At 71.4% G+C, this 113,689-nt stretch carries 102 protein-coding genes, 1 tRNA gene, 1 pseudogene and 1 riboswitch (2 of these 105 only partly in view); of the genes and pseudogenes, 60 read left to right on the top strand and 44 right to left on the bottom strand.

Features of this window, described 5'->3' with window-relative positions; genetic code table 11:
- The 3 genes from ACFYXC_RS03250 to ACFYXC_RS03240 all read left to right on the top strand — a co-directional run.
- A protein-coding gene (locus ACFYXC_RS03250; protein ID WP_389546262.1) for an N-acetylmuramoyl-L-alanine amidase crosses the window boundary here: on the top strand, positions 1-294 show its 3' end. 699 nt of this gene lie to the left of the window's left edge; the window shows 294 of its 993 coding nt (coding positions 700-993); its start codon lies beyond the left edge, outside the window; the stop codon is at positions 292-294.
- Between the two features lie 158 nt (positions 295-452).
- Positions 453-1,286 (top strand): hypothetical protein, encoded by an 834-nt coding sequence (locus ACFYXC_RS03245; protein ID WP_388908420.1) that lies wholly within the window; start codon positions 453-455, stop codon positions 1,284-1,286.
- A gap of 127 nt (positions 1,287-1,413) precedes the next feature.
- The gene (locus tag ACFYXC_RS03240) at positions 1,414-2,421 is read left to right on the top strand and encodes an LLM class F420-dependent oxidoreductase (protein ID WP_389546259.1); all 1,008 of its coding nucleotides are present in this window, start codon (positions 1,414-1,416) and stop codon (positions 2,419-2,421) included.
- Positions 2,422-2,859: 438 nt separating this feature from the next.
- On the opposite strand, the gene ACFYXC_RS03235 is transcribed toward ACFYXC_RS03240, so the two are convergent.
- From ACFYXC_RS03235 to ACFYXC_RS03225, 3 genes are read right to left on the bottom strand one after another with little or no spacing between them, the layout of a single operon-like run.
- Positions 2,860-3,618 (bottom strand): hypothetical protein, encoded by a 759-nt coding sequence (locus ACFYXC_RS03235; RefSeq protein WP_388908424.1) that lies wholly within the window; start codon positions 3,616-3,618, stop codon positions 2,860-2,862.
- A complete protein-coding gene (locus ACFYXC_RS03230; RefSeq protein WP_389546256.1) occupies positions 3,605-5,230 on the bottom strand; it encodes a substrate-binding domain-containing protein in 1,626 nt (541 codons plus the stop codon). Before ACFYXC_RS03230 ends, ACFYXC_RS03235 begins: the two co-directional genes overlap by 14 nt.
- Positions 5,227-6,561: a hypothetical protein gene (locus ACFYXC_RS03225; RefSeq protein ID WP_388908428.1), complete on the bottom strand. Its 1,335-nt coding sequence runs from the start codon at positions 6,559-6,561 to the stop codon at positions 5,227-5,229. Before ACFYXC_RS03225 ends, ACFYXC_RS03230 begins: the two co-directional genes overlap by 4 nt.
- A 149-nt stretch (positions 6,562-6,710) precedes the next feature.
- Here ACFYXC_RS03225 and ACFYXC_RS03220 point away from each other — a divergent pair, with 149 nt between their 5' ends.
- A complete protein-coding gene (locus tag ACFYXC_RS03220; RefSeq protein WP_388908430.1) occupies positions 6,711-7,004 on the top strand; it encodes a hypothetical protein in 294 nt (97 codons plus the stop codon).
- A gap of 55 nt (positions 7,005-7,059) precedes the next feature.
- On the opposite strand, the gene ACFYXC_RS03215 is transcribed toward ACFYXC_RS03220, so the two are convergent.
- Genes ACFYXC_RS03215 through ACFYXC_RS03205 form a run of 3 tightly spaced genes read right to left on the bottom strand, consistent with a single transcriptional unit; the run spans position 7,060 to position 10,387 of the window.
- Positions 7,060-8,130 (bottom strand): prenyltransferase, encoded by a 1,071-nt coding sequence (locus ACFYXC_RS03215; protein ID WP_388908432.1) that lies wholly within the window; start codon positions 8,128-8,130, stop codon positions 7,060-7,062.
- A complete protein-coding gene (locus tag ACFYXC_RS03210; protein ID WP_389546252.1) occupies positions 8,127-8,891 on the bottom strand; it encodes a class I SAM-dependent methyltransferase in 765 nt (254 codons plus the stop codon). Before ACFYXC_RS03210 ends, ACFYXC_RS03215 begins: the two co-directional genes overlap by 4 nt.
- Positions 8,885-10,387, bottom strand: a complete 1,503-nt coding sequence (locus ACFYXC_RS03205) for a glycosyltransferase family 4 protein (protein ID WP_389546250.1) — start codon at positions 10,385-10,387, stop codon at positions 8,885-8,887. The genes ACFYXC_RS03210 and ACFYXC_RS03205 overlap by 7 nt, the downstream gene beginning before the upstream one ends.
- A gap of 258 nt (positions 10,388-10,645) precedes the next feature.
- On the opposite strand from ACFYXC_RS03205, the gene ACFYXC_RS03200 reads away from it, so the two are divergent.
- Positions 10,646-11,293, top strand: a complete 648-nt coding sequence (locus ACFYXC_RS03200; RefSeq protein ID WP_388908438.1) for a TetR family transcriptional regulator — start codon at positions 10,646-10,648, stop codon at positions 11,291-11,293.
- Between the two features lie 79 nt (positions 11,294-11,372).
- Here the strand turns inward: ACFYXC_RS03200 and ACFYXC_RS03195 are convergent, their stop codons facing one another.
- Positions 11,373-11,606, bottom strand: coding sequence for a ferredoxin (locus ACFYXC_RS03195; protein WP_388908440.1), 234 nt, complete (start codon positions 11,604-11,606; stop codon positions 11,373-11,375).
- 2 nt (positions 11,607-11,608) lie between these two features.
- Positions 11,609-13,066 (bottom strand): aldehyde dehydrogenase, encoded by a 1,458-nt coding sequence (locus ACFYXC_RS03190; RefSeq protein ID WP_389546247.1) that lies wholly within the window; start codon positions 13,064-13,066, stop codon positions 11,609-11,611.
- Between the two features lie 172 nt (positions 13,067-13,238).
- On the opposite strand from ACFYXC_RS03190, the gene ACFYXC_RS03185 reads away from it, so the two are divergent.
- Positions 13,239-14,264, top strand: a complete 1,026-nt coding sequence (locus ACFYXC_RS03185; RefSeq protein WP_389546244.1) for an MBL fold metallo-hydrolase — start codon at positions 13,239-13,241, stop codon at positions 14,262-14,264.
- A 27-nt stretch (positions 14,265-14,291) separates the two neighbouring features.
- On the opposite strand, the gene ACFYXC_RS03180 is transcribed toward ACFYXC_RS03185, so the two are convergent.
- Positions 14,292-16,442, bottom strand: coding sequence for an ATP-binding protein (locus ACFYXC_RS03180; RefSeq protein WP_389546241.1), 2,151 nt, complete (start codon positions 16,440-16,442; stop codon positions 14,292-14,294).
- A 313-nt stretch (positions 16,443-16,755) separates the two neighbouring features.
- Here ACFYXC_RS03180 and ACFYXC_RS03175 point away from each other — a divergent pair, with 313 nt between their 5' ends.
- The 8 genes from ACFYXC_RS03175 (at position 16,756) to ACFYXC_RS03140 (ending at position 25,268) form a co-directional block, all read left to right on the top strand.
- On the top strand, positions 16,756-17,730 hold the full coding sequence (locus tag ACFYXC_RS03175; protein WP_388908448.1) for a PP2C family protein-serine/threonine phosphatase: 975 nt from the start codon (positions 16,756-16,758) through the stop codon (positions 17,728-17,730).
- A 90-nt stretch (positions 17,731-17,820) separates the two neighbouring features.
- A riboswitch (cobalamin riboswitch) is annotated at positions 17,821-17,899 on the top strand.
- Positions 17,900-18,072: 173 nt separating this feature from the next.
- Positions 18,073-19,335, top strand: a complete 1,263-nt coding sequence (locus tag ACFYXC_RS03170; protein WP_389546237.1) for a prenyltransferase/squalene oxidase repeat-containing protein — start codon at positions 18,073-18,075, stop codon at positions 19,333-19,335.
- On the top strand, positions 19,332-19,997 hold the full coding sequence (locus tag ACFYXC_RS03165) for an SCO2322 family protein (RefSeq protein ID WP_388908453.1): 666 nt from the start codon (positions 19,332-19,334) through the stop codon (positions 19,995-19,997). Before ACFYXC_RS03170 ends, ACFYXC_RS03165 begins: the two co-directional genes overlap by 4 nt.
- A gap of 13 nt (positions 19,998-20,010) precedes the next feature.
- Complete coding sequence (locus tag ACFYXC_RS03160) at positions 20,011-21,237, top strand: energy-coupling factor transporter transmembrane component T (protein WP_389546234.1); 1,227 nt, start codon at positions 20,011-20,013, stop codon at positions 21,235-21,237.
- Entirely contained in the window at positions 21,234-23,051 is a 1,818-nt protein-coding gene (locus ACFYXC_RS03155; protein WP_389546231.1) for an ABC transporter ATP-binding protein, read from the top strand. The genes ACFYXC_RS03160 and ACFYXC_RS03155 overlap by 4 nt, the downstream gene beginning before the upstream one ends.
- Positions 23,048-23,923 carry an ECF transporter S component gene (locus ACFYXC_RS03150; RefSeq protein ID WP_389546228.1) on the top strand — a complete coding sequence of 292 codons (876 nt, stop codon included), beginning with the start codon at positions 23,048-23,050 and terminating at the stop codon, positions 23,921-23,923. The genes ACFYXC_RS03155 and ACFYXC_RS03150 overlap by 4 nt, the downstream gene beginning before the upstream one ends.
- A 341-nt stretch (positions 23,924-24,264) precedes the next feature.
- The gene (locus ACFYXC_RS03145; protein ID WP_388908461.1) at positions 24,265-24,690 is read left to right on the top strand and encodes a transglycosylase SLT domain-containing protein; all 426 of its coding nucleotides are present in this window, start codon (positions 24,265-24,267) and stop codon (positions 24,688-24,690) included.
- Positions 24,691-24,797: 107 nt separating this feature from the next.
- Positions 24,798-25,268 (top strand): hypothetical protein, encoded by a 471-nt coding sequence (locus ACFYXC_RS03140; protein ID WP_388908463.1) that lies wholly within the window; start codon positions 24,798-24,800, stop codon positions 25,266-25,268.
- A 2-nt stretch (positions 25,269-25,270) separates the two neighbouring features.
- Here ACFYXC_RS03140 and ACFYXC_RS03135 read toward each other — a convergent pair whose 3' ends face one another.
- Positions 25,271-25,696 carry an ATP-binding protein gene (locus tag ACFYXC_RS03135; protein ID WP_389546224.1) on the bottom strand — a complete coding sequence of 142 codons (426 nt, stop codon included), beginning with the start codon at positions 25,694-25,696 and terminating at the stop codon, positions 25,271-25,273.
- A gap of 101 nt (positions 25,697-25,797) precedes the next feature.
- Here ACFYXC_RS03135 and ACFYXC_RS03130 point away from each other — a divergent pair, with 101 nt between their 5' ends.
- Together ACFYXC_RS03130 and ACFYXC_RS03125 are read left to right on the top strand one after the other, a co-directional pair.
- Positions 25,798-26,646, top strand: a complete 849-nt coding sequence (locus tag ACFYXC_RS03130) for a helix-turn-helix domain-containing protein (protein WP_389546221.1) — start codon at positions 25,798-25,800, stop codon at positions 26,644-26,646.
- Entirely contained in the window at positions 26,621-26,881 is a 261-nt protein-coding gene (locus ACFYXC_RS03125; RefSeq protein WP_389546218.1) for a DUF397 domain-containing protein, read from the top strand. Before ACFYXC_RS03130 ends, ACFYXC_RS03125 begins: the two co-directional genes overlap by 26 nt.
- 15 nt (positions 26,882-26,896) lie before the next feature.
- Here the strand turns inward: ACFYXC_RS03125 and ACFYXC_RS03120 are convergent, their stop codons facing one another.
- Complete coding sequence (locus ACFYXC_RS03120) at positions 26,897-27,244, bottom strand: MerR family DNA-binding transcriptional regulator (RefSeq protein WP_388908471.1); 348 nt, start codon at positions 27,242-27,244, stop codon at positions 26,897-26,899.
- 100 nt (positions 27,245-27,344) lie between these two features.
- Here ACFYXC_RS03120 and ACFYXC_RS03115 point away from each other — a divergent pair, with 100 nt between their 5' ends.
- On the top strand, positions 27,345-28,085 hold the full coding sequence (locus tag ACFYXC_RS03115; protein ID WP_389546215.1) for an SDR family oxidoreductase: 741 nt from the start codon (positions 27,345-27,347) through the stop codon (positions 28,083-28,085).
- 267 nt (positions 28,086-28,352) lie between these two features.
- Positions 28,353-29,168: an acyl carrier protein gene (locus ACFYXC_RS03110; RefSeq protein WP_388908475.1), complete on the top strand. Its 816-nt coding sequence runs from the start codon at positions 28,353-28,355 to the stop codon at positions 29,166-29,168.
- Here the strand turns inward: ACFYXC_RS03110 and ACFYXC_RS03105 are convergent.
- Positions 29,156-30,325, bottom strand: a complete 1,170-nt coding sequence (locus ACFYXC_RS03105; protein WP_389546211.1) for a steroid 3-ketoacyl-CoA thiolase — start codon at positions 30,323-30,325, stop codon at positions 29,156-29,158. The genes ACFYXC_RS03110 and ACFYXC_RS03105 overlap by 13 nt on opposite strands.
- A 293-nt stretch (positions 30,326-30,618) precedes the next feature.
- On the opposite strand from ACFYXC_RS03105, the gene ACFYXC_RS03100 reads away from it, so the two are divergent.
- Together ACFYXC_RS03100 and ACFYXC_RS03095 are read left to right on the top strand one after the other, a co-directional pair.
- Positions 30,619-31,863, top strand: coding sequence for a cytochrome P450 (locus tag ACFYXC_RS03100; protein WP_389546208.1), 1,245 nt, complete (start codon positions 30,619-30,621; stop codon positions 31,861-31,863).
- Positions 31,864-31,967: 104 nt separating this feature from the next.
- Positions 31,968-33,635: a hypothetical protein gene (locus ACFYXC_RS03095; RefSeq protein ID WP_388909116.1), complete on the top strand. Its 1,668-nt coding sequence runs from the start codon at positions 31,968-31,970 to the stop codon at positions 33,633-33,635.
- Here ACFYXC_RS03095 and ACFYXC_RS03090 read toward each other — a convergent pair.
- On the bottom strand, positions 33,589-35,802 hold the full coding sequence (locus tag ACFYXC_RS03090; protein ID WP_389546205.1) for a bifunctional glycosyltransferase 87/phosphatase PAP2 family protein: 2,214 nt from the start codon (positions 35,800-35,802) through the stop codon (positions 33,589-33,591). The two genes, ACFYXC_RS03095 and ACFYXC_RS03090, sit on opposite strands and share 47 nt — an antisense overlap.
- Before the next feature lie 319 nt (positions 35,803-36,121).
- On the opposite strand from ACFYXC_RS03090, the gene ACFYXC_RS03085 reads away from it, so the two are divergent.
- A complete protein-coding gene (locus ACFYXC_RS03085; protein WP_389546202.1) occupies positions 36,122-36,793 on the top strand; it encodes an O-methyltransferase in 672 nt (223 codons plus the stop codon).
- A 16-nt stretch (positions 36,794-36,809) separates the two neighbouring features.
- Here ACFYXC_RS03085 and ACFYXC_RS03080 read toward each other — a convergent pair whose 3' ends face one another.
- Entirely contained in the window at positions 36,810-37,205 is a 396-nt protein-coding gene (locus ACFYXC_RS03080; protein WP_389546199.1) for a hypothetical protein, read from the bottom strand.
- 128 nt (positions 37,206-37,333) lie between these two features.
- On the opposite strand from ACFYXC_RS03080, the gene ACFYXC_RS03075 reads away from it, so the two are divergent.
- A complete protein-coding gene (locus ACFYXC_RS03075) occupies positions 37,334-37,738 on the top strand; it encodes a DUF1992 domain-containing protein (protein WP_389546196.1) in 405 nt (134 codons plus the stop codon).
- A gap of 139 nt (positions 37,739-37,877) precedes the next feature.
- On the opposite strand, the gene ACFYXC_RS03070 is transcribed toward ACFYXC_RS03075, so the two are convergent.
- From ACFYXC_RS03070 to ACFYXC_RS03060, 3 genes are all read right to left on the bottom strand, one after another.
- Positions 37,878-38,576: a hypothetical protein gene (locus ACFYXC_RS03070; RefSeq protein ID WP_389546194.1), complete on the bottom strand. Its 699-nt coding sequence runs from the start codon at positions 38,574-38,576 to the stop codon at positions 37,878-37,880.
- A 5-nt stretch (positions 38,577-38,581) separates the two neighbouring features.
- The gene (locus ACFYXC_RS03065; protein WP_389546191.1) at positions 38,582-39,259 is read right to left on the bottom strand and encodes a hypothetical protein; all 678 of its coding nucleotides are present in this window, start codon (positions 39,257-39,259) and stop codon (positions 38,582-38,584) included.
- Between the two features lie 121 nt (positions 39,260-39,380).
- Complete coding sequence (locus ACFYXC_RS03060; RefSeq protein ID WP_389546189.1) at positions 39,381-41,522, bottom strand: DHA2 family efflux MFS transporter permease subunit; 2,142 nt, start codon at positions 41,520-41,522, stop codon at positions 39,381-39,383.
- A 166-nt stretch (positions 41,523-41,688) separates the two neighbouring features.
- Between ACFYXC_RS03060 and ACFYXC_RS03055 the strand changes: the two genes are divergently transcribed.
- On the top strand, positions 41,689-42,816 hold the full coding sequence (locus ACFYXC_RS03055) for a peptidoglycan-binding protein (protein WP_389546186.1): 1,128 nt from the start codon (positions 41,689-41,691) through the stop codon (positions 42,814-42,816).
- Positions 42,817-43,273: 457 nt separating this feature from the next.
- Here the strand turns inward: ACFYXC_RS03055 and ACFYXC_RS03050 are convergent, their stop codons facing one another.
- Positions 43,274-43,942, bottom strand: coding sequence for an HAD family hydrolase (locus ACFYXC_RS03050; protein ID WP_389546183.1), 669 nt, complete (start codon positions 43,940-43,942; stop codon positions 43,274-43,276).
- 440 nt (positions 43,943-44,382) lie between these two features.
- Here ACFYXC_RS03050 and ACFYXC_RS03045 point away from each other — a divergent pair, with 440 nt between their 5' ends.
- The 5 genes from ACFYXC_RS03045 to ACFYXC_RS03025 all read left to right on the top strand — a co-directional run bounded on the left by ACFYXC_RS03045 (position 44,383) and on the right by ACFYXC_RS03025 (position 50,680).
- The gene (locus tag ACFYXC_RS03045; RefSeq protein WP_389546180.1) at positions 44,383-45,027 is read left to right on the top strand and encodes an HNH endonuclease family protein; all 645 of its coding nucleotides are present in this window, start codon (positions 44,383-44,385) and stop codon (positions 45,025-45,027) included.
- A 90-nt stretch (positions 45,028-45,117) separates the two neighbouring features.
- Positions 45,118-46,836 carry an alkaline phosphatase D family protein gene (locus ACFYXC_RS03040; RefSeq protein WP_389546177.1) on the top strand — a complete coding sequence of 573 codons (1,719 nt, stop codon included), beginning with the start codon at positions 45,118-45,120 and terminating at the stop codon, positions 46,834-46,836.
- Between the two features lie 405 nt (positions 46,837-47,241).
- Positions 47,242-49,206 (top strand): FAD/NAD(P)-binding protein, encoded by a 1,965-nt coding sequence (locus tag ACFYXC_RS03035; protein WP_389546174.1) that lies wholly within the window; start codon positions 47,242-47,244, stop codon positions 49,204-49,206.
- 69 nt (positions 49,207-49,275) lie between these two features.
- Positions 49,276-49,728, top strand: a complete 453-nt coding sequence (locus ACFYXC_RS03030) for a DoxX family protein (RefSeq protein WP_388908506.1) — start codon at positions 49,276-49,278, stop codon at positions 49,726-49,728.
- 214 nt (positions 49,729-49,942) lie between these two features.
- On the top strand, positions 49,943-50,680 hold the full coding sequence (locus tag ACFYXC_RS03025) for a VTT domain-containing protein (RefSeq protein ID WP_389546171.1): 738 nt from the start codon (positions 49,943-49,945) through the stop codon (positions 50,678-50,680).
- A 102-nt stretch (positions 50,681-50,782) separates the two neighbouring features.
- Here the strand turns inward: ACFYXC_RS03025 and ACFYXC_RS03020 are convergent.
- A pseudogene (locus ACFYXC_RS03020) lies at positions 50,783-51,018 on the bottom strand (DUF2277 domain-containing protein).
- 134 nt (positions 51,019-51,152) lie between these two features.
- Between ACFYXC_RS03020 and ACFYXC_RS03015 the strand changes: the two are divergent.
- Positions 51,153-51,515 (top strand): hypothetical protein, encoded by a 363-nt coding sequence (locus tag ACFYXC_RS03015; protein WP_389546168.1) that lies wholly within the window; start codon positions 51,153-51,155, stop codon positions 51,513-51,515.
- 91 nt (positions 51,516-51,606) lie between these two features.
- On the opposite strand, the gene ACFYXC_RS03010 is transcribed toward ACFYXC_RS03015, so the two are convergent.
- Positions 51,607-53,061, bottom strand: coding sequence for a hypothetical protein (locus ACFYXC_RS03010; protein WP_389546165.1), 1,455 nt, complete (start codon positions 53,059-53,061; stop codon positions 51,607-51,609).
- A gap of 83 nt (positions 53,062-53,144) precedes the next feature.
- On the bottom strand, positions 53,145-53,963 hold the full coding sequence (locus ACFYXC_RS03005; RefSeq protein WP_389546163.1) for a DUF4097 family beta strand repeat-containing protein: 819 nt from the start codon (positions 53,961-53,963) through the stop codon (positions 53,145-53,147).
- A 206-nt stretch (positions 53,964-54,169) separates the two neighbouring features.
- Here ACFYXC_RS03005 and ACFYXC_RS03000 point away from each other — a divergent pair.
- Both ACFYXC_RS03000 and ACFYXC_RS02995 read left to right on the top strand, forming a co-directional pair.
- Positions 54,170-54,244 (top strand) — tRNA-Val (locus ACFYXC_RS03000).
- A gap of 158 nt (positions 54,245-54,402) precedes the next feature.
- Positions 54,403-54,822, top strand: coding sequence for a VOC family protein (locus ACFYXC_RS02995; RefSeq protein ID WP_389546160.1), 420 nt, complete (start codon positions 54,403-54,405; stop codon positions 54,820-54,822).
- 207 nt (positions 54,823-55,029) lie between these two features.
- Here the strand turns inward: ACFYXC_RS02995 and ACFYXC_RS02990 are convergent, their stop codons facing one another.
- Positions 55,030-55,659, bottom strand: a complete 630-nt coding sequence (locus tag ACFYXC_RS02990) for a DUF4352 domain-containing protein (RefSeq protein ID WP_389546157.1) — start codon at positions 55,657-55,659, stop codon at positions 55,030-55,032.
- Between the two features lie 193 nt (positions 55,660-55,852).
- Here ACFYXC_RS02990 and ACFYXC_RS02985 point away from each other — a divergent pair, with 193 nt between their 5' ends.
- The 3 genes from ACFYXC_RS02985 (at position 55,853) to ACFYXC_RS02975 (ending at position 57,629) form a co-directional block, all read left to right on the top strand.
- Positions 55,853-56,464, top strand: a complete 612-nt coding sequence (locus ACFYXC_RS02985) for a DUF4383 domain-containing protein (protein ID WP_389546155.1) — start codon at positions 55,853-55,855, stop codon at positions 56,462-56,464.
- A gap of 9 nt (positions 56,465-56,473) precedes the next feature.
- On the top strand, positions 56,474-56,701 hold the full coding sequence (locus ACFYXC_RS02980; protein ID WP_388908524.1) for a zinc ribbon domain-containing protein: 228 nt from the start codon (positions 56,474-56,476) through the stop codon (positions 56,699-56,701).
- 199 nt (positions 56,702-56,900) lie between these two features.
- The gene (locus ACFYXC_RS02975; protein ID WP_389546152.1) at positions 56,901-57,629 is read left to right on the top strand and encodes a DedA family protein; all 729 of its coding nucleotides are present in this window, start codon (positions 56,901-56,903) and stop codon (positions 57,627-57,629) included.
- A gap of 111 nt (positions 57,630-57,740) precedes the next feature.
- Here ACFYXC_RS02975 and ACFYXC_RS02970 read toward each other — a convergent pair whose 3' ends face one another.
- Genes ACFYXC_RS02970 through ACFYXC_RS02960 form a run of 3 tightly spaced genes read right to left on the bottom strand, consistent with a single transcriptional unit; the run spans position 57,741 to position 62,464 of the window.
- A complete protein-coding gene (locus ACFYXC_RS02970; protein WP_388908526.1) occupies positions 57,741-58,580 on the bottom strand; it encodes an HAD family hydrolase in 840 nt (279 codons plus the stop codon).
- Entirely contained in the window at positions 58,580-61,240 is a 2,661-nt protein-coding gene (locus ACFYXC_RS02965; protein ID WP_389546149.1) for a phosphoribosyltransferase, read from the bottom strand. Before ACFYXC_RS02965 ends, ACFYXC_RS02970 begins: the two co-directional genes overlap by 1 nt.
- Before the next feature lie 57 nt (positions 61,241-61,297).
- Positions 61,298-62,464: an HpcH/HpaI aldolase/citrate lyase family protein gene (locus tag ACFYXC_RS02960; RefSeq protein ID WP_388908530.1), complete on the bottom strand. Its 1,167-nt coding sequence runs from the start codon at positions 62,462-62,464 to the stop codon at positions 61,298-61,300.
- Between the two features lie 201 nt (positions 62,465-62,665).
- Here ACFYXC_RS02960 and ACFYXC_RS02955 point away from each other — a divergent pair, with 201 nt between their 5' ends.
- Positions 62,666-63,553, top strand: coding sequence for a TerD family protein (locus ACFYXC_RS02955; protein WP_389546145.1), 888 nt, complete (start codon positions 62,666-62,668; stop codon positions 63,551-63,553).
- A gap of 151 nt (positions 63,554-63,704) precedes the next feature.
- Here ACFYXC_RS02955 and ACFYXC_RS02950 read toward each other — a convergent pair whose 3' ends face one another.
- From ACFYXC_RS02950 to ACFYXC_RS02925, 6 genes are all read right to left on the bottom strand, one after another.
- Positions 63,705-64,445 (bottom strand): Tellurium resistance, encoded by a 741-nt coding sequence (locus ACFYXC_RS02950; RefSeq protein ID WP_389546142.1) that lies wholly within the window; start codon positions 64,443-64,445, stop codon positions 63,705-63,707.
- 122 nt (positions 64,446-64,567) lie between these two features.
- Positions 64,568-65,713 carry a DUF475 domain-containing protein gene (locus ACFYXC_RS02945; protein WP_389546139.1) on the bottom strand — a complete coding sequence of 382 codons (1,146 nt, stop codon included), beginning with the start codon at positions 65,711-65,713 and terminating at the stop codon, positions 64,568-64,570.
- Between the two features lie 265 nt (positions 65,714-65,978).
- Entirely contained in the window at positions 65,979-66,554 is a 576-nt protein-coding gene (locus ACFYXC_RS02940) for a TerD family protein (protein WP_221357651.1), read from the bottom strand.
- 133 nt (positions 66,555-66,687) lie between these two features.
- The gene (locus tag ACFYXC_RS02935) at positions 66,688-67,263 is read right to left on the bottom strand and encodes a TerD family protein (protein WP_055617911.1); all 576 of its coding nucleotides are present in this window, start codon (positions 67,261-67,263) and stop codon (positions 66,688-66,690) included.
- A 160-nt stretch (positions 67,264-67,423) separates the two neighbouring features.
- Positions 67,424-67,882 carry a peroxiredoxin gene (locus ACFYXC_RS02930; RefSeq protein ID WP_389546135.1) on the bottom strand — a complete coding sequence of 153 codons (459 nt, stop codon included), beginning with the start codon at positions 67,880-67,882 and terminating at the stop codon, positions 67,424-67,426.
- Between the two features lie 443 nt (positions 67,883-68,325).
- A complete protein-coding gene (locus tag ACFYXC_RS02925; RefSeq protein WP_055519877.1) occupies positions 68,326-68,763 on the bottom strand; it encodes a DUF3052 domain-containing protein in 438 nt (145 codons plus the stop codon).
- 506 nt (positions 68,764-69,269) lie between these two features.
- Between ACFYXC_RS02925 and aceE the strand changes: the two genes are divergently transcribed.
- Positions 69,270-72,017, top strand: a complete 2,748-nt coding sequence (aceE, locus tag ACFYXC_RS02920) for a pyruvate dehydrogenase (acetyl-transferring), homodimeric type (protein ID WP_389546132.1) — start codon at positions 69,270-69,272, stop codon at positions 72,015-72,017.
- A gap of 435 nt (positions 72,018-72,452) precedes the next feature.
- Here the strand turns inward: aceE and ACFYXC_RS02915 are convergent, their stop codons facing one another.
- Together ACFYXC_RS02915 and ACFYXC_RS02910 are read right to left on the bottom strand one after the other, a co-directional pair.
- Positions 72,453-72,761 carry a small hydrophobic protein gene (locus ACFYXC_RS02915; protein WP_388909120.1) on the bottom strand — a complete coding sequence of 103 codons (309 nt, stop codon included), beginning with the start codon at positions 72,759-72,761 and terminating at the stop codon, positions 72,453-72,455.
- Positions 72,762-73,056: 295 nt separating this feature from the next.
- Positions 73,057-74,676, bottom strand: a complete 1,620-nt coding sequence (locus ACFYXC_RS02910; RefSeq protein ID WP_388908544.1) for an MFS transporter — start codon at positions 74,674-74,676, stop codon at positions 73,057-73,059.
- Positions 74,677-74,811: 135 nt separating this feature from the next.
- Here ACFYXC_RS02910 and ACFYXC_RS02905 point away from each other — a divergent pair, with 135 nt between their 5' ends.
- The 3 genes from ACFYXC_RS02905 (at position 74,812) to ACFYXC_RS02895 (ending at position 77,817) form a co-directional block, all read left to right on the top strand.
- Entirely contained in the window at positions 74,812-75,480 is a 669-nt protein-coding gene (locus ACFYXC_RS02905) for a TetR family transcriptional regulator (protein WP_389546128.1), read from the top strand.
- Between the two features lie 173 nt (positions 75,481-75,653).
- Positions 75,654-76,877, top strand: coding sequence for an alpha/beta hydrolase (locus ACFYXC_RS02900; RefSeq protein WP_389546125.1), 1,224 nt, complete (start codon positions 75,654-75,656; stop codon positions 76,875-76,877).
- A 67-nt stretch (positions 76,878-76,944) separates the two neighbouring features.
- Positions 76,945-77,817, top strand: coding sequence for a DUF4429 domain-containing protein (locus ACFYXC_RS02895; RefSeq protein ID WP_389546123.1), 873 nt, complete (start codon positions 76,945-76,947; stop codon positions 77,815-77,817).
- Between the two features lie 327 nt (positions 77,818-78,144).
- On the opposite strand, the gene ACFYXC_RS02890 is transcribed toward ACFYXC_RS02895, so the two are convergent.
- Positions 78,145-79,161: an aldo/keto reductase gene (locus tag ACFYXC_RS02890; RefSeq protein ID WP_389546120.1), complete on the bottom strand. Its 1,017-nt coding sequence runs from the start codon at positions 79,159-79,161 to the stop codon at positions 78,145-78,147.
- Entirely contained in the window at positions 79,158-79,631 is a 474-nt protein-coding gene (locus ACFYXC_RS02885) for a MerR family transcriptional regulator (protein WP_388908554.1), read from the bottom strand. The genes ACFYXC_RS02890 and ACFYXC_RS02885 overlap by 4 nt, the downstream gene beginning before the upstream one ends.
- 96 nt (positions 79,632-79,727) lie before the next feature.
- On the opposite strand from ACFYXC_RS02885, the gene ACFYXC_RS02880 reads away from it, so the two are divergent.
- On the top strand, positions 79,728-80,198 hold the full coding sequence (locus ACFYXC_RS02880; RefSeq protein WP_388908557.1) for a GNAT family N-acetyltransferase: 471 nt from the start codon (positions 79,728-79,730) through the stop codon (positions 80,196-80,198).
- Positions 80,199-80,223: 25 nt separating this feature from the next.
- The gene (locus ACFYXC_RS02875) at positions 80,224-81,039 is read left to right on the top strand and encodes a serine hydrolase domain-containing protein (RefSeq protein ID WP_389546116.1); all 816 of its coding nucleotides are present in this window, start codon (positions 80,224-80,226) and stop codon (positions 81,037-81,039) included.
- Between the two features lie 22 nt (positions 81,040-81,061).
- On the opposite strand, the gene ACFYXC_RS02870 is transcribed toward ACFYXC_RS02875, so the two are convergent.
- Positions 81,062-81,712 (bottom strand): pirin family protein, encoded by a 651-nt coding sequence (locus ACFYXC_RS02870; RefSeq protein ID WP_389546754.1) that lies wholly within the window; start codon positions 81,710-81,712, stop codon positions 81,062-81,064.
- An 84-nt stretch (positions 81,713-81,796) separates the two neighbouring features.
- On the opposite strand from ACFYXC_RS02870, the gene ACFYXC_RS02865 reads away from it, so the two are divergent.
- The 5 genes from ACFYXC_RS02865 to ACFYXC_RS02845 all read left to right on the top strand — a co-directional run bounded on the left by ACFYXC_RS02865 (position 81,797) and on the right by ACFYXC_RS02845 (position 86,765).
- Positions 81,797-83,002: a PucR family transcriptional regulator gene (locus tag ACFYXC_RS02865; RefSeq protein ID WP_389546113.1), complete on the top strand. Its 1,206-nt coding sequence runs from the start codon at positions 81,797-81,799 to the stop codon at positions 83,000-83,002.
- Positions 83,003-83,091: 89 nt separating this feature from the next.
- Complete coding sequence (locus ACFYXC_RS02860) at positions 83,092-84,009, top strand: ACP S-malonyltransferase (RefSeq protein WP_389546110.1); 918 nt, start codon at positions 83,092-83,094, stop codon at positions 84,007-84,009.
- Positions 84,010-84,031: 22 nt separating this feature from the next.
- On the top strand, positions 84,032-85,063 hold the full coding sequence (locus ACFYXC_RS02855; RefSeq protein WP_389546109.1) for a ketoacyl-ACP synthase III: 1,032 nt from the start codon (positions 84,032-84,034) through the stop codon (positions 85,061-85,063).
- A 71-nt stretch (positions 85,064-85,134) separates the two neighbouring features.
- Complete coding sequence (locus tag ACFYXC_RS02850) at positions 85,135-85,383, top strand: acyl carrier protein (RefSeq protein ID WP_055611752.1); 249 nt, start codon at positions 85,135-85,137, stop codon at positions 85,381-85,383.
- Between the two features lie 86 nt (positions 85,384-85,469).
- Complete coding sequence (locus ACFYXC_RS02845) at positions 85,470-86,765, top strand: beta-ketoacyl-[acyl-carrier-protein] synthase family protein (protein ID WP_389546106.1); 1,296 nt, start codon at positions 85,470-85,472, stop codon at positions 86,763-86,765.
- A gap of 143 nt (positions 86,766-86,908) precedes the next feature.
- Here the strand turns inward: ACFYXC_RS02845 and ACFYXC_RS02840 are convergent, their stop codons facing one another.
- The gene (locus ACFYXC_RS02840; protein ID WP_388908568.1) at positions 86,909-87,403 is read right to left on the bottom strand and encodes a DUF3145 domain-containing protein; all 495 of its coding nucleotides are present in this window, start codon (positions 87,401-87,403) and stop codon (positions 86,909-86,911) included.
- A 198-nt stretch (positions 87,404-87,601) separates the two neighbouring features.
- Here ACFYXC_RS02840 and ACFYXC_RS02835 point away from each other — a divergent pair, with 198 nt between their 5' ends.
- Positions 87,602-88,504, top strand: coding sequence for an SGNH/GDSL hydrolase family protein (locus ACFYXC_RS02835; RefSeq protein ID WP_389546103.1), 903 nt, complete (start codon positions 87,602-87,604; stop codon positions 88,502-88,504).
- A gap of 51 nt (positions 88,505-88,555) precedes the next feature.
- On the opposite strand, the gene ACFYXC_RS02830 is transcribed toward ACFYXC_RS02835, so the two are convergent.
- Positions 88,556-90,994 carry a glycoside hydrolase family 3 protein gene (locus tag ACFYXC_RS02830; protein WP_389546100.1) on the bottom strand — a complete coding sequence of 813 codons (2,439 nt, stop codon included), beginning with the start codon at positions 90,992-90,994 and terminating at the stop codon, positions 88,556-88,558.
- A gap of 130 nt (positions 90,995-91,124) precedes the next feature.
- Here ACFYXC_RS02830 and ACFYXC_RS02825 point away from each other — a divergent pair, with 130 nt between their 5' ends.
- Positions 91,125-91,724: a TetR/AcrR family transcriptional regulator gene (locus ACFYXC_RS02825; protein WP_388908574.1), complete on the top strand. Its 600-nt coding sequence runs from the start codon at positions 91,125-91,127 to the stop codon at positions 91,722-91,724.
- Positions 91,725-91,906: 182 nt separating this feature from the next.
- Positions 91,907-93,154, top strand: a complete 1,248-nt coding sequence (locus ACFYXC_RS02820) for a pyroglutamyl peptidase (RefSeq protein ID WP_389546097.1) — start codon at positions 91,907-91,909, stop codon at positions 93,152-93,154.
- A gap of 27 nt (positions 93,155-93,181) precedes the next feature.
- Here ACFYXC_RS02820 and ACFYXC_RS02815 read toward each other — a convergent pair whose 3' ends face one another.
- Positions 93,182-93,988 (bottom strand): EI24 domain-containing protein, encoded by an 807-nt coding sequence (locus tag ACFYXC_RS02815; protein ID WP_389546094.1) that lies wholly within the window; start codon positions 93,986-93,988, stop codon positions 93,182-93,184.
- Between the two features lie 315 nt (positions 93,989-94,303).
- Here ACFYXC_RS02815 and ACFYXC_RS02810 point away from each other — a divergent pair, with 315 nt between their 5' ends.
- Positions 94,304-96,916: a M14 family zinc carboxypeptidase gene (locus ACFYXC_RS02810; RefSeq protein ID WP_389546091.1), complete on the top strand. Its 2,613-nt coding sequence runs from the start codon at positions 94,304-94,306 to the stop codon at positions 96,914-96,916.
- A gap of 79 nt (positions 96,917-96,995) precedes the next feature.
- Here the strand turns inward: ACFYXC_RS02810 and ACFYXC_RS02805 are convergent, their stop codons facing one another.
- The gene (locus ACFYXC_RS02805; protein ID WP_389546089.1) at positions 96,996-98,018 is read right to left on the bottom strand and encodes an NADP-dependent oxidoreductase; all 1,023 of its coding nucleotides are present in this window, start codon (positions 98,016-98,018) and stop codon (positions 96,996-96,998) included.
- A 116-nt stretch (positions 98,019-98,134) separates the two neighbouring features.
- On the opposite strand from ACFYXC_RS02805, the gene ACFYXC_RS02800 reads away from it, so the two are divergent.
- Positions 98,135-98,602 (top strand): MarR family winged helix-turn-helix transcriptional regulator, encoded by a 468-nt coding sequence (locus tag ACFYXC_RS02800; RefSeq protein ID WP_389546086.1) that lies wholly within the window; start codon positions 98,135-98,137, stop codon positions 98,600-98,602.
- Between the two features lie 170 nt (positions 98,603-98,772).
- Here the strand turns inward: ACFYXC_RS02800 and ACFYXC_RS02795 are convergent, their stop codons facing one another.
- A complete protein-coding gene (locus tag ACFYXC_RS02795) occupies positions 98,773-99,534 on the bottom strand; it encodes a hypothetical protein (RefSeq protein WP_389546084.1) in 762 nt (253 codons plus the stop codon).
- A gap of 276 nt (positions 99,535-99,810) precedes the next feature.
- On the opposite strand from ACFYXC_RS02795, the gene ACFYXC_RS02790 reads away from it, so the two are divergent.
- The 8 genes from ACFYXC_RS02790 (at position 99,811) to ACFYXC_RS02755 (ending at position 110,230) form a co-directional block, all read left to right on the top strand.
- Positions 99,811-100,971 (top strand): mandelate racemase/muconate lactonizing enzyme family protein, encoded by a 1,161-nt coding sequence (locus tag ACFYXC_RS02790; protein WP_389546081.1) that lies wholly within the window; start codon positions 99,811-99,813, stop codon positions 100,969-100,971.
- A gap of 142 nt (positions 100,972-101,113) precedes the next feature.
- Positions 101,114-102,127: a zinc-binding dehydrogenase gene (locus ACFYXC_RS02785; protein WP_389546078.1), complete on the top strand. Its 1,014-nt coding sequence runs from the start codon at positions 101,114-101,116 to the stop codon at positions 102,125-102,127.
- Between the two features lie 141 nt (positions 102,128-102,268).
- Positions 102,269-103,237 carry a hypothetical protein gene (locus tag ACFYXC_RS02780; RefSeq protein ID WP_388908592.1) on the top strand — a complete coding sequence of 323 codons (969 nt, stop codon included), beginning with the start codon at positions 102,269-102,271 and terminating at the stop codon, positions 103,235-103,237.
- A gap of 134 nt (positions 103,238-103,371) precedes the next feature.
- On the top strand, positions 103,372-104,487 hold the full coding sequence (gene chvE / locus ACFYXC_RS02775; protein ID WP_388908594.1) for a multiple monosaccharide ABC transporter substrate-binding protein: 1,116 nt from the start codon (positions 103,372-103,374) through the stop codon (positions 104,485-104,487).
- Between the two features lie 32 nt (positions 104,488-104,519).
- Positions 104,520-106,061 (top strand): multiple monosaccharide ABC transporter ATP-binding protein, encoded by a 1,542-nt coding sequence (gene mmsA, locus ACFYXC_RS02770; RefSeq protein ID WP_389546074.1) that lies wholly within the window; start codon positions 104,520-104,522, stop codon positions 106,059-106,061.
- 5 nt (positions 106,062-106,066) lie between these two features.
- Entirely contained in the window at positions 106,067-107,314 is a 1,248-nt protein-coding gene (gene mmsB / locus ACFYXC_RS02765; RefSeq protein WP_388908598.1) for a multiple monosaccharide ABC transporter permease, read from the top strand.
- A 52-nt stretch (positions 107,315-107,366) separates the two neighbouring features.
- Complete coding sequence (locus tag ACFYXC_RS02760) at positions 107,367-108,476, top strand: aldose epimerase family protein (RefSeq protein WP_389546070.1); 1,110 nt, start codon at positions 107,367-107,369, stop codon at positions 108,474-108,476.
- Between the two features lie 128 nt (positions 108,477-108,604).
- Positions 108,605-110,230, top strand: coding sequence for a pyridoxal phosphate-dependent aminotransferase (locus ACFYXC_RS02755; protein ID WP_389546067.1), 1,626 nt, complete (start codon positions 108,605-108,607; stop codon positions 110,228-110,230).
- A 186-nt stretch (positions 110,231-110,416) separates the two neighbouring features.
- Here ACFYXC_RS02755 and ACFYXC_RS02750 read toward each other — a convergent pair whose 3' ends face one another.
- The 3 genes from ACFYXC_RS02750 to ACFYXC_RS02740 form a co-directional block, all read right to left on the bottom strand.
- Positions 110,417-111,853, bottom strand: coding sequence for a family 43 glycosylhydrolase (locus ACFYXC_RS02750; protein WP_389546064.1), 1,437 nt, complete (start codon positions 111,851-111,853; stop codon positions 110,417-110,419).
- Entirely contained in the window at positions 111,835-112,839 is a 1,005-nt protein-coding gene (locus ACFYXC_RS02745; RefSeq protein ID WP_389546061.1) for an arabinan endo-1,5-alpha-L-arabinosidase, read from the bottom strand. Before ACFYXC_RS02745 ends, ACFYXC_RS02750 begins: the two co-directional genes overlap by 19 nt.
- A 296-nt stretch (positions 112,840-113,135) precedes the next feature.
- The gene (locus ACFYXC_RS02740) at positions 113,136-113,378 is read right to left on the bottom strand and encodes a hypothetical protein (RefSeq protein WP_389546058.1); all 243 of its coding nucleotides are present in this window, start codon (positions 113,376-113,378) and stop codon (positions 113,136-113,138) included.
- Between the two features lie 142 nt (positions 113,379-113,520).
- Here ACFYXC_RS02740 and ACFYXC_RS02735 point away from each other — a divergent pair, with 142 nt between their 5' ends.
- On the top strand, positions 113,521-113,689 hold the start of the coding sequence (locus ACFYXC_RS02735; protein ID WP_388909126.1) for a LysR family transcriptional regulator. Its footprint extends 737 nt past the window's final position; the window shows 169 of its 906 coding nt (coding positions 1-169); it begins with the start codon at positions 113,521-113,523; its stop codon lies off the right edge, out of view.

The following is a 113,689-nucleotide window of genomic DNA, read 5'->3' as shown; positions in this document are numbered from 1 at the left end:
GGCGCCGCCGACACCCGGCCCATCGTGGCCTCCTCCCGCGCTCTGGGCGAACGCGTCGCCGGCGGCTTCCTGCGCACCACCGGCACCCCGCCCTCCAACTACATCGGCGGCGGAACCGGTATCGACGTGCGCAAAGACCTCGGCGGTCTCAATCTGTCAACGGTTCCCAAGGTGTTCATCGAGTGCGGCAACATGCGCGACAGCAAGGACTCCGCGCAGCTGACCAGTGGTGCCTGGCGGCAGAAGGCGGCGCAGGGGATCTCTGAGGGAATCGTGAGTTTCCTGCGCGGGTAGTGATCAGTGGGTCCATCGGGGCGGACACCCGTGCGGGGCGGACGATAGTGTCCTCCCTACGATGAGGGGCCACCCCCGCGCATAACACCGCGGCCTCACGGGGACATGGTGACAGCGACGCCTCCACCGACGACGAGACGACTGACGAAGGACCTGAAGTGAATATCCGCTCCCTCACTCGAGGCGACGGCGTGGTGATCGGAGCAGCGGTACTGCTGTTGATCGCGTCGTTCCTCGACATCTATTCGATCGAAGGGGCCGGCGACAGCGCCGACATCCCGAACGCCTGGGGCAGTGGCCCAGTTCTCCTGAGTGTCACGCTGGCCGGCATCATCGGCGCCGCGCTGATCGTCGTCGCCCGCGGTCTGCCGCAGGTGCCGAAGGTCGCCGGTCTCGACCTGGGCCAGTTCGGCATCGCCTTCACGGTGTTCGCCGCCTGGAGCGCGCTCGGGAACATCTTCGACCCGGCCGGCGGCTTCGACAACAACGGCGGGATCGACACCATCGGTGCCGGCACCGGCCTCATCCTCAGCCTCATCGCCGCCCTGGTCCTCGCCGGAGCCGCGGTCGCCACGCCCCTCGTCCCGGCTCTCAAGGGCGCGCTCCTCCCCGCCCCCAAGCCCGCCGCGCCCCAGCCCTACGGCGCGCAGCCGCAGGGTGGTTACGGCTACCCCGGTGCCCAGCAGCCGGGTCCGTCCTTCGGTGGCCAGCCCCAGCAGGGCCCGCCGTTCGGCGCCCAGCCGGGTCAGCCCCAGCAGCCGCAGCAGGCTCCGCAGGCGCAGCAGCCCGCCGGGGAGTTCTCCCCGTTCTGGTTCGCGGTGCCGGTGGCGCGTCCGCTGTTCTCGGAGGACGGTTCACCGACGCCGATCGCCGAACTGGCGCCGGGTACCTGGTACCTGGCCGTCGAGCAGCGCGGCCCGAGCCTGGTGGCCCAGACGCAGGACGGCCGCCGCGGTGTGCTCCAGGACACGTCCGGGATCCAGCGGGGCTGACCCCGCCACCGCCGGTCCCGTCACGGCCCTCCGCCCCAGGAGCTCTTCGGAGCTCTTCCGGGCGGGGGGCCGTTCCCGTACAGTCGGCCCGGCAATCCGTCGTCTGACGTGCCGTCAGGAGTGCTGTATGCGGCTCGGACTCGCCCTCGGTTACTGGGGTCGCGGCCCTTCCGCGGACCACGTGTCCCTCGCGCTGGAGGCGGAGCGGCTCGGCTACGACTCGGTGTGGACCGCCGAGTCCTGGGGGTCCGACGCCTTCACCCCGCTGACCTGGATCGCCGCACGGACCTCAAGGATCAAACTGGGTACGGCGGTTGCGCAGATGGCGGCCCGCTCCCCGACGACGACCGCGATGCACGCGCTCACCCTGGACCACCTCTCCGGCGGGCGCGTGCTGCTCGGGCTCGGGCTGTCGGGGCCGCAGGTCGTCGAGGGCTGGTACGGGCGCCCGTTCCCGAAGTCACCGCTCACGGCGACCCGGGAGTACGTCGACGTCGTACGCCAGGTGCTGCGGCGCGAGGGGCCCGTCGAGTTGGCGGGGCGCTTCCACTCGCACCCGTACCGGGGGGCGGACGGCACGGGACTCGGCAAGGCCCTCAAGCCGATCACGCATCCGCTGCGGTCCGGACTGCCCGTGCTGCTGGGGGCCGAGGGGCCGAAGAACATCGAGCAGACGACGCGGATCGCCGACGGCTGGCTGCCGCTGTACTGGTCGCCGATGCGGACGGATGTGTACGAGGTGTCTCTGGGCGCGGCGCCCGAGGGTTTCCTCGTGGCTCCCCTGGTCCGGGCGAAGGTCTGTGCGGACGTCTCCGAGGGGCTGCTGGCCGTGAAGGCGATGCTCGGCTTCTACATCGGCGGTATGGGGCATGCGGCGCGCAACTTCCATGCCGATCTGATGGGGCGGATGGGGTTCGCGGAGGAGGCGCGGCGGATTCAGGAGCTGTTTCTGGCGGGGCGGCGGGAGGAGGCGGTGGCGGCCGTGCCGGATGCGTTCGCCGACGAGATCTCTCTCGTCGGGCCGCGGGGACGGATCGCCGAGCGGTTGGAGCTGTGGCGGAAGGGGCCGGTGACCGACCTGCTGGTGCTGTCACCTGACGCCCACACGCTGCACACGCTGGCGTCCCTGACCTGACCCCCACGGGCCTGCCACCGCCGTGGCTGGTCGCGCAGTTCCCCGCGCCCCTAGGGAGGCGGGGCCACCCTGCGCTGCCGGGTGCGGCACCATCGTGGCCGCCCGCGCAGTTCCCCGCGCCCCTGGAAAGCGGGGGCGCCGCCGTGCGCTGCCGGGTGCGGCACCATCGTGGCCGCCCGCGCAGTTCCCCGCGCCCCTGGGGAGTGGGGGCCACTGTGTGTTGTCGGGTGTCGGGTCGTCGTGGCTGAGCGCGCAGTTCCCCGCGCCCCTTCGGGCCCGCCGCAGCCGAAGCGCCCCGAAAGGGGCGCGGGGAACTGCGCGACAAGCCACAACGCACCCGCAGCCAACCCACCGACGGAGACCACCGCCCCTCCAGGGGCGCGGGGAACTGCGCGACGAGCCACGGCGTGCCCGCGGCCGGACCTGGGCAGGGTGGGGTCAGCGGAAGATGGCTATGGGTTCGAGGGTTACCTCGCGTGTGTCCTCCCGCCACCCCGTCATCTTCCCCAGGCAGCGCGCCTGGAACGACCCCGCGCCAAGACGGTCGTTGCGCAGCCCCCCGGCCGCACACGTCACCCGGACGTGCGCCACCCGCGCCGGATCACCGTAAGGCGCCCGCAGCACGACCTCCTCACCCGTCTCCGACTCCACGACGAAGCGGCCACGCACCGAGACGAACTCCTCGATGTCGCTGAGCGCGACACCCGACCGCCCGCCGTCGGGACCGAGCGCGTCGGCGAGCGCGCGGTTCGGGACGACGTCCCCGGACCGCAGGTCGGCGTGGACGATGACGTCGGCCCGCTCGAACGCGTCCATCAGCATCCCGATGACGGAGATCGGCTCGCTCTTCTGCACATAGCTGCTGAACCGTTCCTGTGAGACGTCCCGGTTGGCCTTGACGGTCCACGGCAGCAGCCTGCCCCACAGACCCACACTGGTGGCGACGTTGGTGCGGTGCTCGACGGCCTGTTCCAGGGCCGCGCTGTAGTTGCCGAGCCGGTAGAGGTCCATCACCGACTTCTCGTCCAGGTAGAAGCAGACGCTGTACGCGGACCGCAGCCCGACGGCCCGCCGCCTGCGTTCCCGGACGTGCCGCACCAGCACGGCACCGAGTGTCACGAGCCCGGCGGCGGTGACGAGCCACACCGTCATCCACGGCCACCACACACCCCACCACTGCGCGTCAACGACAGCCACGGATCTCCTTGAACGCCTCGGAAAGGGACGAGCCCCGCGCGTCCACCATGCGCCCGCCGGTCTCCGCGGCGGCCCGCCGCAGCGCCCCGGCGTCGGCGTCACCGAAGTGCACGGGGTAGGCGTGGACCGAGGCGCGGACCCCGGCGGCCCGCGCCTCGTGCCGGCGTACGAACTCCTCGTACGTGATGCCCGCGTTGTTCTCGCCGTCCGTCATCAGCACGATGGACACGTCCCGCCCGGGTTCGTCGGCCACCACGGACGAGGCGGTGCGGTAACCGTGGTCGAGCGCGGTCCAGACGGCGGTCGCGTCGCCGTAACCGCCGCTCGCGACGACGTCGGCGAGGGCCGTGAGGTCCCGCCGCCCCCGGACGGTGACGGTCCGCTCCTCCAGGACCCGCCCGCCGAACCGTACGACGGTCAGCCGCTCGCCCTGGTGGAAGCGCGCGAAGGCGCCCGTCGCCGAGGAGTCCGCGCCGCTGAGGTCGGCGAAGGCCCTCCGCAGTTCCGCCATGCGTTCGCCGCGCATCGAGCCGGAGAAGTCGAGCAGGAAGATGACCTGGTCCGCGATCCGCCGCGCCGGGTCGCCGTAGTCGTCCAGCAGGCGCCGCAGCACGCCCGGCCGGTCGGGGAAGTACAGCGCGTTGCCGACCGGCGCGCGCAGCTGTCCTTCCCGGGCGACCGAGGGGTTCACCGGGCGCCGCTGCGCCGTCCGCATGATCTTCCGCTGTACGGAGTCCCGCCGCAGCCACCGCACGACCTTGTCGTACGCGGCCCGCCGGTCCGGGTCGAGCAGGAGCAGCGGGAAGTCGGCGAGGACCGTGCCGTCCTGCGGGCGCACGATCTCCAGCTTCTCCTTCAGCCGGCCGCCGGAGTTGAGGGCGAGCAGGTCGGACTCGTAGGTGATGAGCGCGTTCGCCGTGCCGGGGCGGGCGACGAAGTCCGCCAGCAGGTCCCGGGTGGAGGCCGCGGTGAGGCCCTGCCCCGAACGGAAGCCGCGCAGGCGGTCGCAGGAGACGTCTTTCTCCCGCAGGGCTCCGCCGGTTCCGGCGGCGGCGGTGGCGACGCCGACGAGTGCGGCGAGGCCGGTGCCGGTCTGCCGGGGGTCGGCCATGCCGAAGCGCACGGTCCCGGTGGCGGCGGCGTCCGCGATGTCGGCCCAGGTGAGCCGTGGGCCGCCGGACTCGGCGCGCAGCGCGCGGGCCGCCTCCGGGCGCAGTCCGACGACGACCGGCGAGAGCATGGTCGGGGTACGCGCCATCCCCCGGGCGGCGTCCTGGTGGTGCAGCCGGAAGGAGCGGTCGGTGGAGAGCCAGGCCAGCTCGTACCGGCCGCCGCCGCCCTGCACTCCGTCGCTCTGTCCTCCGTCGCTCTGTCCTCCGCCGTTCCGCCCGGCCCCGGTGAGTGCCTCCCCCGTGTCGGCGTCGGCCCGGTAGTCCATCGCGAGTTCGACCCCGGTCTCGGACCTCAACTCGTCCAGGAGCGGCTCCAGTACGGCAAGGTCGGGGCCGGCCAGGACCCGCAGGGTGGTGCGGTCCTCGTCGTCGCCGGAGCAGGCGGCCGTGGCCAGGGTGAGGCCGAGGCACAGCGCGAGAACGCCCAGCGGGCGCCTCACCTGGCGTCCTTCCGCGCCGGCGGGCACTCTCCGACGGCCTGGATCATCCGTTCCAGGAGGGGCAGGCGCGGGAGGACCGCCTTGGTGTCGTTGCCCGAGGTGACCGGGACCTGGATTCCGCGGCCGGTCAGGAAGGCGGCCAGCTGGTCGCTGGTCGAGTCACTGGTGGCATCCCGTACGCGAAAGCCCAGCTCCATCGCCTTCTGCTGGAGTTCGGGGTCCTTCGTGACCAGTTCGCCGAGCCGTTCGCCGTCGTCGGTGAGGGCGACGAGCTGGGGTTCGGTGACGAACCGGGTCGAGGGGTAGAGCAGGACGCGCCCGCGGTCCGGCTTGCCGTGCCTGGCCTGGTACCGGATCTGGTGGGCCAGGAACTGGTGCTCGTAGATCACCGAGATCGGAGCGATGCTCTTGCCGTCCACGGACAGGTAGGTCTCGGCGCGCTCGGAGCCCGGCAGGCCCTGTTCGTTGAGCAGGTTCTTGATGTCGTCGGCGTATGTGTCGGCCTCCTTGGCGTTGCGCGGGGCGTTGTTGCGGTGCCACACGAAGGAGACGAGGCCGAGGTAGGTGCCGCCCGAGTTGGATTCGCAGACGTCGGAGGTCTGGGCGAGGACCTTGTTGCCGTTCAGCGCGCCGTGGCGTTCGAGGTGGAGGTCGTTCCACCGTTTCCCCTCGTGGGTCTGCCGCAGGAACTTCTCCATGTCGAGCCGGTAGTAGAGCGGATCGGTGGCATCACCGCTGCCTCCGGTGGCACCGCCGGGCTGCGGATGGGCGATGCCCTCGTCCTCCAGCGTCCGCGCGTACTCGCGGTAGGTGGCGAGGACGATGGGGCTGACGAAGGGCCGGTAGGTGAGCACGGGGCGCCCGGCCCTGGCCCGCGCGCTGGTGATCAGGTCCGCGGCCGGCTGTCCCGAGGGGAAGACGACGTCGTACCCCGCCACGTCCTGGGTGGCGATGTCCCGGGATCCCATGCGGGTGATGTTCAGCCGGAAGCCGTGCTCCAGGAGGATGCGCCGTACCTCGGGGTCCTCGAAGAAGTCCCGCTTGGAGGCCATCTTCGCCTCGATGGTGACGATCCGGTCGAGCGGCAGCGTCAGGTGCCCGGAGGCCAGGAGCAGGACGAGGCCGATGACGGGGACGGGCAGCGTGAGGGCCAGCGTGCGGCGCAGCCGGCTCCGGACGGGACGGCCGACGGCCAGCCGGGGCTCCTCCGCGGGAGAACCGGCGGGTCCTCCCGGTCCGGCGGTCCTGACGGGCCCGTCAGGACGGACGGGGTGGGCGGGTCGGGCAGGTCTCGCGGATCTGGCGGATCGATCGGCTCTGTTCGCGGGCACCGGCGTCTCCCCCTGCTGTGGGGCAGGATCATCGATCACCACTCTTACCGCAGAACGAACTCGCAGGAAACGGCAGTTGAACAGGGACTGTGGCGAGGGCGGCGTCAAGTGACAGGTTTCATACGGGGTTCAAGGGTCATCCGCATGACATGTCCCCTCGATATCGCAACGGTTCGAATCAAGCCGGCACGGTCGTCGCGGTCGTTGCCGACATCATGGCCGCCATTCTCGGTCTCTGGATCCTGATGTACCTGCTGGACGCCAACCAGGGCAATTCCTTCGTCCAGTTCATCCATGACGCCGCACGCTGGCTCGCCGGCTGGTCGCACGACCTGTTCACGTTCGACGAGCAGTGGGCACGGGTCGTCGCGGGCTACGGTCTCGCGGCCGTCGTCTACCTCTTCATCGGACACGCGATCGCCAATCGCGTGGCACGGCACTGAGCCGCGCACCTCACTGAATCCCGCACGTCACTGAGTCCCGCGCGCCCCTGAGTCCCTACCGGCAGCAGTCCGGGTCCAGTCCCAGCGGCAGGCGGTCGCCGCCGAAGACCGCGCAGGTCGCCTCGTCGCCGCCCAGTGCGGCGACGGCGAGGAGCAGGGAGCCCGCCGTCCACGAGGTGAGCTCCTCGGGCCAGACGGCCCCCGAGTCGAAGACGTGACCGGTCCAGTAGAGGCCCGTCGCCGGGTCCCGCAGGTGCTGGATCGACTGCAGGATCTCCAGGGCACGGTCGGACTCGCCCACCACCCACAGGGCCAGGGCGAGTTCGGCCGATTCGCCGCCCGTCACCCACGGGTTGGGCACCACGCACCGCACGCCGAGCCCCGGGACCACGAACCGGTCCCAGTCCCGCTCGATGCGTTCCTTCGCCTCCGCGCCGGTCAGGGCGCCGCCGAGGACGGGGTAGTACCAGTCCATCGAGTAGCGGTCCTTGTCGAGGAACCGCTCCGGGTGCCGGCGGATCGCGTGGCGCAGCGCGCCCACCGCCAGCTCCCAGTCCGGCTGCGGCTCCTCACGCTCCTCCGCGATGGCCAGGGCGCAGCGCAGCGCGTGGTGGACGGACGAACTCCCGGTCAGCAGCGCGTCCTCGACGGCCGTGCCGTCGTCCTCGCGCTTCCAGCCGATCTGCCCGCCGGGCCGCTGGAGTGCGAGCACGAACTCGACCGCGGCGAACACCGAGGGCCACATCCGGTCCAGGAAGGTGTCGTCGCCGGTCGCCAGGTAGTGGTGCCACACGCCGACGGCGATGTACGCGCAGAAGTTGGTCTCGCGGCCGCGGTCGGTGACGTCGGCGGCGTCGCCGTCGGCGTAGGCCGCGTACCAGGAGCCGTCCTCGTTCTGGTGCCGGGCCAGCCACTCGTACGCCCGGGCGGCGGCCTCGTGTTCGCCGGCCGCGTCCAGGGCCATGGCGGCCTCGGTGTGGTCCCAGGGGTCGAGGTGGTGCCCGCGGAACCACGGGATGGCGCCGTCCGCGCGCTGCACGGCCAGGATGCCCTGGACGGTCTGCGCGGCCTGTTCCGCGGTGAGCACCCCTGCCAGGACGAGGTGCTCGGTACGCGGAGTCGTCACGAAACGTCCGTCTGGGCCGCGTCGCCTGCACCGAGGGCCGCCGCGGGCAGATGCGGCTTGGTCGCGTACGCCACGAAGCTCTTGCCGATCAGCGGGTTCAGCGCCTGTTCGGCGACCCGGGTCGCGAGGGGCTTCTTCATGATGTCCCAGACGAGGAGCTTGTGGTACGCCCGCACCGGCAGCGCCTTGTCGTTGTCGACGCCGAACGCGCACTTCAGCCACCAGTAGGGGCTGTGCAGCGCGTGGGCGTGATGCGTGCCGTACGGCCGCAGGCCCGCCTCGCGGATCTTGCCGAGCAGCTCGTCCGCCTTGTAGATGCGGATGTGGCCGCCCTCGACCTCGTGGTACGCGTCCGACAGCGACCAGCAGACCTTCTCGGGTCCGTAGCGCGGGACGGTGATCGCTATGCGGCCGCCCGGCCGCAGCACGCGGACCATCTCGGCGAGTACGCCCTTGTCGTCCGGGATGTGCTCCATCACCTCGGAGATGATGACGACGTCGAACGACTCGTCGGGGAAGGGCAGCCGCAGCGCGTCGCCCTCCATCGCGGTGGCGGTGGCGCCCTCCGGGGCCTCGCCCGCCTCCTTCATCGCGGCGAACCACTTGGCGACCTCGCGGATCTCCTCGCCGTTCTGGTCCAGCGCGACGACCTGGGCGCCGCGCCGGTAGCACTCGAACGCGTGGCGTCCCGCCCCGCACCCGAGATCCAGCACACGATCCCCCGGGGCGAGCGGGAACCGGGAGAAGTCAACGGTCAGCACGAGGTCCTGCTTTCGCGGTGAGGGGTGTCCACGGGGGCGGCGGGGGCCGCCGTGTTCATGGGGGTGGTGGGCGCCGCGGGCCCGGGGGTGACGGAGGCCGGGTCCGTCTCCCGGGTGGGGGTGGAGCGGCCGGGACGCGGGGAGGCGGGGCGGGCCGCGGCACGGCGCCGGGCCTTGTCCGTGGCACGCCCGGCGTCGGCGATCGCCTCGCGGTAGCGGGCCACCGTGCCCTCCGCCGCGCGGGCCCACGTGAACCGTTCCAGGACGCGGGCGCGTCCGGCCGAGCCGAGCCGCGCCCGCAGGCCGGGGTCGCCCAGCAGCCTGCTCAGCCCGGCGGCCAGCGAACCCGCGTCGCCGGGCGGCACGGCCAGGCAGGTCTCGCCGTCGGGGCCGGCCACCTCGGGGATGGCTCCGCCGGTGGTGGCCACCAGCGGCGTACCCGTCGCCATCGCCTCGGCGGCGGGCAGCGAGAAGCCCTCGTACAGGGAGGGGACACAGGCGACTTCGGCGGACCGGACGAGGTCGACGAGCTCCGCGTCCGAGATGCCTTTCACGAACTCGACGGCGCCCTCCAGCCCGTACCGCTCGATGAGCTGGGCCACCGGCCCGTCCTCGGCGCGCCGGCCGACGACGACGAGGTGCGCCGCGGGGTGCTCGGTACGGACCTTGGCGAGGGCCTCCACGAGGAAGACGAGGCCCTTGAGGGGGACGTCCGCGCTGGACGTGGTGACGATCCGCCCCGGCACCTTCGGCACGGACGGATCGGGCGAGAAGAGGTCGGCGTCGGCGCCGATGTGCACGACGTGGATCCGCTCGTCCCGCACCCCGAGGTGGTCGACGATCTCCTGGCGGGACGTGCCGGAGACGGTGAGCACGGACGGCAGCCGGCGCGCGACCCGCTTCTGCATGCGCGTGAACGCGTACCAGCGGCGCACGGACATCCGTTTGCGGCGGCTCCCGGCGGCGTCCAGCTCCAACTGCCGGTCCACGGTGATGGGGTGGTGGATGGTGGTGACCAGCGGGGCGCCCACGTCGCCCAACAGCCCGTATCCGAGTGTCTGGTTGTCGTGCACGACGTCGAAGTCGCCGCGCCGGTCCCGCAGGTGACGGCGGGCGCGCAGCGAGAACGTCAGCGGCTCGGGAAAACCGCCGGTCCACATCGTGCCGACCTCGACGGCGTCGATCCAGTCGCGGAACTCGTCGCGCCGGGGGGTGCGAAAGGGGTCGGGGCTGCGGTACAGGTCGAGGCTGGGCAGCTCGGTGAGGGAGAGCCCGCCGAGGTCCTCGCCCTCGTCCAGCACCGGATAGGGCTGCGAGCCGATCACCTCGACCTGGTGGCCCAGCCGGGCGAGCTCGCGCGAGAGGTGCCGTACGTAGACACCCTGGCCGCCGCAGAACGGGTTCCCCTTGTAGGTGAGGAGCGCGATGCGCAGCGGTCGGTCGGCGTCGGCGGCCGAGCCCGCACGGAGGCCCGCCTCCATGGCCTCATGGGTCACTCTCGGCCCCCTTCTTGCAGCACTTTCCCGCGAGATTACTTCGGGACGGTAATCTAGAACAAGTTTCAGACTTGATCGTCCAGGGAGCATTGAATCTACCGGCAGGTAGTCGTCCTGTGAGCGGTGGATCGGGTGATTCACGCCACGGCCACGCTCTACGCTGCTCTCGCCCCACCTGCCGTCACCACCCCTGTTGCCCCTGCCGCCTCCACCACCCCTACCCGCCCTCTGCTGTACGAACGTCACGGAACGGGATCCATGCCTGCGGAAGCAAAGACTGCGGCGAAGGCCGCGCAGCCGCCCGTACGGGCCGCGCAGCCGGTCATTCCCCCGCTCACCGAGCGCCAGGAGGCGCGTCGCCGGCGCATCCTGCACGCGAGCGCGCAGCTGGCGAGCCGGGGCGGCTTCGACGCGGTCCAGATGCGGGAGGTGGCGGAGTCCTCGCAGGTCGCGCTGGGCACGCTCTACCGCTACTTCCCGTCCAAGGTGCATCTGCTGGTCGCGACCATGCAGGACCAGCTGGCCCATATGCACGGGACGCTCCGCAAGAAGCCGCCGGCGGGCGACACGGCGGCGGAGCGGGTGGCGGAGACCCTGATGCGGGCCTTCCGCGCCCTTCAGCGGGAGCCGCATCTCGCCGACGCGATGGTCCGGGCGCTCACGTTCGCCGACCGCAGTGTCAGCCCGGAGGTCGACCAGGTCTCCCGGCTGACCACGGTGATCATCCTCGACGCCATGGGTCTCGACGATCCCACCCCCGCGCAGCTCTCCGCCGTCCGCGTCATCGAGCACACCTGGCACTCCGCCCTGATCACCTGGCTCTCCGGCCGCGCCTCGATCGCCCAGGTCAAGATCGACATTGAGACGGTCTGCCGCCTGATCGACCTGACGTCACCGGAGGACTGAACGACGCGCCCCGCGAGGGGCGCGGGGAACCGCGCGCCCAGCCCCCACGGCCCGGCACCCGACAGAACAACCGCCCTCCTCACTCCTCCGGAGGAAACACCGTCTCCCCGCTGCCCAGCAGGGTGAGGGAGATCGCCTCCACCGGACACCCCTCCGCCGCGCCGAGGATCTTCTCGGTGGCGTCCGTCTCGGGCTCGACGGGGTGGGACTGCATGGCGGGGTCGAGGCGGAAGGCGCCCGGGGCGAGGTGGGTGCACTGGGCGGAGCCGATGCACAGGGAGCGGTCGACCTCGACGTGCCAGCGGTCGCCCATCCCTATGCCTCCCAGCCGGCCGGCAGGTGGATCATCTTGTGCTCCAGGAACTCGCCGTACCCCTCGGGGCCGAACTCGCGGCCGAGTCCGGAGTTCTTGTAGCCGCCGAACGGGCCGAGCATGTCGAGGCTGAAGGTGTTGACGGAGTACGTGCCGGTGCGGACCCGGCGCGCCACGTCGATGCCGCGGGCCACGTCGGCCGTCCAGACGCTGCCGCTCAGGCCGTACTCGGAGTCGTTGGCGATCTTCACGGCCTCCTCCTCGTCACCGTACGGGAGCAGGCAGATCACGGGCCCGAAGATCTCCTCGCGGGCGATCCGCATGGAGTTGTCGACGCCGCCGAAGAGTGTCGGCTCGACGTACCAGCCGCGGTCCGGTCCTGACGGGCGGCCACCGCCGGCGAGGATCTTGGCGCCCTCCTCCTGGCCGATGCGGATGTAGTCGAGGTTGCGCTGCTGCTGCCGCCGCGCGACCAGGGGGCCGACCTGGGTCGCGGGGTCCAGCGGGTCGCCCACCACCAGCGCGTCGGCCGCCGCCGCGAACGCCTCCGCGAACTCGTCGTAGCGCGAGCGCGGCAGCAGGATGCGGGTCTGGGCCACGCACGCCTGGCCGTTGTTCATCCAGGCCGCCGAGACGATGTCCGGCACGGAGGTGGCGAGGTCCGCGTCCGGCAGGACCACGGCGGCGGACTTGCCGCCCAGTTCCAGGGTCACGCGGGTGAGGTTGCGCGAGGCGACCTCCATGACGCGCCGGCCGGCCGCGACCGACCCGGTGAAGGACACCTTGTCGATCCCGGGGTGCCCGACGAGGTACTCACTGACCTCGCGGTCCGCCGGCAGGATGGACAGGACGCCCTCCGGCAGCCCGGCCTCCTGCGTGATCTCGCCGAGGATGTACGCGTCCAGGGGCGACTCGGGCGACGGCTTGAGCACGACCGTGCAGCCGGTCAGCAGCGCGGGGGCGAGCTTGGCCGCGGCCACGAACTGTGGCACGTTCCACGGGACGACGGCCGCCACGACCCCCACCGGTTCACGCCGGACGAGGATGCGTCCGAGCACCCCGTCGCGGCTCTCCTCGTAAGGGAAGTCCCGTGCGACCGTGATCGCCGCGTCCCACACCATCATCGCGCCGAGCGCCTGCGCGAGGACGCTCCAGGAGTAGGGGGAGCCGTTCTCGGAGGAGATGACCCGGGCGATCTCCTCGTGCCGTACGGCGATCGCGTCCTTGATGCGGGTGACCACCCCGATGCGCTCGTCCAGGGACATCCGCGGCCAGGGCCCCTCGTCGAAGGCGGTGCGCGCCACGGCGACGGCCCGGTCGACGTCCTCCCGCGCGGCGTGCGGCACCCGGCCGATGACCTCCTCGGTGTGCGGGGAGACCACCTCGATGACGTCCCGGCCGCTGGGAGCGGTCAGCTCCCCGCCGATGAACAGCTGTCCGTGTTCCACGAGTTCGGTCATGACCGACTGCCTCTCCGGGGACGGTACCCGTTCCTGACGGTGCATCAGACACTGAGACTGATACCAGTTCCACCTGGAGGAGTCCACGGAGCGCACAGCGCTCGGGGACTACGCGCACTTCCGATGGAACCCGTTCTAGTTATAGTGGCGGGAAGCCGGCGACAGGGGAGCCATGCCACAGGTGACCGACCACGGCGGGGGCGTACGGTCCGTCGCCGTCCCCATCCCGGACAACCCCCTCGGCAGCACGCTCGTGTACGTCGTGGACACCGACCGCGGACCGGTGCTGGTCGACACGGGCTGGGACGACCCGGCGTCCTGGGACGCGCTCACCGAAGGACTGGTGGCGTGCGGGACGGCCGTCGCGGAGATCCACGGCGTGGTGATCACCCACCACCACCCGGACCACCACGGACTGTCGGCCAGGGTGCGCGAGGCGTCGGGCGCGTGGGTGGCCATGCACGCCGCCGACATCTCCGTCGTACGCCGCACCCGCGAGACGGAGCCGGGGCGCTGGCTCGCGTACATGGCGGACAAACTGACCGCGGCGGGGGCGCCCGAGGAACACGTGGCGCCACTGCGCACCGCCCGCCGCTCCCGCCTCCCCGGCTTCTCCCCCGCGCTCCCCGACCGGGAGATCGTCCCCGGCGAGCTCCTCGACCTCGCCGGCCGGCGGCTGCGCGCGATCTGGACCCCCGGCCACACCCCCGGCCATGTCTGCCTCCACCTGGAGGAGGTCCACCCGGGCCGGCTGCCGGGCAACGGCCGCCTGTTCTCCGGCGATCACCTGCTGCCGAGGATCACCCCGCACATCGGGCTCTACGAGGACCCGGACGACGACACCGTCCCCGATCCGCTCGGCGACTACCTCGACTCCCTGGAACGGATCGGGAGCCTCGGACCGGCCGAGGTGCTCCCGGCGCACCTGCACCCCTTCACCGACGCGCCGTCCCGCGTACGGGAGTTGCTCGGCCATCACGAGGAACGCCTCACCGGCCTCCTCTCCCTCCTCGGCACCCCGCGCACCGTGTGGCAGGTCGCCGAGCGCATGGAGTGGAACCGCCCCTGGGCCGACATCCCGTACGGCTCCCGGAACATCGCGGTCTCGGAGGCGGAGGCCCACCTGCGCCGTCTGGTGAAACTGGGCCACGCGGAGACGGTGCCGGGCAGCGATCCGGTGACGTACACGGCCGTCTGACGGTGCGTCGGGCGGAGGGTGCCCGGGTCAGGGGCAGGGGACGTCCTCCACCGCGTAGGCGATCCCCCGCTCGTACGACATGGCCAGGCCCTTCGCGTACGCCTTCGCGTACGCCTGCTCGCCGATCCTCCGGCGGACCAGGCGTTCCCGGTCCCGCCGGGCGGCCATCAGGTCGGGCGAGTGCATCTGGGCGCTGCCGAGGCGTTCCCACAGGCGCTGGCCGATGGCGAGGAGGCAGGCCGCGCGGTGCCCGTCGCCGCTCTCCACGACCGCGGAGGCCAGTACGTCGAGGGTGAGGGCGACTCCGAGCGTGCTGTTCAGCGCCGAGTGCCCGACGACGGCCGTCCGGGCGTTGCGCACCGCCGCCGCGCAGTCGCCCTCGGCCAGGTCGGCCTGGGCGACGAAGCAGTCCGCGAAGGCGCCCGCCCAGGACTCCCCGTGCCGCACGCTCTCCTCGCGCACCTCGTCGGCGACCGCCCGGGCGCGTACGGAGTCGCCGAGCAGCAGGTGGCCGAGGGAGAGAGCGAGCCGCACCTGGAGCTGTGCGGACCCCAGCCAGTCGTCGCGGACCGGGAGCGTGTCCGCCTCCCGGAGCACCGCCAGCGCTTCGACGAGCCGTCCCCGCAGGAGCAGATGCCCGCCGGTGACGTACGCGGCGGCGACGACGGCGACGGGGTCCCGCTGCTCCTCGGACGCCGCCGTGCACACCGCCGCCCAGCGTTCGGCGCTGTCCAGGTCGCCCTGCAGCAGGGCGACCGCGGCCCTCGTCCACAGGGCCCGTACGAGGTCGGGGCCGGGCTCCGGATCGACGGTGAGCACCTGGTCGAGGCAGTGCTGCGCGTCCCGCAGGTAGCCGCAGTGGCGCCACAGGAAACCTATGTCGGCCGCCGTGCGCAGGGCGGTGGCTCCGTCGCGTTCGGACAGCGCGCAGTCGATGGCGGCGCGGAGGTTGGCGTGTTCGGCGATCATGCGCTCGCACCACAGCACCTGGCGGCCGGTGTTCCACTCCGTGCAGCCGCGGCGGGCGAGGTGGCGGTAGTGGTCGAGGTGGCGCAGCCGCAGGGTCCGCTCCTCGCCGAGGGCGCGCAGCCAGTCGCCGCCGAACTCGCGGACGCTGTCCAGGAGGTGGAAGCGTTCTCGTGCCCCGCTGCCGCCGGTGCCTCCGTCCGCGGGGTGGCGCCGCACGATCGACTGCTCGACGAGCCGTTCGAGCAGGGCCGCGGTCCGTTCGGCGGGCAGCGGGCCGCCGGAGCAGACGTCCTCGACCGCGGACAGGTCGAAACCGCCGCTGAAGACCGACAGCCTCGCCCACAGCAGTCTCTCCAGGGGCGCGCACAGTTCATGGCTCCAGCCGATGGCGGTCCGCAGGGTGCGGTGCCGCAGCGGGCCCTCGCCGGGGCCAGCCGTGAGCAGGTCCAGCGGGGACGGCAGCCGCTCGCCGAGCCGCTCGTCCAGTGCGGCGAGGGAGAGCTCGCAGAGACGGGCCGCGGCGAGTTCGATGGCGAGGGGGATCCCGTCCAGCCGGCGGCAGACGGCGGCGACCGTGCCGGTGGTCGCCTCGTCGAGCACGAAGCCGGGGCACGCGTCGCCGGCCCGCTGGGCGAACAGGTCGAGAGCGTCACCGGTGCCCTGCCGCGGGGGCGCCGCGTCGGTGCTGTCCCGCACCGGCAGCGGAGCCACCTCAAGTCGGTGTTCGGACGGCACGCCGAGGTGTTCCCGGGTGGTGGCCAGGAACCGCAGGCCGGGCGCGGCGGGCAGCAGGACGCGGACCAGGCCGGCGCAGTCGGGGAGCACGTGTTCGCAGGAGTCGAGGACGATCAGCGCCTCCTTGTCCGCCAGCCACTCGGCGAGCACCTCGGTCACCGGGGAGGTCGACTGGTCGGCGAGCCGCAGCGCCTCCATGACGGCGAAGCCCACCAGTCCCCGGCCCTGCAGCGGCGAGAGCTCGACGAACCAGACGCCGTCCGGGTACCGGTGCCGGGCGCGGCGGGCGGCGCGCAGGGCGAGCCGGGTCTTGCCGACGCCGCCGGTCCCGACGAGCGTCACCAGACGCTCGTGCCCCCGGGCCGGATCCAGGAGTGCGCCGAGCCGGGCCAGTTCGTGCGGCCTGCCGACGAAACTCCGTGTCTCCGGCGGCAGATTCCCCGGCCGCGCGTCGGCCGCCCCGTTCTCCGGCACGCGAAGCCCCTCCCCGTACGGCACAAGAGCGAGCCCAGAGGGACTCCATAGGGGTCAGTGTGACGCCCTCGGCGGACCGCCTCGCACCGCTCGTCCGAGCCGGACACGAACTCGGTCCTCGCCTGCCATTTACGGGCACATTGTGACGAGATGTGGTCAACACCCCGTCGGTGCGGTTGCGGAGGGAGATATTCAGAGACCGTCGTGCGGCGGAATCGGGTACGTCCGCACCGGCGCCCGCAGGCGCGGACACCGACGTCCTCGCCCATGCCCGTGCCCGGCCCACGCGATGCCCGACACCGATACCGAAGCGATGCCGATGCGAATGCGGATGTGGATGCGACTCGACGGCCGGCGACAGCTCCACGGGGGGCTCTCCGAGACGCGTTACCTCGCGCCCTCGGCCGTCGGGGTGCTCGTCGCCGGCCCCGCCCTGCTGCTGGACCGCGTCCCGCCCGCCGTCACGCTGTCGCAGCTGCTGCTCGGCTGCGCCCTCACCGTGCACACCGTGCGGCAGCGCGACCGGCTCGCCACACGGCTCGCGGAGGTGCGTGAGGTGGTCCGGGTCACCCAGGAAGCCTTTGTCCGGCCGGTCTCCCGCAGCTTCGCGGGCACGCATGTCTCCACCCGCTGCCACAGCGCCGTACGCGAGTCGCTGCTCGGCGGAGACCTGTACGACATCGCGGTGACCCCGTTCGGGCTGCGGATCATCGTCGGGGACGTGCGCGGACACGGACTGGAGGCCGTCCGGCTGACCGCCGAGACCGTGGCGGGATTCCGTGAACTCGCCCACACCGTCCCGGACCTGCCCGCCGTCGCCACCGGCCTGGACGAACGCCTCGCGCCGGACCTGGGCGCGGAGGACTTCGTCACCGCGCTCCTCGCCGAGTTCGCGCCGGGCGAGGTCCGCCTGGTCAACTGCGGCCACCCCGCGCCCCTGCGCGCCGGCCAGCGCGTCGAACTCCTCGAACCGGGCGTCACCACCGTCCCGCTGGGGCTGCGTCCCGACCCGCGCCAGTACCGCGTACGCCTCCAGCCGGGCGACCGTCTCCTCCTGTACACCGACGGCCTCACCGAGGCCCGTGGCCCCGACGGCACGTTCTTCCCCTTTCTCGCCGAGGCGGCCCACGCCCTGCGCGACCCCCTCCCCGACGAGGCCCTCGACATCCTGTACTCCCGGCTCCTCGCCCACACGGGCGCCTCGCCCGTCGACGACCTCGCCCTCGTCCTGTGCCAGCCCACCCGGGCCACGGTCCCCGCACCGCACCCGGCCCGCCGAAACGGCTAGGCCGCCCCAGCGGCGCGGGCTGCGCGGGCGGCCCTCAGGGGTGTCGCTACGGGCCGGTACAGTGAGCAGGTCGTCATCACACCCGTACGGGGGGAAGCCGGTGCAAATCCGGCGCTGACCCGCAGCCGTGTGCCGCCCCGCTCCTGACGGGCGGCGAGCCGGAATGCCCCGTACGGACCGTGACCGGCTCGCGTCACCGGTACCGCCAGTGACCGGCACCGTCGAGGCATACGGAGCCGAGCCGCCCGGGGCTCCGGGCTGCCCGGCTCCTCCTCCCGCAGAGAGAGCCGAAGGGGCACCCCCGTCGGCGAACCGATGAGTACAGAGAGGCACCCGCCGATCATGTCTGTCCGCCGCAGCGCCGTGGTCCTGGCCGCCACCGCCGTGATCGGCACGGCGTTCGCGCCGGCCGCCCTCGCCGACGAGTCCCCCTCCGCCTCCCCGTCCCCGGCGCCCCCCGCCGGCCTGTACGGCAGCACCGACCCCACGTACGACGGTGTCTGGCGGCAGTCGCTCGCGCTGCTCGCCCAGCACACCGTGGGCGTGCGGCCCGCGGCGAAGGCGGTCGACTGGCTCACCGGGCAGCAGTGCGCGAACGGGGCCTTCGCGGCCTACCGTGCCGACCCGTCGAAGCAGTGCGACGCGAAGACGCAGGTCGACACGAACAGCACCGCCGCCGCCCTCCAGGCCCTGGCGGCGCTCGACGCGGACGACGCCGTGACCGGCGCCGCCGTGAAGTGGCTGAAGTCCGTGCAGAACGAGGACGGGAGCTGGGGCTACCTTCCCGGCGGGGCCGGCGACACCAACTCGACGTCCGTCGTGACCGGAGCGCTGGAGGCCGCGGGCACCGACACGCGGGACCTGCGGTCGAAGGGCGGCCGGACGCCGTACGACGCCCTGCGCGGCCTCGCCGTGCCCTGCGGCCAGGACGGCGGGGGCGCCTTCGCGTTCCAGCCGGACAAGAAGGGCGGGCTCGCCGCGAACGCCGACGCCACGGCGGCGGGCGTGCTCGGCGTGCTGGGCGAGGGCCTGGTGACGGAGCCCGGGGACGACGGGGCGTCCGCCGGGTCCGCCGAGTGCACGGCCGGAGACTCGCTCACGCCCGAGCAGACGGCCGGCAACGGCGCCGCGTACCTCGCCGGCGCGGTCGCCGAGAGCGGTCACCTCATGTCCGCCCTCGCGGGCGCCGAGGACCAGCCCGACCACGGCAACACCGCCGACACGGTCGTCGCGCTCGCGGCGGCGGGCCGGACGGCCGACGCCCGCAAGCCCCTCGCCTGGCTGGAGAAGAACTCCGGGTCCTGGGCGGCGAAGAGCGGTCCGGCCGCGTACGCGCAACTGATCTTCGCGGCGCACGCCACCGGCGCGGACCCGCGCGACTTCGGCGGCGCCGACCTCGTGAAGCAACTCGGCGCGACCGGCCCCGCGGCCCGGGCCGCCGGCGAGGACGGGGCGAAGGCCGACCAGCAGGACAAGGACAACGACAACGACAAGGGCGAGGAGAGCGGCGGGGCCGACATCTGGTGGATCATCGGCGTCGGCCTGGTCGGCGGCATCGGCGTCGGCTTCCTGCTGAGCGGCCGCACCAAGAAGCGGCAGCCGTGACCCGCCGCCGCCCGACCCTGCTGGTCCTGGGCCTGCTGCTCGCCGTGCTCGGCACCGCGGGTCAGGCCCAGGCGGTCGGCTACCGCTACTGGTCCTTCTGGGACCGTGCCGCCGACGGCGGCGGTACGTGGGTGTACGCGACGCAGGGCCCCTCGACCGCGCAGCCCTCCGACGGCGACGTCCAGGGCTTCCGTTTCTCGGTGAGCGAGGACTCGAAGGACTCGGCGAAGCCCCGCGGGGAGGCCGCCTTCGCGACGATCTGCGCGCGGACGCCCGCCCGGGAAGGGTCGAAACGCGTCGGTCTCGTCCTCGACTTCGGTACGGCCGCGGACGCGCCGGCCGGCTCCACCCCGCCGGGCCTGCGCACGGCCTGCGCCCGCGTCGGCGAGGACGCGACGACCGCCGAGGCCCTCGCCGCCGTCGCAAAACCCCTGCGCTACGACACGAACGCCCTGCTGTGCGCGATCGCGGGCTACCCCCGCACGGGGTGCGGCGAACCCGTGTCCGGCGACCGCCCGAAGGCCACCGCCCCGCCCCGCGCGGCGAGCGGCTCCGCCGACGACTCCGGCAGCGGACCGTCGGTGGGCCTGGTGGCCGGTGCCGCCGCCGTGGCCGTGCTGGGCGCCGCCGCGGTCTGGCAGGCGCGCCGGCGCCGCGGCTGACGGGACGTACGCGATGAACGCCGGCGACGACGACCGCCCCGCGGGCGGCGGGTCCGCATCCGCCGCGGCGCGCACCGGCCCCGGCGGGGCCCTGCGGCGGCTGCGTGCGCCCCGTGCGACCCGTACCAACGCGCTCCATCCCGGTGCCTGGTGGGTGTGGGCCCTGGGGCTCGGCACCGCCGCGTCCCGCACCACGAACCCGCTGCTCCTCGGGCTGCTGATCGGCGTCGCCGGTTACGTGGTGGCGACGCGCCGCACGGAGGCCCCCTGGGCCCGCTCCTACGGGGCCTTCGTGCGGCTCGCCCTCGCCGTGCTCGGCATCCGGCTGGCCTTCGCCGTCCTCCTGGGCTCGCCCGTCCCCGGCACGCACGTCCTCCTCACCCTCCCCGAACTCCCCCTCCCCGACTGGGCGCAGGGCATCCGCGTCGGCGGCCGGGTCACGGCGGAGGGCCTGGTCTTCGCCCTCTACGACGGCCTGAAACTCGCCACCCTGCTCATCTGCGTGGGCGCCGCGAACGCCCTCGCTAACCCCGCCCGCCTCCTCAAGTCGCTCCCGGGCGCCCTGTACGAGGCGGGAGTGGCCGTGGTCGTCGCCCTCACCTTCGCGCCGAACCTGATCGCGGACGTCCAGCGGCTGCGCGCCGCCCGGCGCCTGCGCGGCCGGCCCGACCGCGGTCTGCGCGGCCTCCTCCAGGTCGCACTGCCGGTCCTGGAGGGCGCGCTGGAGCGTTCGGTGGCCCTCGCCGCGGCGATGGACGCGCGGGGGTACGGCCGCTCCGCCGAGGTGCCGCCCGGTGTGCGCCGCACCACCGCCGCGCTCACCCTCGGCGGCCTGGTCGGGGTCTGCGCGGGGACGTACGGCCTGCTCACCGCGGAGGGCGGCAGCTACGGTCTGCCGGTGCTGCTCGCCGGACTCGCCGCCGCCCTCGGCGGCCTGTGGCTCGGCGGACGCCGCTCGCTGCGCACCCGGTACCGGCCGGACGCCTGGGGCGTACGCGCCTGGCTCGTCGCCGGATCCGGGGCGGCCGTCGCGGCGCTGCTGGTCCTGTACGCCGCCCACGACGTGTACGCCGCCGCGGCCCTGCATCCCGGTGTCGTCCCGCTGACGGCGCCGGCCCTCCCGCTGTGGCCCGCGGCGGCGATCCTGCTCGGTCTGCTTCCCGCCTTCGTCGCCCCCTCCCCCACATCCGCATCCGCATCCGCATCCGCACCGAAGAACCACGGCAAGGAGCCCTCATGATCCGCTTCGAGGATGTCTCCGTGACGTACGACGGAGCGGCGGAGCCCACTGTCCGGGGCATCGACCTGACCGTCTGCGAGGGCGAGTTGATGCTGCTGGTCGGCCCGTCAGGGGTCGGCAAGTCGACGCTGCTCGGCGCGGTGAGCGGACTGGTCCCGCACTTCACGGGCGGCACGCTGCGCGGGCGCGTGACGGTCGCGGGCCGTGACACGCGCACCCACAAACCGCGTGAACTCGCCGACGTGGTCGGCACGGTGGGCCAGGATCCGCTGTCGCACTTCGTCACGGACACGGTCGAGGACGAACTCGCCTACGGCATGGAGTCGTTGGGCCTCGCGCCGGACGTGATGCGCCGCCGCGTCGAGGAGACCCTGGACCTCCTCGGACTGGCCGGCCTGCGGGACCGCCCCATCGCCACGCTCTCCGGGGGGCAGCAGCAGCGGGTCGCGATCGGCTCGGTCCTCACCCCGCACCCCGAGGTGCTGGTCCTCGACGAGCCGACCTCGGCCCTCGACCCGGCCGCCGCCGAAGAGGTCCTCGCCGTCCTCCAGCGCCTCGTCCACGACCTCGGCACGACGGTCCTGATGGCCGAGCACCGCCTGGAACGCGTCGTGCAGTACGCCGACCGGGTCGCCCTTCTCCCGTCGCCGGGCGCCCCGCTCGTGCTGGGCACGCCCGCCGAGGTCATGGCCGTGTCGCCGGTGTACCCGCCGGTGGTGGCCCTGGGCCGGCTCGGCGGATGGTCGCCGCTGCCGCTGACGGTCCGGGACGCCCGGCGCAGGGCGGGAGCACTGCGGGAACGTCTGGCGGGCATCGGGCACGGGGGTCCGGACACGGGCCCGTACGCGGGTCCGGACGAGGCGACGGGTCCGACCGGCCCCGTACCCACACCGGTGCCCGCTCCCGCACCCGCACCCGTGTCCGAGGGAGGCGGCGGTGCGCCGTCCCCCTCCCGCCGCCCACGGCTCTTCCGCAGGCGCCCGCCCCAGGCGGCCCACGGCACCCCCCGCATGCCCCGCACCCCCGGCACGCCCGCCACGGCGGTGGTCGAGGGGCTGTCCGTCCGCCGGGGCCGCACCGAGGTGCTCCACGACGTCGGCCTGACCGTCGCCGCCGGGGAGACCGTCGCGCTCATGGGCCGCAACGGCGCCGGCAAGTCGACGCTGCTCTCCGCTCTCGTCGGGCTCGTCCCGCCCTCGGCGGGCTCCGTCCGTGTGGGCGGCCTCCAGCCCCACCGCACGGCGCCCGGCGAACTCATCCGCCACGTGGGCCTCGTACCGCAGGAGCCGCGGGACCTGCTGTACGCGGACACGGTGGCCGGTGAGTGCGCGGCGGCGGACTCCGACGCGGGGGCGGAGCCGGGCACCTGCCGGGCCCTGGTGTCCGAGCTGCTTCCGGGCATCGACGACGGCACGCATCCGCGGGACCTGTCCGAGGGACAGCGGCTCACCCTGGCGCTGGCGGTCGTCCTGACGGCCCGGCCGCCGCTGATCCTCCTCGACGAGCCGACCCGCGGCCTGGACTACGCGGCCAAGTCCCGCCTGGTCACCCTGTTGCGGACTCTCGCGGCAGAGGGCCACGCCATCGTCCTCGCCACCCATGACGTCGAGCTGGCCGCCGAACTCTCCCACCGGGTCGTCATCCTCGCCGACGGCGAGCCCGTCGCCGACGGCCCGACCGCCGAGGTCGTCGTCGCCTCACCGTCCTTCGCCCCGCAGGTCACGAAGGTGCTGGCCCCGCAGAAGTGGCTGACCGTGTCCGAGGTGCGCGAGGCGCTCGGCGCGTCCGCGTCGGCGGAGGAGGCGGGGACATGACCCCGGAACCCCGACCCCAGCCCCAGCCCCAGGCGCGTCCCATCCGGCTGGGTCCCCGTTCCGTCGCCGCCCTCCTGCTGGTCGGGGTCATCGGTCTCGCCGCGCTCACCTGGCCGTTCTTCAGTGCGCCGACCTCGCAGGTGGGCGCGCACGCGAAGGACGCGCCCTGGCTGTTCGCCGGGCTGCTCGTGCTGCTCGTCGGGGTCGTGGCGGCGACGATCTCCGAGTCCGGGCTCGGCCCCAAGGCCGTGGCGATGCTCGGGGTGCTCGCCGCGACCGGGGCCGCGCTGCGGCCGATCGGTGCCGGCACGGCGGGCATCGAGCCGATGTTCTTCCTGATGGTGCTGAGCGGGCGGGTCCTGGGACCGGGGTTCGGCTTCGTGCTCGGGTCGGTCACCATGTTCGCGTCGGCGCTGCTCACGGGCGGGGTGGGGCCCTGGATGCCGTTCCAGATGCTCTCGATGGGCTGGTTCACGATGGGGGCGGGGCTGCTCCCGGGCCCCGACCGGCTGCGCGGCAGGGGCGAGTTGGCGATGCTCGCGGCGTACGGCTTCCTCGCGGCCTTCGCGTACGGCACGTTCATGAATCTGGCCGGCTGGCCGTTCATGGACGCGCTGTCGTCGAACGTGGCCTTCGACGCGCACGACCCGGTGCACACCAACCTGGCCCGTTTCACCGTGTACTGCGTGACCACCTCGCTGGGCTGGGACCTGGGACGGGCCACGGTGACGGTGGTGCTGACCCTCACGCTGGGCACGACGGTCCTCAAGGCACTGCGGCGGGCGACGCGGCGGGCCGCGTTCGAGACGTCGGTCACGTTCGAGGAGCCCGGTGGTGCGGCGCCCGTCACACCGCCCGGCGGCGCACGGTAAAAACGGCAACTACTTCCTGTCACGCACCCCGCGTCCGTGCCGTGAGGCGGCCCACAGGACCTTGGTCCTCCACTAGGCGCGACCGTAGAGCACGCGCCTTGTCATGCCCACGGCTTCAGGCCGCTGACCTGCGGTTTGAGAGCCACGTCACAGCGGGACCTTTTGCTGCGGATACGACCACAACTAGCAAAAGGGGGCATTGCGGACGGGGCGTCGGGCTGGTTCATTGGAGGAGTCGCAAGGCGCCGACGTGCCCCTCCGGGCCTCGGCGCCGCCACATGCCAGGGCAGCGAGCCCGGGCGTACGAGCGACCACCCCCGTCCCCGTAGAAAAGGTTCTCCGTGCCCTTCTCCACCCGCGTCCGCCGCATCGCCACCCCGAAGAAGGCCCTCACCGGTGCCGCCGTGGCAGCCGCCACCACCGGCATGATCCTCGCGGCGGGCCCCGCCCAGGCCGCCGCCCCCACAGCGGCCACCTCCGCCTCGGCGAAGGCGACCGCGCAGAAGATGATCCACAACGACGCCCAGTACACCGCGTTCGCCAAGATCGTCGAGCATGAGAGCGGCTGGGACGTGGACGCCACGAACGCCTCGTCCGGCGCGTACGGCCTGGTCCAGGCCCTGCCGGGCTCGAAGATGGCCTCGGCGGGCTCCGACTGGAAGACGAACCCGAAGACCCAGATCAAGTGGGGTCTCGACTACATGAACTCCCGCTACGGCAGCCCGGTCGGCGCGTGGAGCTTCTGGCAGTCCAACGGCTGGTACTGACGTACGGCCGTTCGAGAGAACGTCGGACAGCGGGGCGTGGCTGCCGATATCTTGCTGCCGTTCACTCGCAGCGGTATCCACCCGCCCCGTCGGAGAGAGCCGATTCGATGACCGCCCCCGTCCCCGCGCCGCCTCCTCCCGCCCACCCGCCGGCCTCCGCGCCGGGGAGCCGTCCCGCCGGCCGATGGAAGGTGCCGCTGATCGCCGCGGTGCTGGCCGGTGGCGCGGGGGTGGGCCTCGGCTGGTTGCTCTGGGCGGGCGGGAGCGATTCGGCGTCCGGCACCGATCCGGGCGACGCCCGCGCCGACGCGGTGGGTGCCTGCCAGGCGTACGGCCGGGTCCCGGAGCTGAGCGCGGTCTTCAGCGACACCGACAGCACGTCCCGGTCCCGCTACGAACGGGTGGAGGCCGCCGCCTCACTGGCCCGGTCCGCGGCCGCGCTGGACGATCGCTACGACGACCTGGACAAGGCGCTGCAGAACGTGGCGCGACACGTGCTGACCTTCAACCTGAAGGGCGCGGAGGCGAAGTCCGCCCACGAGAAGGTGCGCAGCCTCTGCGCACCGTACGGCGGCTGACGTCAGCGCTCCCGCTCACACTCGAACCACACCGTCTTGCCTCCCCCGGCCGCCCTGGACTCCACACCCCAGCTGTGGACCACCGCGGCGAGGATCACCAGTCCCCGACCGCCTTCCGCGTCGAGGGACAAGTCGGCTTTCGTGACCGGCAGTTGCGACGACCCGTCCGCGACCTCCACCCGGACGCCCGCCGCCTGCCGCAGCAGCAGGAACGTGCAGCGCCGGTCCGGCACATGGCGTACGACGTTGGCGAGCAGCTCGCTCACGCCCAGCTCCACGGCGTCGGCCAGCCCGGCCATCCCCCACTCGTGCAGGTACGACCGGACGATGCAACGGACGTACCGCGGTGAGTGATCGCCGACGGTGAGGCTCATGCGGTACTGCGTGGTGCGGGGCCCCGCGAGGGCGGGGGGAATGTAGTAGTTCACGCCGCAAGCCTGACCTGCCCTGACTACCCTCGGCCACAGAACGGATACAACGCGTCCCGCAGTGGGTCGAGTTGCACACCGCGTGAGAGGGGCCGTACGTCATGACGCACATCAACGTCCTCGACCCGGGCGCATCACCGCTCGACTACTACGGGTTCGAGCTGCGCCGCCACCGGGAGGCCGCCGGCCTCACCCAGAAGCAACTCGGCGACATCGTCAACTACACGGGCTCGCTGGTCGGCCAGATCGAGACGGCCCGCAAGCTGCCCACGCAGGAGTTCAGCGAGCGGGTGGACGCGGCGCTGGGGACGGGCGGGTTGCTGTCGCGACTCGTCACACTGGTGATGCGCAGCCAGCTGCCGGCCTGGTTCCAACAGGTGGCGGAGTTGGAGGTACGGGCGGCCGAGATCTGCACCTTCCACACGCACTCCGTGCACGGGCTCCTCCAGACCGAGGCATACGCCCGCGCCGTGCTCGGCACACTGGATCAGGCCGACCTCGACGACCGCACCGCCGTACGCCTCGCCCGCCAGCGCATCTTCGAGAAGAGCGAGCCGCCGGTCCTGTGGGCGATCATCAGCGAGGCCGCACTCCGCCAGGAGATCGGCGGCCGGGAAACCATGCGGGGGCAATTGGCCCACCTGTTGGCCTTCGAGCACAATCCCCGGATCAATGTCCAGGTGCTGCCGTTCTCCGTGGGAGCACACCCTGGGCTGACAGGCTCATTCACCCTCTTTCGTTTCGTGGGCGACCCGGCCATCGTCTACACGGAGCACTACGGAAGCGGACATCCGACCGCCAACCCGGAAACCGTCAAGGACTGTTCACTCCATTACGATCATCTTCAGGCCGCCGCACTCTCCTTGAAGGATTCGGCGGAGCTGATCCGGCGGGTGATGGAGGAACGCTATGAGGAACAACGCGATGCCGACAGGGATCCAGTGGCGTAAGTCCAGCTACAGCAGTGACCAAGGCGGCGAGTGCGTTGAATGCGCGCCCCTCGGCCCTCTCGCCTGGCGTAAGTCGTCCTACAGCAGCGACCAGGGCGGCGACTGCATAGAGGTCGCCGAGACCCCCGCCACCACCATCGCCATCCGCGACTCGAAGAACCCGGCCGGCCCGGTCCTGACCCTCGCCCCCGCCGCCTTCAGCACCTTCCTCGGCTGGGCGACGGCCGCGGTCTGAGGACCGCGCCGGGGTTCAGGCCCGGCGGCTGTCGGCCGCCTCGATGAGGTCGTCGAGGCGGGCGAGCGTGGCGGTGAGCCGGTCGATCTGCTGCCGGACGCGGACGCGTTCGGCGTCGAGCATGGCCCGCTGGTGGTCGGTCGTGGTGTCCGTGTCGATACAGGGGATCAGTTCGGCGATACGGCTGCTGGACAGGCCCGCGGCGTAGAGCTGCTGGAAGATGCGGACCCGGTCGACGGCCCCTTCGGCGTACTCGCGGTGGCCGCCGGGACCGCGGTCGGGCGTCAGGAGCCCCTGCTCCTCGTAGTAGCGCAACGCGCGGACGCTCACTCCGGAGCGCCGGGCGACCTCTCCGATGCGCACGCGTCCCCCTTCTCCTCGGCACGTCGGGTCCGCGCCGATGCCCCCGGTTCGGCCTCAGGACTTGAATCTCACGTCAGCGGTAGGTTTTAGCGTACCGGACATGACCACACCGAACACATATCAGCACACCCGTATCGAGGGCGCCGTCGCGCTCGTGACCGGCGCCAACCGAGGACTCGGCCGCCACTTCGCCCAGCAGCTCCTGGAACGTGGCGCGGCGCGCGTGTACGCGGCGGCCAGGCGTCCGGAGTCGGTCGACCTGCCCGGCGTCGTACCGCTGCGGCTGGACGTCACGGACGAGGACGAGGTCCGGGCGGCGGCCACGGCGGCGGGCGATGTGACACTCCTGGTGAACAACGCCGGAGTCACCCACTTCACCGGCCTCGTCACCGGGGACCTGGCGGCCGTCCGCGCGGAGATGGAGACGAACTTCTGGGGCACGCTGGCCGTCGTGCGGGCCTTCGCCCCGGTGCTCGCGGCCAACGGGGGCGGAGTGATCCTGAACGTGCTGTCGGCGCAGTCCTGGCACGCCTCCCCGGGCAACAACGGTTACCACGCCGGCAAGGCGGCCCAGTGGGCGTTGACGAACGGCGTACGGATGGAGCTCGCCGAGCAGGGCACGCTCGTGACCGGGCTGCACCTGGGAGCCGTCGACACCGACTTCAGTGCCTCCTACGACGGGCCCAAGGGCGACCCGGCCGTCACCGTCCGGGTCGCCCTGGACGGGATCGAGGCGGGAGCGGCCGAGGTGCTCGCCGACGACTGGAGCGCGCACGTCAAGAAGTCGCTGGCCGAGGACCCCGTGCGGCTGCACGACGAGATCCGCGCGGGCGCCATCTGACCGGGCGACGTGCTGCGGTGCACACCGGGGCCCTTGCGCGGTGACCCCGTGCCGAGGTCAATGGAGAACGACTCGCGGCCGACATCCAGGTGAACCCCAAACCCGTATGAAACGGCCGCCTGCCACAGCCCTGTAACGCGCACCGCACGGGTACAACTCCCGTGCCGCCCCGCCGGTCGAACCCGGTGTGTCGCACACCTGCGCCGCGGCGGAACCGGTGCCGCCCGGCGCGACTCCCTTAGTCCCGACCGTACTTGGAGTTGACCCGTGCCCAGGAAGTCCCTGCCGACGCGCCTCGCCGCCGTCGCCGCGCTCCTGCTCGCCACCGGAGCCCTGTCCGCACCCGCCGCGTCGGCGAAGCCCGCGGCCCCGTCTCCCGGCGACGCCTACGTGCTGACCGTGAGCACCGATCCGGCCCGTACCGACCACGACGACCGCCGGGTGGACGTCACCGGCACCGTCACCAAGGCCGACGGCACGCCCGCGGCCGACATCCCCGTCACCGTCGAGGAGGTCGTCCGCTTCACCACCTGGAACCCGTGGGGCGACCCGATCGACCCCACCTACTACGAGCCGCGCGAGCTGGGCCGGCCGGTCAGCGACGCCGACGGCACCTTCACCATCCCGGACGTCGACATCGACCACGTGGGCGACAGCAGCCTGCTCAACGTCCGGCAGGAGGTGCAGATCACGGCCCACTACGACGAGGACGGCGACCTCAACACCCCGCAGGACGGCTACTTCGCGGACACCACCGTCGCCGTCGACGCCAGGCCCAGCCACGTCACCAGCACGGTCAACAGGAAGAAGGTGAAGGCGGGCGACACCCTCATCGTCCAGGGCAGGGTCACCCTCCCCAAGGGTGTCGAGCCCGGTGGCACCGAGGTGTTCCTGCAGACCTACTGGGAGAGCCAGTACCGCGTGAAGACGACCACGAGGGCCGACGGCACCTTCCTGCTGATCGCGCGCGTCCGGGACTACGACGACACGTTCACGCTCCGCACGGCTCCGCGGGACCTCTACGTGGCGGGCGCGGAGCAGCCCCTCCCGGTCACCAACACCTCGGTCGCTCAGAGCCGCTGAATGATCGTGCCCGTCGACAGCGCCCCGCCCGCGCACATCGTGATCAACGCGAACTCCTTGTCGCGGCGCTCCAGTTCGTGCAGTGCGGTGGTGACGAGGCGGGCCCCGGTGGCGCCCACCGGGTGGCCCAGGGCGATCGCGCCGCCGTTCACGTTCACCTTCTCCAGGTCCTGACCGAAGACCTGGGCCCAGCTCAGCACCACTGACGCGAACGCCTCGTTGATCTCGACGAGGTCGATGTCCTTCAGGGACATGCCGGCCTTGCCCAGCACCGCGTTCGTCGCGTCGATCGGGCCGTCGAGGTGGAAGTGCGGGTCGGCGCCGACCAGCGCCTGGGCCACGATCCGTGCGCGCGGGCGCAGCTTCAGCGCCCGCGCCATCCGCTTCGACGCCCACATGACGGCGCAGGCGCCGTCGGAGATCTGGGAGGAGTTGCCGGCCGTGTGGACGGCCGTCGGCATGACCGGCTTCAGCTTCGCGAGGGCTTCCATGGAGGTGTCACGCAGCCCCTCGTCCCGGTCGACGAGCCGCCACATGCCCTGCCCGGCCCGCTGCTCCTCCTCCGTGGTGGGCACCTGCACGGCGAACGTCTCGCGTTTGAAGCGTTCCTCGGACCAGGCGGTGGCGGCCCGCTCCTGTGAGATGAGGCCCAGCGAGTCGACGTTCTCGCGGGTCAGGCCGCGGTGGCGGGCGATCCGCTCCGCCGCCTCGAACTGGTTCGGCAGGTCGACGTTCCACTCGTCGGGGAACGGCTTGCCCGGTCCGTGCTTGGACCCGGAGCCCAGCGGCACCCGTGACATCGCCTCGACGCCGCACGAGATCCCGATGTCGATCACGCCCGCGGCGACCATGTTGGCGACCATGTGCGAAGCCTGCTGGGAGGAGCCGCACTGGCAGTCGACCGTCGTGGCGGCCGTCTCGTACGGCAGGCCCATGGTGAGCCAGGCGACGCGCGCGGGGTTCATGGACTGTTCGCCGGCGTGCGTCACCGTGCCGCCGACGATCTGCTCGACGCAGTCCGCGTGGATACCGGTACGGCCGAGGAGTTCACGGTAGGTCTCGCCCAGCAGATAGGCGGGGTGCAGATTGGCGAGCGCGCCGCCGCGCCTGCCGATGGGGGTGCGGACGGCTTCGACGATCACGGGTTCCGCGGCCATGGGGAGTTCCTCTCCTCGGGTCACCCGCGCGGCGCGGGCGTCCCGGCCCACCCGCCACGCTGAACTAGTACGCGTTCTAGTTATGTATGCAGTCTGCTGACCCCGCGCCCACCACCGCAAGGGTCGTGCAGCTCCCGAAGCCGCGATCCGCACGTCACGATCCGCTGCGGATCCGCGCGGAATTCGGGGTGCCGTGCCCCTTGCCTCTTGTAGAACCCGTTACTACCTTCACGGCAGTTCCCGGTACCTGATGGGCCGTCAGAATGCGGCCGCGGCACGACCTGGAGGCCCCGATGCCCTGTCCAGAGCTGCCCGACGGGTTCGACTTCACCGACCCCGATCTGCTGCATCACCGCGTGCCCCTCCCGGAGTTCGCCGAGCTGCGCCGCGCCGAGCCGGTGCGCTGGATCCCGCAGCCGCCCAACCTCGCCGGGTTCCAGGACGAGGGCTACTGGGCCGTCACCCGTCACGCCGACGTCAAGTACGTGTCCACACACCCCGAGCTGTTCTCCTCCACCCTCAACACCGCCATCATCCGCTTCGGCGAGCACATGGAGCGGGACGCGATCGACGCGCAGCGGCTGATCCTGCTCAACATGGACCCGCCCGAGCACACCCGGGTCCGCCAGATCGTCCAGCGCGTCTTCACCCCGCGTGCCATCCGCACCCTGGAGGAGAAGCTGCACGCGCGCGCGAGCCGCGTCGTCGAGGCCGCGCTCGCCGAGGCGGGCCCCGGCGGTTCCTTCGACTTCGTCACCCGGATCGCCAGTGAACTGCCGCTCCAGGCGATAGCGGAGCTCATCGGCATCCCGCAGGACGACCGCGCCAGGATCTTCGACTGGTCGAACAAGATGATCGCGTACGACGACCCGGAGTACCGGATCACCGAGGAGGTCGGCCAGGAGGCCGCCACCGAGATCATCGCCTACGCGATGAACATGTCGGCCGACCGCAAGCGGTGTCCCGCAGAGGACCTCGTCACCACGCTGGTGGCCGCCGAGGACGAGGGCAACCTCGCCTCCGACGAGTTCGGCTTCTTCGTACTGATGCTGGCCGTCGCGGGCAACGAGACGACCCGTAACGCCATCACGCACGGCATGCACGCCTTCCTCACCCACCCCGACCAGTGGGACCTCTACAAGCGGGAGCGCCCGGCGACCGCCGCGGAGGAGATCGTCCGCTGGGCGACCCCCATCGTCTCCTTCCAGCGCACGGCGACCCAGGACACCGCACTGGGCGGCAAGCAGATCCTGAAGGGCGACCGCCTCGGTCTCTTCTACTCGTCCGCCAACAACGACCCCGAGGTCTTCGACGCGCCGGAGGTCTTCGACATCGGCCGCGACCCGAACCCGCACCTCGGCTTCGGGGGCGGCGGCCCGCACTTCTGTCTCGGCAAGTCCCTGGCCACCCTGGAGATCGACCTCATGTTCCACGCGATCGCCGACGCGATGCCCGGCGTGCGGCTGGCCGCGGACCCGCGCCGACTGCGTTCCGCGTGGCTCAACGGCGTGAAGGAGATGCAGGTCAGCGCCGGTTGAACGCTTCCACCGGGGATCGGTGAACGTTTTGCGTCCGTTGCGCGTCTTCACAGGTGGCACAGACAACCGACACCTTCGAAGACTTCGAACGGAAACGCCGAGCCGTGGTCCCGACCGAACTGTCCCTCGTCCGGCCGAAGGGTGCCCCCACCTGCCGGAAGCGGGACCTCCGACCGGTCTGGAGGCGGCACCGGGTGCCCCTCCTCGCCACCCTCCCGACCGTCCCGCTGTACGTGGTGTGGTGGCTGTTCCTCGCCACCGGCGGCGGCGACCTGGCCGCACAGGAAGCCTGGGCCGACTTCGCGTCCCGGCACGGCGGTTCGGCGTACAGCCTCTTCTGGTACGGCGGGATGCACACCGCCAACTACAGCCTGATCTCGCCCTATCTGATGGCCGCCCTCGGCGTGCGGACGGTCACCGTGGCGGCCGGGCTGCTGGCCGCCTGGCTGGCTGCGGCGCTCATCGTCCGTACGGGGATCCGCCGCCCCCTCGGCCCGGCGCTGCTCGCGGCGCTCGCCCTGTGGTGCAACGTCGCGTCGGGGCGTACGACGTTCGCGCTCGGCATCGCGCTCGGGCTCGCGGCCTGTGTGCTGCTGACCCGGGAGCGGCGCATCCCCCTGGCGACGGCGTACGCGGCGCTCGCGACCATGGCGAGCCCGGTGGCGGGCCTCTTCCTGGTCGTCGCGGGGGCCGGCTACGCCCTCGTACGGGACCGGGCGCGGGCCGCCGCCCTGATCGCGCCCCCGGTCGTGGTGGTGGGCGCGACCACCCTGCTCTTCCCGTTCACCGGCGAGCAGCTGATGCCCGCCGCCCGGATCTGGCCACCGGTGCTGATCGGCGTCGTCGTGCTGACGTTCGCCCCGCGCGGGTGGCTGGTGCTGCGCTGGGGCGCCGTCGTGTACGCGGCCGGGACGGTCCTCACCTACCTGGTGCCCTCGCCGGTCGGCACGAACGTGGAGCGGCTCGCGGAGCTGTTCGCGCCCGCCGCCCTGCTGGCCGCGCTGCTCGCGGTGCCGGGCCCGCGGCACACGGCGGGCACCGATCCCGCCCGGTGGCGCAGCCATCGCAGGAGACGCGTGGCGCTGACGATGGCCCTGGTCTTCTCCGTGGGGTGGGTCGGCAAGAAGACGGTCGACGACCTGGAGGTGTCCACGGTGGTGCCGGCCTGGGCGCACGACACGACCAGCGTGGTGGAGGCGCTGGACCGGCTCGGCGCCGACCGCACCCGCGTCGAGGTGGTCCCGGCCCGCAACCACCGCGAGGCGACCGCGCTGGCCCCCCACGTGAACCTGGCGCGCGGCTGGAACCGGCAGCTGGACATGGAGCGCGGCCGGCTCTTCTACGACGGGACGTTCTCGGAGAAGACGTACCGGGCCTGGCTGGACCGGTGGGCGGTCGGCTTCGTCGTCCTGCCCTCGGGGAAGCCGGACGGCTTCGCGGAGGAGGAGGCGCGCCTGGTCGAGAACGGCACCCCGTGGCTGGAACCGGTGTGGCAGGACCCGCACTGGCGGGTCTACCGGGTGCGCGACGCGGTGCCGCTGGTGTCGGCGCCCGGCACGGTCGTGCACGCGGACAGCGCCGAGATCGTGGTGCGCGTACCGCGCCCCGGCCCGGTGACCGTGCGGGTCGCGTTCTCGCCCTGGCTGTACGCCGAGGGCGGCGGCTGCCTCGCCAAGGAGGGCGAGTTCACGCGGCTGACGGTGACCGAGCCGGGCGAGTACCGGATCAGCTCGGGGTACCGTCCTTCGCCGGGACCGGCTTCCCGGTGCTGACCGCCTCGGCGCCCTTCGCCGCCTCGGCCGCCTCGGCTGCCTGGACCCCGTCGGCCCGCTGGGCCCCCTTGGCCTCTTCGGCCTCCTGAGCCCTCTCGGCCTTCTCGGCCTCCTCGGCCGTCCCCTCGGCCCCCTCGGCCTTTTCGGCTCCCCGGACCCGCTGCCCGGCCGGTTCCGCGAGCGGCCGTGGCCTCGGACCCTGGAGCAGGTAGGTCAGCCCGAAGCCGGCGCCGACGACGGCCGCGCCGCCCACCGCGTCCAGCACCCAGTGGTTGCCGGTCGCCACGATCGCGGAGACCGTGAACAGCGGGTGCAGCAGGCCGAGGGCCTTCATCCACCACTTGGGGGCGAGGATCGCGATGACGAGCCCGCACCACAGCGACCAGCCGAAGTGCAGCGAGGGCATCGCCGCGTACTGGTTGGTGAGCGCGGTCAGCGTCCCGTAGTCCGGCTTCGTGAAGTCCTGCACGCCGTGCACGGTGTCGATGAACCCGAGACCGGGCATCAGCCGCGGCGGGGCCAGCGGGTAGAGCCAGAAGCCGACGAGCGCGAACAGCGTGGCGAAACCGAGCGCCGAGCGGGCCCAGCGGTACTCGGCCGGCCTGCGGACGTACAGGACACCGAGGACGCTCAGCGGGACCACGAAGTGGAACGACGTGTAGTAGAAGTTGAAGAAGTCCTCCAGCCACCCCGTCTTCACCACCGCGTGGTTGACCCAGTGCTCGATGTCGATGAAGAGGAACTTCTCGATCGAGTGGATCTGCTCGCCGTGCTGCTCGGCGGTGGCCCGGCCGCCGGTGTTGGTGCCGCCGGTCGCCGCAAGTCTGACCTGCTGGTACGCGGAGTAGCCGACGCGGATCAGCAGCAGTTCGAGGAGGAGGTTCGGCCGGGTCAGGACCCGGCGCAGGAACGGCAGCAGGGGTACGTGTCTCCACCGCGTGGGCACCGGCTGCGCGTACCGCGTCGGGACCGGCGAGCGGTAGTGCTCGGACGTCCGGGACAGGAACGGGACGGCGGTCGCCGCGGCGAGGGCGGCGAGCAGGACGACGTTGTCGCGCAGCGGATGCAGGGCCGTCATGTTCGGCAGCATCATCTTGGCCGGCAGCGTCATCACCAGGATGACGGCGACCGGCCACACGTACCGGTCGCCCGCCTTGCTGCCGACCCGGCCGACCATCGCGAGCAGCACCCACAGCAGCTGGTGCTGCCAGGTGGTCGGCGCGACGACGACGGCGACGCAGCCGGTGATCGCCACGGCGAGCAGCAGCTGTCCGTCGCGGGCGTAGCGCACGGCCCGGCGCAGACCGAGCACGGCGACGGCCGCGCCGAGCACCAGGAAGAGCGCGATCTCCAGCGGGCCCTCGACGCCCAGGCGCAGCAGCGCGCCGTGCAGGGACTGGTTGGCGAGGTCGTCGGCGGGCCGGCCGAGCCCGGCCCCGGCCAGGTGGTGCACCCAGTACGTGTACGAGTCGTGCGGCATCGCGGCCCACGCGAGCGCGGTGGACGCGGCGAAGGTGAGGCCGGTGGAGACGGCGGCGCGGCGGCGGCCGGTGAACCACAGGAGCGGCGCGAAGACCAGGACGGTCGGCTGCAGGGCCGCGGCGAGGCCGATCAGCACCCCGCTGGAGCGCTCCCCGCGCACGGCGAAGCAGCCGAGGAGGACGAGCAGGACCGGGATGATGCTGGTCTGGCCGAGATACAGCGTGTTGCGCACGGGCAGCGACAGCATCAGCAGGCTGATCGCGACCGGCGCGGCCAGCAGGGCCGTGCGGCGGCTCACGGGCTGCGGCAGGGCGCGCGCGGCGACCAGGCCGAGGGCGACCACGAGCAGCAGGGTGCCGAAGGTCCAGCCCCAGCCGAGGGCCTGCTCCGCCGCCCTGGTGAGGGGCTTGAGGACGAGTCCGCCGAAGGGCGTGCCGGTGAAGCGGGTCGAGTCGTACAGCGACCCGGTCACGTGCAGTACGCCGTCGGGTCCGACCCAGGTCTCCAGTTCCGTCAGGCGTTCGCCCTTCGGTGTGCTCAGGACGACGGCGACCTGCCGTACCGCCAGGACGGCCGCGACCAGCCAGAGGCCCGCGCGGACCATGCCCAACCGTGCCTTCGCCGTCCCGGGTGCCGCTGCCCCGAAGGCATCACCTGGTCGTCCACCGTGCTCCACGTTCGCCACGCGCCGTCGGCCCTCCCGCCCCGTTCGTCCCCTGCTGTCCCATGCGTCCCATGGGTCTCGTGCGTCTCGTGCGTCTGTTTCCTGTTCGAACCCTTAGAGGCTCGCACCACCCCCGAGGAGAGACGCAGGCAACCCCCTCTTCACCTGACGTCCTTGAGTCTTTCGTCCTGATGGAGGTGTTGTACGGCCGATGTGGTTCCCCGGCACGCCGCCACGCCCGTTCGTGACGGGAATACAACCACCCCGTCCGTGGGTACCGGCTATATTCGGCGACAGAACTAGTTAGTACACCTAACTAGACAGACGAAAGGTTTGCCGCATGACCGAGCCGCACCTCTGGCACGACGTGGACGACTACTTCACCGGGCTCCTCGCCCCACCGGACGCCGCCCTGACCGACGCTCTGCGCGACAGCGACGCCGCCGGACTGCCGCAGATCAACGTCGCCCCGAACCAAGGCAAGCTGCTGCACCTCCTCGCCGTCATCCAGGGCGCGACGCGCATCCTGGAGATCGGCACCCTCGGCGGGTACAGCACCATCTGGCTGGCCCGCGCCCTCCCCGAGGACGGCAGGCTGATCACCCTCGAGTACAGCGAACAGCACGCCGAGGTGGCCCGGCACAACCTCGCCCGGGCCGGCCTGGAGAAGATCACCGAGGTCCGGGTGGGGCCGGCCCTGATCGGCCTGCAGACGCTGGCCGACGAGCACCCCGAGCCGTTCGACGTGGTCTTCATCGACGCGGACAAGGTGAACAACCCCCGCTATGTGGAGTGGTCCCTGAAACTCACCCGGCCCGGCAGTCTCATCATCCTCGACAACGTCGTCCGCGGCGGCGCCGTCACTGACGCCACCAGCGACGACCCGAGCGTGCGCGGCACCCGCGAGGCGCTCGACCTGTTCGCCGCGCACCCGAAACTGACCGCCACGGCGATCCAGACGGTGGGAGTGAAGGGCTACGACGGTTTCGCACTGGCACGCGTGCTGCCGTAGAAGGTCCTCGGGGCTGTCACGCCTCCTGGTAGAAGCCCACGTTCACGCTGCGCGGGCCCGTGCGGTCCAGGATGACCAACTCGCCCGCACCGCCGAGGGGGAGCTTCGCCGTCCCGCCGTACGGGAGTGTCTGCTGCGCCCCGCCCACGAGCGCGAACCGCACCTCGGACGACGGGTCGTCGTGCGAGCCCCGCAGCCAGGTCACCTGCCAGGTCCCCTCGGGCCCGCACAGGAACTCCAGGTGGACCCGCGAGACGAACAGCCAGTCGTCGGGCGTCGCGAGGCGGCACACGCCCCGGTCGCGCCCCACCCGCAGCACGGCGCCGGGCTCGCTCGGCGCGTCGGCCATCTGCATTCCGGCCGTCGCGCCGGCGTCCGTCCCGGACACCGAGGCCATGGTGAGTTCGAGCACGTGCGCTCCTTCGTTCCCGCGCGTTCCCGCGGTTCGCCTGTTCCGCGCCGGGACGTGGTGCGCCCCCGCGACGTATCGCCGCCGAATGATAAAACGCCCGGACGCGCACCGTCCGGCACAATGGAGGCATGACCGAGCGCAAGCCTCCCGGGGTCGGCTTCGAGTCCTGGGTCGACAAGCAGATCCGCGAGGCGGAGGCCCGCGGTGAGTTCACCGAACTCGCAGGCGCGGGCAAGCCGTTGCCGAGCGGGCCCGACACGTCGTACGACGAACTGTGGTGGATCAAGCAGAAGATGGCCCGCGAGGGCCTGTCCGTGCTGCCTCCGACGCTGGCCCTGCGCAAGGAGGCAGAGGACGCGCTGGAGCGGGCCGCCGCGGCGCCCTCGGAGCGGGTGGTACGGCAGATCGTCACGGACATCAACGCGAAGATCCGCGAGATGATGTTCAAACCACCCCCCGGCCCACCCCTCGGCCTCAAGCCCTACGACACAGAGGCCATAGTCAAATCCTGGCGAACCCACCACCCCCACTGACCCAAGCACCTAAGGGGCGCGGGGAACTGCGCGACCAGCCCCCACCCACCCGCACCCGACACCGAACGCCACCCCCAGGCACGCAAAAGGTCCCGTCCAGGCAGACACATCGCCCGAACGGGACCTCGACCACCACAGCTCACAACTTGAGCAGACGCTCCGCCAATTCCCGATAGTCCTTGAGCGCCAACCGCAACTGCTCCGTGTCCGCCTTGCCCTCCCCGGAGGTCTGCCACGACGACCGCAGCGTGCGGCGCCGCTGGGTGACGGCGTCGGCGAACCGCTCCGCCACCTCCTGCAGCACCTGGTCCGCCTCCTCGACGGACCCCCGGGGCCCGTCGACGAACGCGGTGACCGCGTGCTGCAGCCGCAGCGACAGCTTGTCGCCCTCGTCGTGCATGAGCCGCCCGCTGGTGCCCGCGCCGGTCCCGGCGGTCACCCGCGCCTCGGCGCCGAGCACGCCCTCGCGGGACGCCCCGCTCCGGCTGCCGGTGGTCCTGCCCGTGGCACTCTCACGACCCGGCGAGCCGTCGTGCTCCGTGGTGGACGACGGACCGGCCGCCGCCGGGATCCGCTCGCCGTCCACGACCGTGTCCCGGCCCTCCCGGGCCCGCTCCTGGGCCGCGGTGTCCCGCCCGCGCGTCCCGGCCCCGTGGCCGACCACGCCCTGGCTGACCGTGTCGCTGCCACCGCCCCGCACACCGCCGGCCTCCGGCGTCCCAGGCGTCCCCGACGCCCCTGATGTCCCCGGCGTTCCCGGCGTCCTCGTCACATCGTCCCGCTGATCCCGCTGATCCCGCCGGTCCCGGAAGGGCCCCGCCGTGGTGTTGTCCGGCATGCGTCTCAACTCCCCTTCACATGACGCCTGTTGAGCGCCCACGGCGCATGCGACCGGCCGCGGGAGCTGTCCGTTCGGGTGTCCGAGGGAACGTCCTCGTCGTCCTTCCGCAGCCGCGCCCTGTCGTCGCGGGCGGAAGAGGTCAGGTCCTCGAAGAGCGCGCGGGCCTCGACCAGCGCCTCACGCAGCTCCTCGGTGTCGGCCCGGCCCCCGGCGGCACCGTTCGCGTGGGCGGCCAGGTGGACGCGGCGGTAGCCGTTCACGTGGTGCGCGTGGTGCACGGAGAGCGCCGAGAGCTGCTCCTCGTAGCGGTCGCCCCCCGGGAAGCCGCGCGCGCCCGCCACCTCGGCGAGCAGCCGGTCCGCCTCGACGACGGCGTCCCGCGGCGAGTCGACGAACTGCTCCTGAATGGCGGTCCAGCGAACCGCGTACCGCTCCCGCGCCGCGGGGTCCAGCGGCTGCTCGCGCAGCGAACCGTGCCGCTGCACGCGCTCCTCGAGTTCGCGCTCGGCGGCCTTGGTGTCGCCGTCGTGCCGGGCCACCGCCCGCTCGTACTCGGGTCCGAAGCGCCGCTTCAGACTGCGCCCGCCGCCCGCCCCGCGGGCCATCACTTGCCGAGCGATCACGGCGGCGACGAGGGCCACCACGATCACGATCAGAACGATGATCACGCCTGTGGACATGGATTGCCTTCCGGGTTCGGGGCCCAGTGGGCCGGTTCTTTCCGTCGTGTTGCCCGGACTCCGGCACCCAAACGAACGCCTCCGCAATCCACGTCGGAGGCGCGGCGCCGCTCGTGTCGGCCTACCGGCCCGGCCGCACCCGGCCGGCCGGCCTGGGCACCGACTCCTCGTACGGCTGTTCCGCGTCGGAGCCGCACAGCTCGGAGTTGAGCTCCGCCACCAGCCGGACGAGGTCCGTGGGCCGGTCCGGACCCCACCAGTCGCCGAGGAGCTCGGCGAGGGACTCCTCGCGGGCGCCGGCCAGCTCCTCGGCCACCCCGCAGCCCTTCTCCGTCAGGACGAGATCGTGCCCCTCGCGGAGGGCGAGACCCCGCTCCTCCACCTGACGCGCGGCCTCGATGACGACCCGCAGGGGCACCCCGCTGTGCTCGGAGAGGGCGGTGGGTTCGGCCCACCCGTGGCGCCGGATGCGCAGCAGCAGCCAGCTCGCGGCGGGCAGCAGGTCGTACCCCGCGCGGGCGGTGATCTTCTCGTAGATCTGCCGCCGCCCCTCCCGGGTGCCCAGCACGGACAGCGCGCGGCACACCTCGTCGTACGAGGAGCGTTCCACGGGGTTGCTGGCGAGGGTCTGGGTGGCGTCGGGCGCCGTCACGGAGCCCCGCAGCCGGTCCTCGCGCAGGAACCAGGCGAGCACGAAACCGACCAGGGCGACCGGGGCCGCGTACAGGAAGACGTCCGTGATGGAGGTGGCGTACGCCTCCACGACGGGTGGCCGGAGCGCGGCCGGCAGCTCGGAGATGATCTTCGGGTCGGACTTCAGCGCGTCGGCGCCGAGCCCCGGCGGGAGTTCCTGTCCGCGGAGCACGTCGGTCAGCCGGTCGCTCAGGCGGCCCGCGAAGACCGAGCCGAAGACGGCGACGCCGAACGAGGCGCCGATGGAGCGGAAGAAGGTGGCGCCGGAGGTCGCGACGCCCAGGTCCTCGTACGAGACCGCGTTCTGCACGATCAGTACGAGGACCTGCATGACCAGGCCGAGTCCCAGGCCGAACACCAGGAAGTACGCGCTCATCTCGCCCGTGGAACTGTCCACGCCGAGCCGGTGCAGGAGCAGCAGTCCGAGGGCCGTCACGGCGGTACCCGCGATCGGGAACACCTTCCAGCGGCCCGTGCGGCTGACGATCTGCCCGGAGACGGTCGACGAGACCAGCAGCCCGGCCACCATCGGCAGCATGTGCACGCCCGACATGGTGGGCGACACACCCTGGACGACCTGCAAGAACGTGGGCAGGTACGTCATCGCGCCGAACATCGCGAAGCCGACCACGAAGCTGATCACCGCGGCGAGGGTGAAGGTGCGGATCCCGAAGAGCTTCAGCGGGAGCACGGGTTCGGCGGCGCGGCGTTCGACGGCCACGAACGCGACGGTGAGTACGGCGCCCAGGACCGCCAGGCCGATGATCCGGGGCGAGCCCCAGGCCCAGGTGTTGCCGCCCAGGGACGCGACGAGGACCAGGCAGGTGGCGACGGCCGCGATCAGGAACGTACCGAGGTAGTCGATCGTGTGCCGCGTCGAACGGACCGGGATGTGCAGGACGCCGGCGATGACGGCGAGCGCGACGATCCCGACGGGCAGGTTGATGTAGAAGACCCAGCGCCAGCTCAGGTGCTCGGTGAACAGGCCGCCGAGCAGCGGCCCCAGGACGCTGGTCGCGCCGAAGACGGCGCCGAACAGCCCCTGGTAACGGCCGCGTTCGCGGGGCGGCACGAGATCGCCGACGATGGCCATCGACAGCACGATGAGCCCGCCGCCGCCCAGTCCCTGCACGGCGCGGAAGGCGATGAGCTGGGGCATGTCCTGCGCCATGCCGCACAGCGCCGAGCCGATCAGGAAGATCACGACGGCGACCTGGAACAGCTTCTTGCGTCCGTACTGGTCGCCGAGTTTGCCCCAGAGCGGGGTGGCGGCCGTGGAGGCCAGCAGGTACGCCGTGACGACCCACGACAGGTGGTCCAGGCCGCCGAGGTCGCTGACGATGGTCGGCAGCGCGGTCGACACGATCGTCTGGTCGAGCGCGGCGAGCAGCATCCCGAGGAGCAGCGCCCCGATCGAGACGAGGACCCCGCCCTCCATCCGCTTCGGATCGTCCGCGCCGCGCGCGCCCGGGCCGGCGGCGTGGTCCCGGGAGATGTGCGAGCCCCGGCCGCCCGGCGGTGTCCCGCGTACGTTCGCGTCCTCGGCCCCGCCGTGTGCGTCCTCGGCCATGAAAACCTCCCGGCCACGAGAAGCCCGTTCCTCTTCCATCCTGGTCGGTGTGACCGGTTATGGCCTGTTGAATCCGGCCAGGAGTCCGGGATTCCGGGGGTAACCGGGAGATTGTGTGGAGGCGGTCTGCATAATCGCTGGAGTTCGTACGGGGAGGGATCCACACATGAGCGACCGGAGCGGTCACATATGTCCTGAATGCGGGGCACCCTGGGAGTCAGGGGGTTCCCCGACGTGCGACTGCGCCCGCAGAGCGGCGGACGAACTCCTGCAGACCCGTTCCGCGGAGGCGGCCGCCGCGGAGGACTTCGACCCGCTGCGGATACGTCCCTACGTCGACCTGGGAGTCCGCACGGAGGGCTCCGCCGGTCCCGAGCCCACGCCGGGTGCCGGTGACGCGTCCGGGGAAGCGAAGACCACTGCCGCCGCGGCGGGGCCCTCGCCCACGGACGGGGCGACCCTCTCGATCCCCGTACAGCGCGCCCCGTCGGACCCCGTGAGCCCGCCCACGGGCCCGCCCCTGAGCCCGTCCACGGGCTCACCGGAGCACCAGGGACGCGTCGACGGCGGGGCGTTCGACGCCGCACGGCCGCACCCGGCGGGCGGCACCCGGCCCTTCGACGACCGGCCACCACCCCGGGATCCCGGGTTCGCCGACTTCCCCGGCGACTCCGAGAGCCCGGACGGGCCGGCCGGGAACACGAGCCGGCGCCGCCGCTTCGTCCTGGTGGGCGCCGGCGCCACCGCCGCCGTGCTCGCGGCCGCGGGGTTCGCGGGCGGACTGTTCTCGTACGAGTCGCCGTCGCGCAACGGGGCCGCACCGGACGACCTGCGCGCGAGTGTGCCGGACGCGTCCGGCGGGGAGCCGTCCCCGTCGGCCTCCGCCTCTTCGTCCGCGTCGCCCTCGGAGTCTGCGACCGAGTCGGCCGCCGCGAGCGCCTCACCGTCGGTGTCGGACACGCCGAGCGCCTCGGCCACGCCGTCCCGGACGACCGCCACGACGAGTGCGCCGCCGGTGGAGAACTCGGCCGACACCACGCAGCCGCCGTCCGGCCCACCGGAGAAGGCGGAGCCGGTGGTGCTGGGGCGCGGCGACGAGGGCCCCGAGGTCGTCGAACTGCAACTGCGTCTGAAGCAGTTGGCCTTGTACGTGGGCGAGGCGGACGGCGACTACGACGCCCGGACCGAGAACGCGGTACGCAACTACCAGTTCACCCGGGGCATCGAGGAGGACCGGGGCACGTACACCCTCCAAACCCGCCAACGCCTCGAATCAGAAACCACAGAACCCTAATCGCACGGGGTGCGTCTGCGCCCGTGGTAACGCGCGGGCCCGCGGGGGCTGGTCGCGCAGTTCCCCGCGCCCCTGAGGGGCCGGGGGCTCAGCCACACGGTGACCTGCGGGTCCGCGGGGGCCGAGGGGGCGGGGACTTGGCCGCACGGGTGACCTGCGGGCGCGCTGGGGCTGAGGGGGCGGGGGCTTGGCCGCACGGGTGACCTGCGGGTCCACCGGGGCCGAGCTGCGCCCCTTAAGGGGCGCGGGGAACTGCGCGATCAGCCACGACCGGGGCGCACCCAACATCACACGCCCACCCCCATCCCCTAGGGGCGCGGGGAACTGCGCGACAAGCCACAACCAAGCCGCACCCAACATCACACGCCCAGCCCACCCACCCTCCAGGGGCGCGGGGAACTGCGCGACAAGCCACAACCGGGCCGCACCTCACCCGCAACCCAAGCCGCGCACCCCCTCACCCCACGCGCACCCGAACCTCCCCGTCCACCACATCCACCCGAACCCCCCGAAGATCCCGCACCACCACATCCGGCCGATGAAACCCGGCCCGGGGCCCAACCCCCACCACCCGCATCCCAGCGGAGCGCCCCGCCGAGATCCCCACCCCCGAGTCCTCGAACACCACACAGTCCTCCGGCGCGACCCCCAACTCGGCAGCCCCCTTCAAGAACCCCTCAGGATCCGGCTTGCTCGCCCCCACCGACTCGGCGGTGATCCGCAGCTCGGGCAGCGAAAGCCCCGCGGCCGCCATACGCGCGGCACAGAGCGCCACATCCGCCGAGGTCACGATCGCGTGCGGCACCCCGAGCCCCCGCAGCGAGGCCAGGAACTCCGCGGCCCCCTTGATCGCCACGACCCCGTCCGTGTCGGCGGTCTCCTCCGCGAGCATCCGCGCGTTGTCCGCGTAGTTCTGCTCCATGGGCCGGCTGGGCAGCAGCACGGCCATCGACGCGTACCCCTGCCGCCCGTGGACGACCTTCATGACCTCGTCCCCGTCGAGCCCGTGCCGATCGGCCCAGCGACGCCACACCCGCTCGACGACGGCGTCCGAGTTGACGAGGGTCCCGTCCATGTCGAGCAGCAGGGCGCGGGCGGTCAGCACGGTCGAGGTCGAGGCCGTCATCGGCATGCTCCAAAGGCGTAAAAGCGTGGAATGACAAGGGCACAAGGCGCGAAGCGCGAGGCGCGAGACCCAGGCGGCTCCCCCGGAAACCGGAAGCCCGGAGACCCGGCGGACCCGAACCCCACTTGAAGCCCGGAGGGACAAGGTGGCCCCGCCCGCCGGTCAGGGAGAGCGAGCGGGGACCACTTTGTTCATCCACGGTACAAAACGAAACGGCGATCCCGCTACCCACCCCCGAGGACTCGTCCGAACCCACCCGGGAGCCATTCCGCACGACGGCACGACATAGCGGACGGCCCACTCCGAAAAAATCCGCCCCATGCCTTGTCGTGTCATGCCCACGTCATTAACTTCTCACCCGACGCACACCTCCCGGAAACCGGCCCCCGCGAGCATTCAGTGCCCGCAGGTCAACTTCCCCCCACCCAAAGGGAGTTCACATGCCCAAGGTCTACGCGCGTCGACGGCTGAGTCTAGTCGCGGCCCTCACCGGACTGATAGCCATGGTCGGGCTGTTCCAGAGCCCGGCCGCCTCCGCCGCGCTGCCCACCCCGGTCAGCGCCGCCACCGCCCGCACCTACCTCGCCTCGCTCACCGTGGCGACCGAGGACCGCACCGGCTACGACCGCGACCTCTTCCCGCACTGGATCACCATCAGTGGCACGTGCAACACCCGAGAGACCGTTCTGAAGCGTGACGGTACGAACGTCGTCACCAGCTCCGCCTGCGCCGCCACCAGCGGCTCCTGGTACTCCGTCTACGACGGCGCGACCTGGACCGCGGCCTCCGACCTCGACATCGACCACCTCGTGCCGCTGGCCGAGGCATGGGACTCCGGCGCCGACAGCTGGACCACCTCGCGGCGCCAGGCGTTCGCCAACGACCTGACCCGCCCGCAGCTCATCGCCGTCACGGACAACGTGAACCAGTCGAAGAGCGACCAGGACCCGGCCGAGTGGATGCCGTCCCGCACGGCCTACGCCTGCACCTACGTCCGCGCCTGGGTCCAGGTGAAGTACTACTACGGCCTGTCCGTCGACTCCGCGGAGAAGAGCAAACTCAGCTCGGTCCTCAGCGGCTGCTGACCGGGAACTTTCCCGATGTCTCGCCGGGAATCTCCCCAACGGTCTCCGTCGTTCCGTACCGTACGGGGCGACGGAGGAGGGTGATCACACGTGGCGAGTCTGCGCCTGGGTCCACTGCTGAGGTATGTCGACGGCTCGTCCGCGACCGTCTGGGTCGAGGCGAGCGGCCCGTGCACGGCCGAGGTGCGCTGCGCGGACGGCTCGGGCGGTGAGGCCCGCACCTTCCAGGTCGCGGGCCATCACTACGCCCTGGTCCCGGTGACGGGCCTGACACCGGGCACGACCACGGCGTACGAGGTGCTCTTCGACGGGGCGGGGGTCTGGCCCCTGCCCGACTCCCCCTTCCCTCCCTCGGCCGTCCACACCCCGGTGGACGACCGCGAGACCGTCCGGGTCGCCTTCGGCTCCTGCCGCTGGGCCTCACCGCCCGAGGGCGAGAAGGACCCGGTCGGCCCGGACGCGCTGGACACCCTCGCGGCCCGCATCGCCGCGGACCCGCAGGGCGAGCGCCCGGACGTCCTGCTGCTGCTGGGCGACCAGGTGTACGCGGACGAGGTGTCCGAGGCCACCCGCCACTGGCTGGAGAACCGCCGCGGCCTGGACGAGCCGCCCGGCGCGGAGGTCGCGGACTACGAGGAGTACACGCACCTCTACTACGAGTCGTGGCTCGACCCCGAGGTCCGCTGGCTGCTCTCCACCGTGCCCAGCTGCATGATCTTCGACGACCACGACGTCATAGACGACTGGAACACCAGCGAGGCGTGGGTCTCCGACATGCGGGAGACCGGCTGGTGGCGCGAGCGCGTACTCAGCGGCCTGATGTCGTACTGGGTCCACCAGCACCTCGGCAACCTCTCCCCCGAGCACCTCGCCGAGGACCCCCTGTACGCGTCCGTGCGGGCCACGCCCGACGGCACGGACGCCCTGCGCACCTTTGCGGCGCGGGCCGACGCCGACCCCGCCTCGGTCAGCTGGAGCTACCGCCGCGACTTCGGCCGCACCCGCCTTCTCATGGTCGACAGCCGCGCCGCCCGCGTCCTGGAGGAACAGAACCGCTCGATGCTCGACCCGGCGGAATGGACCTGGCTGCGCGAGCAGATGCTGGACGGACAGCAGCCGGAGGGGCGGCAGAGCAACGGGCAGCAGGGCGACGGGCAGCAGGGCGACGGGCAGGCTTCCGGCGGGTCCGGGGCGTACGACCACCTCCTCATCGGGACCTCACTGCCCTGGCTGCTCCCGAACCTCGTGCACGACGCGGAGGCGTGGAACGCCGCGATGTGCCGGGGCGAGCGCGGCGAGCGCTGGGCGCGGCGCGGGGAGAAGCTGCGACGGGCGGCCGACCTGGAGCACTGGGCGGCCTTCCCGTCGTCCTTCGACAGACTGGCGGAGCTGATCGCGGAGGCCGGCTCGGGACCGCAGGCACCGGCGACGGTGTGCGTGCTGTCCGGAGACGTGCACCACGCGTACATCGCCGAGCCGGTCTGGCGCGAGGACCTGGCGGCTCCCGACGCGCGCGTGGTCCAGCTGACCTGCTCCCCCGTCCACAATTCCATCCCGCCCTACATCAAGATCGGCTTCCGTTTCGGCTGGAGCGGCGTGGGCCGGGCCATCGGCAGGCGCTTCTCCCGGCACGGCAGGGTCACTCCCCCGCCCGTCGACTGGCGGAAGACCGGCGGCCCCTGGTTCGGCAACCAGCTCATGACGCTGACCCTGACCGGCCGTTCGGCCCGGCTCCGGCTCGACCACGCGCGTGAGGAGCGCGACGGAGCGGCCCGGCTGCGGACGATCGCCGAATCCGAACTCAGCTAGCGCACACGGGCGTCGGTGACGTGTGCCGCGTACGTCTAATGCGTACGTTGCCCACGTAGAACCCTGTTGTGCGTGATGCTGGTGCTTGGTACCCGCGAGTCCAGTGAGTCCCGTGAGGCATCCCACAACCGGCACCGTTGATCCGCCACAGAGCCGGTTCCCGCGCGGTGCGACGGCATGATGATGCGGACCGTCCGCTTCCAGCGGGCGGTGCGCCGTTCATGCCCCACCTGTCCGGGAGTCACACCCTTGTCTGCAGCGACCGCGGAGCCGACGGAACCGACGAGGACCACCGGGTCCCCAAGAACCACTGGGTCCACAAGGAGTACCCGGCCCACGGACTCAGGATCCACGGACGCGGGATCCGCAGCCTCGGGATCCGCGGACGCGGGAAGACACGTCTCCGTGGCCCTGGTCGGCGCCGGGCCGCGCGGCACCAGCGTCCTGGAGCGCCTCTGCGCCTCCGCACCCGAACTCCTCGCTCCCGGCACGCGACTGACGGTCCACGTGGTGGATCCCTCGCCGCCCGGCCCCGGCCGCGTCTGGCGCACCGCCCAGCCGGCCGAGCTGCTGATGAACACCGTGGCCTGTCAGGTCACCCTCTTCACCGACGACAGCGTGGACTGCTCGGGCCCGATACGCCCCGGTCCCAGCCTGCACACCTGGGCCGAGGGGCGGCTGGGCCCGGACGACTACCCGACCCGCGCCCAGTACGGCCGGTACCTGGAGTGGGTGTTCGGCGAGGTGGTCCGCGGGGCGCCGCCCGCGCTGCGGATCGAGACGCACCGGGCGCGCGCGACACGCCTGGACGGCCCGGCGGAGGGCCACCAGACCCTCGTACTCGACGACGGCCGTTCGCTGACGGACCTGTCGGCCGTGGTCCTCGCCCAGGGCCATCTGCCGACGGTGGCGGACCAGGACCAGGAGCGGCTGTCCGCGTACGCCGAACGCCACGGCCTGCGCCATGTCCCGCCCGCCAACCCGGCGGACCTCGACCTGTCCTCCGTGGCTCCCGGCGAGACCGTCCTGCTGCGCGGCCTGGGCCTCAACTTCTTCGACCACATGGCCCTGTTCACGACGGCCCGCGGAGGACGCTTCCTGCGGACCCCGGCCGGTACGCGTTATCTGCCCTCGGGCCGTGAACCACGGCTGGTGGCCGGCTCGCGCCGCGGCATCCCGTACCAGGCGCGCGGCGACAACGCGAAGGGCCCGTACGGCCGTCACGTGCCGGCCGTGCTGACCCCGGAGGCCGTCGCGGGCTTCCGCAAGCGTGCGGACTCGGGCGAGGCGCCGGACTTCCTGGCGGAGATATGGCCGTTGGTGGCGAAGGAGGTCGAGACCGTCTACTACGAGCGGCTGTTGACCCGCAGAGCCGACGGGGCCGACCGGACGGGCGCGCGCGGAGCCGACGGAACCGGCGGGCACGGGGCCGAAGCCGTCCGCCGCTTCCGTGAGCGCTTCCTCGCGGTGCCGCACCGGGACCCTCAAGAGGCGGCCCTCCTCGACGAATGGGGAGTTCCGGAGGCCGACCGCTGGTCCTGGGACCGCGTCTCGCGCCCGTACGGACGGCGCGTCTTCACCGGTCCCGCGGACTTCAGGGGCTGGCTGCTGGCCCACCTCCACGAGGACGCCGGACAGGCCGCGCTCGGCAACGTCGACGGCCCCCTCAAGGCGGCCCTGGACGTGCTGCGGGACCTGCGCAACGAGCTGCGCCAGATCGTCGACCACGGCGGACTCGCCGGCCCGTCCCGCCGGGAACACCTGGACCGCTGGTACACCCCGCTCAACGCGTTCCTGTCCATCGGCCCGCCGCGCCGCCGAGTCGAGGAAATGGCCGCGCTCATCGAGGCGGGTGTGCTGGAGGTGCTCGGCCCCCGCCTCGAAGTGCGGGCGGAGGGCGGGGCCTGGGTGGCGCACTCCCCCGACGTGCCCGGCTCGACCGTGACGGCGACCACCCTCGTCGAGGCCCGGCTGCCCGAGCCGGACCTGCGGCGGACCGCCGACCCGCTGCTCGCCCGGCTGCTGAAGACGGGCCAGTGCCGCCCGCACACCGTCGACGGTTACGAAACCGGAGGGCTGGACGTAACACAGCGCCCCTACCATCTGATCGATCGTCAAGGGCGTCCGCACGCACGGAGGTTCGCGATCGGCGTGCCCACCGAAGGGGTGCACTGGGTGACGGCCGCCGGGGCCCGGCCGGGTGTGGACTCGGTCACTCTGTCGGACGCCGACGCGGTGGCGCGGGCCGTGCTGCGCACGGTCGCCGCGCAGGCGGGACAGGGGGAGCAGCGGGATCCGGAGCCCGCCACGCCCGAAAAACCGTGGCCAAAACTTGAACTTGCAAGCATTGAACAGGCGCACCTAACGTAGAGCACTCACTCGGTTACGTCCCCCGCCGGTCCTCACGGGACCGTACCCAAACCGAAGGAGTTCCCCCTCATGACCGGACGCCTCAACAGCGCCCAGCCATACGCCATCGGCCTGTTCCGCATCGTCATCGGCCTGCTCTTCGCCTGCCACGGCGCCGTGGCGCTCCTCGGCGTCCTGGGCGGCGCGGACGGCAAGGGCGGCACCGTCGAGACCGGCGCCTGGCCCAACTGGTACGCGGCCGTCATCGAGCTCGTCGGCGGCACCCTGGTCCTGCTCGGCCTCGGCACCCGCATCGCGGCGTTCATCGCCTCGGGCGCGATGGCCTACGCGTACTTCAAGGTCCACCAGCCGGAGGCCCTGTGGCCGATCGAGAACAACGGTGAGGGCGCGGCCATGTACTGCTGGTCGATGCTGCTGCTCGTCTTCACCGGCTCGGGCGCGTTCGGCCTCGACCGGTTCCTTCCCGACCGCTCGTCCACGCCGGCCGGGGAGAACCGCCCCTCGGAGCCCGTCACGGCCTGACGCACCGGGCTGGCCCCGGCATTCAGGGCACGCAACCCGTCACTCGTAGCACGCGGGTGAACATGGTGTGGCGAACATCTGAGCCCCCTGTGGATCTCGTGTCGGACCCTCGGCGTACGCTGTATGGCTGTCACAGGCCGCTCCTGCCGCTCCCCCGCGACACCGCGGCACACGGCACGGTCGGGGCCTACGGGGGAGACACAGGGGAGTCTTGGTGCTTGAGAGTGTGGGGTCGCTGTCCGGCACCCCTTGGATCTACAGCCAATGGATCTACGCCGTGGTGGCGTTGTCGGTGCTGTTCGACGTCTTCCTGCCGGTACTGCCGAGCGGTGTCCTGGTCATCACGGCGGCGACGGCGGCCGCGGCGGGCACCGGAGCGGCGACCGAGCACGTGCCGGACATCCTCTCCCTGATCCTCTCGGCCGCGACCGCGTCGGTCCTCGGCGACCTGGTGGCGTACCGGCTGGCCTGGCGCGGCGGTGCCCGGCTGGACCGTGCGATCGCCCGCTCACGCCTTCTGAGCGGCGCGCAGGAACGTCTCGGCGCCGCCCTCGCACGTGGCGGCGGCGCCCTGGTCGTGCTCGCCCGCTTCGCGCCCGCGGGCCGCTCTGTCGTGTCGCTCGGCGCGGGCGCCGCGCACCGCCGCGTCCGCGAGTTCCTGCCCTGGTCGATCCTCGCGGGCCTCGCGTGGGCGGCGTACAGCGTGGCCCTCGGCTACTTCGGCGGCCAGTGGCTCGGCGCGACGTGGCTCGCCTCGGGCATCTCACTGCTGGCGCTGTTCGGGGCGGGGGCGGGGGCGGCCTTCCTGATGCGCCGCCCGACACCGACGCCGAGCCCTCTGCCGGCCTCGACGCCGACCGCCCTGCCGGCGTCGACGCCGTCGTCGCTGCCGGCCTCGACACCGCTCGCGACAGGGCCCGTACCCGCCTCGGATCCGGGCCCGAGGGCCTGAGACGGCTCGGCGCACGGCGCGGCACCCCGCGGCACTGCACGGCACAGCAGCGACCGGGGCGGTGCCAGTCCGTCCCGGGGTGGTCAGTCCGTCCCGGGGTGGTCAGCCCGCCCGGCCGGGCGGGCCGGTCCGGCCGCGGACCTCCAGGCCGGCCAGCAACTCGGCCGTGGCCGCCGTGACCGCCTCGACCGCGCGGTCGAAGACCTCGCGGTTGTGGGCGGCCGGGCACGGAAGCCCGAGACCTTGCGGACGTACTGGAGGGCGGCGGCGCGGATGTCCTCCTCCGTGGCCTCTTCGGGCAGGACGGGCGGTCGGAGTGTCTTGATGCTGCGGCACATACGTCCAGTCTCGCGCGAGGCACTGACATCGCGAGCCCTGCGGATGAAGCCCTGGACGAAGCCTTGGACGAAGTCCCGGATGAAGTCTCTCAAGGAACTCGCATCACAAATTCGAACAGGCGTAGCATTGTCGTGTGGCTGCGACCTATGACTTTCCGAGCGACCTCCTGTCCGGACAGGAGGAGTTGCATCAGGTCCGGGCCGAGCTCCTGGCCCTGCTGAAGCGGCTTCCCTGGTCGGTCGAGCCCCTGGACGGCTTCAGCGACGACCACGGCTGGCGCAAGGTGGAACGCCCCGCCTCCCCCGGCTGGTCGCCCGACGAACAGGCCGAGATGGAGAAGCTCAGGGAGCGCGAGCGCGAACTGGCGGTCTTCGTGACCTGCCACCGCTTCTGGTCGGAGGTCATGACCGCGGAGAAGGTGGACGCCCGGATGGCACTCAAGCACGTACGGGAGAGGCACGCACGGGACAGGGAGGAGGACGAGGAGCCGTCGTGAACCACGAGGAGCCCTCGTGACCACGACGAGTCCTCGTGACTACGACGAGTCCTCGTGAACCCGTCGGGTCAGACCAAGCCGTGGGGGCGGGTCACGCCCCGGCCCCCCGCTCCTCCCTGATCCGGGAGACCACCCCGCCGACCGTCGCCCGCACGGCCTCCAGCTCGGTCAGGAAGTGCCAGTAGTCCGGATGCCGTCCCTCAAGCGTGCCGATCGCGCGCTCCAGACGTGCCACCGAGTCGTCGAGCGGGCGCGCGTGCCGGGGGTCGGGGGTGTTGCGGCCGGCCATGGCGAGGCGCTGCGCGTCCCGGATGGCGAACCGCGTGCGTTCGATCTCCCGCTGCGGGTCCTTCGACACCTCGTTCAGCCGTCGCAGCCGGTCGCCGGCCGCGGACACCGCCTCGTCGGTGGTGTTGAGCAGCGCGCGCACCGTGGACAGCAGTGCCGTCGCGTCCGCCCAGCGCTGCTCCTCACGGGCGGTCCGCGCCTCCGCCAGCTTCTGCTCGGCCTGCCGGACGGTCTCCGCGGACTGATCCGGCACATGCTGGAGGTCCTGCCAGCACGCGGCCGTGAACCGCCGGCGCAACTCGCTGAGGACCGGCTCCACCTGCCCGGACCGCGTGGTGAGCGCCTGCGCGCGCGTACGCAGGGAGACGAGACGCCGGTCGATCTCGGTGGCCCGCTCCGGCAGCCGCTCGGCCTCCGCGCGGACGGCCCCGGCGTCCCGGGCGACCCGGTCGGCGCGCTCCAGGGTCTCGGGGACGCCGTGCTGCCCGGCGCCCTGGTTGAGCTTGGTCAGCTCGGGGGCGAGCGCGGCGAGGCGGGCGGCCAGGTCGTCGGCTCTGAGCCCGGAACCCGATCCCCGTACGGCGTCCAGCGCGTTCGACGCGGCGAGCAGGGACTGGCGGGCGCGTTCGACGGCGGGGGCGAGCCGGGCGAGCTGGGTCTCGGCCTTGCCGAGGAGCGGGGCGAGTCCCTGTTCGAACCGGTCCAGCTCCTGCTTGACCCGGCTCAGCTCGTCCTTCGCCTTGCTGAGCTCCGTGCGCGCGTGGGCGGCGACGGATGCCTCCAGGTCGTCGCGGTCGAGGTCGTGGGCGTCCACGGCGTCGATGTACGTGTGACTGACCTCGTCGATGCGCCGGCCGAGCGCCTCGAAGTCGGCGACCGCGCGCCGGGCCGCCGGGGTGTCGTCGACGGCGGTGATGGTCTCGATCGAGATCCGCAGATCGCGCTGCGCCGTGTCGAGTTCGTAGAACGCGGCCGCCGCGGCGTCCTTCGCGGCCTGCGCCTCGGCCCGCTGGCTCTCGGAGCGCCCGCCGAACCACCGCCGCGTGCCGCCGCCGGCGAACGCGGCGGGCAGGGTGAGCGTGAGCAGGGGGAGCGGCAGGAGGACGAGGGCGAGCAGGTCACGGCCGGCACCGCCTGCACGGCCGGCTCTGCCTGCACGGCCGCGAGCCCTTGTGGGCCCGAACACGGCACGGTGGCGAGGTACTTGCTGTGCACATGGCACAAACGGTGTGTACGGCTGCGAAGGTGTCGCCGTCACTTCCCTCTCCCGTGCTGTGATCCGTCCCGCCCCGGTGGTCCCGTTTCATTCTCCCACCAGGTAAGGACGAACACACGGGTCGGTTAGTTCGCCGTACGCACCGTGACTTTCCCGTCCTGGGTGTGGGCGGAGACCACGTGAGGGCTGCTCTCGTCACGGGGGACCGACACATCCACGGAGCCGTCCTTGGTACCGGTCGTGACGCGGTAGGTGGCGTCCGGCAGCCCGATGGTGAGCGAACCGTCCTGCCCGCGCGCCGAGACCCGGTCCGGAACGGAGGCGAATTCGAGGCGGGCGGAACCGTCCTGGGTGTGCACGTCGACGCGCCGCGAGTCGATGCCGGTCGCGTGAACGGATCCGTCCGCGGTGCGCAGGGTGAGGGCGCCGGAGACGTCCTGAACGCGGACGGACCCGTCACCCGACCGGATGTCGAGGCCCTTCTCGAAGCCGGTGGCCCGCACGCTGCCGTCCTGGTCCTTGACGGTGAGGGCGACGGCGCGGGGCACCACGATCCGGTGCTTGGCGGAGCAGTCGGCGACCACACCGGCGCAGTGCACGCGGAGCTTGAGGGTGCCGTCCTTCATCGCCCAGCTGATCTCGGGATCCCGCCCGATCGCGACGCTGGCCTTGAACCACCGGGTGACCTGGACCTCGTCCACGTCCCCCGCGACGAGTTCGAGCGCCGAGTCGTCCGAGTCGACGGTCAGCGCCCGCCCGCTGAACGCGAACGACCGCTTCTCCGGTTCGGTGTCGTCCTCGGCGCTGTTCCCACACCCGGAGGCAAGCAGCCCCACGGCGAGAACCCCCACGCCGACCGCGGCCAGGGAGCCCCGGCGCCCCCGGGTGCCGTACCGGCTCGAACGCCGTACATCACTGCTCGAAGAACGCTGACGACCACTCATGACGGGACTCCCCCACATTCGACCGCCCGCGGCCCCACGCTGTGCCCCGGACACACCTCGACCGTACGGATCCGGCCCCCACCACGGGATCCGGACCACTCCCGGATACGAGGTGGGGTAAACCCCCGCATCCCCCGCCCGCCCCGATCCCCGAGAACGGGTTTGCGGGGCACCGCCCCGGGCAATGTAGGCTGTCGACTCGTCCCGGGCGCGTAGCTCAGCGGTAGAGCGCCGCCCTTACAAGGCGGATGTCGGCGGTTCGAAACCGTCCGCGCCCACCAGTCCGTGGACATGAACAAGGCCCAGGTCAACCGGTGTGACGCCGGATGCCTGGGCCTTTGTGCGGGTCGCGGTTTCGAGCGTGGGCGCGTCGTGGCGTCCGTCCCCCTTCGCACGCGGCCGAAGTGGCGTCCCGTAGGTGAAATACAGTTGGCCGACCATGGCCGATCTCCTCGGAATCAACCACCTGACCCTGTCCACGACCGACCTCGACCGGCTCGTGTCGTATTACACGGAGCTGCTCGGGGCAGCGCTCGCGTTCGAGCGCGCTGCGACTTCTTCCGAGCCTCGGATCGCAGTCGTCGATGTCGGCGGTGACGACCACCTGATGATCGTCGAGACCGCTGCCGCCCCCGCCGCCGGCCTGGATCCCCTCGGCCGGGCGGGATGGGGGCTGCGCCTGGGTACGTACGCTCAGTTGGAAGAGACGCGCGAGCGCATCCTGGGTGCCGGGTGGCCGGTCGGCGACATCGAAACACTGCCCACACAGTGGACGATGACGGCCCGCGATCCCGACGGACGCCCCGTGGACGTGCGAGCGCATCGCCCCCGCCCCGTCGCGGTCGACGCGCTCCGATGACCTGGGCAGCCGTCACGGCGGGGCCGACCGGGCTGTCCCGGTCGGTGAGCGCGCCGACTTGCAGCGCGCATGTCGGCAGTTCGGTACCGTCCGCGCCCACCAGCCCCAGCGCATAGAGGCAAGGCCCAGGTCAGCCGGGGTGCAAGCCGGCGGCCTGGGCCTTGACTCCTGTCGGCGGTCCTGCGGTCCTGCGGCGCCGTGCCGGGGTCAGGACACGTTGCTGCGGATCGAGTCGCCGATGAGCCCGTCCGTGTACGTCACGTACTTCGGGGTGAAGCGGCCCTTGCCGGTGACGCTGCCCGAGACGTTCTCGCCGGGGGCCAGTTCCACGGTGTCGATCTGGTTCTCGTCCGCGCCCAGTTCGGCGCTGTGCTTCGTTCCCTTGCTGTCGGTGATGGCGAAGTACAGCGGATTGACGTCGATCGACTCGTCACTGTTGTTCGTGACCGTCACGGCGACGCTGGTGTAGTCGTCTCCGTCGGCGAGGACGGACCCCTTGAACGTGGTCTTCTCCGCCGTGACCTTGACGGGCGACTCGGGCGCCGCCTCCTCCTTCTCCTTCTTCGGAGCGTCGCGCTCGTCGGCCTCGGCCGCGGCGCCCGTGTCCTCGGTGGCGGCCGCCGGGTTGTCCTTGCCGCTGTCGTCGGAGCCACCGCCCAGGGCGGCGCCGAAGATTCCGAGGATGACCAGGAGCGCGAAGACGCCCGCGCATCCGATACCCACGATCTTGCCTGTGCTGTGCTTCTTCGGCGGGGGCGGCGGGGCACCCCATCCGGGCTGGCCCTGCTGCTGTGGCTGTTGTCCCCATTCGGGCCGTTGTGGGTATTGCTGACTCATCTCGTCCCCCATTGGTTTGCATCTGCGCGAGAGACGCGAATCCTACCGTTGCGCCAGATGTGTAAGTTACTGGGATGAGATCGGAAGTATGTTCATATATCGCACGGATACTCAGGCCAGGGCTGGCGGGAGCGCCTCGGTGGGCGGATGCTGAGGGGACCGATGTGCTGCGCTCGCACCCGAGGAGGCGGACATGGCCTCGCATGTACTGCGTACGGCGCCCAGGCGGCGGATCCGTCTCGACGAGCATCTGCCGGTCGACCACCGGCTCAGCCGGTTCTACCGGATCGGCGCGGGGCTCATGGGGCTCGTACTGCTCGTCTTCGGCGTCCTGGGTCTGATCGACAAGGTGGGGTTCTTCGACACCAGGGGTGACACCGTCTCGGGGCTGAGTACCAACGGCGCGCTCAGCGTGCTCTCGATCTGCGTCGGGCTCCTCCTCTTCGCCGGCATGGTGATCGGCGGCAACGTCGCCTCGACCATCAACATGGTCCTCGGCGTCCTCTTCATCCTCAGCGGCTTCGTGAACCTCGTCCTGCTCGACTCCGGCCTCAACTTCCTCGCCTTCCGCATGCCGAACGTGCTGTTCAGCTTCGTGGTCGGCGTGATGCTGATGTTCTTCGGGATGTACGGGCGCGTCGGTTCGGCCCTGCCCCACGACAACCCGTACTGGCGGTCCCGCCATCCCGAGCAGGCCGCCCAGGAGCAGCGGCAGCAGGCAGGGGCCGAACTGCGCGCGAAGGCCCTGGCCCAGGGCACGCGTTCCACCCCGGCTCCTCTGGGAGACAGCCGCTCCGCCCGCTAACCTGAGCGCATGCCTCGCTATGAATACCGCTGCCGGACCTGCGGCGACACCTTCGAGAAGAGCCGTCCGATGGCCGAGTCGTCCGCGCCCGCGGCCTGCCCGGCCGGCCACGACGACACGGTGAAGCTGCTGTCGACGGTCGCGGTCGGCGGCTCCGCGTCGGCGGCCGCGCCGGCTCCCCGGACCAGCGGTGGAGGCGGTGGCGGCGGTTGCTGCGGCGGGGGCTGCTGCGGCTGACCTCCGCCCGCGCCCGGCCACCGCGTTCGCCCGGCCACGGCGTTCGTCCACCGCAGCTGACGCCCTGCTATGGCCACACGGCTACCGCTCCCCTCCCGCTCCCGCTCCCCCTCCCGCTCCCGCTCCCCCTCCCGCTCCCGCTCCCGCTCCCGCTCCCACTTCAGTCTGGCTTCAGGTTCGGTTCTCTAGCGTCGGGTGGGTGACCGACAGCAGCGCACCCCAGTGGATCAACGGCCTCATGGACACGCTCGGCGCCCCGGGCGCCGGCATCGCCATTGCCCTGGAGAACCTCTTCCCACCCCTGCCGAGCGAGGTGATCCTGCCGCTCGCGGGGTTCGCGGCGAGCACCGGGCAGATGAACCTGTTCGCCGCGCTGCTGTGGACGACGGCCGGTTCGGTCGTCGGCGCCCTCGCGCTGTACGGGGTGGGGGCGCTGCTCGGCCGCGATCGCACGGTGGCCATCGCGGGGCGGCTCCCGCTGGTCAAGGTGTCGGACATCGAGAAGACCGAGGCGTGGTTCTCCCGGCACGGCACCAAGGCCGTGTTCTTCGGGCGGATGATCCCGATCTTCCGCAGCCTGATCTCGGTGCCGGCGGGTGTCGAGCGGATGCCCCTGCCCGTCTTCCTCGGCCTGACCACCCTCGGCAGCGCCATCTGGAACACCGTCTTCGTCCTCGCCGGCTATCTGCTCGGCGACAACTGGACCGTCGTCACCGGCTATGTGACGACCTACTCGAAGGTGGTACTGGGCGCCGCGGCCCTCGCGGTCCTGGCCTTCGCGGGCGTACGCCTGTCCAGGCGTGGGCGAGGACGCGGGAGCAGGCGACGTGGACGTCAGGGTCCGTCCGGCGCCCCGGAGGCGACCGAAACCGCCGCTGCGCGCGAGACCACCGGCGCCGGCAGCGACCGGCGGGCTCCCCGCAGCTGAGCGGCCCTCCACCGGCCGACCCGGCCCCTGCCTGCTCCACAGCAGCCCAGCCCCGCCCCCGACCCCAACCCCGATCCCCCCACTCCCCATCCCCATACGGCTCCCGACGAGCTACCGGGCCGCGCTCAGGAACTCCGTCAGGATCCGCTCGCCCGCCAGCACGCCCCGTTCCGGAAGCGCCGTGATCCCCGGTCCCGTCCACCCCGCCTCGGCCAGCTCGCCGTGGCCGGGGCGCCAGCCGCGGTCCGCGGCCAGCAGGAGGTCGGCGTCGAGGAGGGAGTCGCCGGCCGCGAGGGTCAGCGTCGCGCCCGTACGGCGGGCGACCTCCCGCATGGCGGCGCTCTTGGTCAGCGGCTTCGGCACCGCGTAGATCTTGCGGCCCTGGACGGAGACGGTCCAGCCGCGGTCCTCCGCCCACACGGCCAGTTCCTTGGCCCACTCCGCGGGCAGCAGGTCGCGCTCGACGACGAAGTACACGAACAGGTCCTCGGCGACCCGCTGCTTGAGCACCCAGGCCGGGTCCGCGGCAGCCGCCATGTGTGCGCGCACCTCGTCCAGCGGGGCGCACTCCCGTGCCAGGCGCTCGGTCACCGCCGTGTGCCACGCCGGGTCGGAGACGCCGTCGACGAGGAGGTGGCCGCCGTTGGCGCAGATCGCGTACGTCGACGCGGGGCCGGGGAGCCGGATGCGGTGGTACTGCTCGCGGGTACGGGTCGTGGTCGGGACGAAGTCCGCCGCCCCGCCCAGTTCGGTGAGCAGCCCGGCCGCGGTCTCGGTCACGTACGACAGCGGTTTGCCCCCGTAGACCTCGACGCAGAGCAGACGGGGCGCCTCGGCGTCGGGCGTGGTCAGCGCGAGCGCGTTGGCGGAGTAGATGAGCGTGCGGTCGAGGTCGCTGGCGACGAGCGCGCGAGGACGCACACCGGGAGTGGGGCCGGTCGGGTTCGGCATCAGACCGTCACCGCCCGGCCGTCGGCGCCGGTCGCGCCGCGCGTGTACTTGGGGTGGATCAACCCGACGCAAGTGTACGGGAGTTCGGCGACCTCCTCGACGGGTACGCCGCGCTGTTCGGCGAGCAGCCGTACATGGTCGAGGTCGGCGCCCGCTCCGGCACGGGCGAGGATCTTCCAGGGGACGCGGCGCAGCAGCACCCGGGTCGCCTCGCCGACGCCCGGCTTGACGAGGTTCACGTCGTGGATGCCGTACTCCTCGCTGATCCGCTCGACGGCCGCCCAGCCCTCCCAGGTCGGGGTGCGGTCGGTGGCGAGCAGTTCCTTGACCCGGTCGTCCACCGCGTCGCCGACCTCGTCGAAGCGGGCGGAGATCGCGTCCAGGAAGTCGGTGGACACGTCCGAGCCGGCGAGTTCGCGGTAGAACTTCGCCCCGTGGTAGTCGTGCTCCCCGACCAGGTCCGCGCGGAGCACCGTACGCGAGACGAGCCCGGAGACGGTGGAGTTGAGGCAGGCGGACGGGATGAGGAAGTCCTCCCGGGTGCCGTACGTCCGTACGCAGGAACCGGGGTCGGCGAGGACCGCGATCTCCGGGTCGAAGCCGCCGATACCGTCGGTGGCCTCGAACTCCTCGATGGCCTGGGCCAGTTCGCGGGTGATGGCGCCCTTGCCCGTCCAGCCGTCGACGAAGACGACGTCGGCCGGGTCGTGGTGGGCGGCCAGCCAGCGCAGCGCGTTGGCGTCGATGCCGCGGCCGCGCACGATGGAGACGGCGTAGTGCGGCAGGTCGACGCCGTGGCGGTGCTGCGCCCAGCGGCGCATCAGGACGCCGACGGGGGTGCCGGCACGGGCCAGGGAGACGAGTACGGGCCGCGGTGAGCGTTCCGCCAGCACGGTCTCGGTGACCGCGCCGACGGCCAGGGCGATGCGGGCGGCCGAGGTGGCGAGCGCGTCGCGGAACAGCTCCTGGTACTGCGGGCTCGGCTGGTACTCGACCGGGAGCGACTCGGCGTAGTGGGCGCCACCGCTCTGGATGGCCTCCTCGCGCTCCTCGGTCGGCGCCTCCAAGCGGGTGTCCGAGAGGTCCTGCAGCAGCCAGCCGACCTCGTCCGACGCGTACGAGGAGAAGGCGGGGCCACGGAGGGGCTCGGGCAGCATCGAGGGCCTTTCAGCGGAGGATTCGAGTACAGCGGGTGCAGCGGACGCAGCGGGTACAGCCGGTGCGGCGGAGACAGCCGGTGCGGCGGGTACAGCCGGTGCGGCGGGTACAGCCGGTGCGGCGGGTACGTACGAGGGGACGACGGCGAGCAGGACGGTCCGCGTGTGGGCGGCCAGCTGCGCCAACAGGCCGTCCGGGGCGTGCAGCGCGGGGGTGTCCGCGGTGGAGTCGACCACGGCGACGACGGCGTCGAAGCCGGCTCCGGCGACGTTGTAGGCGTACCGCTCGCCGGGGCCGTCGGCCGGGTCGTCGTGGGCGGGGAAGACGAGCCGGGTGCGGATCGCGTAACCGGGGTCGTCGACGGCCAGCACGGGTGAGCGGGTGGTCGTGGAGTAGCGCACCTCGGCGTCGGTCATCTTCTCCAGCGCGACCCCGAGCCGCAGCGGCGCGTACATCAGCTCCTCGAAGCCGAGGACGAGGACGCGGCCGTGGCGGGCGTCGGGCGGGAGCGCCCCGGCTATTCGGGCCGCCATGGCGGGCAGTGCGCCTTCGAGACGGACGCGGTGCTCGGGCGTGAAGCCGTGCCGTCCGCCGTCGGCGAGGCCCTGCGGCCAGCCGAGGTCCACGCGGACGACGCCGGCGGGGTCCGGTCGGGGCGCGGGCGCCACGGCGGCCGCCTGCTCGTGCTCGGCGACGAGCGCCTGACCCTTCTCCAGTACGCCCTCGGGGAGCCGGACGGTGCCGGAGGCGGCCGTCACGAGGTCCACGGTGGCGTCGATCTCGCGGGCGAAGTCCGCGAGGCGGCCGAGGTCCGCCGCCGAGCGCATGTCGACCAGGGCGACGATGACGTACCGGCTGCGCGGATAGCGTCCGTGCAGGTCACGGATGGTGTTGAGGACCGTGTTGCCGGTGGAGAACTCGTCGTCGACCAGGACGAGCGGGCCGTCGGTGGCGAGCAGGTCCGGGTTCTCCGGGAGGAGCAGGTGCGAGGTGGCGTGCGAGTGGGACTCCTCGAAACCGCCCGCCCGCGCGACGCCCTCGACGGGGCGCCGGGTGGAGTGGAGGCAGGGGGCGAGGCCCACGCCGTCCGCGACCGAGTGGCCGAGTCCGGTGGCCGTCTCCGCGTATCCGAGGACGACGGCGCGGCGGGCCTCGTCCTCGCCGAGCAGGTCGCGTACGCGCAGGCCGAGCGCGAATCCGTACCCGTACACGACGGCGGGTGACTGCGGTACGTGCTTGCCGAGCACGTTCGACACGAGCAGGTGCGCCCTCCTGGGGTTGCGCCGCAGCGCGAGTCCCAGCAGCTCCCCGAGGCCCTCGTCGCCGCCGAGTTCGACGCCGAGCCGTCCGGCGACCCAGCTCCCGGACCAGACCTCACCGCTGGCGGATCCGGCCCCGGTGCCGGATCCCGTTCCGGAACCGGTCCTGGTGGCGGCCTCGGTCCCCGGACGGAAGCCCGTCGCGGACCAGACGCCGGACCCGTCGTGCACAGCCTTGTTCATGGATTCCTTGGGTGTCGGACGGTGTCGGACGGTGGGATGGCCGCGCGGCGGTGGGTGTCAGCCGGAGATTCCGGCGGCGAGCAGCTCCACGAAGCCGATGTCCTCGTTGGTGACGCCGAAGACCTCGGCGCGCTGGAGGGTCCGCTCCGCCCAGGCGCGGTGCGGCTTCACCTCGTTCATCTTGTTCGTGTACGCGGACCGCAGTACGCCTCCGCCGCCCCGCTCGGGCCGCAGGATGTCCTGGGCGTCGCTGAACTCCTCGTGGCTCACGACGGACAGGGCGTGCACCGGCAGTACGTGCGAGGGGTGGATGCAGGTCTTGCCCTCCAGCCCGTTGGCCCGGTCGAGGGAGATCTCCCGCAGCAGGCCGTCCATGTCGTGCTCGATCAGCGAGGCGCGCAGGGCGTCCGCCTCGGGATGGAAGGGGCTGCGGCGCAGCTGCGGCTTGAACATGCGCTCCTGGACGCGGAAGTACTCCCACACGGGCCCGGTCACCGTGAAGCCGGTGCCGTCGGCCCGTCCGAGGACGTTCACCACGTCGGCTATCACGGAGGCCACTATCTGTACGTCGTACGCGGTCATGTCGGGCGCCCTGCGGAGCCCGTACGCCGAGCAGAAGTCGGTGACGCCGAGCCGCAGGGCGAGCACGCGGTCGCGGTACTTGTCGACGGCCCGGAAGATCCCCGCGAGGGTCTCCGCCCTCGACTCGCGGTAGAGCAGTTCGGGTGACTCCAGGACCGGCATGGCGAAAAGCCGTCGTGCGCTCGCACCCTCCGCCTCGGTGAGCGCCTCCAGAAACGGGATGCCCCGCTCCTCGGTGAACTTCGGCAGTACGAATCCGGACAGGTGGCGGACGGACGCGCCGAGGCGGCGGACGAGGTCGGGGATCTGCTCGGGTGCTCTGACCCGGATGAAGAGCAGGGGCAACGCGGCCTCGGGGCAGCGTTCGGCCAGATCCCCGAACTGCCGGACGAGGTTCTCCTCGGCGCCGACGACGTCCGCGTCGTCGATCGAGTCCTCCAGACACAGGACCATCGAGACGACCCCGCGACCGGTCTGCTTGATGATGTCGTCGGCCAGCTTTTCCCTGGTCGCAGGGCTGTAGAGGGTGGCCCCGAGAGCGGCGGCGAGGAGCCGGGGCGAGGAGTCCGCGGTGAAGTCGCACGGCTCCTGGAAGAAGAGGCGCTCCCGCACCTCAGGGGCGAGATGCCCGAAATGACGCATGAGTTACCCCCGGGGCGGCTGTGCGGCCTGACGATATGTGGCCGGTAATAGTACGTAGAGATCCGTGTCAAGGGTTCCCATCGGGCATGAAATTCAGGTAACGCAGACAAACACCATTGTGCCCTCGTCTTCGCACAACAAGCCGAACCGGACCACAACCCCGCGTTGTCGTGACCAGGACCGAGAAGGCAGGATGACCGCATGACGCACGCCATGCTGAAGGGGTCGAACGTCCCGCTGGACGCCACGGCGGTGCGCGCCGTGCTGCGCTGGACCCCGGGGCGGGGTCTTCCGGACGTGGACGCCTCGGCGCTGCTGCTCGGCTCCGACGGCCGGGTGCGGTCGGACGAGGACTTCGTCTTCTACAACCAGCCCCGGCATCCTTCGGGCAAGGTCTGGCGGCTCGGCAAGAAGCGGGTGAACGACGGTCCCGCCGAGGGGCTCACCGACACGATCCAGGCGGACCTGGCGGGCGTCGACGAGAGTGTGGGGCGGGTTCTCCTCGTCGCCTCCGCCGACGGTGTCACCTTCGACCGCGTGCGGTCGCTGCGGATCCTGGTGTTCGACGCCACGATCGCGGACGCCGAACCGCTGGCGTACTTCGACATCAAGCCGGAGACCGGTGAGGAGACCGCGCTGATCTGCGGTGAACTGTACCGGCGCGGGGAGGGCTGGAAGTTCCGGGCGCTCGGCGAGGGGTACTCGAACGGGCTGCAGGGGCTGGCGTCCGACTTCGGTATCTCGGTGGACGAGTCCGAGGCGGAGGCCGAGGGCGGGGCCGGGGAGGGGGCCGCGGGGTCGGCCGGTGCGCGGTCTCAGCCGCAGCCTCAGTCGCAGGCTCAGCCTCAGGCGCTGCCGCCCGAGCGGCCCGCGCAGGTGCCGCAGCAGCCTATCCAGCCTGCTTACGGGTATCCTCCGGCCGCGCCCGGTCCGGAGCCTACGCGGCAGCAGCCGCCTGCCACCCAGCCTGCGTACGGGTATCCGCAGCCCACGGGTCAGCCTGCCTACGGGTATCCCCAGTCGGCTGGGCCGGTGCCCGACCCGGACTTCCGTCTTCCTCCGCAGGGGCCGCAGTTCATCGGACGCTGAGCCCGCGCGTTGCCGGCTGCGGCCCGGTTGTGGCCGAGCGCGCAGTTCCCCGCGCCCCTTACGGCGCCTCAAGGGGCGCGCAGCACGTCACCCGCGGGCCGCATGGGGCTGGGCGCGCAGTTCCCCGCGCCCCCTGCGGGGCCGGGGGGTGCTAGCGGTCGGCCTTTGCCTTGTAGCCTCTGCCCCATTGGAGGCCCCAGCCGTAGAGGCGGTCCAGTTCTGCCTGGAAGCCGTAGACGAACTTCACCTCGCGGCGTACGACCAGTTCGTTCTTGACGTTCTCGATCATGACGACCGCGCAGGACCTGGCCTGCGAGTGCCGTTCGTCGAGGCCGATCTCGACCCGTGGCCCGTTGCTCGGGTACAGCGTCACGATCGCGTGCGTACGGTCGAACGCCGGGGTCTGGTCGTAGATGTAGACGAAGACCAGGAGCCGCTTTATCTCCTCGCGGTGGTCGAGGTTGACGAAGATCGTCTCGCCCGAGCCGGAGCCGAAGCGGTCGTCACCGCTGAGCTTCACGTACGGCGCGCCGTTGAGCTCGCCGAGGAAGCCCCCGAGCGGCTGGACGACCCCCTTGGTGCCGTCGGTCAGCTCGTACATGCAGCCGAGGTCGAGGTCGACGTTGACCATGGACTGCGTGTGCGCCTGCACCACCTCCGGCTTGAACGCCCTGAAGGGGTGGCGCAGCAGACTCTCCCGCTGGGGCCCGCCTATGTCGGAGGTCCGCATCCGCCAGGACAGGTTGATGCGGAGGTTGCCGGTGGCCGCGCCCTGCTTGGTGAGTGAGATCGTGTGGTTCCGTTTGGTCAGCTCGATGGCGTTGGTCGCCGCGCTGCCCGAGTCGAACTGCGTGGCCCGGCTGCCGCTCCACAGATTGTCCCAGAACTTCATTCCCGCCCCCACCCTCACCTGTTCGCCCCGCCCCGGCGAAGAGCCGGGGCCCCTACGCGAGGGCGGCCGCCGAGGACTCCTCGGCGGCCGCCCTCACAGAGCGTTCCTCAACCTGACCGGTGTCACACCCCGGACGAGACCTGTGTCTTGTCGTCCGAGGGGTCAGCTTTTCCCCCGGCGGCCTCCAGCGCCTTGTTGCGGCGGACGGAGGACCAGAAGGACCAGGCGATCAGGACGACGCCGATGAGACCGGTGATGATCTCGTTGACCTCGAACCGGATGGTGATCAGGAGGATCGCGGCCAGGGCGCCGATGGCGTAGTGGGCGCCGTGCTCCAGGTAGACGTAGTCGTCCAGCGTGCCCTGGCGGACCAGGTAGACGGTGAGCGACCGGACGTACATCGCGCCGATACCGAGGCCGAGCGCCATCAGGATGATGTCGTTGGTGATGGCGAAGGCGCCGATGACGCCGTCGAAGGAGAAGGACGCGTCCAGGACCTCGAGGTAGAGGAACATGAAGAACGCGGCCTTGCCGACCATGGCGCCGGCGGAGATCTCCTTGCCCTTGGCCTTGGCCTCCTCCTCGGCCTCGTGTTCACGCTCCTCGGCTTCCTCCAGGCGGTTCTCGAAGAACCCGGAGAGCCCGCCGACGACGAGGTAGGTGATGAGGCCGGCGACGCCGGAGAGCAGCACCGTCTCCGTCTTGTCGGCGGATCCCGCGTGCAGGTGGGCGTGCGGGGCGAGGAACAGCGCGGTGACCAGCAGGACGATCAGCGCGATGCAGGCCGAGAGCATGTCGACCTTGCCGAGCTTGGCGAGCGGGCGCTCCAGCCAGCCGAGCCACTTGATGTCACGGTCCTCGAAGATGAAGTCGAGGAAGATCATCAGCAGGAACATGCCACCGAAGGCGGCGATCGACGGGTGGGCGTCGGTGACGAGCTCCTGGTAGCGATCCGCGTCGTTCAGTGCCAGGTCGACCGCCTCGATGGGGCCGAGCGAAGCACTGATCGCGACGATCACGACGGGGAAGATCAGCCGCATTCCGAAGACGGCGATGAGGATGCCGATGGTGAGGAAGATCTTCTGCCAGAAGGCACTCATCTTCTTCAGGATGCCGGCGTTGACCACCGCGTTGTCGAAGGACAGCGAGATCTCGAGGATGGACAGGATCAGCACGATCCCGAAGGCGGTCCACCCGCCGATCAGCACCGCTGCGACCAGGCCGAGCGCGGTGACCGCGAACGACCAGCCGAAGGTTTTCAGAACCACTGGCTACCCAATCGTGAGTTGGGGGGCTACCCCCGGACGAAGTCCGGAGGGGGTTTCCCCCCGCCGTACCCGGCTTTACGAAACATTGACCACGAAGTCTAGAGGGCCGACTCCCCGGAGGAGAGGGCCGGGCCCGTCCCCCCGGAGAGTCGCAGGTCCAGCGGGTCCGAACCCGGGTGGCACGCCTGCTGCCAGGGGACACCTCGATTTCGGGGCACCACGGCAGACTCTCCGATCACAGAAGGCGTCTTCCGCGTACTCCGCTTTACGAAACGTTGACTCCGAAGTCCAGGGCGATGCCCCGCAGCCCCGACGCGTAGCCCTGGCCCACCGCGCGGAACTTCCACTCGCCGCCGTAGCGGTAGACCTCGCCGAAGATCATCGCGGTCTCGGTGGAGGCGTCCTCGGAGAGGTCGTAGCGGGCGAGCTCCTGGCCGTCGGCCTGGTTGACGACCCGGATGAAGGCGTTGCTCACCTGACCGAAGGTCTGGCCGCGGTTGTCGGCGTCGTGGATGGAGACCGGGAAGACGATCTTGTCCACGCCGGCGGGCACCTTGGAGAGGTCGATCAGGAGGGACTCGTCGTCGCCGTCTCCCTCACCCGTGAGGTTGTCCCCGGTGTGCTCGACCGAGCCGTCCGGGCTCTTGAGCTGGTTGTAGAAGATGAACCACTCGTCGCCGAGCACCCGTCCCGAGTTGCACAGCAGCGCGCTGGCATCGAGGTCGAAGGGAGCTCCGGTGGTGGAGCGCGCGTCCCAGCCGAGCCCGATCATCACCTGTGTGAGGTTCGGTGCGGCCTTGGAGAGGGAGACATTGCCCCCCTTGGCGAGCGTGACGCCCATGTTCTTGGTCCTCTCCGGTGGAGCCGTTGGGTTGTGCTGCGGAACCACCACGTCCGGCGCCGCACTGGGAGTGTGCGGCGCCGGACGCGAAGTGGTGGAGCGGCCCGGGACCGCACGCGGTCCCGAGGAGGGCTCAGACGTTGACGCCGAAGTCCTGCGCGATACCGCGCAGGCCCGAGGCGTACCCCTGGCCGATGGCGCGGAACTTCCACTCCGCGCCGTGCCGGTACAGCTCGCCGAAGACCATCGCGGTCTCCGTCGAGGCGTCCTCGGAGAGGTCGTACCGGGCGATCTCCGCCTCGCCGGCCTGGTTCACGACGCGGATGAACGCGTTGCGGACCTGGCCGAACGACTGCTGGCGGTTCTCGGCGTCGTAGATGGAGACCGGGAAAACGATCTTCTCGATGTCCGCCGGGACCCCGGCGAGGTTGACCTTGATCTGCTCGTCGTCGCCCTCGCCCTCACCGGTGGTGTTGTCACCGGTGTGCTCGACGGAGCCGTCGGGGCTCTTCAGGTTGTTGAAGAACACGAAGTTGGCGTCACTGCTGACCTTGCCCTCCGCGTTCGTCAGGATGGCGCTGGCGTCGAGGTCGAAGTCGGTACCGGTGGTGGTGCGGATGTCCCACCCCAGACCGATGATGACCGCGGTCAGGCCCGGGGCCTCCTTCGACAGCGATACGTTGCCGCCCTTGCTGAGGCTGACTCCCACGAGTCCTCCCATTGGTGTCCGGGGGCGGGAAGCCCCGTAGTGCGTTGGTATCGGATCAACGTGTCGATCCTAGTGAGGGGTTCCCGGTCACCGCAGGCCCTGGGCGCGAAGAATCCCGAAGTGTCGGCATCCCTGCCCGCGGGGCGGCGCCGGTGCCGGGTCACAGGGCGTCGAGTGCCCGTACGTACTCGTCCAGGTCACGCGCGTCCGGCAGGGCGTTGGCGACGGTCCAGCGGACGACACCCTCCTTGTCGATGACGAAGGTGCCGCGCACCGCGCAGCCCTTGTCCTCGGCGAAGACGCCGTAGGCGCGCGAGACCTCGCCGTGCGGCCAGAAGTCCGACAGGAGCGGGTACTCCAGGCCCTCCTGCTCGGCGAAGACGCGCAGGGTGTGGATCGAGTCGTTCGAGACGGCGAGGAGCTGGGTGTCGCGGTCGGCGAAGCGCGGCAGGTTGTCGCGCAGCGCGCACAGCTCGGCGGTGCACACGCCGGTGAAGGCGAAGGGGTAGAAGAGCAGCACCACGTTCTTGGCGCCGCGGAAGTCGGAGAGCCGCACGGTGGCGCCGTGATTGTCCCTGAGCTCGAAGTCCGGGGCCTTGTCGCCGACCTCGATCGCCATGGTGCTGCGTCCCTTCCGTCGAATCGGGCCGTTCGGGTGACACCCACCCTACGCAGCGTCCCCGCGGGCCCTTGAGGGCGCCCCGAAGGGGCCGCCCTGCAGGGGCGCGGGAAACTGCGCGACCAGCCACGACGGCCCGCGGCGCTCCACAGGCCCCGGCAGGCAGGCAGACGGCCACCGGTCGTGTACCGGGTGCGGGCACGCCGTGGCTGGGTGCGCAGTTCCCCGCGCCCCTAGAAGCGCCGGGTGCGGGTGCGTCGTGGCTCGGCGCGCCGTTCCCCGCGCCCCTGAAAAACGCCGGGTGCGGGTGCGTTGTGGCTGAGCGCGCCGTTCCCCGCGCCCCTGAAAAACGCCGGGTGCGGGTGCGTCGTCGTCTGCGGGGTTGGACGGACGAGGCCCCCGTCGACCGGAGTCGGCGGGGGCCTCCTGGCCTCGGCTGCGCCTCAGCGCTTCTTGGCGGCCGTCTTCGGCGTCGCCAGCTTCGTGCCGCTCCAGTCCTTCCCCACGCTGATGCCCTTGGTCTGGGACAGACCCGCGGTCGTCACAGCTTCGGCGATGTCGCTGGGCTCCACATAACCGTCTCGGCCGGTCTTGGGCGTCAGCAGCAGGACGGCGCCGCCCTCTTCGACGTACGTGGTGGCATCCACCAGCGCGTCCGTCAGGTCGCCGTCGTCGTCTCGGAACCAGAGCACGACGGCGTCGGCGACGTCGTCGTACTCCTCGTCCATGAGCTCGCTGCCGATTACTTCTTCAATGGCCGAGCGGAGCTCCTGGTCGACGTCATCGTCGAAGCCGATCTCCTGGACCACCTGCTCGGGCTGGAATCCCAGCCTGGCGGCCAGGCTCGTCCGCTCCTCCGCGTGGTCCGCGGTCGCGCTCACGGGTTGCCTCCTGATCATGTTCGGTAATGGGGTCCTCCCCAGCTCGGGCGAAGCCGAGACCTTGGGGAAGTTCAAGCCACGCGCGTGCGCGAAGCATTGGCCGTAGTCCACACGGGCGGGGCGGATCGCGCAAGTACCCGGCCGTCCAGACCGCCGAAACGGTGACGATCCAGGCCGTGTCGCCGCAACTCCTGTCAGGGAATCACAGCCATTGGTGACGCACACCACAGGAATCTGCCCGGTTTGCGAATTTCGGAACCCTACGAGGGTACGAGACTCGAATGCCTTTGCGGTACACGTCACGGGCCGGGCGTATCGTTGCGATTCGCCGGACCCGCCCTTGCGGGAACGGGACGAACGTGTCGGTTACCTCTCGGTAGAGATGACGTTTCCGCTCCCGAGGTACACGATGGGGAACGGCGCAGACGCCCAGGAAACCAGAGAAAAACCAAAGTAAAAACTGGGAAGAACCGAGAAGAAGCGGCCCCCGAGAGCGAAGGAACAGCGTGGCTTCCGGACCCGATCGCAACCCGATCATCATTGGCGGCCTTCCGAGTCAGGTCCCTGACTTCGATCCCGAAGAGACCCAGGAGTGGCTCGACTCCCTCGACGCCGCTGTCGACCAGCGCGGCCGGGAGCGGGCGCGCTACCTCATGCTGCGGCTGATCGAGCGGGCCCGCGAGAAGCGCGTGGCCGTGCCCGAGATGCGCAGCACCGACTACGTCAACACCATCGCCACCAAGGACGAGCCGTTCTTCCCCGGCAACGAGGAGATCGAGCGCAAGATCCTCAACGCGACCCGCTGGAACGCGGCCGTGATGGTGTCCAGGGCCCAGCGGCCCGGGATCGGCGTCGGCGGCCACATCGCCACCTTCGCGTCCTCCGCCTCGCTGTACGACGTGGGCTTCAACCACTTCTTCCGCGGCAAGGACGAGGGCGACGGCGGCGACCAGATCTTCTTCCAGGGGCACGCCTCCCCCGGTATCTACGCCCGCGCGTTCCTCCTGGACCGCCTCGACGAGGCGCAGCTGGACGGCTTCCGCCAGGAGAAGTCGAAGGCCCCGCACGCGCTGTCCTCGTACCCGCACCCGCGCTCGATGCCGGACTTCTGGGAGTTCCCGACCGTCTCCATGGGCCTCGGCCCGCTCGGCGCGATCTTCCAGGCGCGGATGAACCGCTACATGGAGGCGCGCGGCGTCGCGGACACTTCCACGTCGCACGTCTGGGCGTTCCTCGGCGACGGTGAGATGGACGAGCCGGAGTCGCTCGGCCAGTTGTCGATCGCCGCGCGTGAGGGCCTGGACAACCTGACCTTCGTGGTCAACTGCAACCTCCAGCGCCTCGACGGCCCGGTGCGCGGCAACGGCAAGATCATCCAGGAGCTGGAGTCGCAGTTCCGGGGCGCCGGCTGGAACGTCATCAAGGTGGTGTGGGACCGCAGTTGGGACCCGCTGCTCGCGCAGGACCGCGACGGCGTGCTCGTCAACAAGCTGAACACCACGCCCGACGGCCAGTTCCAGACGTACGCGACCGAGACCGGCGCGTACATCCGTGAGCACTTCTTCGGCGGCGACCACCGGCTGCGCGGCATGGTCGAGAACATGACGGACGACCAGATCCTGCACCTGGGCCGCGGCGGTCACGACCACCGGAAGGTCTACGCGGCCTTCGCGGCGGCCAAGGCGCACAAGGGCCAGCCGACCGTGGTCCTCGCCCAGACCGTCAAGGGGTGGACGCTCGGCCCGAACTTCGAGGGCCGCAACGCCACGCACCAGATGAAGAAGCTGACGGTCGCCGACCTCAAGGGCTTCCGCGACCGGCTGCACCTGCCGATCTCCGACAAGGAGCTGGAGTCCGGCGCGCCGCCGTACTACCACCCGGGCCGGGACTCGGAGGAGATCCAGTACATGCACGACCGCCGCAAGGGCAACGGCGGGTACGTCCCGACGCGTGTCGTGCGGTCGAAGCCGCTCGCGCTGCCCGAGGACAAGACGTACGCGAGTGTGAAGAAGGGCTCAGGGCAGCAGTCGATCGCCACCACCATGGCGTTCGTACGGCTGCTCAAGGACCTCATGCGGGACAAGGAGATCGGCAAGCGGTTCGTGCTGATCGCACCGGACGAGTACCGCACGTTCGGCATGGACTCGTTCTTCCCGAGCGCGAAGATCTACAACCCGCTCGGGCAGCAGTACGAGGCGGTGGACCGGGAGCTGCTCCTCGCCTACAAGGAGTCGCCGACGGGGCAGATGCTGCACGACGGCATCTCCGAGGCGGGCTGCACGGCCTCCCTCATCGCGGCCGGCTCGGCGTACGCCACGCACGGCGAACCGCTCATCCCGGTCTACGTCTTCTACTCGATGTTCGGTTTCCAGCGCACCGGTGACCAGTTCTGGCAGATGGCCGACCAGTTGGCGCGCGGGTTCGTGCTAGGGGCGACCGCCGGACGCACGACCCTGACGGGTGAGGGTCTGCAGCACGCCGACGGGCACTCGCAGTTGCTCGCCTCGACGAACCCGGCGTGCGTGGCCTACGACCCGGCGTACGGGTTCGAGATCGCGCACATCGTGCAGGACGGGCTGCGGCGGATGTACGGCTCGTCCGAGGAGTACCCGCACGGCGAGGACGTCTTCTACTACCTGACCGTCTACAACGAGCCGATCCAGCACCCCTCGGAGCCGGCGGACGTCGACGTCGAGGGCATCCTCAAGGGCATCCACCGCTTCGCGCCCGGGACGTCGGGCTCGATCCCGGCGCAGATCATGGCGTCGGGTGTGGCGGTGCCGTGGGCGGTCGAGGCGCAGCGGATCCTCGCCGAGGAGTGGGACGTACGGGCCGATGTGTGGTCGGCGACCTCCTGGAACGAGCTGCGGCGCGAGGCGGTGGAGGTGGAGCGGCACAACTTGCTGCACCCGGAGGAGGAGCAGCGCGTTCCTTACGTGACGCGCAAACTCTCGGGGGCCGAGGGGCCGTTCGTGGCCGTCTCCGACTGGATGCGGTCCGTTCCTGACCAGATCTCGCGGTGGGTGCCGGGGACTTACCAGTCGCTGGGCGCGGACGGGTTCGGGTTCGCGGACACGCGTGGTGCCGCCCGGCGGTTCTTCCACATCGACGCGCAGTCGATCGTGGTGGGGGTGCTCACGGAGCTCGCGCGGGAGGGGAAGGTGGACCGGTCGGTGCTGAAGCAGGCGGTGGATCGGTATCAGCTGCTTGATGTGGCTGCGGCGGATCCTGGTGCGGCGGGCGGGGACGCGTAGTCGTTGACCCGGGGCCCTGCGCGGGCCCGGGCCCGCCGCCGCCCCGGGTCGCGTGTCGCCTGCGGGCGCGCGAGGGCTGGTCGCGCCGTTCCCCGCGCCCCTGGGGGCGGGGCCTCCGGCGAGTGCGCCGTTCCCCGCGCCCCTGAGAGGCCGGGGGCCTGCGGGCAGGTGTGCGGGTGCGGGTGTGTGGGGGTTGAGCGCGCAGTTCCCCGCGCCCCTATCGGGGCGCAGCCCCGTCTTTCAAGGGGCGCGGGGAACTGCGCGACCGGCCGGCGGCTGCCCGCAGACGACAACCTGGCTGTGTCGGGGCGCAGCCCCGTCTTTCAGGGGCGCGGGAAACTGCGCGGCCGGCCATGAGGGCGGGCGGCGCCTAAAAAAAGTGCCCCGCGGCCGGAGTGGCCGCGGGGACTTTTCAGAGGCGCTCTCATCGGGCGGTCAGAACACGCCCGTGCCGGGACCCGCCGTTCCGGCCATCCACACGATGGCCAGGATCGTGTCGATCGCTCCCAGCACCACGGCGATCACCGCAGGCAACGGCTTCGCGCCGTTCCAGCGGCGCCCCATGGCCAGCCAGCCGCAGACGATCGCCGCCGGGCCGAGGATGATTCCCAGCACGAAGAAACCGGCGACCGCGCAGATGACTCCGATGATTCCGAGCGTCGCGCTGTCCGGCCCGCTCCGTGACCCCGTACGGCGACGCGAGCGAGGGTGTTTGCGCGTGGTGTGACCAAAGCCCGCCATCATCAACTCCCTGGACCTATGAGCCGACCGAATGCCGGTCGGTTCGGGCTCGAAAGTCGGGTACCCCGGTCATGTCAATTCAGACCCGTACTTCTTTTCGACGGGGGGCGGCGCGCTGCCCCCCTCCGGCAGCACGCCGCGTCCACAACCGAACTGCCCGTCTCGTACAGATCAGTCGAGAGCACTCTGACCTGCAACCCGGGCAATATGAAAGTCATACGGGAAGGCATCACCCGGATAGGGGAAAGCCCCGCCGAATCAACTCGGCGGGGCCGCGCGGAAAGTGACGGGACGAACCCTAGATGTGGCCGACGCCCGCGCCCGCCTCCGCGTTGGCACCCCGCTTGGTGAGGAAGGCGACGAAGACGGCCACGACGGCGACACCGGCCGCGACGAGGCTCGCCGTGCTCATCCCGGAGATGAACGTGTCGTGGGCGACCTCCGTGATCTTGGCGGCGATCTCCGGCGGGGTCCCCTGCGCCACCGGCGGAGCACCCACCTGGACCGCCTCCGCGGCCTGGTCGAGTTCCTCCGGGGCGAGCTTCGGAAGCCCCGCGTCGGCCCAGTTGCCCGCGAGGTCGCTGTCGACCTTGGAGGCCATCACGGCACCCAGGACGGCCGTGCCGAGGCTGCCGCCGATCTGCATGGCGGCCTGCTGGAGACCTCCCGCGACACCGGAGAGCTCCATCGGCGCGTTGCCCACGATGACCTCGGTGGCGCCGACCATGACGGGCGCGAGACCGAGACCGAGCAGCGCGAACCAGAGCGACATGAGCCCGCTGCCCGTGTCCGTCTCCAGCGTCGAGATGCCGAACATGGCGACGGCGGTGAACGCCATACCGCCCGCGAGCGGAACACGCGGACCCGTCCTGCTGATCATCGCGCCGGCCAGCGGCGAGCCGACGATCATCATGCCGGTGAGCGGCAGCAGGTGCAGACCCGCGTCGATCGGGCTCATCCCGTGCACGTTCTGCAGGTAGAAGGTGACGAAGAACAGGCCGCCCATGAAGGCGATCGCCATGAGCACCATCAGGACCACACCGGCCGACAGTGCCACGGACCGGAAGAGGCCGAGCGGGATGAGCGGCTCGCGCACCCGGTTCTCCCAGAACGCGAACAGGGCGAAGCCGAGCACCGCGATGCCGAGGAAGCCCCAGGTCAGCGCGTCGCCCCAGCCCCACTCCGGCGCCTTGATGAGCGCCCAGACCAGGCAGAACATGGCACCGGACAGCAGGCCGATGCCGAGCAGGTCGAAGGAGCGCGGCGCGTTCGCCGCGCGGTGGTCGGTCAGGATGACCGCGCCGAGGACGACCGCGAGGATGCCGACCGGCACGTTGATGAAGAAGACGGACTGCCAGCTGACGTGCTCGACGAGCACCCCGCCGAGGATCGGACCGCCCGCGGTGGAGGCGCCGATGACCATGCCCCAGATGCCGATCGCCATGTTCAGCTTGTGGGCCGGGAAGGTGGCCCGCAGCAGGCCGAGCGCGGCCGGCATCAGCAGCGCGCCGAACAGGCCCTGCAGTACGCGGAAGACGACCACGAAGGCGATGCTGTCGGAGAGGCCGATGGCCCCCGAGGCCGCCGCGAAGCCGACCACGCCTATCAGGAAGGTCTGGCGGTGGCCGAACCGGTCACCGAGCTTGCCCGCGGTGATCAGGGTGACGGCGAGCGCGAGGAAGTAGCCGTTCGTGATCCACTGGACGTCGGCGAAGGTGGCGCCGAGGTCCTTCTGGATGGCCGGGTTCGCGATCGCCACGATGGTGCCGTCGAGGGCCACCATCATGACGCCGACGGCCACAGTGATCAGGGTGTACCACGGGTGCCCGCGCAGCCCCTTGCCCGGGGCCGTACCGGAGGCGGCCGCCGGGGCCTCGTCGGCCGGGCCCGTCTTGTCGACGGTGGTCTGACTAGTCATGCCTTCGAGGTTAGTGACAGTCGCTGACAATTGACAAACCAATTCACAATTCGGTAACTGACAAGTCATCGGCGGTGCGGGTGCGCCAGACGGACGGACACCTGAGCGCCACCGAAGGACGAGAAGAGGACCCCCATGGACACGGCGCCACGGCCGGGGCTGCGCGAACGCAAGAAGCAGCGCACCCGGGACGCGCTGGTACGGGCCGCCCTGGAGCTGTTCACCGCCAACGGCTACGAGAAGACGACGGTCGACGAGATCGTCGACGCCGTCGACGTCTCCCAGCGCACCTTCTTCCGGTACTTCGCCGGCAAGGAGGAAGCCGCCTTCGCCGTCCAGGAGATGACGGAGGCCCACTTCCTCGACGCGGTACGCCGGCGCCCGCCCCACGAACCCCCGCTGGACGCGCTGCGCCGGGCCGTGATGGCGAACTGGGACACCATCGGGGAGGCCATCGAGGCCGTCGTCCCGATCGAACTGCACATGCGCACGTTCCAGTTGATCGAGTCGACGCCCGCGCTGCTCGCCGCCCACCTGTGCCGCCAGGAGGGACTGGAGGAGGAACTCGCCCGGGTGATCGCGGAGCGCGAGGGCGTCGACGTGGACGCCGATCCGCGCCCGCGGGTGGCGGTGGCCCTGTTCGGCGGCGTGCTGCGGCTGACGGCTCGCCGGTGGGGAGCGGGCCAGGACTTCAGCGTGGCCGCGATGCGGGAGCTGACCGCCTCATATCTGGACCAGATCGGGCCCGCGTTGGCGGAGAACTGGCACACGCGAGACAACAGGGGCACCGGGCACGTGGAGTGACTCCTGCCGTACGCGGAGTTCCACTCACATGCGCACGTACCATCTCATGTGCGTACACGGGGAGTTGACCCCGGGCGCGATCAAACCACTTTGCCCCAATTACCCCGACGGAAACGTGATCCGTCTCACTCGATTGACGCGAGACCCTCCCGTTCTCCTAGTGTGTCCTTTCAGTGACTTCCTTCGACTCCACCCCCCAACTCAATGTCTGGCGCATGCTGCTCGCGCTGGCCGTCGTGTTCGTGATGCTCGGGACCACCGGCTGGACCGCGGTGCGCAACCACCGGGGGGCGGCCACCCCGCTCGCGACCTCCCTGGCCGCCTGGGAACGCGGTCACCTCGGCGGGCACCGGCTGCCGGACCCGCACGCGACGACGCCGGCCCGGCTGGCCCGCTTCTTCGCCTCGCTCGACGCGCGCCAGCGCACCCGGCTGGCCGCCCGCTACCCGCTCGCGGTCGGCAACATGAACGGGGCGCCGGTGGGTCTGCGGTACCGCGCCAACCGCATCGCCCTCGACCAGGCACGCGAGGTCGAGCGGAAACGCATGCGCGACAAGCGGCTCTCGCCGGCCGGCCGGCACGACGCGGGCCGCCGGATGCACCGGTACGAGGCGCTGACGGGAAAGAAGCGACGCGTCCTCGCCTTCGACCCGATGGGGTCGGGCCGGGTCGCGGAGGTCTTCGGCGACCTCGTTCGGGCCGACCGGGTGTCGGTCGTGGTGCCCGGTGTCGACACCGACCTGCTGACCTTCCAGCGCACCCGACGCAAGTACACGGCGCCCGTCGGGATGGCCGTCGCCCTGTACCGCGCCGAACGCGAGGCGAGCCCCGGGACGCGTACGGCCGTCATCGCGTGGGCCGACTACACGGCACCGAGCGGGCTCGGCATGGACGCCGCCACCGGGATCCGCGCCGAGGAGGGGGCGGTCCGGCTCGGCGCCCTCGTCCGGGCGCTGCCCGGCCGCTCGCGCGTCGCGCTCTACTGCCACAGCTACGGCTCCGTGGTGTGCGGGGTCGCCGCGCGTGCGCTGCCGGCCCGGGTCACCGACATCGCGGTCGCGGGCAGTCCGGGCATGCGGGTCGAGAGGGCGGCGCAGCTGCGCACCACGGCCCGGGTGTGGGCCGTGCGGGACTCCGACGACTGGATCGAGGACGTACCGCACCTGGAGGTCGGCGGGCTCGGGCACGGCGCCGATCCCATGTCCGCGGAGTTCGGCGCACGGGTGCTGTCCGCGCGCGGGGCCGAGGGACACACCGGATATTTCGAGCCGGGGACCGACAGCCTGCGGAACTTCGCCGAGATCGGGATTGGCGCGTACCACGCGGTTCGCTGCGCGCACCGGGACGACGTGTGCCGGAAGGGCCTGTCCGGCCCGGCCGAAGTGGGACGCGCGTAGAGAACGAGGAAAGAGCGGTCCGTACAGGGAGGGGACTAGGAAGCGCATGCCGCATACGATGGCCCGCATGGGTGACGTACTGGCCGGATTTCATGCCGCCTGGGAGTTCGCGTCCGACTCCGTGCTCATCCGCTTCGAACGGGGGATTCGCACGCCGAAGCTGTTCCAGGCGCTCGGTGAGCGCCGCATCCCGCTCGACGCGATCGCCGCGGTGACGCTGACGCACGGCAAGCGCGGGACGGTCGTCCTGCGCGCCGTGCCGAGGGCGGGGGCGGACCCTCTCATGGAGGCCGCCGCGGGACAGCTCAAGGATGCGTGCGATCCCTATCGGCTGGTGCTGCCGGCCGAGCGCGAGACTCTCGCCGAGTACTACGCGGACGAGTTGCGCGGGCTGCTCGCGCCCGACACCGGGCCGGTGGAGCGGTATCTCGTGCGGGCGCCCGAGACGCCGCTGCAGTTCAAGGCGTACGACGGGAAGGCGTCCTTCGACGGGAAGTCCGTGACGTTCCGGTGGTTCTGGACCGGGGCCTCGTCCGCGAAGTGGAAGGCGGGCGACCAGACGTTCGCGGTCGCCGATCTGTGCGGAGTGGAGTGGCGGTCGCCCGAGGTGTTCGAGGGGCATCTGCGGTTGCTGCGCCGGGACGCCCCGGCTGCGGCCGAGCAGCCGGGGCAGGCGGATCAGGATCCGGCTGCCGTCGTGTTCGGGCTGGGGTACGGGCCGGTGCACGAGTCGTTGCCGTTCGCGGCGGCGGTGCTGGGGGCGGTGCGGGCCGGTGGGCCTGCGGGCCTTGCGGAGGGGGCCGGTGTGGCCGTGGGGGCTCGGCGGGATCCGGGAGGTGTCGCCGACCGGATTCGGCACCTTGGGGAGTTGCATTCGGCGGGGCTCGTCACGGACGAGGAGTTCTCCGCGAAGAAGGCGGAGCTGCTTGCGGAGCTGTGACGCCGGTTGTCGGGTGCGGGTGCGTTGTGGCTGGGCGCGCCGTTCCCCGCGCCCCTGACAAGCGTCCGCCGCGCGGAATCGGCAGGTGCGGGTGCGTTGTGGCTGGGCGCGCCGTTCCCCGCGCCCCTGACAAGCGTCCGCCGCGCGGAATCGGCAGGTGCGGGTGCGTTGTGGCTCGGCGCGCAGTTCCCCGCGCCCCTGGCCAGCGCCTGCCGCGCGGAATCGGCAGGTGCGGGCGCGTCGTGGCTCGGCGCGCCGTTCCCCGCGCCCCTGGCCACCTAGGGGCGCGGGGAACTGCGTGGGCCGCCGCCGTCGGGGCGGGTGTTTTTATTCTCGGCCTGCTGATGTGAATGTCATGTCGCCGTAGCGGTTTCCTGCGACCTTTGCGGCGATCGGGGCCAGTACCGCCAGGTCGGACTCCGTGAGGGCGATGCCGGCCGCCGCCGCGTTCTCCTCCACGCGGGCGGGCCTGCGGGTGCCGGGGATGGGAACGACCGGGAGGCCGTGCACCGTCGCCTGCTGGTGGACCCAGGCCAGGGCGATCTGGCCGACCGAGGCGCCGTGGGCCGCGGCCACCGACCGGATCGGCTCCAGCAGAGCCGCGTTCGCCGCCGCGTTGTCCCCCGTGAACCGCGGCTGCTGACGGCGGAAGTCGCCGGCCGTGAGGTCCGTGTCGGCGTTCGCGAAGGAACCGGTGAGGAAGCCCCGCCCGAGCGGCGAGTACGGGACCAGGGTCACGCCCAGTTCGCGGGCCGCCGGGACGACCCTCGCCTCGATGTCCCGGCTGAACAGCGACCACTCCGACTGGACGGCCGCGATCGGGTGCACCGCCTGCGCGGCCCGCAGTTCGCCGCCCGTCACCTCGCTGAGGCCGAGCTGCTTCACCTTGCCCTCGCGGACCAGCTCGGCCATCACGCCGACGGTCTCCTCGATCGGGACGTTCACGTCACGGCGGTGCATGTAGTAGAGGTCGATCACCTCGACGCCCAGCCGCTCCAGGCTCGCCTCCACGGCCTGCCGGATGTACGGCGCGTCGTTGCGGATGATCCGCCGGGTCGGTTCGTCCGGCGGGATCGTCAGCGCGAACTTCGTCGCGATCACGACCTCGTCCCGGTGCGCGGCGAAGAACGGCGCCAGGAACCGCTCGTTCTCGCCCTGCCCGTACGCGTCGGCGGTGTCGTACAGCGTGATGCCCAGTTCCAGCGCGCGCTCCAGCGTGGCCCGCGCCTCGCCGGCGTCGGTGGGGCCGTACGCGAAGCTCATGCCCATGCAGCCCAGGCCCTGCACGCCGACCTCGGGGCCGTCCGTGCCGAGCTGTGCCGTCGCGATCCTGCTGTCCGTCATCGGGACCTCTCCGACGCCAGGGCCCGCCCGGCGTCCGCATAGAAATTGATCTTCCGGTCGAGCACGGCGAGGGTGTCCTGGAGCTCGGCGATCCGGGCCCGTACGTCCCGGCGCGTGGCTTCGAGGAGTTCGAAGCGGTCGGTGTACGTGTCGTCGCCCGCCCGCACCATCTCCGCGTACCGCACCATGTCGGCGACCGGCATCCCGGTCAGCCGCAGCTTGCCGACGAGGTCCAGCCAGTCGAGGTCGCGGTTGCTGTAGCGGCGCTGCCCGGTGTGCGAGCGGTCGATGTGCGGCATCAGGCCGATCCGCTCGTACCAGCGCAGGGTGTGCGCCGTCAGGCCGGTGAAGGCGACGACCTCGCTGATCGTGTACTGGTCCCGGCCGTCCGGACGCCGCGTGGCCCGCCCGGCGTGCGGTGGGTTCGCGCTGGTGTCGGTCCCGGGCTCCGTGGTCTCCATCACCGTCATGACCTCCACGCTAAAACCCTGGAGTGCACTCCAGGCAAGCGGAATCCGATGAAATTCCGACGACACACGGCCGTGCCGCTGGCTACCGTGCCGATCATGAGTCTCGTACGACGTGCCGTGCCCGAGGACGCCGGGGAACTGCTCCGGCTGCGTCAGGTCCTGATCGACAGCATGCCCGGGGCCGACACGTCCACGGACTGGCATGCCGAGTCGCTCGCCACCGTACGGAAACGGCTGGGCGATCCCGACGGGGGGTTCGCGGCGTTCGTCGTCGATCACCCGGAGCGTCCGGGGGCGTTGGGGGCGCTCGTGGCGGGGACCGTGGAGTACCGGATCGGGCGGCCCCGGAATCCGCACGGACGGATCGGGTACGTGTTCAGCGTCGCCACCGATCCCGAGCTGCGGCGACGAGGATACGCGCGGGCGTGCATGGAGGCGCTCGTGGAGTGGTTCCGGGAGCGCGGGGCCGGTCAGATCGACCTGACCGCCTCGCCGGAGGCCGCGCCGCTGTACGAGTCGATGGGTTTCGTCCGTACGCCGGATCCGCTGATGCGGCTGAAGTTCTGACCGGCGCCGCCCGTAGGCTGCGTACATGTCTCCGCAGAGCCTCGCCCTGATCGAACAGTGGCCCGTTCCCACCGCTGCCGCCGCCGTCGTACGGGCGGACGGGACCGTACTCGGGACCCACGGCCCCGTCGACCGGCCCTTCGCGCTCGCCTCGGTCAGCAAGCCGCTCGCCGCCTACGCCGTGCTCGTGGCCTACGAGGAAGGGGCCGTCGAGCTGGACGAGCCGGCCGGGCCCGAGGGGTCCACCGTGCGGCATCTGCTCGCGCACACCAGCGGCCTCGCCTTCGACGAGCACCGGGTGACGGCGCCGCCCGGGCAGCGGCGGCTGTACTCCAACGCCGGGTTCGAGCAGTTGGGCGAGCACCTCGCGAAGGCGACGGAGATCCCCTTCGGCGAGTATCTGAAGCAGGCGGTGCTGGAGCCGCTGGGGATGACGTCGACGACCCTCGACGGCTCCCCCGCGAGGGACGGTGTCTCGACCGTCGAGGACCTGGTGCGGTTCGCCGCGGAGGTGCAGGCGCCGAGGCTGCTCGACCCGCGGACGGTCGCCGCGGCGATGACCGTGCAGTACCCCGGGACGAAGGGCGTCCTGCCGGGGTACGGCCACCAGAACCCCAACGACTGGGGCCTCGGCTTCGAGATCCGGGATGCCAAGTCCCCGCACTGGACGGGGAGTTCGTCCTCACCGCGTACCTTCGGGCACTTCGGCCAGTCCGGCACGTTCCTGTGGATCGACCCGGACGCGGGAGCCGCCTGCGTGGCCCTGACGGACCGTCAGTTCGGCGAGTGGGCGGTCGAGGCATGGCCCGCCTTCACGGACGCGGTACTCGCCGAACTCTGAGACACGAACCCCGCCGGCCGGGCTATGCCATCTCCCACAGCAGCAGCTCCACCTCGCCCCGGGCCACCACCTCCAGCCCCGCCGTGTCCGTGGCGCGCACCGCGTCCCCGGCGCCCAGCACCGCGCCGTCCAGCACCACTTCGCCGCGTACGAGATGGGCGTACAGGAAGCGCGCGTCCGGCACGGCGGTCCGCTCCCCCGGGGCGAGGCGGCGCACGTGCAGCATCGCGCCGGCCGCCGGCACGGCGTACGGCGTCGCGTCGGCGATCCCGTGCACGACCTCGTACGCGGGCTCGCCCCCCGGCTCCAGCGGTGCGAGCCACATCTGGACGAACCGCAGCGGCAGGGCGCCGTCGTTGCGTTCGACGTGCCGGACCCCGCCCGCCGAGCTGAGGCGCTGGACGTCCCCGGGGCGTACGACCGACTCGTGCCCCGTGCTGTCCCGGTGGGTCAGCTCGCCCTCGACGACCCAGGTGACGATCTCGGTGTGACTGTGCGGGTGCTCGCCGAAACCGGCGCCGGGCGCGAGCCGCTCCTCGTTGCAGGCGATGACCGCGCCGAAGCGGAGGTTGTCCGGGTCGTAGTGCGGGCCGAAGGAGAAGGCGTGCAGGGACTCGATCCCGGCCGCCGGATCGCCTCCGCGGTAGCGCTCGCCGGCGCGCCGTACGTCCATCACGCGACCCACGGTAGACCCGCCGGGCGTGCCACCTGCGACCCTCCGCCGCATCCCCCCGTCCGGATGAGGCAGTCTTGTTCCGTGCCCGAACCCGAATCCAGCAACACCGAACGCGCCGCGCGCGCCGCCCAGGCGCACACCGCGACCCTGAAGCGGCTGGAGAAGTCGTCCGGCAGTCTCGCCGCCCAGGCCATCGCGCGCATGGACGAGACACTGCCCTGGTACCGGGCGATGCCCCCGGAGAACCGGTCGTGGATCGGCCTCGTCGCGCAGGCCGGTATCGCCGCGTTCACCGAGTGGTTCCGGCATCCGGACGCTCCGCAGGCGATCTCCACGGACGTCTTCGGCACCGCCCCGCGCGAACTGACCAGGGCCATCACCCTGCGCCAGACCGTGGAGATGGTGCGGACCACGATCGAGGTGATGGAGTCCGCGATCGACGAGGTCGCGGCCCCCGGTGACGAGAACGTGCTGCGCGAGGCGCTGCTCGTGTACGCGCGGGAGATCGCCTTCGCCACCGCCCAGGTGTACGCGCAGGCCGCCGAGGCACGCGGTGCCTGGGACGCCCGGCTGGAGTCGCTGGTCGTCAACGCGGTCCTCTCCGGCGAGGCGGACGAGGGGGCGGTGTCCCGTGCCGCGGCCCTCGGCTGGAACTCCCCCGAGCATGTGTGCGTGGTGCTGGGCACGGCACCCGACGGTGACAGCGAGCTGACCGTGGAGGCCATCCGGCGGGCCGCCCGGCACGCCAAACTGCAGGTGCTCACCGGTGTCCTCGGTGACCGTCTCGTCGTCATCGCGGGCGGCAGCGACAATCCGCTCGCCGTCGCGAAGTCGCTGATCGGGCCGTACGCGGCGGGAGCCGTGGTGGCCGGGCCCGTGGTGCCCGACCTGCTCGCCGCGACCCGCTCCGCACAGGCGGCGGCCGCCGGGCTCAAGGCGTGTTTCGCCTGGCAGGACGCTCCGCGTCCGGTGCTGGCGGACGACCTCCTGCCGGAGCGCTCGATCGCCGGTGATCCCGCGGCGCGCGACCAGTTGGTGGAGGAGATCTACAGACCGCTGGAGGAGGCCGGTTCCGCGCTCCTGGAGACGCTCAGCGTCTATCTCGAACAGGCGAGCAGTCTCGAAGGGGCGGCCCGGATGCTCTTCGTGCACCCCAACACCGTGCGCTACCGGCTTCGACGTGTGACTGACGTCACCGGCTGGTCACCCTCCGACGTGCGTTCGGCGTTCACGCTGCGGATCGCGCTGATCCTGGGGCGTCTGGCCGATGGAGATCCCCAAGCCTAGGCTTTTGTAGGGGACCTACAATTCCCCTACCTGTTCTTCGTCCCTGTCCCCACGGGCGGCCGTGCCCGTCCACAAGAGAGAGTGTGAGAGTGCTCGTACTCGTCGCTCCCGGCCAGGGTGCCCAGACGCCCGGCTTCCTGACTCCCTGGCTCGACCTCCCCGGCGCCGCCGACCGCGTCGCCGCGTGGTCGGACGCCGTCGAGCTCGACCTTGCCCACCACGGAACGCACGCCGACGCGGACGCGATCCGCGACACCGCCGTCGCGCAGCCGCTGCTGGTCGCCGCGGGTCTGCTGTCCGCCTCGGCACTCGGTGCCGTGACGCCCTCCGCCGTCGCCGGGCACAGCGTCGGCGAGATCACGGCCGCCGTCCTCGCGGGTGTCCTGGACGACACGGCCGCCCTGACGCTCGTGCGCAAGCGGGGCCTGGCGATGGCCGAGGCCGCCGCCGTCACCCGGACCGGCATGGCCGCGCTCCTCGGCGGTGACCCCGAGGTGACGATTCCGCACCTGGAGAAGCTGGGCCTGACCCCGGCCAACGTGAACGGCGCGGGCCAGATCGTGGCCGCCGGCACGCTGGAGGAGCTGGCCGCCCTCGACGCCGACAAGCCCGAAGGCGTACGCCGGGTGGTGGCCCTCAAGGTCGCGGGCGCGTTCCACACCCGTCACATGGCCCCCGCGGTCGACGTGCTGGCCCGGGCGGCGGCGGAGTTCTCGCCGGGTGACCCGACCATCACGTACGTCTCGAACAAGGACGGCCGGACCGTCACCACGGGGGCCGAGGTCGTCTCCCGTCTCGTCGGCCAGATCGCCAGCCCGGTCCGTTGGGACCTGTGCATGGAGACCTTCAAGGAACTCGGCGTGACCGCGCTGCTCGAGGTGTGCCCCGGCGGCACGCTGACCGGTCTCGCCAAGCGCGCGCTGCCCGGCGTGAAGACGCTGGCGCTCAAGACACCCGACGATCTGGAAGCGGCTCGCGAGCTCATCGCCGAGCATGCCTCCGCCTGAGCGCGTAAGGAGCCGACAGAGCATGGCGAAGATCAAGGCCCGCAAGGGAGCCCCGTACGCGCGGATCCTCGGTGTGGGCGGCTACCGCCCGGTGCGTGTCGTTCCGAACGAGGTGATCCTGGAGCGCATCGACTCGTCCGACGAATGGATCCGGTCGCGCTCCGGTATCGAGACCCGGCACTGGGCGAACGACGAGGAGACCGTCGCCGCGATGTCGATCGAGGCGTCCGGCAAGGCCATCGCCGACGCCGGGATCAGTGCCGAGCAGATCGGCGCCGTGGTCGTCTCGACCGTCTCCCACTTCAGCCAGACCCCGGCCGTCGCCACCGAGATCGCGGACAAGCTCGGCACGGCGAAGGCCGCCGCCTTCGACATCTCGGCGGGCTGCGCCGGCTTCGGCTACGGCCTGACCCTCGCCAAGGGCATGATCGTCGACGGCTCCGCCGAGTACGTGCTGGTCATCGGCGTCGAGCGGCTGTCCGACCTGACCGACCTGGAGGACCGCGCGACGGCCTTCCTGTTCGGTGACGGCGCGGGCGCGGTCGTCGTGGGCCCCTCGGAGGAGCCGCACATCGGCCCCACCGTCTGGGGTTCCGAGGGCGACAAGTCGAACACCATCAAGCAGACCGTCTCCTGGGACCGCTTCAGGAGCGGTGACGTGTCCCAACTGCCCCTGGACTCCAAGGGCCAGGTCAAGTTCCCCGCGATCACGCAGGAAGGCCAGGCGGTGTTCCGCTGGGCCGTGTTCGAGATGGCCAAGGTCGCCAAGGAGGCGCTGGAGGCCGCCGGACTCACTGCGGACGACTTGGACGTCTTCATTCCCCACCAGGCCAACGAGCGGATCATCGACTCGATGGTGAAGACTCTCAAGCTGCCGGAGCACGTCACGGTCGCGCGTGACGTACGCACCACCGGCAACACCTCGGCCGCCTCGATCCCGCTCGCGATGGAGCGGCTCCTGGCGACCGGCGAGGCGAAGAGCGGCGACACCGCGCTCGTCATCGGCTTCGGGGCGGGTCTCGTGTACGCCGCGACGGTCGTTACCCTCCCCTAGGCACACCGTCCGGAACTTTCCGGGCGGGAGTACCGCCACACCCTCTGGATACACAAGAAGGAGCGCCTGACATGGCCGCCACTCAGGAAGAGATCGTCGCCGGTCTCGCCGACATCGTGAACGAGATCGCCGGCATCCCGGTCGAGGACGTCCAGCTGGAGAAGTCCTTCACCGACGACCTCGACGTCGACTCGCTGTCCATGGTCGAGGTCGTCGTCGCCGCCGAAGAGCGCTTCGACGTCAAGATCCCGGACGACGACGTCAAGAACCTCAAGACGGTCGGGGACGCGACCGAGTACATCCTCAAGCACCAGGGCTGAGCCACCCCTCACCCCCGGTCGCTGCTGGCCCCGCCACCCGGCGGTGGCGCCGCTGAATCCTCGTATCCGTTGGAGAAAGAATTCCCGTGAGCCCGACCAATCGCACCGTGGTCGTCACCGGTATCGGCGCAACCACACCGCTGGGTGGCGACGCAGCCTCTACCTGGGAGGGACTGGTCGCCGGACGTTCCGGCGTCGGCCCTCTGGAGCAGGAATGGGCCGCCGACCAGGCGGTCCGTATCGCGGCGCAGATCGCCGTGGAGCCGGGCGAGGTCATTCCGCGCCCGCAGGCCCGTCGCCTCGACCGCTCGGCGCAGTTCGCGCTGATCGCGGCCAAGGAGGCGTGGGCGGACGCCGGCTACACCGGCAAGGCCGGCGCCGAGCCCGCGGACGCCGACGCGCAGGGCGCGACGGTCGACCCCGACCGGCTCGGCGCGGTCATCGCCTCCGGTATCGGTGGCGTGACGACCCTGCTCGAACAGTACGACGTGCTGAAGGAGAAGGGCGTCCGCCGCGTCTCCCCGCACACCGTCCCCATGCTCATGCCGAACGGCCCGTCGGCCAACGTGGGTCTGCTCGTCGGCGCCCGCGCCGGTGTGCACACCCCGGTCTCCGCCTGCGCGTCGGGTGCCGAGGCCATCGGCTACGCCATCGAGATGATCCGCACCGGCCGCGCCGACGTCGTCGTCGCGGGCGGCACGGAGGCGGCCATCCACGCGCTGCCGATCGCCGCGTTCGGCAACATGATGGCGATGTCCAAGAGGAACGACGACCCGCAGGGCGCCTCGCGGCCCTACGACATCGGCCGTGACGGCTTCGTCCTGGGCGAGGGCGCCGGCGTCGTCGTCCTGGAGTCGGCCGAGCACGCCACCGCGCGCGGTGCCCGTGTGTACGCGGAGGCGGTCGGCCAGGGCATCTCCGCCGACGCGCACGACATCGTGCAGCCGGAGCCGGAGGGGCGGGGCATCGCCCACGCCCTGCAGAACCTGCTCGACACCACGGACCTGAACCCGGCGGAGATCGTGCACGTCAACGCGCACGCGACCTCCACGCCTGCCGGTGACGTGGCCGAGCTGAAGGCGCTGCGGAAGGTGTTCGGCGACGACGCCGACCACTTCGCCGTGTCCGGTACGAAGTCCATGACCGGGCATCTGCTCGGTGGTGCGGGCGGCGTGGAGTCGGTCGCCACGGTGCTGGCGCTGTACCACCGGGTCGCGCCGCCGACCATCAACGTGGAGAACCTCGACCCCGAGGCGGAGGCCACCGCGGACATCGTTCGGGGTGAGGCGCGCAAGCTGCCCGTCGAGGGACGGATCGCCGCGCTCAACGACTCGTTCGGGTTCGGCGGGCACAACGTGGTGCTGGCGTTCCGCACGGTCTGATCTCAGCCGTTTTTGTTGCGAAGGTGAGCGGCCCGGGACCTCGTCGAGGTCCCGGGCCGCTTGTCGTCCGTGTTCCGCTGCGGGCCGGTGGGGGCTGGTCGCGCAGTTCCCCGCGCCCCTGAGGCCGCCCCCCGGCCGGGCAGTCAGACCACCTGGTGGAGCCAGCGGACCGGGGCGCCCTCGCCTGCGTGGCGGAAGGGTTCCAGTTCGTCGTCCCAGGGCTTGCCGAGGAGCTTGGTGAGTTCGGTCTCCAGTTGCGTCTCGCCCCGCTGGGAGCGGGCCAGGGCGGCGCGCAGGCGGTCCTCGGGGATCAGGATGTCGCCGTGGATTCCCGTCACCGCATGGAAGATGCCCAGGTCAGGGGTGCAGCTGTAGCGCTCGCCCTCGGCGGTGGCGCACGGCTCGGCGGTGACCTCGAAGCGCAGCATCTGCCAGCCGCGCAGCGCCGAGGCGAGTTTGGAGGCGGTACCGGCCTCGGCCTTCCAGGAGAACTCGGATCTCCAGGTGCCGGGCGAGGCGGGCTGCCTGATCCAGTCGAGGCTGACCCGCGTGCCGAGCACGTTCGCGACGGCCCACTCGACGTGCGGGCACAGCGCGCGCGGCGCGGAGTGCACGTAGAGAACTCCACGTGTCGTCACTGGGACCTCCGGACAGAGCGGGCACTTTGCAGCTTGGCGGATCGTTCAGTGGCAGGGCAGCCACGTGGCGAGGCTACCGTGCGGCGGGGCAAGGAGTGTGACGTACCGTCGGTCCCAGCGCCCGGAAACACGGAGGTTTCACCCGCAAGGACGCTCGGGTGAGGGCCGCCGTTGCGTGACGAACGAGGGGAACTGTGCATGCAGAACCGTGGTCACCGTTCGCGGGGCCTCGTCGTGACCGCCGTGGCGGCGCTGGTCGGCGTCGCGGGGCTGACCGGGTGTGACGCGGTCGGCGGCGACTCCCCGGGCCCCTCGGGCACCGGCGCACGGTCCGCGAGACCCACCCCGGACTGGGACCGCAGCCCGTCGTCACTGGCCGCGGTGGGTGACTCCATCACCCGCGGGTTCGACGCCTGCTCCGTGCTGTCGGACTGTCCCGAGGTGTCGTGGGCGACCGGCACCGACACGAAGGTGAACAGCCTGGCGGTCCGTCTGCTGGGGGCGTCCGGCGCCGAGCGGCGCAGTTGGAACTACGCGGTGACCGGCTCCCGCATGGCCGACCTGCCCGGTCAGATGGCGCAGGCGGCGACGAGGAGGCCCGAGCTGGTCACGGTGATGGCCGGCGCGAACGACGCGTGCCGGCCGTCGGTGTCCGCCATGACCTCGGTCGCGGAGTTCCGCATCCAGTTCCAGGACGCGCTGCGCACCCTGCGGTCCGCGCTGCCGAAGACCCAGGTGTACGTGTCGAGCGTGCCCGATCTGAAGCGGCTGTGGTCGGAGGGGCGGACGAACCCGATGGGCAAGCAGATCTGGAAGCTGGGGCTGTGTCCTTCGATGCTCGGGGACGCGGATTCGCTGAGCGCGGCGGCGACGACGCGGCGGGACCAGGTCCAGGACCGGGTCGAGTCCTACAACACGGTGCTGGAGCAGGTGTGCGCGAAGGACCGGCGGTGCCGGTTCGACGGCGGGGCGGTGTTCGAGTACCGGTTCGGGACGAAGCAGTTGAGTCACTGGGACTGGTTCCATCCGAGCAAGAACGGTCAGGCACGGCTCGCCGAGCTGGCGTACGCGAGGGTCACCTCGCGTACGCCACCGAAGTGACCGGGGGACCGAAGTGACCGCGGGAGGGCTTCGTCCCCGCGCCTCCGAGGGCTAGACGACGATCGTCGTCCTCAGCCTGGTGTCCGTGAGGCTGTGGGCGGCGGCGATCTCGTAGGTGCCCTTCACCGTGGTCCAGGAGTGGGACTCCTCGTCCCAGATCTCGAAGGCCCGGGCGGGGAGGTCGACGGTGGTCCGGACCGATTCCCCCGGGGCCGCCTCCACGTTGGCGAAGCCGGCCAGCAGGCGGGCCGGGCGGTCGGGGGCCGGGGTCGTGGGGGCCACGTAGAGCTGGACGGTCTCGCGGCCGGTGCGGGAGCCCGTGTTGGTGACGCGGACCGTGACCGTCGTGCCCGTCAGCTCGATCTCGTCGTACGTCCAGTCCGTGTAGCCGAGACCGTGGCCGAAGGGGTACGCCGGGGTGCGGCCCTCCTTCTCCCAGGCCCGGTAGCCGATGAACAGGTCCTCGGTGTAGCGGAGTTCGCCGTCGGTGGGGGTGACCCGGGTGACCGGGGCGGTGTCGAGGGAGCCCCAGGTGGTGGGGAGCCGGCCGCCGGGCTCGTGGGTGCCGGTGAGGACGTCGGCGAGGGCGTCACCGCCCTCCTGGCCGGGGAACCAGCCGAGGAGCACCGCGGCGACCTCCTCGCGCCACGGGAGTTCCACCGGGGAGCCGGAGTTGACGACCACGACGGTGTTCGGGTTGGCGGCGGCCACCGCGCGGACCAGGTCGTCCTGGCGGCCGGGGAGGTGGAGGTCCTTGCGGTCGAAGCCCTCGGACTCGACGCGTTCGGTCGTGGCGACCACGACGACCGCCGTGTCGGCGGCGCGGGCCGCCTCGACGGCCTCGGCGATCAGTTCGTCGGGGTCGCGGCGGGGCTCCTGGTGGGCGAGGGTGAAGCTGATGACCCGCATGGGCACGTCGGCGGGGACGACGACGATGTGGCGCAGGGAGATCTCGTAGGTCCGGCCGGCCGTCAGGTCCACCGTGGCGTGCTCGACGGGGTCGCCGAAGAACGTCACGAACGGGTCGTCCAAGTCGGTGCTCTGGACCCCGTCGAAGCGCTCCGTACCGTCGACGGTGAGCGTGAAGGCGCCGAGTCCCTTGATGCCGAACGTGTGCCGGCCGCTCTCGCGCGGGGTGAAGGTGCCGGTCAGTTCGACGCTGTGGAGGCGGTCGTGGGTGACACCTTCGGGCAGGTCGTCGCCCATCCACTGGAGGTGGCCGCTCGGCGCGGAGCCCGTGCCGAGGACGGTGCCGTCGGCGTCGCGGCAGACCGCGCGCAGCGCGAAGCCCCGGCCGGCGGGGGCCAGCTCCTGGCTGGGGTCGGCGCCGACCGCGTAGGTCAGCGTGCCCTCGGGCAGGGCGGCGGTGAGGCCGTCGAGCGGGGAGACGGTCCGGGCGGGGAAGACGGTGGCGGAGCCGCCGCCGAGGATGCGGGCGTCGCGGGCGGCGGCGCCGATGAGCGCGACCGTGTGCCCGGCCGGGACCGGCAGGGCGCCCTCGTTGCGGACGAGCACGAAGGAGCGGCGGGCGATCTCGCGGGCCAGTGCCTCGCCGTCGACGGGCCCGGGCGGGGCGGTGACGACGGGCTCGGCGCCCTTGAGGGCGCCGACGCGGGCGGCGAGGCGCAGGACGTTGCGCACGGCCTCGTCGACCCGCGCCTCGCTGGTCTCGCCGGCCTGGACGGCGGCGGCGAGCGCGGGTCCGTACACGGTGGTCGGTCCTGGCATGGCGACGTCCAGGCCGCCCTCGACGGCGGCGACGGTGGAGCGGGCGGCCATCCAGTCCGAGACGTTGAAGCCGTCGAAGCCCCACTCGTCGCGCAGGACCTCGTTCACCAGGTGGCGGTGCTCGGTCATCGTCCTGCCGTTGACCGAGTTGTAGGCGGTCATGATGCCCCAGGGGCGGGCGTTCTCCACGATGGCCTCGAAGGGGGCCAGGTAGAGCTCGCGCAGGGCCCGCTCGGAGACGACGTTGTCCACGGTGAAGCGGTCGGTCTCGGCGTCGTTGGCGACGAAGTGCTTGACGGTGGTCCCGACACCGCCCTCCTGCACGCCGTTCACGTACGCGGCGCCGACCCGCCCGGTGAGGTACGGGTCCTCGCTGTACGCCTCGAAGTGGCGGCCGCCCAGCGGGGAGCGGTGCAGGTTGACCGTCGGGGCGAGCAGGACGTGGACGCCCTTGCGGCGGGCCTCCTGGGCGAGCAGCCGGCCGGCGCGGCGGGCCAGGGCGGGGTCCCAGGTGGCGGCGAGCGCGGTCGGGGACGGCAGGGCGATGGACGGGTCGTCGGAGGTCCAGCGCACACCCCGTACACCGATCGGGCCGTCCGACATGACCAGTGATTTCAACCCGATCTCGGGCACGGCGGGCAGGGACCACATGTCCTGTCCGGCGAGCAGCCGCGCCTTCGTGTCCAGGTCGAGGGCCGCGAGGGCCGCCTCGACAACCTCTTCGCGCGCCTGGTCGGCCGGGGTGGGCCGGGTTCCTGCCATGGCCGTGCCTCCTCGTTGAAGTCCGCTCCGTCCCTCCATCCTGCACGCGCAGCCTGTCGACCGGTAGGTTTCGTTACCCCGGCGTTACGCTCACGGCACGGAGTCACGGGTTCCGTCGTACGGTGGCGTCATGACGAGCGGGGCGCCCAGGTCGGCCAGGGGCACGGAGCGGCGTGCGGAGATCCTCCGGGCGGCGCTGGAGGTGATCGCCGAGCGCGGGTACCGGGGCGCGAGTCTGGCGGCGGTCGCCGAGCGGGTCGCCCTCACCCCGCAGGGGCTGCTGCACCACTTCCCGACCAAGGAGGCGCTGCTGGTCGCCGTGCTGGCGGAGCGCGACCAGTGGGACGCGGTGCCGGGCACCGGCTGGCCGCTGGAGCTGCTCGGCCAGCTCGTCGAGTACAACGCCATGCGGCCCGGGATCGTGCAGACCTTCTCGGCGCTGCTCGGCGAGAGCGTCACGGAGGGGCATCCGGCGCGCCCGTTCTTCACCGAACGGTACGAGGCCGTGCGCGCGAACATGGCCCAGGTGTTGCGGACGGAGTACGGGGACCGGCTGCCGAGCGGGCTCACCCCGGAACGGGCCGCTCCGCTGCTCGTCGCGGTGATGGACGGGCTGCAGTACCAGTGGCTGCTCGCGCCCCGGTCGGTGGACATGCCGGCGGCGTTCCGGGACTTCCTCACGCTGCTGGGCGAGGACCCCGGCCCCGGTTCCGCCGACGGCGAGGACTGACCTCGGCGGCTGGCCCGGGTACGGCGGCCCCAGGTGCCACGCGCCACGGCACGCACCCCGCGGGTCGCGCTCCGCGTGGCACGTGCCCCGCGCGTCGCGCCCCATGGCGTGCGTCCCGCGCGTCGCGCATACTGCCGCCATCCGACGACGTCTCCCCTCGCGACGGAAGGACCTGAACCACCTTGACGCACATACGTGTTCGGCTCGGCGCCCTCGGCCTGACCCTGCTGGCGGGCCTGGCCGCACCGCCCGCACTCGCCGCCGAGGAGCCCGCGGCCGCGCCCACCGTGGAGGAGCAGCGCCTCGACAGGGCGGCGCCCCAGGAGATCCTGACCCGGTCCGGATTCGACACGGTGGCACCGGAGTTCGCCCGCGCCCTGGGCGGGGCCCGCTCGTACGCGCAGGCCGAGCGGGTGGTCGAACGGCAGGGCGCCCGGCTGTGGCGGCGGGCCGTCGACCGGGCCCAGGGCCGTGGTCCCGCCGTCGGCGACCTCAGCAGGGACGACGACCGGCCGCTGTACTGGGCGCGGCTCGGCATGACCCGTGAAGTACGGCAGTGGGAGCCGGAGTTCGGCCTCACCGAGGCCCGGCGCGCCAAGCTGCTCGCCGCGCTGGAGCGGACCTCGCGCGGCCAGGACAGCATCCGGTATCCGCACAGCAAGAAGATCAAGCGGATCCTGTTGACCGGCTTCGACCCGTTCACGCTCGACCGGGACGTGCGGATCTCCAACCCGTCGGGCGCGACCGCGCTCGCGCTGGACGGCACGGTGATCGACACGGCGGACGGCCCGGCGCGCGTCGAGACCGCCGTCTTCCCCGTCCGCTGGACGGACTTCGCCGAGGGCACGGTCGAGAAGACCCTGCGCCCGCACCTCCCCCGCCTCGACCTGTTCACGACGGTCAGCCAGGGCCGGGTGGGCCGCATCGACGTCGAGCGCACCAACGGGGCCTGGCGGGGCGGCTTCCCCGACAACGAGAACCTCTCGGTCACCGGGACCGTCCCGGTGACCGACCCGGCCTCCCAGCCGCAGTGGACGACGACGACCCTGCCGTACAAGGACATCGTCGCGGCGGACACGGGACGTTTCCCCGTGTACGACAACACGTCGGTGACCGAGATCCCCGCGGGCGGGACGCAGGCCGTGGTACGGCCCGAGGGGCCGACCGCGGGTTCCACGGCCCGGGCGGGCGGCGGCGGTGACTACCTGTCCAACGAGATCGCGTACCGCGCGACGCTCCTGCGCGACCGGCTCGGACTGGGCGGCTCACTGCCCGGCGGTCATGTCCACACGCCGGTGCTGCAGTTCGGGGCGGGCAACACCGATCCGGCGAGCGGGACGGTCACCGACGCGCAGTTCGTGCAGAACCGGCTGGACATCATCGCCCAGGTGAAGTCGATCCTGACGGTGGCGGCGGACGCGACCGACTGAGGCCGGCGGCCGGCGTCAGCGCCGGCGTCAGCGGCCGACGGAGTTCGCGGGGCCGGCGGGGTCCTTGTCCCCCGCCCGCTCCTCGCGGGTCTCCTCGCCCAGCAGGTCGCGGGCCATCAGGGTGGCGCCCGCGACCGCGCCGGGCATGAGGAACACGGCGACGAACGGGACCAGGAAGGCGAGCGCCAGCGGGGTGCCGAAGCCCCAGACCAGCGTCCTGCGGGAGCGGAGCATGGTGAGGCGGTCGCGCAGCACGACACCGCGGCGCTGCAGGGCGACCGACGTCAGTTCCTGGGTGAGGAAGAAGCCGGTGACGAAGAAGCCGATCACCGGGACGACGGTCTGGCCGACGAGCGGGACGAAGCCGAGGGCGAAGAGCAGTACGCCCCAGAGCAGGGCCCTGATCAGGATGCGGACGCTGTCCCGGGTCGAGATGACCAGTTCGCGCCAGAGCGGGAGGCCCGACGCGGGGGCCGTGCCGTCCGGGGACACGTCCCGGTCCACCTTCTCGGAGAGGCTCTCGTAGAAGGGCTGGCCGAGGATGAGGGTGACGGCGGTGAAGGTGAGGACGGAGAGCAGCAGGGCGAGGGCGAAGAGGACGGCGGTCAGGAAGCCGCGGAAGAGGCCCTGCCAGGGGCTGGTCCAGTCGTCGGCGAAGGGGGTCGCCCACGCGGTGAAGTCGGTGCCCCAGATGGCCAGGGAGGTGAGGGCGGCGGCGTACAGCACGAGCGTGATGAGGCCCGGGACGAGCCCGAAGCCGAACTGTTTCCCGTGCCGGACCACCCACCGCTGGCCGCGCAACAGGTACTTGAACCCCACCCCGAGATCACGCATACCCGCACCCTATCCCCACCCCGCGCCCTCGAAGAGGCGCAGGGAACACGCGCAACCAGCCACCCGCGACCCGCACCCGACACCACACCACAAACCCCACCCACCCAGGGGCGCGAGGAACCGCGCGACCAGCCACGCGCGACCCGCACCCGACACCACACCACAGACCCCGCCCTCCCAGGGGCGCGGGGAACCGCGCGATCAGCCGAGACGCACCCGCACCCGCACCCGACGCACTCTTGTTGCGGATGAGTCGAACAGGTAGACCTCCCGTACCGAAGTGACCCGTGTCAGGCACTCTCCGCGGAGGTACCCGTGCGCCTACCGAGACCCGTCCTGATCGCCACGGCCACCGCCACCGCGGCGGCCGCGCTCCTGCTCACCCCGGACGGCGCCGTCGCCGACCCCACGCCCCGCCCCGGGGGCCCGGTCCGCGAGGGTTCCGGCCCGTCCGGCGGCGCGGCCACCCGGGCACCGGAGGCCGCCACCGACCGCGCCCTGGACGCCCCGGTCACCGAGCTCACCGACGGCACCGGAACCCCCGGCGGTACGCGCGGTTATCCGCGGGAGCAGGTCCTCGCCCCGGACCCGGCGAACCCCGCGGACAAGTCCGTCAGGCTGGGCCTCACCCCGTACCACGCCATCGCCCCGAAGCTGAACGCCCTGCAGCGCCTCGGCGACCGGGTGAGCGTGGAGGTCGCGGGCCGGTCGGCCGGCGGGCACCGCCTCTACCTGGTCACCGTCACCGCGCCCGAGTCGCCCCGGCAGGCACGCGCCCAGGAGCGCATGCGCGAGCTGATCGAGAACGCGCCCGCGGCCGCCGCCGAGGACCCCGCGGTCCGGCGCGACTACAAGACGCCGGTGTTCTTCAACAACAACATCCACGGCAACGAGTGGGAGGGCACGGACGCCTCCCTGAAGCTGATCGAGCAGCTCGCCACGGCGCAGGACGGGTCCACCACCGGCCTCCTCGCCCGCAGCCGCGTGTACTTCAACATCACCGCGAACCCGGACGGCCGGATCGCGGGTACCCGCGCCAACGCCAACGGCTTCGACCTGAACCGGGACTTCGTGACCGCCTCTCAGCCCGAGGTACGGGCGATGCGGCAGATCGCGATCGACAAGCAGCCCGCGCTCATGGTCGACCTGCACGGGTACGTCAACGGCACCCTCATCGAGCCGACGACTCCCCCGCACGGCGAGAACTACGAGTACGACCTCTTCCTGAAGAACACCTACGCCAACGCGCTCGGCATGGAGGCCGCCGTCAACGGCCTCGGCTTCACCCCGGAGAAGGACGGTGTGGAGCCGGCCCAGATCCCGTTCCGGGACCAGGAGGAGGGCTGGGACGACTGGCCGCCGATCTTCACCCCGCAGTACATGCCGTTCCACGGCACGGTCGCCGCGCACACGGTCGAGTTCCCGTTGGCGGTGAACAACGACGAGTACGACGAACTGCCCGTCGCCGAGCTGCGCCGCCGCTCCGCGGTCAACGTGGCCATCGCGGGCGCGGCGATGCGCGCGAGCCTCGACCACGTCCGCACGCACCGCGCTTCGCTCGTCGCCGACCAGATCGAGGTGTTCCGCCGGAGCGTGACGGGCGCGGCCCAGGTCCCGGTCTCGCCGGAGACGGTGCCGGGTGTCCCGGGCATCGGCCCGGAGGACGTCTACACGACTGACTTCCCGCGCGCGTACGTGATCCCGGCGGGCGCGGACGCCCAGCGCTCGGCGCCGGCCGCGGCCCGTCTCGTCGACCACCTGCTCGCCAACGACGTACGGGTGCGGCAGGCCACCCGGGACTTCCGGCTCGGCGGAAAGGCGTACGCGAAGGGTTCGTACGTCGTCGATCTGCGGCAGCCCAAGCGCGGCATGGCCAACGTGATGCTGGCGGACGGGCGTGACATCAGCGACAAGGTGTCGGTGATGTACGACATCTCGGGCTGGAGCCTCGGCCGCCTGTGGGGCGCGACCGTCGACACGGTACGGACCCCGCGGCTGTCCGTGCCGGACCGGGCGGTGCAGGCCGCGGCGCGGGTCGGGTACGTGGCGCCGCGCGGCACGCTGCGGCTGCGCCTCGACGACGCGCGGGAGATCGCGGCCCTCAACTCCCTCCTCGCGGACGGTGTCGTGGTGCGGCGGGCGGCCGACGGCAGTGCGATCGTGCCCGCCTCGGCCCGGGGGAGGGCGGCGGTGGCGGCGAGGACGTACGGTGTGGCCTTCGACGCGACGAAGGCGACCGGCGGCGCGCCGCTGCGGCGGGTCCGGGTCGCCGCGGCGGTCACGCCGGGTGAGCTGTTCGCGCTGCGCGAGATGAACTTCGACGTGGTCCCGGTGTCCACGGCGATCCTGAACGCCGGCTTCGACTGGTCGCGGGCGGACGTCCTGTTCGCTTCCGCCGGGCTGGACCCCGCGCGCCTCGGCACGGCCGCGCGCGCCGCCCTGGACGCCTTCCTGGGGCGGGCGGGCCTGGTGGGCCGCGGGGCGACCGGAGCGGCCCTCAACTCCGCCGCGGGGCTCCTCGCGGTCGAGCCGGTGGCGGGCAACCCGGACGCCAACGGGGTGGTCCGGGTGGTCAACTCGCCGGGCGGGGTCGCCGGCGGCGCGCCCGGCCACAGCTTCGTCTACGCGCCGGTGTGGTTCACGGACCTCGGCGCCGGGGTGCGCGTGGAGCAGGCTTACGGGAGCGGCGACCCGCTCCTGTCCGGTCACTGGCGTGCGCTGGAGGACGGCGGCGGCGGTCCCGCGCGGGCCGCGGGGCGGGCTTCGGTGGTCAGCGGGCCGCATGCGGTGCTGTTCGGTACGGAGCCGCTCTTCCGCGGTCATCCGAAGGGGGTGTTCGCGCAGGTGGGGCGGGCCTTGCTGACGGTTTCGCTCCGCGGGGACCGTGCGCCGGGGGTTGTGCGGGGGCTGCCGGCCGGTGGGGGCTGAGCGCGCCGTTCCCCGCGCCCCTGAAAAGCAAAAAGACTGCGCAGTTCCCCGCGCCCCTGGTGGGGCGCGGGGTGGGGGGTTACAGGGTGACGATCATCTTTCCCGTGTTGTCGCCTCGCAGGACGCCGAGGAACGCCTCCAGGTTGTTCTCGATGCCCTCGACGACCGTCTCGCGGTACTTGAGTTCGCCCGAGGCGACCCAGGGGCCGACCTCTTGGACGAACTGCGGCTGCAGGTCGTAGTGGTCGCCGACGAGGAAGCCCTCGATGCGGCCGCGCGTCGCGATGAGACGGGCGAGGTTCTTCGGGCCGGGGGCGGGCTCCGTGTTGTTGTAGACGGAGATCATCCCGCAGACCGCGATACGCCCCCGGAGGTTGAGCGCGCCGATGGCGGCCTCCAGGTGGTCGCCGCCGACGTTGTCGAAGTAGACGTCGACGCCGTCCGGGGCGGCGTTCCTGAGCTGCTCGCTCACGGAGCCGTTCTTGTAGTTGAAGGCCGCGTCGAAGCCGTACTCCTCCACCAGCAGCTTGACCTTCTCGTCGGAGCCGGCGGAGCCGATCACCCGGGAGGCGCCCTTGAGCCTGGCGATCTGGCCGACCTGGCTGCCGACGGCGCCGGCCGCGCCGGACACGAACACGGAATCGCCCTCCTTGAAGGAGGCGGTGCGCAGCAGGCCCGCGTACGCGGTGAGGCCGGTCATGCCGAGGACACCGAGGTACGTGGTGAGCGGCGCGGCCTCCGGGTCCACCTTGACGGCCTGCTTGGCGTCGACGACGGCGTATTCGCGCCAGCCGAAGAAGTGCAGGACGTGGTCGCCGACGGCGATGCCCTCCGCGTTCGACGCGACGACCTCGCCGACCGCGCCGCCCTGCATGGCCTTGCCGAGTTCGTAGGGGGCGACGTACGACTTCGCGGCGCTCATCCGGCCGCGCATGTACGGGTCCACGGAGACGTGCTTGTTGCGCACCAGGACCTGGTCGGGTCCCGGCTGCTTCAGCTCGGCCTCGACCAGGGCGAAGTCCTCGGGCTTCGGCCAGCCGACCGGGCGGCTGACGAGGTGCCATTCGCGGTTCGTGGTGGGGAGCTGGGCCGTGTCGGTCATGGGGGGACGCCCTTCTTGGTGCAACGGTTTCCACACTTCGGCCAATGCTTCAGTATGTGAAACAACCATGCTCCTGAATATTTCATGATGTCAAGTAACGGGGTAGCCTGTCAGCCATGGGCACCCCGAAGACTCCCCCGTTCGACCCCCTCACGCTTGAGGTCGTCGACCTCATCGGCACGGTGGTGGCCCGCTACCACGAGGAGTACGAGGACGCGGCGGCGGAGCACGCCCTGACGGGGGCGCAGGCGCGGCTGCTGAGCCTGCTGTCGCTGGAGCCGTTGCCGATGCGGCGGCTGGCCCAGAAGCTGAAGTGTGAGCCGTCGAACGTCACCGGGATCGTGGACCGGCTGGAGGCGCGGGGGCTGGCCGAGCGGCGGCCCGATCCGTCGGACCGGCGGGTGAAGCTGGCGGCCGCGACGGAGGAGGGGCGGCGGGTGGCTCGGAACCTGCGGCTGTCGTTGCGGTTCGCGCGGGAGCCGTTGGCGGGGTTGTCGCGGGAGGAGCGGATGTCTTTGCGGGGGTTGCTGCTGCGGATGCTGGACGGCTCCGCCGGAGCGGGGGAACCGGCCGCGGCCGATTAGTGAGCCGCGCCCCGGCGGGGGCGGATCGCGCAGTTCCCCGCGCCCCTAAAGGCAAAAGATTGCGCAGTTCCCCGCGCCCCTTCAGGGGCGCGGGGAACTGCGCGATCAACCACCGTCGGCCGGCACCCTGCGGACTCGGCCCAGGCACCCCCGCCCAGCTAGCGCAGCGGCTACGTGCACCACCACAGGAAGCGGTCGCAGGACTCCGTGGGCGTCGGAGCCGGCTCCGGGGACTCCGTCGTCGGGTCCGGATCCGGGCTGCCGGGATCCGGACCCGTCCCCGCCGGCGGATCCGCCGGCGCAGACGCATCCGCGGCCGGCGCCGAGGACGTCGGATCGGCCGACGCAGACGACGGATCCGCCGACTCCGTCCCGGCACCCCCCTCGTCCCCCTCCTCGTCCTCGTCCCCCTTGGACTTCTTGGACTTCTTCGACTCCGAGGCCGACGGAGACGCCCCCGGTTCCTGGGAGACCGCCCCGCCCCCGGCGCCCCCGTCGCCGGCCGACGACGAGCCGTCCGCGGAGGCGGAGGACCCGGCCGACTCCTCGTCCGCGGCGGAAGCCTTCGGTTCGGACGACGGCGCCTCCATGCCCAGCTCGGCGAGGCTGAGCCCGCCGGCCGCGAGCAGCAGCCCCGCCCCCACGAGCAGCACCCGCCTGCGCCGCCGCCGGTGCAGCGCGGCCTTCCGGTCGCGCCGGTTCGCGCGGACCCCGCGGCTCCCCCGGCGCCGGGACCTGCGTCCCGAGCCGCCCGACGGCTCGTCGTCCTCGTCTCCGAGGTCGTCACGCGCGTCGCGCCCGTCCCGCCCGCCGGTGTCCGCACGGTCCGAGAGGGAGGCCGCGTACCTCCGGCAGGCTTCGGCCGATGTACCGCACCCCGGGCAAGCGAGGGCGCCATTGAGGTGCCGTTGGCACGGGTGGCAGTAGTCCATGACGCCGGAAGACTAAACTCCGCGCAGGTCACGTTCACAGCCGCAGCTGTGAAAGTTCTGTGCTGAACGAGGCGTTCCGGTTGGCCGGTTGAGGACAGGACGGACCATTCGCCGCCTTCCCCCGCCAGCTCGTCGAAACCGTTGTGCGTCCACCCCATTGACACTGCCGCCACCCCGTCCTTACTGTCTGGCCAGCATTTCGAACGTGTGACGAAATCTCGAACAGTCGAACAGAGTCGCAGAAGCAGCCGCAGAGCACGACAAGGGGCAATTTCCGTGCGCATCACCGGAATCAGTACACACGTGGTCGGGACACCCTGGCGCAACCTGACCTACGTCCAGGTGCACACCGACGAAGGCATCACCGGAGTCGGCGAGACCCGCATGCTGGGACACACCGACGCGCTGCTCGGCTATCTGCGGGAGGCGGAGGCCAACCACATTCTCGGCTCCGACCCGTTCGCTGTCGAGGATCTCGTCAAGCGCATGAAGTACGGCGACTACGGGCGGGCCGGCGAGATCGTCATGTCCGGCATCGCCGTGATCGAGATGGCGTGCTGGGACATCAAGGGCAAGGCCCTGGGCGTACCCGTGTGGCAGCTGCTCGGCGGCAGGGTCACCGACCGCGTGAAGGCGTACGCGAACGGCTGGTACACCACGGAGCGCACTCCGGAGGCGTACCACAAGGCCGCGCAGGGGGTCGTCGCGAGCGGTTACAAGGCGCTGAAGATCGACCCGTTCGGCACGGGTCACTTCGAGCTCGACCACGAGCAGTCCCTGTACGCGGTCTCGCTGATCGAGGCGGTCCGGGACGCGATCGGTCCCGACACCGAGCTGATGCTGGAGATGCACGGCCGTTTCTCGCCGGCCACGGCCATCCGGCTCGCCCGCGACCTCGCGCCGTTCAAGCCGGCCTGGCTGGAGGAGCCGGTCCCGCCGGAGAACCTGAAGGCGCTGGAGAAGGTGGCGGCGAAGGTCGACATCCCGGTCGCGACCGGTGAGCGCATCCACGACCGCATCGAGTTCCGCGAACTGTTCGAGAGCCAGGCCGTGGACATCATCCAGCCGGACGTCGGCCATCTGGGCGGCATCTGGGAGACCCGGAAGCTCGCGGCGACCGCCGAGACCCACTACATGCTGGTCGCCCCGCACAACGTGGGCGGTCCCGTGCTGACCGCGGCGAGCCTCCAGGTCGGCTTCACCTCGCCGAACTTCAAGATCCTGGAACACTTCAACGACTTCGCGGACGCGGACATCAAGAAGGTCGTGAAGGGCGCCCCGCAGGTCGTCGACGGCTACTTCGAGCTGTCCCACGAGCCCGGTCTCGGCGTCGAGCTGGACACGGACGCGGCGGCCGAGTTCCCGCAGCAGCAGGCGCGCTTCGACCTGTGGGCGGACGGCTGGGAGCAGCGCAAGCCGAAGGGCACCACCAAGTGACGGCGCCCGGCACCGAGTTGCCCGGCGGGCTGTGGCAGGCTGTGCACCGCCGCCGAACGGCGCTGTGCCCGCGTGCCGCGGCGGACCGGAGGGGACACCGCTCCTCCGGTACCCCGGCCCGCCCCACCGCCACGGAGCAGTCATGAGCGCCTCCAGCCAGGCCGTCGTCATCGAGGGGCCGGGCGAGCACCGGCTGGCCCCGCACGAGCCCACGGCGCCCGCCGCCGGCGAGGCCCTCGTACGCGTCCACGCGAGCGGGATCTGCGGCAGTGACCGCGAGGTGTACCAGGGCAACCGGCCCGAGGGGTACGTCCGCTATCCGCTGACGCCGGGCCACGAGTGGTCCGGCACGGTCGAGGCGGTCGGCAGCGGGGTTCCGCGAGGGCTGGTCGGCCGCAAGGTGGTGGGCGAGGGTTTCCGCAACTGCCAGGTCTGCGACCGCTGCCACGAGGGCGAGACGACGTTGTGCACGGCCGGCTACGAGGAGACGGGCTTCACGCAGCCCGGCGCCATGGCCGGCACGCTCACCCTGCCCGCCCGGCTGCTGCACGTGCTGCCCGACGACGCGGACCTCACGGCGGCGGCGCTCCTGGAGCCCGCGGCCTGCATCGCGGCGGCGGCCCTCAAGGCGGGCGCCCGGCCCGGTGAGCGGGTGGCGGTCGTCGGCACCGGGACGCTCGGCATGTTCGCCGTGCAGTTCCTGCGGGCGGCATCGCCCTCGGAGCTGCTCGTGGTGGGCACCCGCCCGGACCGCGAGGAGCTCTCCCGGACCTTCGGCGCCACCGATTTCCGTACCCGGGACCAGGAGCTGCCCGACGACTTCGACGTGGTGATCGAGACCGCCGGGTCGGCGACCGCCGCGACCACCGCCGCCGCCCTGCTCAGGCGCGGCGGACGGCTGGTGCTCACGGGCATCCCCGCGTCGGGCGCCGAGGGTCTCGACCCGACCGATCTCGTCGTACGGCAGCTGGAGGTGCACACCGTGTTCGGGGCGCCGCCGGAGGCGTGGGCGCACACGGTACGGGTCTTCGGCGCCGGTCTGCTCGATCCGCTGCCGCTGGTCACCCATGAACTGCCGTTGGACGAGTTCGCCCATGCCATCGAGCTGGTCGGTTCGGGCGATCCGAAGGTCGGCAAGGTGCTGCTGCGGCCCTAGGCCGTGTCCGCGGCACCGGTCGCCGGCCCCCAGATCCGTACGCCGGTGCGGAGACCTGACGCTCCGTACCGGCGTACCTCCACCGACACGAACCATGTCCGACATATCGAACGCATACTGTGCCAGACCTAAGGAAAGCCCGTGACCGACGCCTCTCCCAGAGTGCCCCGTCGACCCGGTGAGCAGGCGCTCGCCGCGCTCGGCCTGGGCGCGCCCGCCCTGTCCCCCGCCGACGCCTCACCGCACGCCTTTCCGGGCGGCGGCCGCTGGCGCACCGAGATTCCCTCGTGCGAAGGCCCCGAGGCACTGGCCGTGGTCCTGAAGGAGTCCTCGCGGCTCGATGTGCCGATCCACCGGATCAGCCAGGGCAGCGGCATCTGGATGCTGACCGACGCCGAGATCACCGAGATGGTCGACGCCACCGCCGAGCGCGACATCGAGCTGTGCCTCTTCACCGGCCCGCGCGGCACCTGGGACATCGGCGGCTCGACCCGTACCGACTCGGGGGGCGCCGGCACCCGGGCCCGGGGTCACGATGCGGTCGCGGGCTGTCTCGAAGACGCCGTGCGCGCAACGGAGTTGGGCGTAAAGTGCCTCCTCGTGGCTGACGAGGGCGTGCTGTGGACTCTGCACAGGGCACGTGTCGCCGGGATCATCCCGGCCGACACCACGCTCAAGGTCTCGGCGCTCATCGGTCCGGTCAACCCGGCCGCGTACGCCGTGTACGAGCAGCTCGGCGGGGACTCGATCAACGTGCCCAGCGATCTCACGCTGGACCACCTGACGGAGATCCGCAGGGTCAGCGCAGCCCCCATGGACATGTACATCGAGGCTCCCGACGATCTCGGCGGCTACGTGCGCATGTACGAGGTCGCCGAGCTGATCCGGCGCGGCGCACCGCTGTACCTGAAGTTCGGCCTGTCCAAGGCTCCCGGGATCTACCCGTACGGCCACCACCTGAGGGACCTGACACTGTCCACGGCACGGGAGAGGGTGCGGCGCGGTCGGCTCGCCCTGGACCTGCTGGCGCGGCACGGGGCGGACGGCGACATGGCGCCGCTCGGCTCCCGGCTGCCGGGAACACTCCAACGGTTTGACATTCCCTCATAACGTTCCGAACACACCCCCTTCACAAAAGACGACGCGGCCGAACACAATCCCACACACCTCTTCTCGGTCGTTCCTCGCTCCACGTCTCCACAACTGAAGACCGAGCCCCCGTCAGAGCATCAAGGATGATGATCATGCGCAATCGCAAGGCAGCCCTCTCCGCCATAGCCGCGGCAGCCTCCCTCGCCCTCACCCTCTCCGCCTGCGGGCAGGACAGCGAGGGCGGCAGTGAGGGCGACAAGGGAGAGTCGAAGAAGGGCTCCACCGTCGGTATCGCCATGCCGACCAAGTCCTCGGAGCGCTGGATCGCCGACGGCGCCAACGTCGAGAAGAACCTCAAGGCGGCGGGGTACAAGACCAAGCTCGCCTTCGGCGAGGACGACCCCGACACGCAGGTCTCGCAGATCGAGAACATGATCACGCAGGGTGTGTCCGCGCTGATCATCGCGGCGATCGACAACAAGTCGCTCGACAACGTTCTCCAGCAGGCCAAGGAAGCCGACATCCCGGTCATCTCCTACGACCGCCTGATCCTCAACTCGCCGAACGTCGACTACTACGCGTCGTTCGACAACGAGAAGGTCGGCGAGCTCCAGGGCGGCTACATCGTCGAGAAGCTCGGCCTGAAGGACGGCTCCAAGAAGGGCCCGTTCAACGTCGAGCTGTTCGCCGGCTCCAACGACGACAACAACACCCAGTACTTCTTCAAGGGCGCGATGAACGCCCTGCAGCCGTACATCGACAAGAAGCAGATCGTCGTCAAGTCGGGCCAGACGAAGCTCAACCAGGTCACCACCCTGCGCTGGGACGGCGGCACCGCCCAGAAGCGCATGGACGACCTGCTGACCTCGGCGTACAAGAACGCCAAGGTCGACGCGGTGCTCTCGCCCTACGACGGCATCTCCATCGGCATCCTGTCCGCGCTCAAGTCGGACGACTACGGCTCCAAGAGCAAGCCGCTGCCGATCGTCACGGGCCAGGACGCCGAGGTCGCCTCGGTGAAGTCGATCATCTCGGGCCAGCAGACGCAGACGGTCTACAAGGACACCCGCAAGCTCGCCGAGGTGGCCGCGAAGATGGTCGACGCGGTGCTGAACGACAAGAAGCCCGAGACGAACGACACCAAGACGTACGACAACGGCTCGAAGGTCGTCCCCGCGTTCCTCCTGGAGCCGGTGAACGTCGACAAGAGCAACTACAAGGCGACGGTCGTCGACTCCGGTTACATCAAGGAAGCCGACCTCAAGTAACCCGCCGTCACCTAGGATTGGAAGGCACGACCATGGCGGGACCCGTCCTGGAAATGCGCTCGATCGTCAAGACCTTTCCCGGCGTCAAGGCGCTGTCGGACGTCTCTCTGAGCGTCCGTCCGGGCGAGGTCCACGCCATCTGCGGGGAGAACGGCGCCGGCAAGTCGACCTTGATGAAGGTCCTCTCCGGCGTCCATCCGCACGGGAGCTACGAGGGCGACATCCTCTTCGAGGGTGAGCCCTGTACCTTCAAGGACATCCGGGCGAGCGAGCAGCACGGCATCGTGATCATCCACCAGGAGCTTGCCCTGGTGCCCTACCTCTCCATCGCGGAGAACATCTTCCTCGGCAACGAACACGCCACACGCGGGTTCATCAGCTGGAGCGAGACGCTGAAGCACGCGACCGAACTGCTGCGGCGGGTCGGCCTCGACGAGCACCCCGACACCCGCGTCGCCGACATCGGTGTGGGCAAGCAGCAGCTCGTCGAGATCGCGAAGGCGCTGTCGAAGAAGGTGAAGCTGCTGATCCTCGACGAGCCGACGGCGGCTCTGAACGACGAGGACAGCGGCAAGCTGCTGCAGCTCATCCTGGGTCTCAAGGACCAGGGCATCACCTCGATCATCATCTCGCACAAGCTCAACGAGATCGAGACGGTCGCGGACTCGGTGACCATCCTGCGCGACGGGCGGTCCATCGAGACCCTCGACGTGAAGGCCGCGGAGACCACCGAGGACCGGATCATCAGCGGCATGGTCGGACGCGACCTCGACCACCGCTTCCCGGAGCGCACCCCGCACGAGCCCGAGGTCGGCGCGGCACCGGCCCTCGAGATCCGCAACTGGACCGTGCACCACCCGATCGACCAGCAGCGCAAGGTGGTCGACGACGTGTCGATCCAGGTGCGCCGCGGGGAGATCGTCGGTATCGCCGGGCTCATGGGCGCCGGGCGCACCGAGCTGGCGATGAGCGTCTTCGGGCGCACCTACGGCCGGTACGCGGGCGGCACCGTCCTCAAGGACGGCACGGAGATCCGTACGAAGACGGTGTCCGAGGCGGTCAAGCACGGGATCGCGTACGTGACCGAGGACCGCAAGCACTACGGCCTCAACCTCATCGACACCATCAACCGGAACATCTCGCTCAGTGCGCTGGGCAAGGTCGCCAGGCGCGGGGTGGTGGACGAGCACCAGGAGCGGCAGGTCTCCGAGGGCTTCCGCAAGTCGATGAACATCAAGGCGCCGACCGTCTTCGAACCGGTGGGCAAGCTGTCGGGCGGCAACCAGCAGAAGGTCGTCCTCAGCAAGTGGATCTTCGCCGGCCCCGACGTGCTGATCCTGGACGAGCCGACCCGCGGCATCGACGTGGGCGCCAAGTTCGAGATCTACACGGTCATCGACAAACTGGCCGCCGAGGGCAAGGCGGTCGTCTTCATCTCCTCCGAGCTGCCGGAACTGCTCGGAATGTGCGACCGCATCTACACGATGTCCGCCGGGCGGCTGACGGGTGAGGTCCAGCGGGCCGAGGCCACGCAGGAAGTGCTGATGCGCCAGATGACGAAGGACAAGAGGTAAGACCGATGAGCACGAATGTGACCGCCAAGTCCCCGGCTCCGGCACCCGCCGGCAAGGGCGGCTCGACCGGCGGCGGCGACGGCCTGCTGCAGCTGATGATGGACGGCATGCGCCGCAACATGCGGCAGTACGGCATGCTGATCGCGCTGGGCCTCATCGTGGTGCTGTTCGCGGTGTGGACCGAGGGCGACCTGCTGCTGCCGCGCAACGTCTCCAACCTGGTCCTGCAGAACAGCTACATCCTGATCCTCGCCATCGGCATGATGCTCGTCATCATCGCCGGCCACATCGACCTGTCGGTCGGCTCGCTCACCGCCTTCGTGGGCGCGGTGGCGGCGGTACTGATGGTCAACCACGACGTGGCCTGGCCGGTGGCCGTGGTGCTGTGCCTGCTCCTGGGCGCCGCCGCGGGTGCCGTACAGGGGTTCTTCATCGCCTATCTCGGCATACCGTCCTTCATCGTCACCCTGGCCGGCATGCTGCTCTTCCGCGGTCTGACGGAGATCTTCCTGGAGGGCCAGACGATCGGCCCGTTCCCCGAGGGCCTGCAGAAGGTCTCCAACGGCTTCCTCCCCGAGGTCGGCCCGGACACCAACTACCACAACCTCACGCTGCTCCTCGGCTTCGCCGTCATCGCCTTCGTGGTGCTGCAGGAGGTCCGTGACCGCAGGCGCCAGCAGGAGTTCGCGCTCGAGGTGCCGCCCACCAAGCTGTTCCTGCTGAAGATCGTGGCCCTGGTCGCCGCCGTGCTCACGGTGACGATGATGCTCGCCAGCTACAAGGGCGCCCCGGTGGTGCTGCTCATCCTCGGCGTCCTCGTCGTCGGCTTCGGCTATGTGATGCGCAACGCCGTCATCGGCCGTCACGTGTACGCCATCGGCGGCAACCTGCCCGCGGCGAAGCTGTCCGGTGTGCGGGACAAGAAGGTCACCTTCCTGGTCTTCCTCAACATGGGCATGCTCGCGGCGCTGGCCGGCCTGGTCTTCGCGGCCCGCTTCAACGCGGCCTCGCCGAAGGCCGGTGTGAACTTCGAACTGGAGGCGATCGCCGCGTCGTTCATCGGCGGCGCGTCGATGAGCGGCGGCGTGGGCACGGTCCTCGGCGCGATCATCGGTGGTGTCGTCCTGGGCGTGCTCAACAACGGCATGAACCTCGTCGGTGTCGGCAGTGACTGGCAGCAGGTCATCAAGGGTCTGGTGCTGCTCGCGGCGGTCGGCTTCGACGTCTGGAACAAGCGCAAGGTCGGTTCGTAACGCGCGGGTGGGGCCCCGCGGACGTACCGTCCGCGGGGCCCCATTTTTCTTTGTGCTTTTCTTTGTGCGCGCCCCTCGCGCCAGGAACAGCCACGCTTCGGGAAGACAGGAACCGGTGAAAGAACTCTTTGGCGAACTCGCCGACGGAACGAAGGTCCACCGCTGGTCGCTGGAGAACGGCGGCACCCGGCTGAAGGTCCTCAGTTACGGCGGCATCGTCCAGTCCCTGGAACTCCCCGACCGCCGCGGCCGGTACGCGGGCATCTCGCTCGGCTTCGACACCCTCGGCGCCTACGAGACGTCCAGCCCCTACTTCGGCGCCCTCATCGGCCGGTACGGAAACCGCATCGCGAAGGGCAGGTTCGCCCTCGACGGCGAGGAGCACCGGCTGCCCGTGAACGACGGCGGCCACAACCTGCACGGCGGGCCGGAGGGCTTCGACCGGCGGGTCTGGGACGTCGAGGAGTTCACGTCCGGCTCCGACGTCGGCCTGGTCCTGCGCCGCACCAGCCCCGACGGTGAGATGGGCTACCCCGGCACACTGACGGCGAAGGTCACCTACACCCTCACCGGGCAGGGCGACTGGCGCATCGACTACGAGGCGACCACCGACCGGGCCACCGTCGTCAACCTGACCAGCCACGTGTACTGGAACCTGGCCGGCGAGGGCGCGGGCTCCGTCCACGACCACGAGCTGATGGTCGCCGCGTCCCGCTACACGCCGGTGGACGCGGGTCTCGTCCCGACCGGCGAGCTCGCCGACGTCACGGGCACACCCTTCGACTTCCGTACGCCGAAGGCGGTCGGCGCGGATCTGCGGCGGGCCGAGCCACAACTCCTGCACGCCAAGGGCATCGACCACAACCTGGTCCTGGACAAGGGCCCGACCGGGGAACCCGAGCACATCGCGACCCTCCGGGAGCCCGTCTCGGGCCGCACCCTGCGGATCGCGACGACCGAGCCGGGCGTGCAGCTCTACACCGGCAACTTCCTGGACGGCACTCTGGTCGGCCCGAGCGGCGGTGCCTACCGGCAGGGCGACGCGGTGTGCCTGGAGACCCAGCACTTCCCCGACTCACCGAACCGCCCGGAGTTCCCCTCGACCGTGCTCAGGCCGGGCGAGACGTACCGGTCGGCGACGGTTCACTCGTTCACCTTGTGACGTGTCTCCACAGGTGGTTCACAACTTCCACATCCGTTCACAGTCGTTGAACAGGGACACACGGCCACCCGTACTAAGGGGAGGCCCGCGTATCCCCGCTCGGGCCGCCCCTCAAGGACGGAGGGTCCATGGCCGACAATGTCACCTCGCTGTTCCGCACCGGCGCGCACAGCCCCTCGATGGCCGCGCTGGCACGCGAGAGCGGGGAGGCGGGTCCGCTGGACTTCTGCATCCCGTGCAATCCGTACTTCCCCACGCCCGCGATGTTCGACGAGCTGACCCACCGGCTGCGCGACATCATCACGTACTACCCGAGCAGCGCGGACACGATCACCGGTGAACTGTGCAACCTGCTCCAACTGCCGCCGCAGTGCGTGGCGATGGGCAACGGGTCCACGGAGCTGATCACCTGGATCGACCACCTGCTGGTCCGGGAGTCGCTCGCCATCCCCGTCCCCACCTTCGGCCGCTGGACCGACCAGCCGCTGGAGACCGGCAAGCGCGTCGACATGTTCCCGCTCCAGGAGAGCAACGGCTTCGCGCTCGATCCGGCGCAGTACATCCAGTTCATCCGCTCCCGGGGGACCCGCGCGGCCGTCATCTGCAACCCGAACAACCCCGACGGCGGCTTCCTGCCCCGGCAGACGGTCCTGGCCTTCTGCGACGCGCTCGCCGACCTGGACCTGATCGTCATCGACGAGTCGTTCCTGGAGTTCGCCGACGCGGAGAACGAGCCGAGCATCGTCGAGGACGCCGTGATGCGGCCCAACGTCATCGTCCTGCGCAGCCTCGGCAAGAACTTTGGCCTGCACGGCGTGCGGTTCGGCTACATGGTGGCCAACCCGGGCCTGGCGGGCCGGATCCGCTCGATGCTGCCGAAGTGGAACCTCAACGCGTTCGCGGAGACCGTGGTGTTCATGCTCAGGGACCACGGCCCCGAGTACGTGGAGAGCCTGCACATGGTGCGCCGCGACCGGCTCGACATGGCGCGCCAGCTCTCCACGCTGCCCGGCCTCACGGTCTACCCCTCGCAGGGCAACTTCCTCTTCGTACGCCTGCCCGTGGGCGCCGAGGGGACCGTGGTCCGGGACCGGCTGCTCACCGAGCACCGGATCCTGGTGCGCGAGTGCGGCAACAAGATCGGTTCGTCCAGTCGCTTCCTGCGGCTCGTGGTGCGCCCCCAGGCGGACGTACGACGCCTGGTGTCCGGCCTGGAGTCGGTGCTCTACGGGACCACCAGGAGGGGCGCCGCCGCCGTGCCCGAGCTGGGCGCCGGTGCGGGCTACAGCTCCGGTACGGCGGCGGTCGACCGGCTCGTCGGCTCGACCAACGGGCAGGGGTACCCGGGGCTCGCCGGCGCGGCGAACGGGATGGTGCCGCAGCCGCAGCCGTTGACCGCCGGGGCGGGGGCGATGGCGGGCCAGCCGCAGCCGGTACCGGTGCCCCAGCCCGTACCGCAGCAGCTGCCCCAGCCGGTACCGCAGCCGCCGGTGCCGATGCAGATGCCACAGCCGGTCGTCGCCGCCGCTGTCGCCCCCGCGAACGGGATGGTCGGGCAGCCGCAGCCGATGACCGCCGCGCAGGCCCGTGGCACGACGGGGATGCCGGGCGGGCTGACCGCGGTGGCCGCGCAGGGGCAGCCGCAGGGGTTTCCGCCGCCGCCCCAGCCGCAGCCGGCCGGGGGGTGGCCGAACGTGCCGGGCGCCTCCGGCACGAACTGGCCTGCGGCCGGCGGGCCCGGGCGGGTGGGCTGAGCCCCGCGCTCGCCTCACCGCCGGTGGGGGCAGCCCCTTAAACGGCGCGGGGAACTGCGCAGTCTTTTAGGGGCGCGGGGAACTGCGCAATCCCTTGCCCGAGCCCCCACCCGGCGGCAGCCGACCGCGTGCGTTGTTCGTCGACCGCGGCCCGGTGGGGGCTGTTCGCGCAGTTCCCCGCGCCCCCTAAGGGGCCGGGGTGAGGCGCCACTGTTGGCAGGTGTTGTTCAGCCAGGTCCACTGGCGGACGTCGGCCCCGTCCGCCGCGGAACAGTCGGCGACATCGGCGACCTTCCCGGTGGCCTCGTTCACCACCCGTACGTACCCCCCGCTCGTGACCAGGAACCGGAACCGCTGGCACGTGTTGTCGAGCCACGCCCACTGCCGCAGGTCCGCCCCGTCCGCGGCGGAGCAGTCCGCCGTGTCCAGCACCTTCCCGGAGGCCACGTTCACCAGACGGCTGGTGTCGTCGCCCCGGTCCTCCACCCGCCACTTCTGGTGGTTGCCGCCGTTGCAGGCGTACTGCTGGACGTTGGCCCCGTCGGCGGTCGAACCACCCGCCACCTCAAGGCACCTGCCGCTGTTGCGGTTGGTCAGCGTGTAGGCCGTCGAGGTGCTCGACGGCTCCCCGGACGGCCCGGCCATGCTCGTGCCGAGCCCGACCGGCGTGCCGAGGTTCGGCGACCCGTCCGCGTTCCACGTGAACTTCTGCGCCCGCGTGGTGCGCCCGTTGTCGCAGCCGTCGCCCGCGCTGTCGTTGGCGTGGTAGACGATCCAGCTCTCGCTCCCGTCGGGCGAGGTGAAGAACCCGTTGTGCCCGGGCCCGTACACCCCGGCGGCGTCGTTGCGCTGGAAGACCGGCGTGGACTTCTTCGTCCAGGAGGACGCGGCCAGCGGGTTCGACCCGGTCAGCGTCAGCTGCCCGAGCTTGTAGTCGGGTGTCCAGCACCCGCTCGCCGAGTAGATGATCCGCGTCACCCCGCCCCGCTGCAGCACTTCGGGCCCCTCGTTCACCGTCCCGCCCGACCTCTCCCAGTCGTACGTGGGCGTGGAGATCGTCGAGAAGGAACCGCTGAGCGTGTACGGGTTGGACATGGGCGCGATGACGAGGTTCTGCGTGCCCCCGCTCGCGCTGCCCAGCAGATACAACTGCCCGTTCACGTTCAGCACGCTCGGATCCAGCATCCAGGAGCTGTTCAGCTGGTTCCGGTACGTGTACGGGCCCATCGGGTCGGAGCCCGAGCTCTCCAGGACGTGGGTGCGCTGGGTCGGGTTGTAGTCGGAGACGTTCTGTCCGGCCACGAAGTAGAGGTACCACCGGCCGCCGGAGTAGAAGAGCTCGGGCGCCCAGATGTTGCAGCAGCGCGAGGCCGCGTCGCCCTTCCACACCTGCACGCTGGGCGCGGTCGCGAGCCCGCCCAGGGTCGGCGACTTGCGCATGGTGATGACGTCGGTCCAGCTCGTCGTCACCAGGTAGTAGTTGCCGTCGTGGTACGAGATCCAGGGGTCGGCGCCCTTCACCGACTTGACCGGGTTGGTGAAGGTGGCGGCGCTCGCCGACGACTGCCCCAGGGACAGGGCGAGCAGCAGCGCGGCCAGCAGGGTCAGTAGGCGACGGGCCATCCGCTGCTCCAGTTCAGGAGGTTGATGCCGAGCTTGGGAGTGCCGTTGTCCTGGCCGTCGTAGTAGTGGTAGACGATCAGGTCGCCGTCCACGTCCGCGAGGATCGACTGGCCGCCGGGGCCGATGTACCGGCCGTGCGACTCCAGCACGGGCGTGCCGCCGTTGTTCGTCATGGCGACGCCGTTCTTGTCGTAGTAGGGCCCGGTGACGCTGGTGGCGCGGCCGACCTTGACCTTGTAGGTCGAGTTGGTGCCGGCGCAGCAGGTGTCGTACGAGGCGAACAGGTAGTAGTAGCCGTTGCGCTTGACGACGGACGGCGCCTCGACGGCCTTGGTGCCGGTCGGCCGGGACGCGATAGAGTAGCGCGTGGTGTTGGACGAGAGCTGCTTGCCGGTCGAGGGGTTGAGCTGGATCATCTTCAGCCCGGTCCACCAACTGCCGAACGACAGCCACCACTTGCCGTCGCCGTCGACGAAGAGGTTCGGGTCGATGGCGTTGTGGTCGCTGGAGGTGGTGGTGGAGTGGACGACACCCTGGTCGCTCCAGGAGCCGGGCAGCCCGGTCGACGAGGTGGCGAGGCCGATGGCCGACTTGTTCGAGCCGAAGGTCGAGACGGCGTAGTACATCAGGTACCTGCCGCCCTGGTACGAGATGTCGGGCGCCCACGCCTCGGTCGCGTACCCCGACCACCAGCCCGGTTTGCTGCCGAAGGCGTCGGCGCCCGCGCTGAAGGCGATGCGGTTGCCGGACGTCTTGTGACTGATGCCGCCGCCGGTCGCGTACAGCAGGTACTGGCCCGACGAGGTGCGGATCATCGTCGGGTCGTGGACGACGGTCGAGCCGGTGACGCTGCCCGGGTTCGGGTACGCGGAGGCGGTGGTGGGGACGAGGGCGAGCAGGACGGCGGCGGGGAGCGCGAGGAGTGCCGTCCTGCGGGCCCTGCCGGAGGTACGGGTGCTACGGGAGGTACGGGAGGTGCGACTCACGCGAGTCCTCCTACGTGGGGGTGAGTGGGGGGGAAGTGCGAGAAGTGCCGCTCGCGCTCGTTCGACATCACGAACGTTGGTCACCACTTCGAACGGGAACGTAGAATCGAACCCCGCGCGCGTCAACGGTTGGCGCAGCACCTCGCACCCCGGTAAGCATCGAAAGTTTTTCGACACCCCGGCCGCCTCACAACGGACTTGACGTCCCGTCACGTCGCCGACCCACAAGGACAGGGGCGAAGCCCCGTCCTTCAGGGGCGCGGGGAACTGCGCGACCGGCCCCCACCGGCCCGAGGTCAGAACTCGACCGAACCCCCGCGGCCATGGCTACGGCTACGGCTACGGCTGCGGCTCAGAACGCGCATCCCCCGCGCATCCACAGTCCGCACCTGCAGCGACCCACACCCGCACCGCGTCCAGAGCGTGTGACCGCCCGCGGTGCCGTGCCGGGACACCACCTGGAACGGCTCGGCGCGATCGGGCCGACCGCAGTACGGGCATGCCTCGACGACGGGTGTGGAGTGTGCCGGGCCGGTCATCTCTGGCTCCTCGCATGGGGGTTCGGCTCCGGGCGCGTGGGGCTGCTCGCACAGTTCCCCGCGCCCCTCAGAGCCAGGGTGCGCCCGACGACCCTGTGCGTCCAGGTTGACTTTCCGGACGTGACCTTGAAGCGTGGACTTCATGATTGATCTGCGCCGGCTTCATGTCCTGCGGGCCGTCGAGCACTACGGCACGGTGACCGCCGCCGCCCGCGCCCTGCACCTGACGACGTCGGCCGCCTCCCAGCAGGTCCGCCAGCTCGCCCGTGAACTGGGGGTCGACCTGCTGGAACCGCAGGGGCGCGGCGTAC

The organism is Streptomyces sp. NPDC002701 (assembly GCF_042889045.1).
Lineage (GTDB): Bacteria > Actinomycetota > Actinomycetes > Streptomycetales > Streptomycetaceae > Streptomyces.
The sequence above is the reverse complement of the archived record's forward strand: the minus strand, read 5'-3'. Positions and strand labels throughout refer to the sequence as shown.

Bases quoted from the DNA above. Each gene is read 5' to 3' on its own strand.
- ACFYXC_RS02755 (WP_389546067.1), top strand. From the start codon at position 108,605: ATGGCCGACAATGTCACCTCGCTGTTCCGCACCGGCGCGCACAGCCCC.
- ACFYXC_RS03105 (WP_389546211.1), bottom strand. From the start codon at position 30,325: ATGGCCGCGGAACCCGTGATCGTCGAAGCCGTCCGCACCCCCATCGGC.
- ACFYXC_RS02965 (WP_389546149.1), bottom strand. From the start codon at position 61,240: ATGAACAAGGCTGTGCACGACGGGTCCGGCGTCTGGTCCGCGACGGGC.
- ACFYXC_RS02825 (WP_388908574.1), top strand. From the start codon at position 91,125: ATGACGAGCGGGGCGCCCAGGTCGGCCAGGGGCACGGAGCGGCGTGCG.
- ACFYXC_RS02995 (WP_389546160.1), top strand. From the start codon at position 54,403: ATGGCCGATCTCCTCGGAATCAACCACCTGACCCTGTCCACGACCGAC.
- ACFYXC_RS02990 (WP_389546157.1), bottom strand. From the start codon at position 55,659: ATGAGTCAGCAATACCCACAACGGCCCGAATGGGGACAACAGCCACAG.
- ACFYXC_RS02855 (WP_389546109.1), top strand. From the start codon at position 84,032: ATGGCGAAGATCAAGGCCCGCAAGGGAGCCCCGTACGCGCGGATCCTC.
- ACFYXC_RS02885 (WP_388908554.1), bottom strand. From the start codon at position 79,631: ATGACGGTGATGGAGACCACGGAGCCCGGGACCGACACCAGCGCGAAC.
- ACFYXC_RS03050 (WP_389546183.1), bottom strand. From the start codon at position 43,942: ATGACGGCCTCGACCTCGACCGTGCTGACCGCCCGCGCCCTGCTGCTC.
- ACFYXC_RS03030 (WP_388908506.1), top strand. From the start codon at position 49,276: ATGACCGGACGCCTCAACAGCGCCCAGCCATACGCCATCGGCCTGTTC.
- ACFYXC_RS02955 (WP_389546145.1), top strand. From the start codon at position 62,666: ATGACGCACGCCATGCTGAAGGGGTCGAACGTCCCGCTGGACGCCACG.
- ACFYXC_RS02940 (WP_221357651.1), bottom strand. From the start codon at position 66,554: ATGGGCGTCACGCTCGCCAAGGGGGGCAATGTCTCCCTCTCCAAGGCC.
- ACFYXC_RS03150 (WP_389546228.1), top strand. From the start codon at position 23,048: ATGACCCCGGAACCCCGACCCCAGCCCCAGCCCCAGGCGCGTCCCATC.
- ACFYXC_RS03195 (WP_388908440.1), bottom strand. From the start codon at position 11,606: ATGGGCGACCGCTGGCACGTCGAGGTCGACCGCTCCCTGTGCATCGGC.
- ACFYXC_RS02985 (WP_389546155.1), top strand. From the start codon at position 55,853: ATGGCCTCGCATGTACTGCGTACGGCGCCCAGGCGGCGGATCCGTCTC.
- ACFYXC_RS02870 (WP_389546754.1), bottom strand. From the start codon at position 81,712: ATGGACGTACGGCGCGCCGGCGAGCGCTACCGCGGAGGCGATCCGGCG.
- ACFYXC_RS03130 (WP_389546221.1), top strand. From the start codon at position 25,798: ATGACGCACATCAACGTCCTCGACCCGGGCGCATCACCGCTCGACTAC.
- ACFYXC_RS02875 (WP_389546116.1), top strand. From the start codon at position 80,224: ATGTCTCCGCAGAGCCTCGCCCTGATCGAACAGTGGCCCGTTCCCACC.
- ACFYXC_RS02910 (WP_388908544.1), bottom strand. From the start codon at position 74,676: ATGACTAGTCAGACCACCGTCGACAAGACGGGCCCGGCCGACGAGGCC.
- ACFYXC_RS02960 (WP_388908530.1), bottom strand. From the start codon at position 62,464: ATGCGTCATTTCGGGCATCTCGCCCCTGAGGTGCGGGAGCGCCTCTTC.
- ACFYXC_RS03045 (WP_389546180.1), top strand. From the start codon at position 44,383: ATGCCCAAGGTCTACGCGCGTCGACGGCTGAGTCTAGTCGCGGCCCTC.
- ACFYXC_RS02880 (WP_388908557.1), top strand. From the start codon at position 79,728: ATGAGTCTCGTACGACGTGCCGTGCCCGAGGACGCCGGGGAACTGCTC.
- ACFYXC_RS03140 (WP_388908463.1), top strand. From the start codon at position 24,798: ATGACCGCCCCCGTCCCCGCGCCGCCTCCTCCCGCCCACCCGCCGGCC.
- ACFYXC_RS03160 (WP_389546234.1), top strand. From the start codon at position 20,011: ATGAACGCCGGCGACGACGACCGCCCCGCGGGCGGCGGGTCCGCATCC.
- ACFYXC_RS03200 (WP_388908438.1), top strand. From the start codon at position 10,646: ATGCCTGCGGAAGCAAAGACTGCGGCGAAGGCCGCGCAGCCGCCCGTA.
- ACFYXC_RS02835 (WP_389546103.1), top strand. From the start codon at position 87,602: ATGCAGAACCGTGGTCACCGTTCGCGGGGCCTCGTCGTGACCGCCGTG.
- ACFYXC_RS03125 (WP_389546218.1), top strand. From the start codon at position 26,621: ATGCCGACAGGGATCCAGTGGCGTAAGTCCAGCTACAGCAGTGACCAA.
- ACFYXC_RS03085 (WP_389546202.1), top strand. From the start codon at position 36,122: ATGACCGAGCCGCACCTCTGGCACGACGTGGACGACTACTTCACCGGG.
- ACFYXC_RS03220 (WP_388908430.1), top strand. From the start codon at position 6,711: ATGTCCCCTCGATATCGCAACGGTTCGAATCAAGCCGGCACGGTCGTC.
- ACFYXC_RS03060 (WP_389546189.1), bottom strand. From the start codon at position 41,522: ATGGCCGAGGACGCACACGGCGGGGCCGAGGACGCGAACGTACGCGGG.
- ACFYXC_RS02895 (WP_389546123.1), top strand. From the start codon at position 76,945: ATGGGTGACGTACTGGCCGGATTTCATGCCGCCTGGGAGTTCGCGTCC.
- ACFYXC_RS02830 (WP_389546100.1), bottom strand. From the start codon at position 90,994: ATGGCAGGAACCCGGCCCACCCCGGCCGACCAGGCGCGCGAAGAGGTT.
- ACFYXC_RS02930 (WP_389546135.1), bottom strand. From the start codon at position 67,882: ATGGCGATCGAGGTCGGCGACAAGGCCCCGGACTTCGAGCTCAGGGAC.
- ACFYXC_RS03055 (WP_389546186.1), top strand. From the start codon at position 41,689: ATGAGCGACCGGAGCGGTCACATATGTCCTGAATGCGGGGCACCCTGG.
- ACFYXC_RS02815 (WP_389546094.1), bottom strand. From the start codon at position 93,988: ATGCGTGATCTCGGGGTGGGGTTCAAGTACCTGTTGCGCGGCCAGCGG.
- ACFYXC_RS03005 (WP_389546163.1), bottom strand. From the start codon at position 53,963: ATGAGTGGTCGTCAGCGTTCTTCGAGCAGTGATGTACGGCGTTCGAGC.
- ACFYXC_RS02850 (WP_055611752.1), top strand. From the start codon at position 85,135: ATGGCCGCCACTCAGGAAGAGATCGTCGCCGGTCTCGCCGACATCGTG.
- ACFYXC_RS02890 (WP_389546120.1), bottom strand. From the start codon at position 79,161: ATGACGGACAGCAGGATCGCGACGGCACAGCTCGGCACGGACGGCCCC.
- ACFYXC_RS02970 (WP_388908526.1), bottom strand. From the start codon at position 58,580: ATGCCGAACCCGACCGGCCCCACTCCCGGTGTGCGTCCTCGCGCGCTC.
- ACFYXC_RS02795 (WP_389546084.1), bottom strand. From the start codon at position 99,534: ATGGACTACTGCCACCCGTGCCAACGGCACCTCAATGGCGCCCTCGCT.
- mmsA (WP_389546074.1), top strand. From the start codon at position 104,520: ATGGCGGGACCCGTCCTGGAAATGCGCTCGATCGTCAAGACCTTTCCC.
- ACFYXC_RS03075 (WP_389546196.1), top strand. From the start codon at position 37,334: ATGACCGAGCGCAAGCCTCCCGGGGTCGGCTTCGAGTCCTGGGTCGAC.
- ACFYXC_RS02905 (WP_389546128.1), top strand. From the start codon at position 74,812: ATGGACACGGCGCCACGGCCGGGGCTGCGCGAACGCAAGAAGCAGCGC.
- ACFYXC_RS03170 (WP_389546237.1), top strand. From the start codon at position 18,073: ATGTCTGTCCGCCGCAGCGCCGTGGTCCTGGCCGCCACCGCCGTGATC.
- ACFYXC_RS03100 (WP_389546208.1), top strand. From the start codon at position 30,619: ATGCCCTGTCCAGAGCTGCCCGACGGGTTCGACTTCACCGACCCCGAT.
- ACFYXC_RS03185 (WP_389546244.1), top strand. From the start codon at position 13,239: ATGCCACAGGTGACCGACCACGGCGGGGGCGTACGGTCCGTCGCCGTC.
- ACFYXC_RS02980 (WP_388908524.1), top strand. From the start codon at position 56,474: ATGCCTCGCTATGAATACCGCTGCCGGACCTGCGGCGACACCTTCGAG.
- ACFYXC_RS03065 (WP_389546191.1), bottom strand. From the start codon at position 39,259: ATGTCCACAGGCGTGATCATCGTTCTGATCGTGATCGTGGTGGCCCTC.
- ACFYXC_RS02800 (WP_389546086.1), top strand. From the start codon at position 98,135: ATGGGCACCCCGAAGACTCCCCCGTTCGACCCCCTCACGCTTGAGGTC.
- ACFYXC_RS03155 (WP_389546231.1), top strand. From the start codon at position 21,234: ATGATCCGCTTCGAGGATGTCTCCGTGACGTACGACGGAGCGGCGGAG.
- ACFYXC_RS03070 (WP_389546194.1), bottom strand. From the start codon at position 38,576: ATGCCGGACAACACCACGGCGGGGCCCTTCCGGGACCGGCGGGATCAG.
- ACFYXC_RS02785 (WP_389546078.1), top strand. From the start codon at position 101,114: ATGAGCGCCTCCAGCCAGGCCGTCGTCATCGAGGGGCCGGGCGAGCAC.
- ACFYXC_RS03240 (WP_389546259.1), top strand. From the start codon at position 1,414: ATGCGGCTCGGACTCGCCCTCGGTTACTGGGGTCGCGGCCCTTCCGCG.
- ACFYXC_RS02740 (WP_389546058.1), bottom strand. From the start codon at position 113,378: ATGACCGGCCCGGCACACTCCACACCCGTCGTCGAGGCATGCCCGTAC.
- ACFYXC_RS02805 (WP_389546089.1), bottom strand. From the start codon at position 98,018: ATGACCGACACGGCCCAGCTCCCCACCACGAACCGCGAATGGCACCTC.
- ACFYXC_RS03115 (WP_389546215.1), top strand. From the start codon at position 27,345: ATGACCACACCGAACACATATCAGCACACCCGTATCGAGGGCGCCGTC.
- ACFYXC_RS03175 (WP_388908448.1), top strand. From the start codon at position 16,756: ATGCCGATGCGAATGCGGATGTGGATGCGACTCGACGGCCGGCGACAG.
- ACFYXC_RS02915 (WP_388909120.1), bottom strand. From the start codon at position 72,761: ATGATGGCGGGCTTTGGTCACACCACGCGCAAACACCCTCGCTCGCGT.
- ACFYXC_RS03190 (WP_389546247.1), bottom strand. From the start codon at position 13,066: ATGACCGAACTCGTGGAACACGGACAGCTGTTCATCGGCGGGGAGCTG.
- ACFYXC_RS02750 (WP_389546064.1), bottom strand. From the start codon at position 111,853: ATGGCCCGTCGCCTACTGACCCTGCTGGCCGCGCTGCTGCTCGCCCTG.
- ACFYXC_RS02950 (WP_389546142.1), bottom strand. From the start codon at position 64,445: ATGAAGTTCTGGGACAATCTGTGGAGCGGCAGCCGGGCCACGCAGTTC.
- mmsB (WP_388908598.1), top strand. From the start codon at position 106,067: ATGAGCACGAATGTGACCGCCAAGTCCCCGGCTCCGGCACCCGCCGGC.
- chvE (WP_388908594.1), top strand. From the start codon at position 103,372: ATGCGCAATCGCAAGGCAGCCCTCTCCGCCATAGCCGCGGCAGCCTCC.